Annotated in this window: 120 protein-coding genes, 2 pseudogenes, 1 riboswitch and 1 other annotated feature (1 of these 124 running past the window's edge); of the genes and pseudogenes, 38 read left to right on the forward strand and 84 right to left on the reverse strand. The window is 40.4% G+C overall.

Annotated features, from left to right (window positions below):
* On the forward strand, positions 1 to 1,089 hold a 1,089-nt coding region (locus tag M3196_RS12160), incomplete at its 5' end, for an MFS transporter (RefSeq protein ID WP_251322583.1).
* Between the two features lie 38 nt (positions 1,090 to 1,127).
* Here the strand turns inward: M3196_RS12160 and M3196_RS12165 are convergent.
* From M3196_RS12165 to M3196_RS12275, 23 genes are all read right to left on the reverse strand, one after another.
* The gene (locus tag M3196_RS12165) at positions 1,128 to 1,967 is read right to left on the reverse strand and encodes a GNAT family N-acetyltransferase (RefSeq protein WP_251322584.1); all 840 of its coding nucleotides are present in this window, start codon (positions 1,965 to 1,967) and stop codon (positions 1,128 to 1,130) included.
* A gap of 140 nt (positions 1,968 to 2,107) precedes the next feature.
* On the reverse strand, positions 2,108 to 4,588 hold the full coding sequence (locus M3196_RS12170; protein WP_251322585.1) for a S8 family serine peptidase: 2,481 nt from the start codon (positions 4,586 to 4,588) through the stop codon (positions 2,108 to 2,110).
* A gap of 208 nt (positions 4,589 to 4,796) precedes the next feature.
* Positions 4,797 to 6,218, reverse strand: a complete 1,422-nt coding sequence (locus M3196_RS12175; protein ID WP_425310997.1) for a S8 family serine peptidase — start codon at positions 6,216 to 6,218, stop codon at positions 4,797 to 4,799.
* A gap of 131 nt (positions 6,219 to 6,349) precedes the next feature.
* Positions 6,350 to 6,991 (reverse strand): response regulator, encoded by a 642-nt coding sequence (locus M3196_RS12180; protein WP_251322587.1) that lies wholly within the window; start codon positions 6,989 to 6,991, stop codon positions 6,350 to 6,352.
* A complete protein-coding gene (locus M3196_RS12185; protein WP_251322588.1) occupies positions 6,991 to 8,811 on the reverse strand; it encodes a GAF domain-containing sensor histidine kinase in 1,821 nt (606 codons plus the stop codon). Before M3196_RS12185 ends, M3196_RS12180 begins: the two co-directional genes overlap by 1 nt.
* A 235-nt stretch (positions 8,812 to 9,046) precedes the next feature.
* Entirely contained in the window at positions 9,047 to 10,405 is a 1,359-nt protein-coding gene (mgtE, locus tag M3196_RS12190; protein ID WP_251322589.1) for a magnesium transporter, read from the reverse strand.
* 134 nt (positions 10,406 to 10,539) lie between these two features.
* Positions 10,540 to 10,941, reverse strand: coding sequence for a DoxX family protein (locus M3196_RS12195; RefSeq protein WP_251322590.1), 402 nt, complete (start codon positions 10,939 to 10,941; stop codon positions 10,540 to 10,542).
* Positions 10,942 to 11,097: 156 nt separating this feature from the next.
* A complete protein-coding gene (map, locus tag M3196_RS12200; RefSeq protein WP_251322591.1) occupies positions 11,098 to 11,847 on the reverse strand; it encodes a type I methionyl aminopeptidase in 750 nt (249 codons plus the stop codon).
* Between the two features lie 380 nt (positions 11,848 to 12,227).
* Positions 12,228 to 12,833 carry a TVP38/TMEM64 family protein gene (locus M3196_RS12205; protein ID WP_251322592.1) on the reverse strand — a complete coding sequence of 202 codons (606 nt, stop codon included), beginning with the start codon at positions 12,831 to 12,833 and terminating at the stop codon, positions 12,228 to 12,230.
* A gap of 124 nt (positions 12,834 to 12,957) precedes the next feature.
* A complete protein-coding gene (locus M3196_RS12210) occupies positions 12,958 to 13,344 on the reverse strand; it encodes a hypothetical protein (protein WP_251322593.1) in 387 nt (128 codons plus the stop codon).
* Between the two features lie 86 nt (positions 13,345 to 13,430).
* Positions 13,431 to 13,886 (reverse strand): pyridoxamine 5'-phosphate oxidase family protein, encoded by a 456-nt coding sequence (locus M3196_RS12215; protein WP_251322594.1) that lies wholly within the window; start codon positions 13,884 to 13,886, stop codon positions 13,431 to 13,433.
* 96 nt (positions 13,887 to 13,982) lie between these two features.
* On the reverse strand, positions 13,983 to 15,155 hold the full coding sequence (gene iadA / locus M3196_RS12220) for a beta-aspartyl-peptidase (protein ID WP_251322595.1): 1,173 nt from the start codon (positions 15,153 to 15,155) through the stop codon (positions 13,983 to 13,985).
* A 176-nt stretch (positions 15,156 to 15,331) separates the two neighbouring features.
* Positions 15,332 to 16,063 carry an ABC transporter ATP-binding protein gene (locus M3196_RS12225; protein ID WP_251322596.1) on the reverse strand — a complete coding sequence of 244 codons (732 nt, stop codon included), beginning with the start codon at positions 16,061 to 16,063 and terminating at the stop codon, positions 15,332 to 15,334.
* Entirely contained in the window at positions 16,060 to 16,827 is a 768-nt protein-coding gene (locus tag M3196_RS12230) for an ABC transporter ATP-binding protein (protein ID WP_251322597.1), read from the reverse strand. The genes M3196_RS12225 and M3196_RS12230 overlap by 4 nt, the downstream gene beginning before the upstream one ends.
* Complete coding sequence (locus M3196_RS12235) at positions 16,824 to 17,852, reverse strand: branched-chain amino acid ABC transporter permease (RefSeq protein WP_251322598.1); 1,029 nt, start codon at positions 17,850 to 17,852, stop codon at positions 16,824 to 16,826. Before M3196_RS12235 ends, M3196_RS12230 begins: the two co-directional genes overlap by 4 nt.
* Before the next feature lie 8 nt (positions 17,853 to 17,860).
* Complete coding sequence (locus M3196_RS12240; protein WP_251322599.1) at positions 17,861 to 18,742, reverse strand: branched-chain amino acid ABC transporter permease; 882 nt, start codon at positions 18,740 to 18,742, stop codon at positions 17,861 to 17,863.
* Between the two features lie 12 nt (positions 18,743 to 18,754).
* Positions 18,755 to 19,924, reverse strand: coding sequence for an ABC transporter substrate-binding protein (locus tag M3196_RS12245; RefSeq protein ID WP_251322600.1), 1,170 nt, complete (start codon positions 19,922 to 19,924; stop codon positions 18,755 to 18,757).
* A 93-nt stretch (positions 19,925 to 20,017) separates the two neighbouring features.
* On the reverse strand, positions 20,018 to 21,001 hold the full coding sequence (gene hpaD / locus M3196_RS12250; RefSeq protein ID WP_251322601.1) for a 3,4-dihydroxyphenylacetate 2,3-dioxygenase: 984 nt from the start codon (positions 20,999 to 21,001) through the stop codon (positions 20,018 to 20,020).
* 14 nt (positions 21,002 to 21,015) lie between these two features.
* On the reverse strand, positions 21,016 to 22,491 hold the full coding sequence (hpaB, locus tag M3196_RS12255) for a 4-hydroxyphenylacetate 3-monooxygenase, oxygenase component (protein ID WP_251322602.1): 1,476 nt from the start codon (positions 22,489 to 22,491) through the stop codon (positions 21,016 to 21,018).
* A 12-nt stretch (positions 22,492 to 22,503) separates the two neighbouring features.
* Positions 22,504 to 24,018 carry a 5-carboxymethyl-2-hydroxymuconate semialdehyde dehydrogenase gene (gene hpaE, locus M3196_RS12260; protein ID WP_251322603.1) on the reverse strand — a complete coding sequence of 505 codons (1,515 nt, stop codon included), beginning with the start codon at positions 24,016 to 24,018 and terminating at the stop codon, positions 22,504 to 22,506.
* On the reverse strand, positions 24,002 to 24,793 hold the full coding sequence (locus M3196_RS12265) for a fumarylacetoacetate hydrolase family protein (RefSeq protein ID WP_251322604.1): 792 nt from the start codon (positions 24,791 to 24,793) through the stop codon (positions 24,002 to 24,004). Before M3196_RS12265 ends, hpaE begins: the two co-directional genes overlap by 17 nt.
* A complete protein-coding gene (hpaI, locus tag M3196_RS12270; RefSeq protein ID WP_251322605.1) occupies positions 24,794 to 25,726 on the reverse strand; it encodes a 2,4-dihydroxyhept-2-ene-1,7-dioic acid aldolase in 933 nt (310 codons plus the stop codon).
* 3 nt (positions 25,727 to 25,729) lie between these two features.
* Complete coding sequence (locus M3196_RS12275) at positions 25,730 to 26,407, reverse strand: GntR family transcriptional regulator (RefSeq protein ID WP_251322606.1); 678 nt, start codon at positions 26,405 to 26,407, stop codon at positions 25,730 to 25,732.
* Between the two features lie 212 nt (positions 26,408 to 26,619).
* On the opposite strand from M3196_RS12275, the gene M3196_RS12280 reads away from it, so the two are divergent.
* Together M3196_RS12280 and cspD are read left to right on the forward strand one after the other, a co-directional pair.
* Entirely contained in the window at positions 26,620 to 26,910 is a 291-nt protein-coding gene (locus M3196_RS12280) for a late competence development ComFB family protein (protein WP_251322607.1), read from the forward strand.
* Positions 26,911 to 27,315: 405 nt separating this feature from the next.
* Entirely contained in the window at positions 27,316 to 27,516 is a 201-nt protein-coding gene (gene cspD, locus M3196_RS12285; protein WP_066237152.1) for a cold-shock protein CspD, read from the forward strand.
* Between the two features lie 532 nt (positions 27,517 to 28,048).
* On the opposite strand, the gene M3196_RS12290 is transcribed toward cspD, so the two are convergent.
* On the reverse strand, positions 28,049 to 28,912 hold the full coding sequence (locus M3196_RS12290) for a hypothetical protein (protein WP_251322608.1): 864 nt from the start codon (positions 28,910 to 28,912) through the stop codon (positions 28,049 to 28,051).
* Between the two features lie 133 nt (positions 28,913 to 29,045).
* On the opposite strand from M3196_RS12290, the gene M3196_RS12295 reads away from it, so the two are divergent.
* Together M3196_RS12295 and M3196_RS12300 are read left to right on the forward strand one after the other, a co-directional pair.
* The gene (locus M3196_RS12295; RefSeq protein WP_251322609.1) at positions 29,046 to 30,521 is read left to right on the forward strand and encodes a methyl-accepting chemotaxis protein; all 1,476 of its coding nucleotides are present in this window, start codon (positions 29,046 to 29,048) and stop codon (positions 30,519 to 30,521) included.
* 55 nt (positions 30,522 to 30,576) lie between these two features.
* Positions 30,577 to 31,065, forward strand: a complete 489-nt coding sequence (locus tag M3196_RS12300; protein ID WP_251322610.1) for an NUDIX domain-containing protein — start codon at positions 30,577 to 30,579, stop codon at positions 31,063 to 31,065.
* A 25-nt stretch (positions 31,066 to 31,090) separates the two neighbouring features.
* On the opposite strand, the gene M3196_RS12305 is transcribed toward M3196_RS12300, so the two are convergent.
* A complete protein-coding gene (locus M3196_RS12305) occupies positions 31,091 to 31,540 on the reverse strand; it encodes a transporter (protein ID WP_251322611.1) in 450 nt (149 codons plus the stop codon).
* A gap of 305 nt (positions 31,541 to 31,845) precedes the next feature.
* Complete coding sequence (locus M3196_RS12310) at positions 31,846 to 32,967, reverse strand: hypothetical protein (protein ID WP_251322612.1); 1,122 nt, start codon at positions 32,965 to 32,967, stop codon at positions 31,846 to 31,848.
* 103 nt (positions 32,968 to 33,070) lie between these two features.
* Here M3196_RS12310 and M3196_RS12315 point away from each other — a divergent pair, with 103 nt between their 5' ends.
* Positions 33,071 to 33,406, forward strand: coding sequence for a toprim domain-containing protein (locus M3196_RS12315; RefSeq protein WP_251322613.1), 336 nt, complete (start codon positions 33,071 to 33,073; stop codon positions 33,404 to 33,406).
* Between the two features lie 112 nt (positions 33,407 to 33,518).
* Here the strand turns inward: M3196_RS12315 and M3196_RS12320 are convergent, their stop codons facing one another.
* The 5 genes and pseudogenes from M3196_RS12320 to M3196_RS12340 all read right to left on the reverse strand — a co-directional run bounded on the left by M3196_RS12320 (position 33,519) and on the right by M3196_RS12340 (position 36,632).
* Positions 33,519 to 33,893 carry a VOC family protein gene (locus M3196_RS12320; RefSeq protein WP_251322614.1) on the reverse strand — a complete coding sequence of 125 codons (375 nt, stop codon included), beginning with the start codon at positions 33,891 to 33,893 and terminating at the stop codon, positions 33,519 to 33,521.
* A gap of 18 nt (positions 33,894 to 33,911) precedes the next feature.
* Positions 33,912 to 35,135, reverse strand: coding sequence for an MDR family MFS transporter (locus M3196_RS12325; protein ID WP_251322615.1), 1,224 nt, complete (start codon positions 35,133 to 35,135; stop codon positions 33,912 to 33,914).
* Between the two features lie 284 nt (positions 35,136 to 35,419).
* Positions 35,420 to 36,082 (reverse strand): annotated as a pseudogene (locus tag M3196_RS12330) (DsbA family oxidoreductase); the annotation flags it as partial.
* 66 nt (positions 36,083 to 36,148) lie between these two features.
* Complete coding sequence (locus M3196_RS12335; RefSeq protein WP_251322616.1) at positions 36,149 to 36,325, reverse strand: hypothetical protein; 177 nt, start codon at positions 36,323 to 36,325, stop codon at positions 36,149 to 36,151.
* A 106-nt stretch (positions 36,326 to 36,431) separates the two neighbouring features.
* Positions 36,432 to 36,632 carry an NUDIX domain-containing protein gene (locus tag M3196_RS12340; RefSeq protein WP_251322617.1) on the reverse strand — a complete coding sequence of 67 codons (201 nt, stop codon included), beginning with the start codon at positions 36,630 to 36,632 and terminating at the stop codon, positions 36,432 to 36,434.
* A 160-nt stretch (positions 36,633 to 36,792) separates the two neighbouring features.
* Between M3196_RS12340 and M3196_RS12345 the strand changes: the two genes are divergently transcribed.
* Positions 36,793 to 37,452, forward strand: coding sequence for a deoxynucleoside kinase (locus tag M3196_RS12345; RefSeq protein ID WP_251322887.1), 660 nt, complete (start codon positions 36,793 to 36,795; stop codon positions 37,450 to 37,452).
* A 46-nt stretch (positions 37,453 to 37,498) separates the two neighbouring features.
* Positions 37,499 to 37,717: a hypothetical protein gene (locus tag M3196_RS12350; protein ID WP_251322618.1), complete on the forward strand. Its 219-nt coding sequence runs from the start codon at positions 37,499 to 37,501 to the stop codon at positions 37,715 to 37,717.
* 17 nt (positions 37,718 to 37,734) lie between these two features.
* On the opposite strand, the gene M3196_RS12355 is transcribed toward M3196_RS12350, so the two are convergent.
* Positions 37,735 to 38,085, reverse strand: a complete 351-nt coding sequence (locus tag M3196_RS12355; protein WP_251322619.1) for a hydrolase — start codon at positions 38,083 to 38,085, stop codon at positions 37,735 to 37,737.
* A 56-nt stretch (positions 38,086 to 38,141) separates the two neighbouring features.
* Positions 38,142 to 39,077, reverse strand: coding sequence for a magnesium transporter CorA family protein (locus tag M3196_RS12360; RefSeq protein WP_251322620.1), 936 nt, complete (start codon positions 39,075 to 39,077; stop codon positions 38,142 to 38,144).
* A gap of 146 nt (positions 39,078 to 39,223) precedes the next feature.
* Here M3196_RS12360 and M3196_RS12365 point away from each other — a divergent pair, with 146 nt between their 5' ends.
* Positions 39,224 to 39,403, forward strand: a complete 180-nt coding sequence (locus tag M3196_RS12365; protein WP_251322621.1) for a small acid-soluble spore protein H — start codon at positions 39,224 to 39,226, stop codon at positions 39,401 to 39,403.
* A 68-nt stretch (positions 39,404 to 39,471) separates the two neighbouring features.
* Here the strand turns inward: M3196_RS12365 and M3196_RS12370 are convergent, their stop codons facing one another.
* The 4 genes from M3196_RS12370 to M3196_RS12385 form a co-directional block, all read right to left on the reverse strand.
* Positions 39,472 to 39,846, reverse strand: coding sequence for a cupin domain-containing protein (locus M3196_RS12370; RefSeq protein ID WP_251322622.1), 375 nt, complete (start codon positions 39,844 to 39,846; stop codon positions 39,472 to 39,474).
* A gap of 14 nt (positions 39,847 to 39,860) precedes the next feature.
* A complete protein-coding gene (locus M3196_RS12375) occupies positions 39,861 to 40,280 on the reverse strand; it encodes a DUF1992 domain-containing protein (RefSeq protein WP_251322623.1) in 420 nt (139 codons plus the stop codon).
* 106 nt (positions 40,281 to 40,386) lie between these two features.
* A complete protein-coding gene (locus tag M3196_RS12380; protein ID WP_276531353.1) occupies positions 40,387 to 41,619 on the reverse strand; it encodes an MFS transporter in 1,233 nt (410 codons plus the stop codon).
* Between the two features lie 190 nt (positions 41,620 to 41,809).
* Entirely contained in the window at positions 41,810 to 42,772 is a 963-nt protein-coding gene (locus M3196_RS12385) for an ABC transporter substrate-binding protein (protein WP_251322624.1), read from the reverse strand.
* Between the two features lie 192 nt (positions 42,773 to 42,964).
* Here M3196_RS12385 and M3196_RS12390 point away from each other — a divergent pair, with 192 nt between their 5' ends.
* The 6 genes from M3196_RS12390 (at position 42,965) to M3196_RS12415 (ending at position 47,688) form a co-directional block, all read left to right on the forward strand.
* Positions 42,965 to 43,966 (forward strand): FecCD family ABC transporter permease, encoded by a 1,002-nt coding sequence (locus tag M3196_RS12390; protein ID WP_425311003.1) that lies wholly within the window; start codon positions 42,965 to 42,967, stop codon positions 43,964 to 43,966.
* Entirely contained in the window at positions 43,963 to 45,006 is a 1,044-nt protein-coding gene (locus tag M3196_RS12395) for a FecCD family ABC transporter permease (protein ID WP_251322626.1), read from the forward strand. The genes M3196_RS12390 and M3196_RS12395 overlap by 4 nt, the downstream gene beginning before the upstream one ends.
* 16 nt (positions 45,007 to 45,022) lie before the next feature.
* A complete protein-coding gene (locus M3196_RS12400; protein ID WP_251322627.1) occupies positions 45,023 to 45,841 on the forward strand; it encodes an ABC transporter ATP-binding protein in 819 nt (272 codons plus the stop codon).
* Entirely contained in the window at positions 45,816 to 46,574 is a 759-nt protein-coding gene (locus M3196_RS12405; protein WP_251322628.1) for an IucA/IucC family C-terminal-domain containing protein, read from the forward strand. The genes M3196_RS12400 and M3196_RS12405 overlap by 26 nt, the downstream gene beginning before the upstream one ends.
* Positions 46,575 to 46,662: 88 nt before the next feature.
* The gene (locus M3196_RS12410; protein ID WP_251322629.1) at positions 46,663 to 46,947 is read left to right on the forward strand and encodes a hypothetical protein; all 285 of its coding nucleotides are present in this window, start codon (positions 46,663 to 46,665) and stop codon (positions 46,945 to 46,947) included.
* A gap of 15 nt (positions 46,948 to 46,962) precedes the next feature.
* Positions 46,963 to 47,688, forward strand: coding sequence for a hypothetical protein (locus tag M3196_RS12415; RefSeq protein WP_251322631.1), 726 nt, complete (start codon positions 46,963 to 46,965; stop codon positions 47,686 to 47,688).
* A gap of 43 nt (positions 47,689 to 47,731) precedes the next feature.
* On the opposite strand, the gene M3196_RS12420 is transcribed toward M3196_RS12415, so the two are convergent.
* From M3196_RS12420 to M3196_RS12430, 3 genes and pseudogenes are all read right to left on the reverse strand, one after another.
* On the reverse strand, positions 47,732 to 48,097 hold the full coding sequence (locus M3196_RS12420; RefSeq protein ID WP_251322632.1) for a cupredoxin domain-containing protein: 366 nt from the start codon (positions 48,095 to 48,097) through the stop codon (positions 47,732 to 47,734).
* Between the two features lie 113 nt (positions 48,098 to 48,210).
* A pseudogene (locus M3196_RS12425) lies at positions 48,211 to 48,528 on the reverse strand (redoxin domain-containing protein); the annotation flags it as partial.
* A 15-nt stretch (positions 48,529 to 48,543) separates the two neighbouring features.
* Positions 48,544 to 48,726 (reverse strand): hypothetical protein, encoded by a 183-nt coding sequence (locus M3196_RS12430; RefSeq protein ID WP_251322634.1) that lies wholly within the window; start codon positions 48,724 to 48,726, stop codon positions 48,544 to 48,546.
* A gap of 135 nt (positions 48,727 to 48,861) precedes the next feature.
* Between M3196_RS12430 and M3196_RS12435 the strand changes: the two genes are divergently transcribed.
* Positions 48,862 to 49,569 carry a thermonuclease family protein gene (locus M3196_RS12435; protein ID WP_251322635.1) on the forward strand — a complete coding sequence of 236 codons (708 nt, stop codon included), beginning with the start codon at positions 48,862 to 48,864 and terminating at the stop codon, positions 49,567 to 49,569.
* Between the two features lie 57 nt (positions 49,570 to 49,626).
* Here the strand turns inward: M3196_RS12435 and M3196_RS22110 are convergent, their stop codons facing one another.
* The 6 genes from M3196_RS22110 to M3196_RS12460 form a co-directional block, all read right to left on the reverse strand.
* The gene (locus M3196_RS22110) at positions 49,627 to 49,908 is read right to left on the reverse strand and encodes a HesB-like (seleno)protein (protein ID WP_338082946.1); all 282 of its coding nucleotides are present in this window, start codon (positions 49,906 to 49,908) and stop codon (positions 49,627 to 49,629) included.
* A gap of 276 nt (positions 49,909 to 50,184) precedes the next feature.
* Positions 50,185 to 50,379 (reverse strand): hypothetical protein, encoded by a 195-nt coding sequence (locus tag M3196_RS12440; protein ID WP_251322636.1) that lies wholly within the window; start codon positions 50,377 to 50,379, stop codon positions 50,185 to 50,187.
* A gap of 120 nt (positions 50,380 to 50,499) precedes the next feature.
* Positions 50,500 to 51,084 carry a DedA family protein gene (locus M3196_RS12445; RefSeq protein ID WP_130296008.1) on the reverse strand — a complete coding sequence of 195 codons (585 nt, stop codon included), beginning with the start codon at positions 51,082 to 51,084 and terminating at the stop codon, positions 50,500 to 50,502.
* A 21-nt stretch (positions 51,085 to 51,105) separates the two neighbouring features.
* A complete protein-coding gene (locus tag M3196_RS12450; RefSeq protein WP_251322637.1) occupies positions 51,106 to 51,453 on the reverse strand; it encodes a fluoride efflux transporter FluC in 348 nt (115 codons plus the stop codon).
* Positions 51,450 to 51,839, reverse strand: coding sequence for a fluoride efflux transporter CrcB (gene crcB / locus M3196_RS12455; RefSeq protein WP_251322638.1), 390 nt, complete (start codon positions 51,837 to 51,839; stop codon positions 51,450 to 51,452). The genes M3196_RS12450 and crcB overlap by 4 nt, the downstream gene beginning before the upstream one ends.
* A gap of 46 nt (positions 51,840 to 51,885) precedes the next feature.
* Positions 51,886 to 52,308 (reverse strand): CBS domain-containing protein, encoded by a 423-nt coding sequence (locus M3196_RS12460; protein ID WP_251322639.1) that lies wholly within the window; start codon positions 52,306 to 52,308, stop codon positions 51,886 to 51,888.
* 235 nt (positions 52,309 to 52,543) lie between these two features.
* Between M3196_RS12460 and M3196_RS12465 the strand changes: the two genes are divergently transcribed.
* Positions 52,544 to 53,533 carry a metal ABC transporter solute-binding protein, Zn/Mn family gene (locus tag M3196_RS12465; RefSeq protein ID WP_251322640.1) on the forward strand — a complete coding sequence of 330 codons (990 nt, stop codon included), beginning with the start codon at positions 52,544 to 52,546 and terminating at the stop codon, positions 53,531 to 53,533.
* 36 nt (positions 53,534 to 53,569) lie between these two features.
* Here the strand turns inward: M3196_RS12465 and M3196_RS12470 are convergent, their stop codons facing one another.
* From M3196_RS12470 to M3196_RS12480, 3 genes are all read right to left on the reverse strand, one after another.
* Entirely contained in the window at positions 53,570 to 55,378 is a 1,809-nt protein-coding gene (locus M3196_RS12470) for an ABC transporter ATP-binding protein (RefSeq protein ID WP_251322641.1), read from the reverse strand.
* Positions 55,379 to 55,381: 3 nt separating this feature from the next.
* Positions 55,382 to 57,145 carry an ABC transporter ATP-binding protein gene (locus M3196_RS12475; protein ID WP_251322642.1) on the reverse strand — a complete coding sequence of 588 codons (1,764 nt, stop codon included), beginning with the start codon at positions 57,143 to 57,145 and terminating at the stop codon, positions 55,382 to 55,384.
* A gap of 183 nt (positions 57,146 to 57,328) precedes the next feature.
* Positions 57,329 to 57,859 (reverse strand): copper resistance CopC family protein, encoded by a 531-nt coding sequence (locus tag M3196_RS12480; RefSeq protein ID WP_251322643.1) that lies wholly within the window; start codon positions 57,857 to 57,859, stop codon positions 57,329 to 57,331.
* Between the two features lie 221 nt (positions 57,860 to 58,080).
* On the opposite strand from M3196_RS12480, the gene M3196_RS12485 reads away from it, so the two are divergent.
* Entirely contained in the window at positions 58,081 to 58,167 is an 87-nt protein-coding gene (locus M3196_RS12485; protein ID WP_077361959.1) for a YjcZ family sporulation protein, read from the forward strand.
* A gap of 64 nt (positions 58,168 to 58,231) precedes the next feature.
* Here M3196_RS12485 and M3196_RS12490 read toward each other — a convergent pair whose 3' ends face one another.
* On the reverse strand, positions 58,232 to 60,322 hold the full coding sequence (locus M3196_RS12490; RefSeq protein ID WP_251322644.1) for a peptidoglycan D,D-transpeptidase FtsI family protein: 2,091 nt from the start codon (positions 60,320 to 60,322) through the stop codon (positions 58,232 to 58,234).
* A gap of 444 nt (positions 60,323 to 60,766) precedes the next feature.
* Between M3196_RS12490 and M3196_RS12495 the strand changes: the two genes are divergently transcribed.
* The 3 genes from M3196_RS12495 to M3196_RS12505 are packed head-to-tail and all read left to right on the forward strand — an operon-like array spanning position 60,767 to position 63,330.
* Positions 60,767 to 61,546 carry an ABC transporter permease gene (locus M3196_RS12495; protein ID WP_251322645.1) on the forward strand — a complete coding sequence of 260 codons (780 nt, stop codon included), beginning with the start codon at positions 60,767 to 60,769 and terminating at the stop codon, positions 61,544 to 61,546.
* A 3-nt stretch (positions 61,547 to 61,549) separates the two neighbouring features.
* Complete coding sequence (locus M3196_RS12500) at positions 61,550 to 62,335, forward strand: ABC transporter permease (protein WP_251322646.1); 786 nt, start codon at positions 61,550 to 61,552, stop codon at positions 62,333 to 62,335.
* Positions 62,336 to 62,361: 26 nt separating this feature from the next.
* Positions 62,362 to 63,330 (forward strand): ABC transporter ATP-binding protein, encoded by a 969-nt coding sequence (locus tag M3196_RS12505; RefSeq protein WP_251322647.1) that lies wholly within the window; start codon positions 62,362 to 62,364, stop codon positions 63,328 to 63,330.
* 158 nt (positions 63,331 to 63,488) lie between these two features.
* Here M3196_RS12505 and M3196_RS12510 read toward each other — a convergent pair whose 3' ends face one another.
* The 4 genes from M3196_RS12510 to M3196_RS12525 form a co-directional block, all read right to left on the reverse strand.
* The gene (locus tag M3196_RS12510; RefSeq protein WP_276531355.1) at positions 63,489 to 64,346 is read right to left on the reverse strand and encodes a patatin-like phospholipase family protein; all 858 of its coding nucleotides are present in this window, start codon (positions 64,344 to 64,346) and stop codon (positions 63,489 to 63,491) included.
* A 136-nt stretch (positions 64,347 to 64,482) separates the two neighbouring features.
* Positions 64,483 to 66,102, reverse strand: coding sequence for an SH3 domain-containing protein (locus M3196_RS12515; protein ID WP_251322648.1), 1,620 nt, complete (start codon positions 66,100 to 66,102; stop codon positions 64,483 to 64,485).
* Positions 66,103 to 66,302: 200 nt separating this feature from the next.
* The gene (locus M3196_RS12520; protein WP_251322649.1) at positions 66,303 to 67,079 is read right to left on the reverse strand and encodes a Cof-type HAD-IIB family hydrolase; all 777 of its coding nucleotides are present in this window, start codon (positions 67,077 to 67,079) and stop codon (positions 66,303 to 66,305) included.
* 82 nt (positions 67,080 to 67,161) lie between these two features.
* A complete protein-coding gene (locus M3196_RS12525; protein WP_251322650.1) occupies positions 67,162 to 68,100 on the reverse strand; it encodes an EamA family transporter in 939 nt (312 codons plus the stop codon).
* Between the two features lie 314 nt (positions 68,101 to 68,414).
* On the opposite strand from M3196_RS12525, the gene M3196_RS12530 reads away from it, so the two are divergent.
* The gene (locus M3196_RS12530) at positions 68,415 to 68,621 is read left to right on the forward strand and encodes an alpha/beta-type small acid-soluble spore protein (RefSeq protein ID WP_251322651.1); all 207 of its coding nucleotides are present in this window, start codon (positions 68,415 to 68,417) and stop codon (positions 68,619 to 68,621) included.
* Between the two features lie 331 nt (positions 68,622 to 68,952).
* Here M3196_RS12530 and M3196_RS12535 read toward each other — a convergent pair whose 3' ends face one another.
* The 4 genes from M3196_RS12535 to gnd all read right to left on the reverse strand — a co-directional run bounded on the left by M3196_RS12535 (position 68,953) and on the right by gnd (position 74,422).
* Positions 68,953 to 71,382, reverse strand: coding sequence for a DUF6359 domain-containing protein (locus tag M3196_RS12535; RefSeq protein ID WP_251322652.1), 2,430 nt, complete (start codon positions 71,380 to 71,382; stop codon positions 68,953 to 68,955).
* A 230-nt stretch (positions 71,383 to 71,612) separates the two neighbouring features.
* On the reverse strand, positions 71,613 to 72,245 hold the full coding sequence (locus M3196_RS12540) for an SOS response-associated peptidase (protein WP_251322653.1): 633 nt from the start codon (positions 72,243 to 72,245) through the stop codon (positions 71,613 to 71,615).
* 534 nt (positions 72,246 to 72,779) lie between these two features.
* Positions 72,780 to 73,298 (reverse strand): acyl-CoA thioesterase, encoded by a 519-nt coding sequence (locus M3196_RS12545; protein WP_425310998.1) that lies wholly within the window; start codon positions 73,296 to 73,298, stop codon positions 72,780 to 72,782.
* A gap of 227 nt (positions 73,299 to 73,525) precedes the next feature.
* A complete protein-coding gene (gnd, locus tag M3196_RS12550; protein WP_251322655.1) occupies positions 73,526 to 74,422 on the reverse strand; it encodes a phosphogluconate dehydrogenase (NAD(+)-dependent, decarboxylating) in 897 nt (298 codons plus the stop codon).
* 254 nt (positions 74,423 to 74,676) lie between these two features.
* On the opposite strand from gnd, the gene M3196_RS12555 reads away from it, so the two are divergent.
* Positions 74,677 to 75,537 carry a sulfite exporter TauE/SafE family protein gene (locus M3196_RS12555; protein ID WP_251322656.1) on the forward strand — a complete coding sequence of 287 codons (861 nt, stop codon included), beginning with the start codon at positions 74,677 to 74,679 and terminating at the stop codon, positions 75,535 to 75,537.
* Positions 75,538 to 75,601: 64 nt separating this feature from the next.
* Here M3196_RS12555 and M3196_RS12560 read toward each other — a convergent pair whose 3' ends face one another.
* Positions 75,602 to 76,447 carry a DegV family protein gene (locus tag M3196_RS12560; protein ID WP_251322657.1) on the reverse strand — a complete coding sequence of 282 codons (846 nt, stop codon included), beginning with the start codon at positions 76,445 to 76,447 and terminating at the stop codon, positions 75,602 to 75,604.
* Between the two features lie 229 nt (positions 76,448 to 76,676).
* On the opposite strand from M3196_RS12560, the gene M3196_RS12565 reads away from it, so the two are divergent.
* The 4 genes from M3196_RS12565 to M3196_RS12580 all read left to right on the forward strand — a co-directional run bounded on the left by M3196_RS12565 (position 76,677) and on the right by M3196_RS12580 (position 79,253).
* The gene (locus M3196_RS12565; RefSeq protein ID WP_251322659.1) at positions 76,677 to 77,120 is read left to right on the forward strand and encodes a MarR family winged helix-turn-helix transcriptional regulator; all 444 of its coding nucleotides are present in this window, start codon (positions 76,677 to 76,679) and stop codon (positions 77,118 to 77,120) included.
* Between the two features lie 208 nt (positions 77,121 to 77,328).
* On the forward strand, positions 77,329 to 78,282 hold the full coding sequence (locus tag M3196_RS12570; protein ID WP_251322661.1) for a helix-turn-helix transcriptional regulator: 954 nt from the start codon (positions 77,329 to 77,331) through the stop codon (positions 78,280 to 78,282).
* 68 nt (positions 78,283 to 78,350) lie between these two features.
* Positions 78,351 to 78,539 carry a cold-shock protein gene (locus M3196_RS12575; RefSeq protein WP_251322662.1) on the forward strand — a complete coding sequence of 63 codons (189 nt, stop codon included), beginning with the start codon at positions 78,351 to 78,353 and terminating at the stop codon, positions 78,537 to 78,539.
* 159 nt (positions 78,540 to 78,698) lie between these two features.
* Positions 78,699 to 79,253 carry a YtxH domain-containing protein gene (locus M3196_RS12580; protein WP_251322663.1) on the forward strand — a complete coding sequence of 185 codons (555 nt, stop codon included), beginning with the start codon at positions 78,699 to 78,701 and terminating at the stop codon, positions 79,251 to 79,253.
* A 60-nt stretch (positions 79,254 to 79,313) separates the two neighbouring features.
* On the opposite strand, the gene M3196_RS12585 is transcribed toward M3196_RS12580, so the two are convergent.
* From M3196_RS12585 to M3196_RS12595, 3 genes are all read right to left on the reverse strand, one after another.
* Complete coding sequence (locus M3196_RS12585) at positions 79,314 to 81,185, reverse strand: heavy metal translocating P-type ATPase (protein ID WP_251322664.1); 1,872 nt, start codon at positions 81,183 to 81,185, stop codon at positions 79,314 to 79,316.
* A 208-nt stretch (positions 81,186 to 81,393) separates the two neighbouring features.
* Positions 81,394 to 82,200: an ABC transporter permease gene (locus tag M3196_RS12590; protein WP_251322665.1), complete on the reverse strand. Its 807-nt coding sequence runs from the start codon at positions 82,198 to 82,200 to the stop codon at positions 81,394 to 81,396.
* Positions 82,197 to 83,084 carry an ABC transporter ATP-binding protein gene (locus M3196_RS12595; protein WP_251322666.1) on the reverse strand — a complete coding sequence of 296 codons (888 nt, stop codon included), beginning with the start codon at positions 83,082 to 83,084 and terminating at the stop codon, positions 82,197 to 82,199. Before M3196_RS12595 ends, M3196_RS12590 begins: the two co-directional genes overlap by 4 nt.
* A 146-nt stretch (positions 83,085 to 83,230) precedes the next feature.
* Between M3196_RS12595 and M3196_RS12600 the strand changes: the two genes are divergently transcribed.
* The 4 genes from M3196_RS12600 to M3196_RS12615 all read left to right on the forward strand — a co-directional run bounded on the left by M3196_RS12600 (position 83,231) and on the right by M3196_RS12615 (position 86,182).
* Positions 83,231 to 83,821 carry a TetR/AcrR family transcriptional regulator gene (locus tag M3196_RS12600; protein ID WP_251322667.1) on the forward strand — a complete coding sequence of 197 codons (591 nt, stop codon included), beginning with the start codon at positions 83,231 to 83,233 and terminating at the stop codon, positions 83,819 to 83,821.
* A 46-nt stretch (positions 83,822 to 83,867) separates the two neighbouring features.
* Positions 83,868 to 84,311, forward strand: coding sequence for an NUDIX hydrolase (locus M3196_RS12605; protein WP_251322668.1), 444 nt, complete (start codon positions 83,868 to 83,870; stop codon positions 84,309 to 84,311).
* Positions 84,312 to 84,547: 236 nt separating this feature from the next.
* Positions 84,548 to 85,165 (forward strand): DUF47 domain-containing protein, encoded by a 618-nt coding sequence (locus tag M3196_RS12610; protein WP_251322669.1) that lies wholly within the window; start codon positions 84,548 to 84,550, stop codon positions 85,163 to 85,165.
* A 12-nt stretch (positions 85,166 to 85,177) separates the two neighbouring features.
* Positions 85,178 to 86,182, forward strand: a complete 1,005-nt coding sequence (locus M3196_RS12615; RefSeq protein ID WP_251322670.1) for an inorganic phosphate transporter — start codon at positions 85,178 to 85,180, stop codon at positions 86,180 to 86,182.
* A 397-nt stretch (positions 86,183 to 86,579) separates the two neighbouring features.
* On the opposite strand, the gene M3196_RS12620 is transcribed toward M3196_RS12615, so the two are convergent.
* Positions 86,580 to 88,340, reverse strand: coding sequence for an ABC transporter substrate-binding protein (locus M3196_RS12620; RefSeq protein ID WP_251322671.1), 1,761 nt, complete (start codon positions 88,338 to 88,340; stop codon positions 86,580 to 86,582).
* Between the two features lie 101 nt (positions 88,341 to 88,441).
* Between M3196_RS12620 and M3196_RS12625 the strand changes: the two genes are divergently transcribed.
* Entirely contained in the window at positions 88,442 to 89,710 is a 1,269-nt protein-coding gene (locus M3196_RS12625; RefSeq protein ID WP_251322672.1) for an MDR family MFS transporter, read from the forward strand.
* A gap of 12 nt (positions 89,711 to 89,722) precedes the next feature.
* Complete coding sequence (locus M3196_RS12630; protein WP_251322674.1) at positions 89,723 to 90,373, forward strand: YdcF family protein; 651 nt, start codon at positions 89,723 to 89,725, stop codon at positions 90,371 to 90,373.
* A gap of 63 nt (positions 90,374 to 90,436) precedes the next feature.
* On the opposite strand, the gene M3196_RS12635 is transcribed toward M3196_RS12630, so the two are convergent.
* Positions 90,437 to 91,690, reverse strand: coding sequence for a dicarboxylate/amino acid:cation symporter (locus M3196_RS12635; protein WP_251322675.1), 1,254 nt, complete (start codon positions 91,688 to 91,690; stop codon positions 90,437 to 90,439).
* 129 nt (positions 91,691 to 91,819) lie between these two features.
* Entirely contained in the window at positions 91,820 to 93,259 is a 1,440-nt protein-coding gene (proS, locus tag M3196_RS12640) for a proline--tRNA ligase (protein ID WP_425311004.1), read from the reverse strand.
* Between the two features lie 38 nt (positions 93,260 to 93,297).
* Positions 93,298 to 93,511: a binding site (T-box leader), on the reverse strand.
* 188 nt (positions 93,512 to 93,699) lie between these two features.
* Between proS and M3196_RS12645 the strand changes: the two genes are divergently transcribed.
* Positions 93,700 to 95,103: a LysM peptidoglycan-binding domain-containing protein gene (locus tag M3196_RS12645; protein WP_251322677.1), complete on the forward strand. Its 1,404-nt coding sequence runs from the start codon at positions 93,700 to 93,702 to the stop codon at positions 95,101 to 95,103.
* A 168-nt stretch (positions 95,104 to 95,271) separates the two neighbouring features.
* Here M3196_RS12645 and M3196_RS12650 read toward each other — a convergent pair whose 3' ends face one another.
* From M3196_RS12650 to M3196_RS12670, 5 genes are all read right to left on the reverse strand, one after another.
* A complete protein-coding gene (locus M3196_RS12650; protein ID WP_251322678.1) occupies positions 95,272 to 96,240 on the reverse strand; it encodes a sugar phosphate isomerase/epimerase family protein in 969 nt (322 codons plus the stop codon).
* Positions 96,237 to 97,298 (reverse strand): Gfo/Idh/MocA family protein, encoded by a 1,062-nt coding sequence (locus M3196_RS12655; protein WP_251322679.1) that lies wholly within the window; start codon positions 97,296 to 97,298, stop codon positions 96,237 to 96,239. The genes M3196_RS12650 and M3196_RS12655 overlap by 4 nt, the downstream gene beginning before the upstream one ends.
* The gene (locus M3196_RS12660; RefSeq protein WP_251322890.1) at positions 97,295 to 98,332 is read right to left on the reverse strand and encodes a Gfo/Idh/MocA family protein; all 1,038 of its coding nucleotides are present in this window, start codon (positions 98,330 to 98,332) and stop codon (positions 97,295 to 97,297) included. The genes M3196_RS12655 and M3196_RS12660 overlap by 4 nt, the downstream gene beginning before the upstream one ends.
* A gap of 30 nt (positions 98,333 to 98,362) precedes the next feature.
* Positions 98,363 to 99,085: a ThuA domain-containing protein gene (locus M3196_RS12665; protein WP_251322680.1), complete on the reverse strand. Its 723-nt coding sequence runs from the start codon at positions 99,083 to 99,085 to the stop codon at positions 98,363 to 98,365.
* Between the two features lie 87 nt (positions 99,086 to 99,172).
* Entirely contained in the window at positions 99,173 to 100,189 is a 1,017-nt protein-coding gene (locus M3196_RS12670) for a LacI family DNA-binding transcriptional regulator (protein ID WP_251322681.1), read from the reverse strand.
* 154 nt (positions 100,190 to 100,343) lie between these two features.
* Here M3196_RS12670 and M3196_RS12675 point away from each other — a divergent pair, with 154 nt between their 5' ends.
* Positions 100,344 to 101,432, forward strand: coding sequence for an AI-2E family transporter (locus M3196_RS12675; RefSeq protein WP_251322683.1), 1,089 nt, complete (start codon positions 100,344 to 100,346; stop codon positions 101,430 to 101,432).
* A gap of 19 nt (positions 101,433 to 101,451) precedes the next feature.
* Positions 101,452 to 102,306 carry a DUF1206 domain-containing protein gene (locus M3196_RS12680; protein ID WP_251322891.1) on the forward strand — a complete coding sequence of 285 codons (855 nt, stop codon included), beginning with the start codon at positions 101,452 to 101,454 and terminating at the stop codon, positions 102,304 to 102,306.
* 136 nt (positions 102,307 to 102,442) lie between these two features.
* Here the strand turns inward: M3196_RS12680 and M3196_RS12685 are convergent, their stop codons facing one another.
* The 9 genes from M3196_RS12685 to thiD form a co-directional block, all read right to left on the reverse strand.
* Complete coding sequence (locus tag M3196_RS12685; RefSeq protein WP_251322684.1) at positions 102,443 to 103,678, reverse strand: MFS transporter; 1,236 nt, start codon at positions 103,676 to 103,678, stop codon at positions 102,443 to 102,445.
* A 274-nt stretch (positions 103,679 to 103,952) separates the two neighbouring features.
* Complete coding sequence (clpP, locus tag M3196_RS12690; RefSeq protein WP_251322685.1) at positions 103,953 to 104,534, reverse strand: ATP-dependent Clp endopeptidase proteolytic subunit ClpP; 582 nt, start codon at positions 104,532 to 104,534, stop codon at positions 103,953 to 103,955.
* Between the two features lie 15 nt (positions 104,535 to 104,549).
* The gene (locus tag M3196_RS12695; RefSeq protein WP_251322686.1) at positions 104,550 to 104,759 is read right to left on the reverse strand and encodes a hypothetical protein; all 210 of its coding nucleotides are present in this window, start codon (positions 104,757 to 104,759) and stop codon (positions 104,550 to 104,552) included.
* Positions 104,756 to 105,358, reverse strand: coding sequence for a helix-turn-helix domain-containing protein (locus tag M3196_RS12700; protein ID WP_251322688.1), 603 nt, complete (start codon positions 105,356 to 105,358; stop codon positions 104,756 to 104,758). The genes M3196_RS12695 and M3196_RS12700 overlap by 4 nt, the downstream gene beginning before the upstream one ends.
* Before the next feature lie 168 nt (positions 105,359 to 105,526).
* The gene (locus tag M3196_RS12705; RefSeq protein ID WP_251322690.1) at positions 105,527 to 105,766 is read right to left on the reverse strand and encodes a hypothetical protein; all 240 of its coding nucleotides are present in this window, start codon (positions 105,764 to 105,766) and stop codon (positions 105,527 to 105,529) included.
* Positions 105,767 to 105,840: 74 nt separating this feature from the next.
* Positions 105,841 to 106,356, reverse strand: a complete 516-nt coding sequence (thiW, locus tag M3196_RS12710; RefSeq protein WP_338082947.1) for an energy coupling factor transporter S component ThiW — start codon at positions 106,354 to 106,356, stop codon at positions 105,841 to 105,843.
* Complete coding sequence (gene thiE, locus M3196_RS12715; RefSeq protein ID WP_251322692.1) at positions 106,357 to 107,031, reverse strand: thiamine phosphate synthase; 675 nt, start codon at positions 107,029 to 107,031, stop codon at positions 106,357 to 106,359.
* A complete protein-coding gene (gene thiM, locus M3196_RS12720; protein ID WP_251322694.1) occupies positions 107,028 to 107,933 on the reverse strand; it encodes a hydroxyethylthiazole kinase in 906 nt (301 codons plus the stop codon). The genes thiE and thiM overlap by 4 nt, the downstream gene beginning before the upstream one ends.
* Entirely contained in the window at positions 107,920 to 108,741 is an 822-nt protein-coding gene (gene thiD / locus M3196_RS12725) for a bifunctional hydroxymethylpyrimidine kinase/phosphomethylpyrimidine kinase (protein ID WP_251322695.1), read from the reverse strand. The genes thiM and thiD overlap by 14 nt, the downstream gene beginning before the upstream one ends.
* A 409-nt stretch (positions 108,742 to 109,150) precedes the next feature.
* Positions 109,151 to 109,257, reverse strand: a riboswitch (TPP riboswitch).
* Positions 109,258 to 109,628: 371 nt separating this feature from the next.
* Here thiD and M3196_RS12730 point away from each other — a divergent pair.
* On the forward strand, positions 109,629 to 109,859 hold the full coding sequence (locus M3196_RS12730; RefSeq protein WP_251322697.1) for an IDEAL domain-containing protein: 231 nt from the start codon (positions 109,629 to 109,631) through the stop codon (positions 109,857 to 109,859).
* Positions 109,860 to 109,994: 135 nt separating this feature from the next.
* Here M3196_RS12730 and M3196_RS12735 read toward each other — a convergent pair whose 3' ends face one another.
* Positions 109,995 to 110,903 carry a DUF4349 domain-containing protein gene (locus M3196_RS12735; RefSeq protein WP_251322699.1) on the reverse strand — a complete coding sequence of 303 codons (909 nt, stop codon included), beginning with the start codon at positions 110,901 to 110,903 and terminating at the stop codon, positions 109,995 to 109,997.
* A 193-nt stretch (positions 110,904 to 111,096) separates the two neighbouring features.
* Between M3196_RS12735 and M3196_RS12740 the strand changes: the two genes are divergently transcribed.
* Positions 111,097 to 112,131, forward strand: a complete 1,035-nt coding sequence (locus M3196_RS12740; RefSeq protein WP_251322700.1) for a YecA family protein — start codon at positions 111,097 to 111,099, stop codon at positions 112,129 to 112,131.
* A gap of 96 nt (positions 112,132 to 112,227) precedes the next feature.
* Here M3196_RS12740 and M3196_RS12745 read toward each other — a convergent pair whose 3' ends face one another.
* The 4 genes from M3196_RS12745 to M3196_RS12760 form a co-directional block, all read right to left on the reverse strand.
* The gene (locus tag M3196_RS12745; protein ID WP_251322702.1) at positions 112,228 to 113,547 is read right to left on the reverse strand and encodes an APC family permease; all 1,320 of its coding nucleotides are present in this window, start codon (positions 113,545 to 113,547) and stop codon (positions 112,228 to 112,230) included.
* A 150-nt stretch (positions 113,548 to 113,697) separates the two neighbouring features.
* On the reverse strand, positions 113,698 to 113,874 hold the full coding sequence (locus M3196_RS12750) for a hypothetical protein (protein ID WP_251322704.1): 177 nt from the start codon (positions 113,872 to 113,874) through the stop codon (positions 113,698 to 113,700).
* 156 nt (positions 113,875 to 114,030) lie between these two features.
* Positions 114,031 to 114,819: a DeoR/GlpR family DNA-binding transcription regulator gene (locus M3196_RS12755; RefSeq protein WP_251322705.1), complete on the reverse strand. Its 789-nt coding sequence runs from the start codon at positions 114,817 to 114,819 to the stop codon at positions 114,031 to 114,033.
* A gap of 360 nt (positions 114,820 to 115,179) precedes the next feature.
* Positions 115,180 to 115,343 carry the 3' portion of a nucleoside triphosphate pyrophosphohydrolase gene (locus M3196_RS12760; protein WP_251322706.1) on the reverse strand. The gene runs 160 nt beyond the window's last position, so only the last 164 of its 324 coding nucleotides appear in the window; its start codon lies beyond the right edge, outside the window; the stop codon is at positions 115,180 to 115,182.

Raw genomic sequence — 115,343 nt, forward strand, 5'->3', positions numbered from 1 at the left:
CCGTTCGGTTTAGTAGCTTTTGCTGCCATCTATTTCCTTTTTCCATCGGTACAACGAAAAGAAAAAGAATCTATTGATTATACAGGATCCTTGCTTTTAACGTTAACAATGGTTCCCCTTTTGCTGTCCTTCACATGGGCAGGTAATCAATATGACTGGGTATCCCTTGAAATTATTGGACTTTTTTCCGTTACTATCGTTGCTTTCTTTTTGTTTATCCGTACCGAGAAACGTGTTTCAAGCCCTGTACTTCCTCTTGATATGTTTAAGAACAAAGTGTTTACAGTTTCTAATCTCATAGGATTGCTTTTAGGAGCCGGAATGTTCGGATCCATTATGTATATGCCTTTCTTTATCCAAGGTGTTATGGGAACATCAGCTACGAAATCAGGTTTTGTCATGATGCCTCTGACACTCGCAATGGTTGCCGGCAGTACAATCAGCGGCCAGATTGTAACAAAGACTGGAAAGTATAGGAAGCTTGCCATGCTGGGATTATTTATCATGGCAAGCGGTATGACGAGTATGCATTTTATGGATACTGAAACAACAAATATGACTGCCGTACTAAATATGATTTTAGTAGGTTCAGGTCTTGGAATCGCTTTTCCGATTTTTACACTGACCGTACAAAATGCGATAGAGCACAAATATTTAGGAGTTGCAACTTCTTCCGTACAGCTTTTCCGTCAGCTTGGAGGTACAATCGGCGTCTCAATCATGGGAAGTATTATGAATAATATGCTGGCTGATCAGTTCAGTGAAAAGTCTCAGAAATTACTCGCTGCCACGCCAAATGCTACTCCTCAAATGAGTGAGCAAATTAAAGACCTGGCAAATCCGCAAGTACTTTTAAACCCAAGTACCTTGTCTGAAAAATTCAGCAGTTTACCTCCTGAATCAGTAATGTTCATGAAAAAGATCCTTGCGATTTTACGTGAATCATTAAGCTTTGCTCTTAATGGTGTATTTCTTACAGGTGCACTTGTAATGACGGCTGCCTTGATTCTTACTTTCTTCTTTTTGAAAGAAATACCACTCCGAACTTCGAATGAAGATAAAGCAGAATTAAAGAATCAATCCGCATAAAGAAAAGACGGCAGGAAACTATTTTCCTTACCGTCTTTTTATTTTACAAGTGATGAATGATCAGCTTCGTCGTTTGAGACAGCTGGCTTATGCACGGGGTAATTCATGCTCCACATACCAATATCCTTAAATCCAAGTCGTTTATAGATCGAGCCGGCTTTAGGATTATCGTAGAAAAGGCAAAGAGCTTTTCCTTCTGAAAGAACATCCTGACAAAGTGCTTCCATGCATATCGAAGCGAGACCCTGGTTTCGTTTTTCCGGATGTGAACAAACGCCAACGATCATAGCTGACAAAGAATTTTCAGCTGTTGTAGAAGCACATGAAACCACAATGCTATTCTCCTTAATAAAATACGTACGGCCTGTTTTAGTGGTCAATGCTTGTTCAAGACTTTGACGGGCAGTCGGTCCTATTGAAAATTCTTTAATCTGTTTTTTCAGTTCCATTAATGAATCCACATCTTGTATCGTCGCTTCTTGTATGCCATTACGGTTTGAGTTTTTATTTAAAAAGCTGCTGTCTTTCAATTCAGCAAAATAGGTTTCTTTTGTTCGGTCAAACTGGACGTATGGACGAAATTGCTCTGTGATCTCTTTTTTCCCTGACAGCATTTCATAGGAAGTATCTTTATTAATAATTTCAGCAAATTCCTTTGCATTAATTTGTTGCTTTGCATACGGAAGATAGTTTCCCATATAACGAAGGAGGATGCCTTGGATGTCTCCTGCGCTATCAACATCTGCCCAGATTTCCTGAAAATCTGTTTCATAGCCAAAATTCTCGATATCAGCGATGATAAACAAGTTAAGAGCCGGTTCTTCGCGTAAATAGCACATTACTTTTTCGTGCCATGTTTGATCTATTTTTACAATCACCTGTCAGCCACTCCTTTTTTTGTTTCTACTTATTTTAGCGGTTAGCTGGAAAAATGCAACAATTATTTCTTTAATTTTTTTATAAAAAAAGAATCCCGCATCAATGCCTGCAGGATTCCGAATAACCGAAATTTTACTTTTTATTTTAAGAACGCGTGATAATAACGCACCGCTGCGACCGCATAATCACCTCTCGTTACCGTTTTTGCAGGTTTAAAACTAGCATGTACGGCTGGTTCTAAATCGTAAGGTCCTTGTTCAACGGTAAAGTACGCATTCAATATATTGAGATCTAATGCCAGCTGTACATATCCTCTCAACTCTTGTGGAATATTTGACGCATCATCAAGCGGGATACGGGTGTCACCATATTGCACAGACAATGTTTCTGTATTCATTTCACCTGCCTGCTTTTCTAAACCAAGTGACTGAACAAGTGAATATGCTAGTTCAGTGCGATCCACTGTACCGTCCGGTGCAAACTCTGTAGCCGATTTAGGAAGAATAACTCCTTTTGATATTTGTTTTGCATCTCTAAATGCTCCCCCACGTGAAGTTGCAGCATTGATAAATGGCGCTTCAGAAGACTTTACATCTGTGAAATCATTTGTTTTTGAATCAATACTCTGACGAATTTCAGCACCCATCACTAAATATTTGGCTAGTTCAGAACGGGTCAGAAGCTGGTTTGGTTTATACGAACCATCTGCATATCCATCAACAAGACGTTCACTAACTGCTGTTTGAATGGCACTCGCTGCTGCATGCCCATTAATATCAGACAAACCGGTGTATCCGCCTGCCGTTTTAAACGTAATCGTACCGTCAACTTCTTCAGGCAATCCTGCTCCACCTGTAGGATTCTCTTCTGCTCCTCGCAGGCCGCGGATTTCCAGTTTCCACTCACCAGGCTTTGGTGCATCTACAACAACGGTTCGATCAGTTTCTAGCGGAAATAATAAAGAAACACCTGAGCTGTATTCATTTCCAGACGGATCAATTAAAACTAGATTGATAGGATTGCCTGTTTCTTCGTCAATACCATTCGCATGAATTTGTCCGACTAAAGTTGTATTGTTCTCATTTACTGTGAAGTTATGCTGGTTCGCTGACGTTAAATTTACAGGGTCATACGTTAAACTAAATTTTTCTTTTGAAGCTGCCATTTCAACATTGCTGTTAAATGTGGTGTAAGCATTAACGGTTTCGCCATATTGACCATCATGTACTGCTCTATCCATCGCAGCATATGCGTTCACATATCCTGCTCCGACTTCCCAGGATTCCATACCTGGCATGTTTGTTGCCGTTTGCTGAAGAATGTCTTTGATCTCTTGTGGAGAAAGTGTTGGATCGGCCTCTAAGAGTAGCGCTGTAATCCCTGCCACGTGAGGAGTAGCCATTGAAGTTCCACTCATCGTCGTGTAATAAGGGACATGGGCTGGATCGATTCCTTCCACATCATCTGTGACACCTAAAGAAGATACAGGTGCAATTACGCGTGTGGAAACGATATCAACACCTGGCGCCGTTACAGAAGGTTCATCTTTCCACGTCCATGTCTTGCCATCCATCTCAAAAGTTCCGCCAGTATCTTTTGTTCCACGGGATGAAAAGTCTGCAAGCTTACCAGATTTTTCACCTGCCGCAACCGATATGACCCATGGTGCTTTTGAATATGGGTTATGTGTGTTTTCTCCTGGTCCAGAATTTCCTGCTGCAAACAATACGGTGATACCACGGTCATATGCCGCTTTACTGGCTATGTTAATTGGATGTTCTGGTTCAAAGTCACCTGATGATCCCCAAGAATTTGTAATAACACGGATGTTGTATTTTGCCTGATGTGAGATGGCATAATCAAATCCGCCAATTCCGTCCAACACGAATAGTGCGGCACCGGAACCATATCCGATCAAGTCAGCACCAGGCGCTGCTCCTTCATATTTTCCTCCAGACATCGCACCTATACCGCCAACTGTTCCAGCAACATGTGTACCGTGCCCTGAATTCGTGTCAGTGTTAGGTACGTTCTCTTGATAGCTAATCGGAAATAAGCCTGAGATTGAGTGGAGGTTTGCTGAAGCCATTACATTTTGGACCAAATTTTTGCCAAGTTCATGATCTTTATGTGTGCCGTCAACACCACTATCATTCACGACAACCCCTATACCTTTTCCTGTAAAAGGAAGACCACCATTTTCTTTCGTCATAGAACTGTCAGTTCTGACTTTATCAACGCCAGTAAGTGCTGTTGCATCTGCGTTGTAGTAAGTCAATTCTTCATTTAAAAAGATAGAACGTACTTGATCTGATTTAGCAAGTTCTTGAATTTGTGAGGATGTTGCTACTACGCCTGCCATAGGAAGCGACTTTAATGTAAGGGCATTTTTAACTCCTGTTCCTTTTAATAAAGCAAGCTGTTCTAGATTTGGTGAACGTTGTCCATGAAACGTTACGATAACTTCGAATGAGTTTATCCCTGAAGCAAGTTTATCCTGCAGTGATTTCCCGATTACTGCAGACTGTGTTTGTGCTACCGCAGTCCCTGAATGATTCAGAGGAAGAGCAAGTGATAATACCATCAATAAAGCAAACAAAATCTTTAAACTTTTTCTCAAGGGGAATTCTCCTTTCGTTTTCTGAATTTTCCACCTATATGCATTATCTCAATTAGAAAAACAGAAAACTATTCACCAACAGTTGTAAAATATATAAAACTCGAACTATATGTATGTAGTACTAAAGAGTTAACACAGCTAACACAGCTATATCATTCTATTAAACCTTAAAAAAAGCTAAACCGCCATAGACCGGTTTAGCTCTTATTTATTTTGCCAGAAAAGAATGGGTTACAGCATTGTATGCGTTAATATATCCAGCCCCCGTTTCCCAGGAAGCATAACCATTCATAGGAGTTGCTGAATTTACTAGAATCTGTTTAACATCACTAGGCGTTAAGAGCGGATTTGCGTCAAGCATGAGAGCTATTACTCCTGCAGCATGTGGTGCAGCCATTGATGTTCCGCTTAAAGTCGTGTAGTAAGGCAGATGTGCTGGGTCGATTGTTTCAATGTCTTTTGGTGTTCCAAGAACTCCTACAGGGGAAATTACCCGTGTGGAAACGATATCTTGGCCAGGTGCGGTAATCGTTGGTTCATCACGCCATAAAAAATCAATACCATCTACCATTGCGGTTCCTTTCGTATCGTGATTTCCTCTAGACGAAAAGTCAGCTAATGTCCCGTCTTTCACGCCTGCTGCTACGGTAATGACCCATGGTGCTTTTTTATAATTCCCGGTAATGGTATTTTCCCCTGGACCAGAGTTACCAGCTGAGAACACTGTAACAATATTGCGGTCATATAATGCTTTCGTGGCAATATTAACAGGATGGTCAGGATCAAATGGAGTACCGATATCACCCGTATCGCCCCATGAATTTGTTATTACCCGGATACCATACCTTGATTGATGAGTAAGAGCATAATCAAATGCACCGACAGTGTCCAAAATAGCGAGACCTGCTCCACTTCCATAACCGATTAAATCCGCCCCTGGTGCAACTCCTTCATATTTCCCTCCTGACATAGCTCCAGTTCCACCAACAATTCCGGCAACATGGGTACCGTGACCAGAATTGTTATCAGTTGCGGGGACATTTTCAATGTATTGAACAGGAAGAAGTTCATGAATAGCGTTCAGATTGACTTGACCTGCAACGTTTTGAACAAGGTTGTTTCCAAACTCATGATCTTTATGTGTACCATCCACACCGCTGTCATTAATAACGACTCCAACTCCCTTGCCCGTTACCGGAAGACCGCCATTATTTTTCTGAAATACAGCATCATTTCGAACTTGGTCAACACCCGTTAAATCGGTAGAATCTTCATTATCATAAGCAAGGGGGGCATTATAATAAACAGAACGTACTTCACTTTCATCAGCCAATAATTCCAACTGTGTTTTCGTTAACAATACTCCGGCGATCGGCAGGGATTCCATGATGATTCCCCTTTGAACACCAGCCTCCAAAAGTGAGTTTTTTATAACTGTTTGGCTGATTCCCTGATCAAACGAAACAATCGCTTCCACAACTGAATTAGTGGTTAATTTCTGCAGCAGCCTTTTATCTATTGATGTCGAGCCGATCGTATCTTCAGCATTGGTTGAAACAGACGATGATAATAGTAAGCTGGCTGAAAAGATGACAGAAGTCAGGATTCGTTTTATATTCAAGACTCTCACTCCTATTGATAGAATTTTCTAACATTTTTTAGTATTATCTCAGTTATACAGAAGCTTATCTATTAGCGATAGGTTTTATATTCATAGTTCTTTTGTATTAAAAAAACACTCCGAGAAGAGTGTTTTGCTTTTTACCCCATTGGTACGAGGTGATTTTGAACAGCATAAATGACCGCCTGTGACCTGCTCTTAACTTCCAACTTTTTAAAAATCTTACTTACATGAATCTTTACCGTTTTATCACTGATAAATAATTTTTCAGCTATTTCTTTATTACTCAGCCCTTCTACGAGGCCGATTAACACTTCTTGTTCCCTGTCAGTCAGGTTTGACTCGTCCTTTTTCACTTGGGTTTGCTGTAAGTGAATGTTTACAAGTTTTTTTGTCATACTCGGAGTAATCATAGACTCACCGCGGTATACTGCCTTAATAGCATCAACAACATGCTCAGAAGGTGCATCTTTTAATAAATAGCCATCCGCTCCCGCTTTTAGAGCCGAAAGGAGATATTCATCATGTGTGTACATCGTTAAAACGAGTATGCGTGCATCAGGATTTTTCGCTTTTATAAGGGCTGTAGTTTCTACTCCGTTCATACCTGGAAGGTTAATATCCATAATGATAACGTCTGGTGACAGTTCATCAGCGAATTTAAGTGCTTCTTCGCCTGAGGTCGCTTCACCAACAACCTTAATATCCTCTTCAAATGAAAGAATATTTTTTAACCCGTCTCTTAAAATAGCATGGTCATCGACAATCAATATTGAAATCATTAAAAAGCCTCCTTTGATACTAAATTCGGTATTTGCAATTTTATCTCAGTTCCTTTTCCTTTAGCTGAATCAATATGAAGTGATGCTCCAAGACTTTCTGATTGTTCATTCATGTTAAGTATGCCATAGTGCGGCTCGGCTTGGGCTTTTATCATTGATTCATAAAGTGAAAAACCTTTGCCGTCATCTTTGATCCTAAAAAACACCTGATCGTTTGAGTAGCTTAACAGGATGTCCGCTTTCGTTGCCTCGGCATGCTTTAATACGTTTTGAAGGCTTTCCTGAAAAATATCAAAAATGACCTTTTCAACCATTGTGCTTAGAGTTCTCGGTGCACCGCGCACTTGAAACTTTATCTGAATGTTATGACTCTCTTCTTTGATCGACTTAATCTTTGTTTTTATCGCATGGTGAAGACCTATCCGCTCTGTCGGATAAGGCCGCAGTGCATAAATCGATTCACGCAGTTCCTTCAAACTTCCTCTCAGCTTTTCAGTACTGACGGCAACGAGCTGTTTGGTTCTTTCTGGCTTTTGCGAAAAAACACGCTGTGCCGTCTCAAGTTGCATAACAGAACCAGCGAGTGTTTGCGCGATCCCATCATGAATCTCCCGTGCGATCCGGTTTCGTTCTTCTAATAACACACGCTTCTCACGTTCTGAAATAAGCAGCTTTGTTTTCCAGGCAACAGCCAGCTGGTTTACAAGAGTAGCCATAGATTGTGTATCGACTGCAGAAAATGAAAATACTCTTGTTCTTCCAGTAATCAGAAAACCGGTAACTTCATCTTCTGCCATCAGCGGGGCAAGCATCACTGATTTTATTGAATGATGAAAATAAGAAAATGCCCAGGCATTATCTTCGTTCTTTTTGTTAAATAAATGCATGACAGGATTAGATTCGACCCGCCTTATAAAATCCGGAGAAACATCTTGCTCTACCGAGAAGCCTCCGTTTTCATAAGCTTTTTTCCAAGAGTGTCCATCATTCAGAAACAACAATACTGCATCTGTTCCTAAGAACTCTAAAAAAGGAAGTTCAGCTTGCTTTAGCCAATTTTTGGATGGAAGGTGTGCATTAAACGTTGTACTAATTTCGTATAGAGCCTTTAAACGGTTCTGCTCTTGATGCAGTCTGGCTATAAAAGAAGATATGAGCGCGATCGCCACCAGTGGTGAAAAGAAAAAGATATAGGAAAACACATCTACTACGCCGCGGTTCTGGGATCCTAACATGAACATCAATGTAATATAAAGAATAGAAAAAAGCGTAACCAGGGACTCTGAAATCGTCTTTATTTTCCAAATTTTGAACGGATATGCCTGTGGTCTGATCAAAAGAACGGCGTCTACAATCAAATTATTGAAAACATAATACAAAACCACGATTAGAATCATTCGTGTCTCTGCATACCATATGACACTCCATTCTGCTTTTAGTGGGAAAAGCATGAGATCTGCCAGATGAACCGCTCCAAAAAAACTGATAAGGAGCTGAGACGGATTAAATAAAACAATCCGGAGAGGACGATGATTTAATGCATGAACAAGACCAACCATAAATCCAAAAACAATGATAGCTATTCCCCAGCCGTAAAGAAGTTCAATCGTATAAAGCAATGGAAAGCTTAGTGCACTAAGTCCCTTCCATATCGGAATGGGATAATATTCGGTGATAAAAAGAAATAACAATAGTGTAGAAAAAATGAGGAGATCAGGAAATTTTGTTATAGAAAACGCACTGTAAATCCATATAATAATTCCTGCTCCAATGACGGCAGAAACAAACTTTCCTGCAGCCTTCTCCCGATTCACACCCATTTCCCCGACCCCTTTTTTTAGAAAAATTCAGTCAATTTATTATAACATAGCTATTTAACAGACATTCTCCTTCATAAAGAAAATAGAGCGTAAAAAAACCGAAATTAGTCGAATGACTTTCGTCGCTGACCAATTCCGGAAAAACCAGATTGTTTTTTCATATTATCGCACTTCATCTATACCGTTTTCTATTACACGAAAGACGTAAATTCGTATAGTACCAATTAACTACCTTCTATAAGAGATGAGATAAAAACATAGTTGCGGTACCGAAATAGACAAGTAATGAAAAGATATCATTTAAAGTGGTGATTAAAGGTCCTGATGCGACAGCCGGGTCTACCTTTAATCGATATAGCAGTAAAGGTATAAGTGTACCAGCAAGCGTTCCAATGATTAATGTGAAAAATAAAGAACTGCCTACGACCAGTCCTAAAATGAGATTGCCTTTCCATAGGTACGCCACAATCGAAATCAATATACCGCATGTGACCCCGATGATAAAACCAACACCAAATTCACGCATGATCAATTTTATTATAATCTGCCGATCTATATCATGTGATACAAGACCGCGTACTACAACAGCTAATGATTGTGTACCTGTATTCCCCGTCATTCCTGCTATCATTGGCATGAAATAAGTTAACGCAACCGCTTTTTCGATTGTTCCTTCAAATGTACTGATGATGCTTCCGGATAATATTCCGATAAAAAGCAAAAGTATGAGCCATGGAAGTCTTCGATAGGAAGCAACCATCGCGCTGGTTTGAAAATCAATTGATTTACCAGTCGCTGATAATTTTTCAATATCCTCATTAGCTTCTTCAATCAGGACGTCTAGAACATCATCGACGGTTACAATCCCGATCAATCGTTCCTGATCGTCTATAACCGGAACGGCGATAAAGTCATAACGCTCAATCGTTCGTGCTACTTCTTCCTGATCCGTTTCAGCAGGTACTGCTATAACCCTGCTGTACATGATATCTTCAATCTTTTCATCCATTTCAGCGAGCAGCAAGTCTCTGTATGATACTACGCCAACGAGCTTCTTTTCTTCATTTATAACATATAAGTAGTAGATATTTTCCGCAAAACCCGCGAAGGTCTTCAGCTTTTCAACAGCATCACGGACAGTATATACCTGCGGAATCCATACAAAACGATTGGTCATAATACCGCCGGCAGTATCGGAATCATACTGCATCAGGCTTTGGACCGTCTTTGATTCATCTGCTTTCATGGATGACAAGAAATCCTGAATTTCGTTGACATCCAGATTCCCAAGCAAGTCAGCGAGATCATCGTTTTCCATCAAGTTCATGATATGAGATGACCGTTCGATGCCTAGTTTGTGCAGAATCTCCATTTGCAGGTCACTCTCTAATTCTTGAATCAACGATGCGATCTGTCTTGTTGTCAAAAAGGTGACGAATTTATGCCGGTGTTTTTCGGGTAAATTTTTATACATGTTGGCAATATCGTAAGGGTGAAGTTCATCAATAAGCAGCTGGAATTCTTTCTTCCGGAGTTCTTTCAGGTTTTTAATTACATACAATAAGATCTGATTTTCTGACATCTCTTTAAACAAGGAACGTCACCTCCTTATAAAATACTCATTCATTATAAGTGATATTTTTATATGTGACTATTAGCATTTCGTTTTTCACAAAGAAAAAACCACCTTATTCAGATGGTTTTCTCATTGAATGTTATTCTATTTCCCTATTTCATCCATAAGTAATCAAGTGAGTAAGTACCTGCACCTGTTAACGCTACACCAACTACAACTGCAATGAGTACAAGATTGAATTCGTATCCATTAGCTGTTACCCAAAAACCGTTCTGCAAGTGGACTTTAAGGATGGCAACAAGCATGGTTGCAGCGATTAAAATTGCACCGATTTCTGTAAAAAGCCCTGCAGCAAAAAGCAATCCTCCTCCAAACTCAGCAAGACCCGCTATTAATGCCATCGTATACCCAGGCTTTATCCCGATGGATTCCATCCAGCCGCCTGTTCCTTTTAAGCCATAGCCGCCAAACCATCCAAATAATTTTTGTGCTCCATGTGCAGCAAGCGAAAGACCGACTACTAGTCGAATAATGAGCAATCCTAAAGATAACATAATATAATTCCCTCTTTCTTAAGTTTATTTTACTTACTTTATGTTAGTATATTACGATACGTAACTTGTCTATGTCAAGTTACTTAAAAAAAATAATTATAAAATCAAAAAAAATTACCGCCATCCTTTTAATAAGAATATGCGGCAAAACTTTATTTAAGCTTGTTCTGTTAAAATAATCGGACCATTTTTTGTAATAGCAACAGTATGTTCATATTGCGCAGATAAACTCCCATCAAATGTAAGAGCTGTCCATCCATCAGAACCCAGCATTATAAATGGCGTGCCTTGGTTGAAAATAGGCTCAATTGTAATAACCATTCCCTCTTTTAACTTTCCTCCTGTATTTCGGTCGCCAACATGATGAACTTGTGGTTCTTCATGAATTTTACGTCCGATTCCATGTCCGATGAATTCTCTTACGATGGAATAGCCTTTTTTCTCGGCATACGATTGAATAGCATTTCCGATGTCCCCTAAACGGTTTCCGACTTGTGCTTGCTCAATCCCTTTATATAATGCTTTTTTGGTGGCTTTCATTAACCGCTGTGCTTCTGGAGATATAGTACCGATCCCGTATGACCACGCCGAATCAGTAAGCCAGCCATTTAGATTCACAACGAAATCTATGGTCACAATATCCCCGTTTTTTAATGGTTTTCTATTGGGAAGGCCATGGCAGACCTCATTATTGACAGATGCACAAGTCGCAAAGGGATAGCCCATATAACCTTTTTGAGCAGGTGTTGCCCCTCGTTCATAAAGGAAACGGTCAACAAATTGATCCAGCTCTATCGTTGTGATCCCTTCTGTTACCTTTTTACTTAAAGCTTTGTGACACTCAGCAAGGATCGTTCCCGCATGTTTCATTTTCTCAATTTGTTTATCTGATTTAATCTCAACCAAACCGTCCTCTCCCCTTCCTCTTTTAAAACTATATTCTGAGGAAAAGTTCTGTGTGAAAAATTGTATAATCAAGGTTTAGATCGTTTTAACTAAGTTGCTATCGGAAGTGGTTGATTTCCGCTCCAGGATGCTCGCTTTCCGCGGGGCGGGCGGTGAGCCTCCCTATCGCTTTGCGCTGGCGGGGTCTCACCTGTCCCACTGATCCCGCAGGACAAGGAAGGCTTCGGCAGCTTTAAATCGCACGAAGAAAATGTGATGTTCATTTTCGAGGAGTCTCGCACCTTCCGCTCCAATCAACGAATCAACGAAGTCTTTACAAAAACGATCAAAAACAACAATCTTTTAGAAGAAGATCCTATAAAAAAACACCAGGCCATAAATTATGCCTGATGCTCTGATTGTTTTAATCTGGATTCAACCACTTTACCGCCCAGCCATAATACAAAAATACCGAAAGCGATCAATCCCAGTTTTAATGGACTCTTTAAAACATCGACAAAATCGTAGCCTATAAAAGATACGATTGCAATCATTACGAGTTTGCCGAGCGTTAATGCTAATAAAAATGTTTTAATATTGATCCGGGAAAGTCCGCCTACAACGTTTACTAACGCAGATGGCGTGAACGGAAAACAATAGATTAAAAACAGCATTCCGAATCCGTGGCGTTCCACCCAGTTCAGCATCCTAGTCGTATTAGTGTGCCGGTTTAAAAAGGTCAGGAATCTCTTTTGACCAAATCTGCGAACTAACAAGAAGACAATCGCTGAACCTAAACAAACACCGATCCAAGAATATATAAAACCTAACCAAAACCCATATGCTGCTGCATTACCGGCAACAAAAAGGAATAATGGCAAGATTGGAATAAATGATTCAAGCATCGGCAGTAAGATGCCGGGCAGAAAACCAAGATCACGATATTGTTCGAGTAGTTTAAATATGTTTTCTTCTGTAAAATAGTGCTGCCAGTTTTTCCAGTCCATCGTTCGCTCACCCTTTTCTTCCTCATACCCTCATCGTTGCCAACGTTAACACTTTTAAAACTGAATCGAGGAAAAACAAGGAGTTGATCATTCCTGTAATTTTATCATAATTCAAAAAAGCGCACTATTTAGAAATCGAATGTGAACGATTTTCCTTCGTCTTTATTCCGAGTATAAACATACAAAAAACAGCGCACAGCCCTGAGGTCAAACCATAAAATGAATTTCCCTCACCCAATTCCTGTCCAAGACCATCAGGAAATAACAGCCAATATAAAAAAAGTGAACCATGAAGCAGAATACCTACTACTGCTAAAACTTTTATCAACCCCAAAAACGACATCTGCTTAAACGAGATCATGACAGCAGCTATCCCCCAAAATAGAAGGAAGTAGCCCCACAAAGCCATTCCTGCTCCTGACTTCGTTTTTAACAAGTCCGTTACAAAAAAAATGCCCGTGAAAACAGATATAAGTCCAGATAAAAGAAACATACGCCAGGCAGCGGTCAATTCAGCCCACCTCTTTTCGATATAATAAAAACCGCCTTAACTTGTTGTAAGACGGTTTTGCGGGTTCATCATAGCTATAGGCTGAATTACTTCATAAGAGCGGCATATACCTGCTCATCCAGCTCTTTCGCTTTCTTTTCGTTATACGTTTTTTCGTAAACAGGCTCTTGGACGATCTTTGCACCCCAGAACATACTTTCAAATACATGCTCGATATCTACCTCAATCTTCGCAAGCTTGAGCGGGACATCTGCCATTGCATTTTCCAAGATATTTGCTTTTCCATTAATCGAATAAACCGTCTCAAGACCGACAACTGTCAGTACAACATTAGAATTGGCTTGAATGTTAGTAACGATGCGGGAATTGTTCGTTACAGTAAAACGGATTTTTTCTTCTGATAAGCTTTTCACCCAGGAAATTGCATTAACAGATGGAGCATTGGATTCTGCGTCAACTGTACCAAGTAATACAAGCTGTTCGCCTTGCAGGTGTTCAAACAATTCAGGACTTAACTTCGTTGGTGTTTCCTGTTTCGCCATATGATCGCCACCTCAAATGTATTTGTATGTATGCTGTTTATTTTACCATATTTTTCTCTTCTAAAAAACGAAAAAAGAAGCTAAAAATAGCTCCATTTACTCGAAAGTTCCCTTAATAACTGCTTTCCCGTTTTGAACCATCACTTGACCGAGTGCGATAACCGTATCGATATCCAGTGACTCATTGTCTAAAAGGACTATATCTGCATCCAGTCCTTCTTGAAGCATTCCTTTTGATCTCAATTTTAGTATAGATGCAGGATTTTGTGTGATGACTTTTAGTGCGGTTTCTATCGGAATATTCTCTTGTTGGATTGCCGCTTGAACCTCTCGATACAAAGTACACACTTTACCGATTAGCAGGCCTGTTAATTCCCCTTTTTCATTAAATTCCGGCAGGCTTCCCTGACCGTCAGAAGTAAACGTAATCTGCTCGATCGGTACACCAGCTTCAAGCATAAGTCTTAAACCTTTGCTGCACTTTACTTCCCCTTCTTCATGATACTTTTTAACGGAACTCGTTGTAAAATCAACGAATCCACCGTTCTTGGCATACTGAATGCCTGCTTCAAATATGTAAGGATTGCGATTGATATGGGTCGGATAAAACTGGGTGACCGGCAGATCGTTCGTACGTACCACTTCTTGTAATAAAGAAAGCATAGTTTTGCTGTCACCAAGATGGATATTTACTACTCCCGCTTTTCCTGACAGCATACCAGCAACTCGTGCTTGCGAGGCAAGTCTTGCCAGCTCGTGTGCCTGAGGCTGGCTGGAGCGGTGATCGGCAATCGCGATTTCTCCTACACCGATGATTTCATCAATCATCATAATATCAGTTTCTATGCTGCCCGTTAACGTTTTAACGGGAATCTGGTAGGAACCTGTGTATGCATAACAAGAAATTCCCTCTTCTTTCAAAGCTTTTGCTTTTGCGATTAAGTTGGTCATCGTTCTTGCTGTTCCGTCTGTTCCGATTACACCTACTAATGTAGTAACACCCGCGAGTGTTGCATCTGTCAGATACAGTTCAGGTGTACGTGTTTTGAAGCTCCCTTCCCCGCCGCCGCCGGTAATATGTACATGGCTATCTATAAATCCGGGGGTTACATACTTTCCAGTTGCATCTATCACTTGAACATCAATAAAAGAATCTGGCCAATCAATGTTATCGGAAATCGCAGCAATTTTTGACCCTGCTAAAAGGATGTCTTTTTTTCCAATATGCTCAGGCGTAAAGACATCGCCGTTTTTAATGAGAACAAACACTTTTATCATCCCTTTACAAAATTATTACCTGTAAGTCGATCATATTCCAATTATACATTCAAAAAAGAAGGAGCAACATATGCACGACTACTAAAACCATTTAAAAGGACTCGGCTACATAACGTAACCGAGCCATAAGAGAGGTCATGCTTCAATGAATGCAATAATCTTTTCACTTATTTTTGTAAACTTGGACTGGTACCTAAATAAGCATCTCTAACACTTTGATTTTGAAGCAGTGATTCAGCTTCCCCTTCGAGTACAATGGACCCTCGTTCCAAAACAAATCCACGATCGGAAATAGAAAGTGCTGCCTTGATATTTTGTTCTACTAACAATATTGAAGTACCAGTTTCATTACGGAGTTGAACCAGTATGTTCATAATATCCCGCACAATTAAAGGAGCCAGCCCCAATGAAGGTTCATCAAGCATCAGCAGTTTGGGTTTTGCCATCAACCCTCTCCCAATAGCAAGCATCTGTTGCTCTCCGCCACTTAATAAGCCGCCTAGTCTGCTCTTCATGGTTGCAAGTTTAGGAAAATAATCATAGACCATCTCTAAGTCTTGTAAACACTGTTTTTTTTCTTTGGAATAACGATGATAGCTTCCCAGGATAAGATTGTCTTCAACCGTTAATCCATCAAATATTTGTCTGCGCTCTGGAACAAGAGTTATTCCTTTACAGACAATAGCCACTGAATTTTTCATTGCTAATTCTTCATCTTCCATTCGAATAGAACCTGAAGCCGGGGGATAAATTCCTGCGATCCCCCCAAGCAACGTGCTTTTCCCTGCTCCATTTGCCCCTACTATGGAAACAATCTCACCCTTGCCAACAGAGAAGCTAATTTCTTTAATAATTTTTAAATGTCCATGGTTCACTGACAGGTTATGAACGTTGATCATACTGTTACCTCACTTCCCAAATAAGCAGCAATAACAGATGCGTTCTGCTGGATTTCATCAGGTGTACCTTCTGCAATTTTTACACCATGATCCAGTACCACAATATGATCAGCAACTCTCATAACGATTTCCATGTCATGCTCTACGAGTAAAAAAGTGTTTCCTTCTTTTTTCATATCAAGGAGTAGATCTGCAAGCTTTGCAGATTCATTGTGGTTCAGTCCGGCCATCGGTTCATCAAGTAAAATTAGTTTTGGTTGTGTGATTACCGCTCTGCCAATCTCAACAAGACGCTGCTTGCCGTATGATAATGTCCCTGCCGGGAGATAGGCTTCCTGTTCAAGATTAAGCTTTTTAAGCCATTCCATAGATTTATCGTAAATATATTGTTCCTCTCTCTTCGCAGATGTCAGTCTTAAACCAGCTTTCCACACGCCTGTCTTCGTTAAAAGGTGCATACCAGCCATAATATTTTCTATAACAGTCATATCAGCAAACAGCTGCAAATTTTGAAAGGTTCTCGTGATTCCTTCTTTCGCAATCTGATGAGGCTTTTTATTTGATATCTTCTTTGTATCTAGTATTATTGTTCCATCGCTTGGAGGAAAAACGCCTGTTATCATGTTGAACACGGTCGTTTTACCTGCACCATTCGGACCGATCAAAGCCGTAATCGATTCTTGCTTTATAGTGAACGAAACATCTTGGACCGCGTGTACACCGCCAAAATCTTTTGATAAATTTTTTATTTCAAGAAGGTTCATAATGCAGCTCCCTTCTTATCCTGTACTTTCTTCTTTTGAGGTGAAAATAAAGACTTCCTTTCCTTCCACGAACCCATAAGTCCTTCAGGCTTAAATATCAACAGAACTACAAGAAGGACTCCAAAGAACACAATCTCAAATTCTCCGCCTGTAGAGAAGCCTAATAAAGGAACCCAGTCTTTTAAAAGTTCTACAAGCCAAACATAGATAATAGCACCGGCAAGCCCTCCCCAAAGTGAAGAACTTCCGCCTATCACAACCATGATCAGAAAAACGATTGAAGTCATAACTTCAAAAAGCTGAGGATTAATAAAACTAATGTAATGTGCATACAAGCTTCCTGCTACTGAAGCGAAAACGGCACTGATGATTAAGGCCTTAAGTTTGGAAGTCATTAAGTTTATTCCGATTGATTCTGCAGCAGACTCACTTCCATGAATTGATTTTAGGGCACGTCCAGTCCGTGAATGTATGAGATTATTCGCAAACCACAATCCAAATGCTAGAACAGCCCATACTAAAAAGTAAAAAGATCGATCTGTAGTGAACGAGAAACCAGCAACTTCAAATGGAGGGATGCCAAAAAAGCCATTTAATCCGCCTGTTAATGAAGTCCATTCTTTTAAAAAGGTAAAAACAATAACGCCGAACCCGAGTGTCGCAAGAGCAAGGTAGTGTTCTTTCAATTTAAAAGAAGGAATACCGATAAGCAGAGCGACTATACAGGCGATTAAGATACCCGTTAATACTCCGGCAAGTGGCGGAAAATCAAATTTCCCCGACACAATAGCACTTGAATAGGCTCCTATCCCATAAAAAGCAGCGTGCCCAAGAGAAATTTGTCCGGCATGCCCCATTAGTACAACAAGTCCAGTACATACAATCCCATACAGTCCAATTAAGATAAACGTACTGATAATATAATTTGAAGGGACAAGAAAGGGAAAAATGATCACTGCAAAAAGCAGTACAGTAATACCATATAAATTAAATCTGTAACTTCTAGTGAATTTTTTTATATCCATGCTCCCACCTATACTCTCTTGCCCGATTTTTTTGAGAAAAGTCCATTCGGCATAAAAAACAAGACAAGCAGCAATACTGCAAAGCTAACGGCATCTTTATATCCTGAAGATAGATAGCCCTCTGAGAATGCTTCTATTATTCCGATCAAGAATGCACCTAAAACAGCAGCTGGCGCATTAGTCAGACCACCGATAACAGCCGCGATAAAAGCCTTCATCCCAAGCATTAATCCCATCTGGTAAGAAGCACCGGAAATAGGTGCAATGATGATTCCTGCCAATGCGCCGAGTCCCGCACTTAATGAAATAGAAAGAAAAGACATCTTTTCTGGCTTAATTCCCATCAACTGGGCTGCGAAACGGTTCATCACACATGCAGTTACAGCCTTTCCTGTATAAGTCTTATTAAAGAAGTAATACATTCCGGCTAGCGCCGCTAATGAGATGCCCACTGCCCATAAGCTCTGAGGCAGAAGAACAGCCTCAAAAATCCTAATAGGAGAATTTCCTGAAAAAGGAGTAAGCGAATGAGGCTGGGTTCCCCATATGAAAATGGCTGCTCCACGAAATACAAAAGATATTCCGATTGTAATAATGATCAATGTTGCTACAGACGATTTTCTTGCAGGATAAATCGCTGCTCTTTCAAAGAACCCGCCAACCAACATAACAATTAGAATTGCCAATATTACGGCTAAATATAGAGGGAGACCTGCGCTTGATAGAGAGATAGTAAGGAGAGCACCAAGCATGGCAAACTCTCCTTGTGCAAAATTAAGGACACCCGTGATGTTATAGGTAATGACAAACCCGATAGCGATCAAGGCATAAATGCTCCCTATGGTAAGACCCGAAAACAAAAGCTGCATTAACTGACTTAATGATTCCACCTGTTGTTCCTCCTATTCGTTTATCACCCATCCGCCATCTTTGATTTTTACCATGACTAAACTATCTTTTGATAATCCGTTATGATCCTTTTCATTAATGTTGAATACACCTGAGATCCCTACGAATCCTCCAGTATCTTTTTCAAGTGCATCCCTTACTTTTTCAGGATCAGTTCCATTTGCTTTTTTGATCGCTTCTAGCAAAAGATAAAAAGCATCCCAAGAATGTCCGCCAAACGTGCTTGGAGGCGCGTTAAATTCAGCTTCATAATCTTTTTGATAGGTTAATAGCTTCTCTTTTTGTTTATCATCATCACTCAGCTGATCTGCTACAAGAAGTCTGCCAATCGGAAAGATAATTCCTTCTGCCTCCGCTCCAGCTAATTCTATAAACTGTTTTGTTCCAATTCCATGGCTGTTAATGATGGGAACATCAATTCCGATCTGACGAATATTTTTGGTAATAACAGCAGATTCTTGGGCTGTACCCCAGACGACTACAGCCTGTGGTTTTTCCTTTTTCACCCGTGTAAGCATAGCCTTAGCATCGGTAACTGTCGCCTCAAATTCTTCTTCAACAACAGCTTCTATTCCAAATTCTTTTGCCATCGCTGCAAATTCCGTATGCCCGCTCGTTCCATATGCATTGGCAACGTTCAGCCAGGCAATTTTCGTTAACCCTTCATCTTTTAGATACTGCAAAACCTTTGGTATTACCACATCATCTCCCTGGGCTGTCTTAAAGACCCATTTTCTTGATGACTTATCATCCGGGTTGTGGATTTGTTTGCTGGCTGCAAGTGAGATAAACGGGATTTCAGACTTTTCTGCCAGAGGAATCATAGCTAAGGTGTTCCCGCTGATCGTACCTCCGATCACAGCATGGACTTTTTCTTGTTCAATGAGCTTTTTCATTGATAACACAGCTTCATTCTGATCCGATTTATCATCATAGGAAATAAGTTTTATCTTTTTGCCGTCGATTCCGCCATCCTCATTTACCTTATCTACCAGCATTTTCACCGTATCCATCTCACCTTTTCCAAGAGGTGCTGCTGGTCCTGATGCCGAGAAGATTCCTCCGATAATTATCTCATCTCCTTCACCTGAAGAACTGTCACTGCAAGCAGAAATCGTGAACAAAACCAGAGCCATCACAAATAACCAAACCCATTTTTTCATTATCTGATACCCCTCTCATTTATATATGAATACAAAAAGCCGCCTCGAATCTGTTTTGCTAGTCTTCGAGGCAGCTTTCATCAACACGTTATATCAAGTCACAAAGTCCGGCTTGCGCTGCGCGAGTGTCGGACTTTTTTGTTTAACTGGCTCACCCGTTTCGAAATCTAAAAATGAGGTTGCCTCGTTAAACCAGCTGTCAGGTGCTTTATGTCCCCAGAACGTCTGCCTTCTAGGATCGTTAATATCCCACTTAACCGGCTTAAAGTCAGGATCACTTGTTAAATAATCTCCGTTGTATAATTCGATGCGGTTTCCATCCGGGTCACGGATATACAGGAAAAAAGCGTTCGATAATCCATGACGTCCTGGTCCGCGCTCGATATTATCTGCATAACCCATACTCGCCATCACATCACAGCAGTGGATAAGGCTCATCGGGTCAGACAGCCAAAAGCCCACATGATGAAGACGAGGTCCTTCCCCGTTCATGAATGCTACGTCGTGGACGGTTGGTTTTCGATGAAGCCACGCAGCCCAGGTTCTGTCGTCTTCGGTTGCTGTGTATTCTGAAACTCGGAACCCGAGTTCATCCGTATAGAATGCAACTGCAGCCTCCACATCAGGAACCATACAGTTGATATGATCGATGCGCTGAACACGTGCTCCGCGATACAGATCATACTTTTGAATGCAACGCTCAGCGCCTTCCATCTCAACGAAAAACTCAAGCGGGATACCTGAGGGGTCTTCTACACACAACGTTTTGCCGATTCCAACTTTTTCATCGGCTTCCTTCCAGAGAACTTTCGATCCTTTCCCTTTAAAGAAGGATTCCAAAGCATTCAAATGGGCATCTTCCCACACCTTGTAACTAACGGCATGCACACCTGGCTTATCCGCTTTTTTTAAAAGAAGACTATGGTGACAATGCTCTTCTAATCCCCTTAAAGCCATCCATTCTGAGGTAGATGCCGTTTCAATGAAACCTAAAGCGTTTACATAAAAGTCACGGGATGCATTCAAGTCTGTCACGTTCATGACAGCTCGCGCGATACGTATGATATTAAAGTCCACTTTTTAATCACCCCCTATACACTCGTATAATTATGGCTAGTGGATTTCACTCGGTTCAAGAATTCCTTTACCATTGCCTTATATGGCTCTTTGTTAAACTGGTCATAATAAATATTCGACATACGCGCCGGATCCCCAAAGAAATAATATTCATATAGTGCTTGGCGTCCGCCAAACGTGCTGATGGAAATATCCCATGCTAACCGGAATAGTTGAGTTCGCTCATATCCATCAATGTTTGCACCTTGTGTATAGCGGTGAACGAGCTCACCTATGTCATCTGCATTAAAGTCTGCTTCAGTCGGGATTCCCATCAATCCAGAAGCACCTAAGATCTTAACAATTTCTACGATGCGCTGATACATCTTCGGATACCAGTTACGCGCAGCATTTAATGGTGCAAAGTCAGGTGTCATGTTTCCATACTTATCAATTGAAGCATTGTGCTCTGCACGATAAAGGTGAGAACGCATCGTTTCTAGAATCAGCATCACTTCAGAAGCTTTTTCTTTCACGTGTGGAAACACATCAATTCCGATGGATTCCATCATGTTCAGAATCACACCAAGGACAAATTCCGTTTTTACCGTATTCTTCGCAATAACCTGATGAGCCATATGAACAATTGCATTCGTCTCTACATAAGTGCGGTTGCAGATGTCAGAGTTGCCGCTGACAAATACACGCTCCCAAGGAACAAGAACATTATCAAATACCACGATGGCATCACTTTCTTCAAAACGCGAGCCTAGCGGATGGTCCCACTGGCTTCTGCCTTGGTCAAAGGATTCACGGCATAAGAACTTCAATCCCTCCGTATTGTTCGGGATCGCAAAAGCCATTGCGTATGGATCATCATCAGATGAAGCCTTGTTTAACGTTGAAGGGAATACGACGATCTCATCCGTAACTCCCCCAAGTGTCGCAAGCAATCTAGCTCCTTTTACAACGATTCCATCTTTATTCTTTTCAACGATGCGAGCAGATAGATAAGGGTCTTTTTGTTCAGACTGCTTTTTAGAGCGGTTCGTTTGCGGATGAATCAGCGTATGCGTTAAGCTGATGTCATTCTCCCGGCAATAGTCATAATATTTTCTGGCATTTTCGGCAAACATGGGATCATCTTGAGCAAAGAAGCTGCCAGATGTACCGAACGCCATCACACTTGTATTCAAATAATCAGGCGTACGCCCCATCATTCCGCCTGTATAGCCGGCCCACTCGGATATCATTTCGCGGCGGCGGATCAGATCTTCCACTGTTTTTGGAGCGATAAACGAAAGTCCTACCTGATCACCCGTTTTCTCAGAGGTATATAACATCTTGTCTGCTTTTTCATTTTGGAGGTCATACAGGTTGGCAATGGATCTCACAATGTTTCGGAATGCTGGATGAGAAGGTACATCATCTACTTTTTTACCATGAATCCAAACGTTATTTTTTGCCTTCTTGATTCCTTGAATATATTGTTCCCCCGTACGTGCAGGCAAAGAAATCCCTCCCTAGTGTTTTGCTCCCGTCTGAAGCGATTGTTTTTTCTTTCCAAACTGCTGAATGTGATGGTCAGCGAGTGCAACATGCACAACTTTCATTTCCGTGTAGAACTCAAACGCATAATGCCCGCCTTCTCGGCCGATTCCGGAGTTTTTAGAGCCTCCGAACGGAATGCGGAGATCACGGACGTTTTGCGAATTCACCCACAGCATGCCTGCTTCAACAGAGTTTGCCACGCGCAGTCCTTTTTTCATATCGTTCGTCCATACATAACCCGCAAGACCATACTTAATATCGTTTGCGTATTCGATAACTTCCTCCTCATTTTTGAAAGTCATTACTGATAACACGGGGCCAAAAATTTCTTCTTGAGCCACCGTCATATCATTCTTCACATTTAATAAAAGAGTAGGAGCTATAAAGTTTCCTTTTTTGTGAGATTCAGAGAGAGGCTGGCTGTAAACCTCTGCTCCTTCATCCACTGCAATCTGAAGATAGCGTTTCACATTTTCATAGTGCTCTTTATGAATTAACGGTCCCACTTCTGTATCAGGATCTGACGGGTCACCTACAATGATGTTGTCAACTCTCTCTTTTAACTTGGCAACGAATTCATCTTTAATAGATTCCTGCACAAACAAACGGGAATTAGCGGTGCATCTCTCACCGTTAAAAGAGAAGATTCCCCACACACAAGCATCCATCGCACGTTCCATGTCACAATCTTCAAATACGATAATAGGAGATTTGCCGCCAAGTTCCATCGAGAAGCGTTTTAATGAATCCGCTCCGTTTTTCATAATCTCTGAACCTGTTTTCGTCTCCCCTGTAAAAGAGATAAGCTGCACATCCGGATGCGCAACGAGCGATGCCCCTGCTGTTTCTCCAAAACCGTGTACCACGTTAAAGACACCTGGAGGGATGCCTGTTTCGTCTACTAGTTCTGCTAATTTGTTAGCTGTAAGCGGTGACCACTCCGCCGGTTTTAAGATAACCGTGTTACCCGTTGCAAGAGCAGGCGCAATCTTCCATGTTTCAAGCATGAAAGGCGCATTCCATGGGGTGATCAATCCAGCGACACCAACCGGTTTTTGTATCGTATAGTTCATGAACTCATCATCCACGTGATACGCTTCTCCAGACATCCGGTTTTTTACCATCTCCGCATAAAATCTGAAGTTATCCGCCGCGCGTCCAACCATCTTTCTCGTCTGTGCGATCGGCAGCCCTGTATCGTATGATTCAAGCAATGCGATCTCTTCAATGTCCCGATCGATCAGATCAGCAATCTTATAAATAAATGGAAGACGCTTCTCCTGTTTCATCCTACCCCAAGGTCCTTGCTTGAAAGCTTCTTTTGCGGCTTTTGCTGCCAGGTTGATGTCTTCCTTTGTCCCTTCACTGACCGTATTAATTTTTTCATTCGTGAAAGGATTCAAGTTTACAAAGAATTCACCGGTATGGCCTGAAACGAACTTTCCGTTAATATAATGACGGATCATCTCGTTAACTTCTGGCTTCATTATCCTTCCCTCCCGTTGGTACCTTTTGGGTACGACCATCAAGAATCGTGTTCTCTAATACGCCAAGATAGTCGATTTCCAGTCTCACAACATCTCCAGGGTGAACGTGTGAAATTCCTTTTGGTGTTCCTGTCCAGATTACATCGTTCGGCTCAAGCGTCATAAACGAAGACACGAACTCGATGATCTCAGGAATAGAATACATTAGGTCTTTCGTATTTCCCTGCTGCCTTAATTCACCGTTCACATACGTGCGCAATTCAAGGTTTGTAACGTCTGGAATATCTGCAGCATCCACATAATAAGGACCCATCGGACCAAACGTATCATGTCCTTTTGCACGTACTGGCGGACGATACCAATTGTTCACAAAATCACGGACTGTTACATCATTCGCGATTGTGTAACCGCTTACAAAATCCATCGCGTTTTCAGCTTTAATGTTTCTACCTTCTTTTCCAATCACAACCGCAAGTTCGTTTTCATAGTGCATATATGTCGCACCGTCTGGATAGAACACTTGCCCTTTATGTCCGACAAGAGAAGAGTTCGGCTTAATAAATAGAACGGGTTCAGCTGGCTTCTCAAGACCCAGTTCATCCGCATGGTCAGCATAGTTAAGTGCAAGGCCGATCATCTTGTTTGGCTGCAACGGCGGAAGCCATGTTTCAATATCCTTTATGTTTGCCGTTTTACCTGATGAGAATGTAATCACATCATCCGACACTGTCCCTTTTTGTTCTCTTCCTTCATATATCACTCGCGCATGTTTCATTTATGCTTCACTCCCTATTTTTTCTACTAATCCATAATCAGCTAGTACAGATCTGATTTCTTTTTGCAAGGATTCCTCCGGCAGGTCCATCGGCATTCTTAACGTCGGGTTAATTTTCCCCATCATCCCTAGTGCAGCTTTTAAAGGTGCTGGGTTGGTGTCTTTAAAAAGAACATCATTCAGCGGCATTAGATCGTAATGAAGCTTGAGTGCCTCTTCCACATTTCCAGTTTCCCATGCATTGTATACTTCAGCTACTTTAGACGGAAGAACGTTTGCTGTTGCAGATATGTATCCGGCTCCTCCTATTGCAAGCATCGGATAGCAAAGGAGTTCGATTCCTGAATATAGCAAAAAGTCACGTCCGCAGTTTAATAGCACACGATTGATGTGTTCAAAATCTTTGTTTGATTCTTTTACACCGACAATGTTCGGACAGTCTTCGTTAAGTCTAGCAAGTGTTTTCACTTCAAGGTTTACCGCTGTTCGGCCAGGAATGTTGTAAATGATAAGCGGAATATCTACACTGTCTGCGATTGTTTTAAAGTGTTTGTAAAGGGCATGCTGTGAAGGTTTATTGTAGTATGGGACGATAACCATAGCAGCGTCTGCACCCATTTCTTGTGCGAGTTTTGTAAGATGAAGTGATTCTTGGTGGTTCGTAGAGCCTGTTCCAGGAACGATCGGTACACGTTTGTTTACAGCTTTTATTGCTGTTTCCATCACTTGCTCACGCTCTTTCAGCGTTAGTGAAGAAGGCTCTCCTGTTGTTCCTGTTACCGAGATACCGTGACTTCCCGACTTGATATGCCAATCTATTAAACGTTTAAGCGTGTCGAGATCAAGTGATTCATCATCGTGAAACGGTGTGATGATAGGCGCAATAGATCCACGAAGTGTTTTTTTGGCTTCTTCTACATTCATTCTTTTCATCTCCTAGAAATTGATCGTATTTGACTGACTCGATTTTTCCTCAAGAAAAGCTTTTAGCGTATTCATTTTGTGACTACGGGTAAATGACTCAATTTTCACGGGATCTTCTCTTTTTTCAATCATCTCAATTAAAAGGTAATGTTCGGCAATGGATCGTTTCATTCGGGAAGGCTTCAAAGTCACTCCACTCTTTCGGACCGTAGCAAGTCTCTCCCAGGTTGAATGAATCTGTTCCATTAAAAACTGGTTTGAGCAATATCTGTAGGTTAATTTATGGAATTCTTTGTTGTAGTTGGAGAAAAGAGAAAAATCAAGTGAATCAAGTGCACCTTCCATTAACTTGGTGAAGGTTCTTAGTTCTTCGAGTTTTTCATGAGGAAAGTAATTAGACGATTCTGCAGTTGCAAAACCTTCCAATACGGCTAAAACAGACAATGTCTCTAAGTATGCTTCTTCATCGAAGGGGGTAACAATTGCTCCTGAGTATGGTTTAAAGGAAATAAGAGAGTCTGCCTCGAGCAATCTGATCGCTTCTCGAACAGGAATGGCACTCGTTTGGAGTTCTCTTGCCAACTGGTCGATTACGAGTTTAGACCCGGGCGGATATCTGCCATCCAAAATGCGGGAGCGGATGACTTGGTAAGCATATTGCTGCTTGTTGGGTTTATGATGAGTATTCATATTCCTATGTTAATCTCAAATCATATATGATTTCAAGTTTATTTTCAGAAAAATCATATATTATTGTCAATTTAGTAATATAGTAACATTTTCAGGATATATTAAAATTTATACTAGTCATAAGGTCATGTTAAATGGTTAAGAAGTTTACACATATAGTAAGAATAAGCTATTCTATTCATATAGATTGTGTATAAAGGGGTAAACAACCCATGAATGTAAAAAATGCGATGGAAATACTAGTAGATGAAGCTTTGCGAAATTATTGGGGACAACTTCAGCTTCCTTGCAAGTGTGAGATCTGTAAAGCAGATGTTTTTGCCATAACACTCAACAACCTGCCTCCCCGTTATGTATCAAATGAAGATGGCTATGCTTTTGTCAAAGCCCAAAACTTTGATGATCAGTCACGAGTAAATATTCTAAACCAGATCGTTAAGGCAACTGGCATCGTAGCAACGCGTCCTTCACATGAATTAAAACCATCCTCCACCAAAGAGTAGAAGATGGTTTTTTATTTTGTTTCGTTCTTTTTTAAAAGATTGTTGTTTTTTAAATAGGGTTTGTAAAAACATCGTTGATAAATTTGAGTGGCGTGTATGGTGCGGGACTGCTAAGACTCCACAGGGGCAGAGCGCCGAGGAGGCTCACCGCCCGCCCCGCGGAAAGCGAGCTTCCTGAAGCGGAAATGAACCACTTCATGGAACAAAGTTTATGAAATCAGCCTTTTGTTTTTATAAATTCAGTGTGCCTCTTTATTCCTATTTTTCAGAAAAGTTCCTTGCGGGACAAGCACCTTTGTGATATATTTGTGACAACCATTCCGGACTGGATTACATCTTTTTAAGAGTTTGAAAGTTGTTTGGTAATTACGGCACAGATGTGCAAACGTTCTAGGAGGCATTCACATGCAAACAGGTAAAGTAAAATGGTTTAACGCAGAAAAAGGTTTTGGTTTCATCGAAGTTGAAGGTGGCGACGACGTATTCGTACACTTTTCTGCTATTCAATCTGAAGGATTCAAATCACTTGACGAAGGTCAAGAAGTAGAATTTGAAATCGTTGACGGAGCTCGCGGACCACAAGCAGCTAACGTAACTAAAAAATAAGTCCAACCTATATATGAAACCGGCATCCATTGCCGGTTTTTTTCTTTTCACAAAAAGAAGAGGCTCCCGCTATGAGAACCTTTACTCTTTAAATCTTATCTTAGATTTGTAAGTTTCTATTTTTCCCAGAATATCTGCCTTATCTTCCTGCGAAAATATCCCTAGTTTATGAAGGATCAGCGTATATTGCTGAAGTTTGAACAAAGAGCTCTCTTTGTACCACATGGCATTCACCCATCTTTCCTTAAGGAAACTTTTTTACCCTTTGCAAATATTATATGCCATACGCTACTTTAATGTTTCTAATTCTCAAACTTATTTCTACCGCTTCAACTCATGTTAATAATTCTCCATTTCGTACATATCTGAAAAAAGTAAATCATCATCCGTCCATATAAATTTGTGTATCCGCAGCAGCGACGCCTTGTAAGCCCCTCTCTTTGTTAATGTTTATATTACTTAAATTTTTCATAATATATATGAATTCCATCAAAATATAAAAAACGCATCATTACGACACGTTTTAAAGTTCTTATTTGTTTTCTAGTGTAGAGAGCATTGCCCAAATTGCCTGCTCCCACTCTGCTGTTTTATTATGCTGAGGAAGATTAATCGTATATTTCATCATTGCTCCACTCTTTAATTCATGGATTATAATGTATTTTTTAAAATTATCTTTTGAAGCCGTAATAAATAATGGAGTGGATTCGAAAGCAGGACCCGCTGTTTCAACTCCGTTCACTTCATTTACCTCTCCGACCGCTTCTAGTTCATCGTTAGCCCATTTCTTCAAATCTTCAATAGAAGCATCTTCTGACAGTGGTTCGATTCTGACAAATGTTTCCGCAAACTCAGTTGCAAACATCAGGTCTTTACGAGGTTCTTCCGCTGTAAACTCAAAATCACCCAGTTTATAAAAATAATAATCTTGCTCACTCTCTGTTAAAGTGGCTTCCTTTTCTACTGTAGAGCCGTTCACACTAAATTTAAGAGTTTTTGAAGCTGCCGGCTCATCTGTTCCGGAATCTGAAGCTGTAATCTTTTCAAGTATCCATTGATCGTTTTCATTTTTTTTATAAACAATCGCAACTTTTGAACCATCTTTTAAACTAGCAACTGTATCACGTACTTCATCTGTTAGTCGGAGTACGATCGTTTCACCGCCTGCTTCTACTTCAATTGAATTATTATCGATCTGACCGATATAAGTACCTTCTTCTTCAATAGAAGCTGCAGGTTCTGCTGCTGGTTCTTCCTTTTTATCTGCGTCTTGAGCCGGTTCTCCTGTTTTCTGCACCTCTTCTTTTTTGTCTGTTTCATTAGCATCACCGCTGCATGCAGATAGCAGTACTGCTAGTGCAAGGATAGAACTCTTTATCCAAGTCTTTTTTGTCATGACTGATCACCTCATTAAATTAGACGACTCTGTAAATAATTGTTACATACTGGCAATTGCGTCTTTAATACTTACTTAAATTTGTCGATATAAAGAATAGCACTTATATATTCTAAAATGGAGATGAAAAAATTTGAATCCATCATTTGCCTCAAATTTACAAACGAATAAGCTTGTAACCAAAATGTTATGGGGAATGTACTTTCTTGGACTCGGAAGTACTTACGCGAGTACAAAAACAATCGATAGTGTCATATTTTATGGCCTATCTGGATTAATGATCCTGATTTCACTGACGATTTGGACATACCGTAAATGGGTGCCGCATGCCGTTCAATACTATGTAGTTATCGGATTAACTATATTAACCGTTATCATGGCACACTCAAATCCGAAAATCTCTACTTATTTGATGACTTATGTATGTCTTGCTGTTATTACGTTATATCATAATTACATTTCAATCTTACTATCGGGTATAAGCGGAGTATTGTTAACTAATTTTTTCTTTTTTCAATATAAAGATTCTATGTTTGCGGGACAAGACCCGAAAATCATCATCTCTCTTAATGTGTTCTTGATCGTTATTACAGGTGCACTTGTTGCTCAGGCTAAAATCGGCCAGCGAATGCAGGAAAATATTTTAACAGCAGAAAAACAAGCTGAAAGTGATAAGCTCAAACTTGAACATCTATTGAAAAAAGTAAAAGAAGCAACTGAAAATTTACATATCTTCAGCCAATCGGCAAAAGAAAACGTAGCAAGAACTGGTGAGATCTCCAGCAACATTACGTATGCGTTCACTGAGGTAGCAAAAGGCGTTGAATCCCAGGCTGTCAGTGTTGGCGGAATGAATCAGTCAGTTACCAATACGAATGATGTAGCAAAAGGCTTATTTGAACACTCAAGCGATATGAAAAAACTATCTGAAGAAACAGCTCAAGTAACAAAGGCTGGAGAAAGCCAGGTGTCTGAGCTTTCTGCAAAGATGGAAGAAGTGAGTAAACTTATGCACCAAACGAACGCCCTGATGCACGAACTTAATGAACAAAGTGAGTCGATTGAAGGTATTTTAACAACGATTGAAGAAATATCATCTCAAACAAACCTTCTTGCATTAAATGCTGCTATTGAAGCAGCACGTGCAGGTGAACAAGGTCGCGGCTTTGCGGTAGTCGCTGATGAAGTACGCCGTTTAGCGGAAGGCTCACAAAACTCTACAAAACAGATCGCGAACATCCTTGGAGAAATCCGTTCCAAGGCAAAACAGGCAGCACAATTTGTACACGGTTCACAGGGCGTTGTTTCATCAAGCCTTGAAGCCACTCAAAAAACAGCTGTTAACTTTGGGAAAATTTTAATTAATACGGATCAAGTAGCAGCACAATCTTTACAAGTACAAACGTTGATTAATCAGCTTTATGAATCAACAGGCTACATTGTTGGTGAGATCCAGTCTGTATCAGGAACGGCAGAAACTTCAAGCGGTGCTGTAGAAGAAGTGCTTGCCAGTGTGGAAGAACAGCATAGATGCGTAGAGGAAGTAGTTGAGAGTTTCAATAAGTTTGAAGTGTTAACTTCTGAATTGAATGATCTTGTAAAAGAATAATGAATGGACAAATGCCTTTTCAATGGGAAAAGGTATTTTTTTAAGGAGGCTTATCATGCATACACACAAAGGAATATATTGCATCTGCCTCAATAACCAGGGTCATCTCTTGACGGTTGAAAAAAGCGGCGGTCCTTATAAAAAACGACTGGACCTTCCCGGCGGCACACCAGAAAGCAGTGAGTCTGAATGGGAGACTGTTGTACGTGAAGTTTTAGAAGAAACCGGCTATAAAGTGCTTACTGCTTCTAAAATTGGTCAACGCTGTTATGAGCTTCCATGGAATTACAAAAAGTGGGCATTGTCGCAGCATACAGCAGTCTATTATTTATGTACCATTGATGAAACGGATAAGGGTGACTTAGCCACTATTCCCGATCAGGATTCTAAAGGTGCATTATGGGTTGATCCTGAATTATTGAAGGAAGAATGGTGCTCTCCACTGGTCTGGGAAACAGTACGTTTCATTTCTGAACAAGAAATACCTTCATCAATAAAGACATATCAAGCTTGGGAAGTTCTGCTGCAGCCGAAATATGCCTAAAAAAAAACCGCCAACTGGCGGCTTTTTAATAACAATAGAACGAATTGATTTGGCGAGTATCCAGTCCGAAATAAACCCAGCGGCGTCCTGTCCAGCGGAAACCTGCCACTGAACGACGGCCTACAAATATAAGCCATGCCCAGAAACCAGGTCCCCATGATGGCCAAATGTAAACGTAGCGATAAAGACAATATCTTAGTGTTATTGGATCAACTGCATAAACACCATATTGACCGCCTCCGCCCCCGCTTAAACTGTACGCCTGTGATTGTGATGGAGTAAAACCTGGTGGTGGTGATGTTGGCGCGCTTCCACCGCTTGGTCCTTTTCCGCCTGGTCCTTTTCCGCCCGGTCCACCCGGAGGACCAAAGGATTGACCTCCACCTGGCGGTCCAAAACCTTGGCCACCACCTGGGGGTCCGAAACCTTGCCCTCCCCCTTGGCCTGGGAAGGAAGGAAAACCTCTATGCGTCAAAATATTCAACTCCTGTATATATTTTTGATTGTGCTCGATTTAGTTTATTCATCTATTAAACCATTCGTATAGACAAGTATCCCGCTATACAAAATAAAATGGATTGCCGAACAATGTTTTCGGGTATATTACATGAAACACCTTTGGGTGATAAGGAGGCTCACAATATGGGACGCATTAGTAAAGGAATTAAAGGAATGGCAGTTGCCTATTTATTAAAGCAAGGAAAAAAGAGATTACTACCAATTATTAAGAGGAAACTAAAAAGCAGATAACGAATTGACCCATTTCATTGGGTCAATTTTTTATGGTTTAGATTTAGGAAGTCCATCTGAGTCTCTTTTCTCTCTAAATTCTCTCATTTCATCCCGTAGAAACCGGACTTCAAATTCTAAAACAGATTTTCCGATTTCATATTCGAACGAACGGTAAAAGTTTTGCTCGTCATTTAACAGTAAATTCTTTATTTTATGTTGTTTACCGTCTCTGATCAACTGGTCAATCGCGTAATAACTTTGGCGATATGGCAAGTGGGAAGAATTTCTCCGATTTTCATATGCCCAATCGTCAACAGTATCAAGTCTTGTAAATGGAATCAGATTAAGAGGCACAAATCGCGGAATCTTTCTTATACTATTCATTCCTGCATATTCAGCAATCCCCTCTTCAAACCATCGAGGCAAATGCCGATTATCTTTTCCATTCTTCGCTAAATAACTTACGATCCAATGGTGTGTATACTCATGAGCAGCGAGTTCCAAAAAACGCTTATGGTACTCATCCATTTCAGTAGTTACTAAAAGATGGATCGTTTCTTCTGATGGAACATACAGCGCATGTAAATTTTCATAGGAATGATCAGGCAAATGCTTTTGAAAAATAAACGGATTTCGGTAAAGAATAATCGTGACTGGAACTGGTTTATGAACGTCTATCATTTTTTCATTCAAAAGTTGAACTTTGCGGATATGATTCAGAGCCAGGCTTGCTAATTCCGTATCTTGTGGTTCATGGAAGACCACAGCACGTTCTGATGATTTTGTTTTTAACGTCTTCAAAAAAGAGATCCTTTGAAATAAGAACTCCTTTTCGAATAAAAGTGCTTCTGCGTAATATTGATTTTTTACCCGCGCAGGTAATTCATGAGTTAAAGAAGTATGAAGGAAATAATTAGAGATAGAAAAAAGAGCGGAAGATAAACCCACTACTATGATTAAAAATAAGAGGCTGATTCTATCGTACTTAGAGCTTATGAACCTCTTCTCATTAATTAAACTAATACTGAATAATAGATAACAAGCCACGAGTAAAATTACGGCAACGATTAAGCCGGATGTACCATCAATTAAAAGAAACAATCCATAGATGAGAAATAGCCAGAATATGCTATAACAAAGTGTTTTCATGATGAAAAGCAGGTTTTTCAATATTTATTCCCCTTTAATAAACAAGTAATTTTCTAGAAGTTGTACTATTATCAATATGCAATCCATAAAATCATAGTGAATCTTATGTTTTACAGGAGGCGCTATGACCGGATACATTGTTGAAGGCAAAAGTGATCAACTGAGAGTACAAAGTGTCGACCCTCATGCCCATTTTGTTATATTGAATGGAATTTCATTTCGGCATAAAGAAAGAAGAGCAATTGAACAAGCATTAACGATATGCAATGAGGTTTACGTTTTAACGGATCCTGATGAACCGGGAGACAAAATAGCCCACAAGATAATGGAATCTTATCCAGAAATAAAACGGATCCCAATCGACCCTAATAAAGCACGAAATGTCAGAGAAAGACGGTACAAATATGGAGTTGAATATTGCTCTAATCAATACCTAAAAGAGACATTGCCTGGTATCTAGCATTATTCCGAAAACTTCGACTTACTTGATCTCTATCCTTTCACCTCGCAAAACCTTTACAAAGAATTTAAAAAGAGACTGCGGAATGTTTTCTCCGCAGCCTCTTTTTGATTTATTTTCTTTCAAAAAATTCAAGTGATTCTTCGTCAGGTCCGTAAAAGAAGAAATACTTTCCATTTGGGAGTTCAGTAATTTCTTTGTCTTTTAACCGGACACCTCTTTCTTTTAAAATGACAAACTTTTCTTCTATGTTTGTAACGGAGAAAGCAAGATGATGAACTTTTCCTTCTTTCGTTACTTCTCCAGGATAACCAGCGATTAATTCAACTAAGACTTTATCATCTAATCCTAAGAAAGCCAGTTCTACAGGGACGCTCGTGTGGTCGAAGCGATCTAATAGATTTAATCCTAAAATTTTCGTGTAAAACGATAATGATTTTTCCATGTCTGAAACCATAATTCCTGTGTGCTCAATACCTGTAATCATGTGTTATAAGCTCCTCTCTTAAGTTGAAACTGATGGATTGGCCGCTATCTCTTTACGAATAACTTCTCCATATTGAAAAAACGGCAGTGCTAATAAGGATATAAGTGTTAAGCAGCCAAATACATAAAAACCATGCTCAAAACCGAATGTACTTAACAGTAACCCACCGATCCAAGGCCCAGCGCTGAATCCGATCGACCTGAACGACATCGCTCCAAAATATGTACCTCTCATATGCTCTGGTGCCAGGTCGTCTAATAAAACGTCGCTCATTACAAAAACAATTATTTCCCCTACTGTCAAAAATATCATACTGATTACGAGAAAAATCCAGTTCGTTGAAAGCCCAAACCCCAGCAGAGCCAGACTGAATGCTATGCTTCCAAATCTGAGAGCGTTCATAGGCTGAAATCTTCTAACATAATTGGTGACTGGAAATTGCAATAAAAGAACGGTGACGGCATTTGTAACGACCAAATAAGCAAACAGTTTAACCCCATTTTCGAATTGAGGTGCGTTTCCTATATATTGGGCTAATGTAGTATCCATTTGTGACTGTGCCATCATTACAATTGTGTTCCCTATTAAAAAAAATGCAAGCACTTTATCTCTTGCTAGTACAGTCAGTGCAGATTTAATTGAGAACTTTCTTTCCTCTCCGCCTTTTAGATCTGCTGAATAATCTTTGAGTGTAACAATAATTAATAGTGCATATAACAAGTAGGCAGCAGAAGTGATATAGAACGCTTGTGTGGAAGAAGTAGTACCAAGCTGTGTTCCCGCTACAGGTCCAATCGCGGCTCCCACATTTATAGCAAAATAACGGGCATTAAAAACACGCAGCCGGTTTTCTTTCGTAGTCACATCAGCAAGCAATGCTCTCGAAATCGGCTCAAACCATGACCGGCAGAGACCGTTTAGCATATTTAGCAAAAAGAAGTGCCATACCTGTTCGGCTATTGCAAACCCGGCAAATACAGCACTCCAAGTTAAAATAGCTACAGTCATGACAGGCAGTCTCCCGATGCGGTCGGAAAGATACCCCCCAAAGAAACCGCCAAAAGTCCCCGTTAAAGCACTAACCCCGATAATCAATCCTACCATTGCAGGCTCGATTCCTTTTACACTGTATAAATAGATTGCTAAAAATGGCATCGTCATGAAAAAAGCTGCCCGTGTAAAGAGCGTACCGGTAACAATAACAATAACTGCCGGATGCCACTTTGAAAAAAATCCGTTCATCCCCATTCCTTCTCTCATCTTTTTCTGTTTTATAACTTTATCACTTTTTTTAAAAAGATAGAAAAGAAAATTTACATTTTTTGAAACTTTCTCTTATTTGATTCGTCTGATATAGGTGTACCCCCCCTTTCCCGGAAAAGAGCCCTCCCCTTACAGGGCTTTTTTCTTTTTGTTTTATTCTTTAGTCCGTCAACGCGACTTTGTCACAAAGTGATAACGATTATCAAAAAAATCACATATTCCTCATCATTTTTATGAGACTTGCTATATTATAGACATCCCTATCAACAACCCCCTTTTTTCATTGTTAAGAACGAAAAAGAGCGCAAAGAAGGATTTCCTTCCAAGCGCTCTTTTTTCTGTCTTTTATTCACATCGTCGCCTTCGCAAAACTCCATCTTCTCGTCCCGGATGGCACCTCTTAAAGCGCGTTCAATGTTTGCCTGCGGGTGCAGTCCTTTTAAAACTCTGTCCCCGATAAACATTGTCGGAACAGCAGAAATTTGCACCTCTTCATAGGCTTGCCGTAAATATTCTTCTCTCTCACTCGAGAATTCGCGAGAAACAAGTGCCTGTTCAAAAGATTCCCCGTCGAGTCCGATCTCTTCGGCTATGCTGCGTAATACAGCAGGTTGTCCAATATCTTTACCTTCTTGATAAAAGCTCGTAAATACGCGGTGGGCATATTCTTTTTCTTTGTTATGCCTTTTGGAAAACAGGAGCCCTTCATGTGCCAAGTGTGTATGCGGCTGAGGTGAAACTTTAGGCAGAATCATCTCAACTCCCATTTTTTGAGCCAAAGGAAGTACTGACTCTTGCCATGCCCTTTGGATATATTCGCCTTCAGGCTTTAACGTTTCCTGCGGATAGGGACGGAGTTCAAACGGCAGCCATTCAATCTCAACATCTTTATCTTTGGTTGCTTCTAATAGCGGAGCCTCCGCTAAAAAACAATAGGGTCAAACAAAATCTGAATAAACTTTGATTTTAATGGTCATGGTCATCCTCCTAACCTATATCATTAACTGGACCTCTGAATTTATTTTCATTTCTTTTATTTGTCCTAATTGGTCATAATCCAAAATATAATTTTGTGGGACTAATGAACCTATCATCTCTGGAAGAAGTATAGGTAAATTACTTACGATTCCTTTATTATCAGGATTCAGAATCCATTCAATATCTTCCAATCCAGAATCCCTTCTTCAGTAGTTAATGGAGTGTGAAGATTGAATTGATCTTGTAATTCGATCCAGAAAAAGTGAAGATTTAATCCTCCCCAATTTCCATTGCAGATTACTTTACCTTTATAATCAGCATTTTGACATTGAATACCGGTTCTTCAAAAACTTCTCTTAAAGCACCTTCCTTAATGGATTCGTAGGGTTCAATCTTCCCCCCAACTCCATTCCATAATCCCATTAATGGAGCCTTAATCCTGTTAAGAAGCAGAAGTTGTTGTTTTCTTTGAATAAAGCATACTGTATACTCCTGCATAATAATTTCTCCCCTAATCTCATTTTTCTGTTAGTACGACAAATCCTCTGTTCACCTTTAACATAACGTGATATATTTAGAAGGGCTTACCAGCCATACATACCATATATTGATTTACATACATAAGACTCGATTGAACGGAGGATACACCGTGATTTTAATGGCAGGTATGATCGGGACGGGCAAATCTACATATGCGGAATTCCTAAGCGAACAGCTTGGCAGCGAGATTTTCTACGAAAGCGTCGTTGATAACCCTATTTTACCCGATTATTACAAAAACCCGAAGCGATGGGCTTTCCCGCTTCAGATCTATTTTTTAAATACGCGTTTTAAAACGATTCGACACGCTCGTACCAGTCCTGACAATGTACTGGACCGGAGCCTGTATGAAGACTTAATCTTTGCTGAGCTGAACTTTGATTCTGGCAACATGACACAGCTTGAGTTTGATACTTACAAAGACTTACTTGAAACGATGATGAACGAAATTGATAAAACACCTAAGTCACGTCAGGATCTTCTTATTTATTTGGATAGTGATCTTGAAACGGTACTGGACCGTATTAGACAAAGAGGTCGTTCGTATGAGCAGGTTGAGGAAAACCCTGAACTTCGGGCTTATTACAAAACACTTCATGGCAAATACAAGGATTGGATTAAAGCTTACGATAAGACACCTGTATTGATGATCGAGAGTGATCAATATAATATTTTTGATAAAAGAGATCAGGATAAAATCTTATCACTTGTAATGAATGAACTTCAGCGGCTGGATTCTTTGGAGCAACCTTCTGCTGTTATGCATGAAAGCCGATAATTCCACAAACACTATTAGGACAAACAAGGTATAAGGAGTGAACATATTGTTTACAATGTTCTTTATTTTGTTGTCTGTCCTCGTAGCAGCTGCGGGACTTTGGTGGACGATGAAAGTTGCAAAAAAACAAAAAGTCTATACAGAAGACGAAGTGAATCCAGCAGTATCTAGACATACTGCACTATTCAATCCAGTATTTATTGCATTAGCGGGATTTACAATAGTGGTTATTCTCATCATTTACATTGCATTCTTCGTATATTAGAAAAAAAGGCCTTAAGACTATATGTCCTCTGGCCTTTTTTCTATATCTTGAGGTTTTTCTGGATTCCAAAAGCTCATTGTTTCAATAAACCTTTTTGTTTCCTCTTGCCCCAGATCATGAATAATTTGATAGGCTTCTCTTAATTTTTGATCGTACCTGTCGTTATCTGGGTCATTTGAATAAGGAACATAAGGGACATGCGATCTTACAAATGTATCTGATGCCGCACTATCGATTTCTTCAAATTTGTTCTCAAGCTTTCTCACATCTTCATCTGAAGCAGATATTTCAAACTGAAAGGTTGAAGCCGTTTTTACCGGCAGGATTTCTCCACTTTCAACATTCACATAATATGGTCTTTTTTCCAAGTGTGACGCCCTCCTTTTTCTTTATTTTCCACCTCACATGATTTTTTATGTAACGGTCACCACCATCTTTTTTTCTTAAAATAACTCATGATCATAACTGCTAAGGCAAAACAGAGGGTTAATACAAAAAAATAGCCATATCTCCATCGCAGCTCCGGCATATATTCAAAATTCATTCCGTATAGACCGGCTATAAACGTTAGAGGTACAAAGACTGCGCTAACCAGGGTCAATGTTTTCATAATCCGGTTCATGTGATCCGATTTTAATGACATTTGAAGATCTAATACACCTTTTAAGTTCTCTTTAAAGCTGTCAAACGCAGAGGTTACCCTCGAGAATGCAGATAATAAGTCTTTGAAGTAAAAACCGGATTCTTCATTAGCGTATTCAAAGTCATCATGTCCCATTTTCTGAATAACACTCTCTTCAGCCTCAACGTATTGCCGTAATTTGTGCAGCCGGTTTTTCCATCTATACACTTTATGTCCGATCTCCCGTTTAAGAGGATCTACAAAAACGCTTTTTTCGAGTTCCAAAAATTTATCCGAAAGCTGATCTACCACTTCTAAATAAGAGTTCACAATATCTTTCATAAAATAATAAAGCATATAACTAACATGCTGCATATGTTCAGGATTTTCCTTAAAATCTTTTACAAGCTGTTCTCTAAAAGGTATTTCACGTTCTGCAACTACAATTAAATACCTTTCACCAATAAGTACGTTTATCCTAAGTGGCTCCAGCGTTTTCGTTTCCAAATAAAAGGTCGAAAGTACGGCATGCTTCGAATAAACGTTTATCCTTGGATGTTCTGAAAAGACGGTAAATGCTGAACTTGCCAGCTCATGAAGATCAATTTTATCAAGGACACCATCTCTTTTCATCTCTTCAGGGGAATCATAAAACAGCCAAAGTGTTTCGTTTTCATCAGGTAATTCAAAATGATCAGTTCTTACCGTTTCGTTCGTGGATTTTTTATATTTTAACATCCTATATTTGCTCCAGTCCTGTTTTTCAGTAGCTTTCCCTATGGACTTTCATAGAATTACATTTCGTTTTCATTAGGAGGCAAGCGAATATTTTAGGGATCGGATACAAATATTATGTTTGTTATTAATAGAAGGAGGTTACCAAATTGGACGCTAAACGAGCACAAGAAATATCTGCATCCTCAACAATGGCTAATGTTACATGTAATGGTGAAGCCGTTTACATCGAGCATGTAGATCAGCAGAACGGAACAGCAACTATTCATCCGCTTAATGATCCAAATTCGAAGCAAAGTGTATCTGTTACAAGCCTAAATGAAGTATAAATAACCATATCCCTTCACAATGTGGAGGGTTTTCTTCTGTGCATGAAAAAAACCCTTAGTTGCATACACTAAAGGGTCACATGACTGATGCTTTTCACTTTTTTCACAACGACTCTGTCGCCATGAGCAGGCGGCTGAGAAGTTACTAAAAACTCGGCTGGTGCATTACCTTCATTTCGTATTTGATGGGTTGTTCCGGCAGGTATCTCAATTCCCTGATGAGGATATAAAATGCACTCTTCTCCTTCTTTTTCTACAACGATTTCTCCGTTTAACATAAAGAAAAACTGTTTTGAAAACACATGATAGTGTCTTACCTCAGCAGTATGAGGCGGCATTTTTTCATGTATGATACTTAAAGACTCTTCCTTAAGGAGATGCCATCCATCACACGCATCTCCCCATTGATAATGTTTTGCGTTCAACGTGCTTATTTTTGACATACACCCTCCGATTATTACTTCAAAACGTCCTCCAGTTTCACTTTCATCCGCTGTGCCGAAGACGGACATGTCAAGTTATGCTGAAACACTTTTTGGTTAATTGTTTCAACTGTTTTTTTAATGTTATATGCAACTGTGTAGGATTTTAGCTCCTCTTTTAATACGTCTATCTCTTTGCCGAGTTTCACCCAATTCGGCAAAACATTATTATCTTTCATCACTTTGTGCAGCCGCTTTTCGGGATTATAAACTAGATCCTCATCAATATTAAGGGGCTTGCCCATTCCAACAAGATCGTCGAATGCCCCTTCCTTCCGGGCGCGATTAACGATTGCAGTGATATGGTCTTCGTAAAACCATCCGTTCGTTTGCTCGTCCTTCATTAGTATTTCGCGCTTCTGCATTTCCTTTTCAAATGACGGTTTTTTGTTCATTGTAAAAACCTCCAGGAATAAATTTACTTCTACTATAAAGTTTATGTAAACTCTTCCAATTGCCTTTTGTAACTTATGGCAAATTTATAACGAAATTGTGAAAAAATTAAGAAGTCTTTTCTGCTGTTTTAAAGTTTCTTATAAAAGGAAGCGAGAATACGAGTATGGCAGCAAGCATCTCCATCGATCCTCCCCAGACAAATACATCAGCTGCCCCTATCTTTTCGATAAGGAATCCTGCAGTACCTGCTGCAATAGGTTCAGAAATCCCCATGATTATTACCATTATTCCGATAACACGTCCAAATAGCTTTGGCGGGATTAAAGCATGGTTCACACTTGGTGCAATAACATTTACAGCTGCTTCAAGAAAACCAACCATAGCAAGTAAAAACATCAGAACAGCTAGTTCTTTAGAAAAGAAACCGATAAAGAGAATACTCGCACCTTGAAGGAAACAAGTTAATAAAGTCATATAGGGCTTCGGCTTGTGAATCACAAATAAAGAGAAAATGACCGCCGCCACAACACTGCCAACCGCAAGTGAAGTATGTGCCCATCCATAACCTTTAATGCCAAAATTCAAGTCCTTCATTAGAAAGGGCAGACTTACCATCACTGCACCAACGGCTGCATTTGCAAAAAAAGCAAAAACCGCCATTGCTGCAAGTACAGGTGCTCCTATAAAGAACGAAAAACCTTCTTTGATCCCGGCAAATAAGGATGACGTTTTTTCTTCCGTCTCTTCATCATTTACAATGATAAAAAGAAACAGCGCGGCTGCTATAAAAAATGCGATCCCGTTTAGCAGAAACGCCATCTTTGCTCCATACAAGGCATAGAGCAATGCACCAAGAGCAGGGCCGACGACACTTGCAGCCTGACCAGCCATCATTAAGAGGCTCATCGATTGTGTGTAATGCTTTTCTGGTACAAGCCTCGTTCTGAATGTAATGCCTGCAGGCTCACTAATGGCATCAATTAAACCGAATAGAACACCTGTAACGTAAAAAAAGGAAATAGGCGGATTACCTGTTGAAATAACAGCAAACAACAGCAGCAAAATACTACCTCTTCCAATTGCCGAGCCAATCAGCAGTCTTTTTACTGAGAAACGGTCTACTATAGCTCCGCCAAACAGAACGAACGAAAACTTAGTCAATGTAACTAGTAATATGTACGTTCCTACAATAACAGATGAACCAGAAATCTGTACGAGCAGCCACATAAGTGTAATCATAAAAATACTGTCGCCCATTGCTGTCAAAATCGAACTAAACCAAAAATATAAAAAACTCTTATTCCTGAAAATCTCCCCTGAGAGCTTCACCCTGCTCATTCTCCTGTCCTATTCTATCTTTCTATGTATATTATAGGAAAATTCAGAGTGGAAAACGATCATTTGTTTAAAGATTTCTGAAAAATAAGTGAGGTAAATTACGTAATCCCACGTTAATTTACTTTTATCGAATTTTCGACAATTTGGATAAAAAAAGAAGGAAGCGAACTGCGCTTCCTCTAATTAAACTCTATTTTTCTAAGAAGAACTTTTCAAGATCATCAATCATTAAGTTTGCAGCTTTTACACCGCCAGCTGTGTTCCAGATCGCATCACTTACTTTGTGTGCATTTCCTTCTTTCACAGCCCCAAGGTTCTTCCAAAGAGGATTGTTCGTCCACTCTTTTTCAGTTTCAGTTGCTTTGCCGTCACCAGCTTCGTAAGTGAAGTAGAACAGCATATCGCCATCCATGTCTGGAATACGTTCTTGTGTTACTTCTTCTGCAAAGTCAGGCTTGTTTTGATCGCCAGGACGAGCAAAACCGATCTGCTTAAGAATTACACCAGAGAATGAATCTTGGTGGTAGATACGTGATTTTCCTGGCATGAAACGAACCATGGAAACTTCTGTTTTAAGTTTATCTCCAGCTTCTGCTTTAAAGTCTTCAATACGCTTATCGAATGCTGCTAATACTTCTTTACCTTTTTCTTCTTTATTTAATGCTTTAGAGTAAAGTTCGAAATTAACTTTCCAGTCCCCGCGAAGATCTTCTGCAAATACAGTTGGCGCGATCTTGTTCAGTTCATCATATTGTTTTTCTTGACGCATTTTGTTACCGATGATTAAGTCTGGCTTTAAAGCAGCGATTTTCTCAACGTTAACCGCGCTTTCATCACCCACAACTTCAACGCCTTCCATGTCATCCTTGATGTGGTCATACCAAGGATTGCCCAACCATGATTTAACAGCTCCAACTGGTTTTACACCAAGCGCTAAAACCGCTTCAGTACCTTCGTTTGTTAATACGACAACACGCTTGTTGCTTTTTACTTCCGTTGTGCCCATAGCATGCTCAACTTTATAGGAAGAAGCCTTTGATCCGCCTGATTTTTCTTCTTCTTTTGCTTTATCTTTCCCGCCGCATGCTGCCAAAGCAAGCATTAATGTAAATACAGCTGCAAGCGCAAGCCATTTGTATGTAGTCTTCTTCATTCTGTTTTCTCTCCCCTTTTCGTTTATGTAAATGATAATGAGAATCAATTACAATCGTATCATAATATGACTTCCTGGCATTGTCAATAACTAAATGATAATGATTTTCAAAGTCATTGACAGATGTCTACTTTACTCTTAAACTGTAAATGAGAATATTTTTCATTATTAAAAGAGGACACAATGAACGGAATACTTTATGGAAAGAAAAGAAAAACAGCCGCGCTGATAATAGGTGTAATTTTCGCTTTCATTGTAATGGTATTAAGTGTTGTACTTGGTTACACGGACACTACATTATCCATGGCGATTGAAGCTTACACCGATTTTAACGGCTCGAATGAGCATTTAATTATTCAGCTTTCTCGTGTACCTCGTGCACTTGTGGGAATGGCTGTCGGAATCAGCTTAGGGATTGCAGGCGTGCTTATGCAGGCGCTTACCCGAAATCCTATCGCATCACCAGATATATTTGGCGTAAATGCTGGTGCAGGATTTTTTATCGTTTTTGGTGTTACCTTTTTAGGAATCACATCCATTCAGCAGTTCATGTGGATCGGATTTCTAGGAGCTGCAGTTGCATCAGGATTGGCATATGCTCTCGGTTCAGCTGGTAAAGGCGGTTTAACACCTGTGAAGTTAACACTCGCCGGTGCTGTAATGGCCGCACTTTTCGCTTCTCTTACACAAGGGATGCTAGTTACAAACGAAAAAGCCCTTGATGAAGTGTTATTTTGGCTAGCAGGTTCTGTTGAAGGCAGAAAACTTTCCATGCTAGCAGCAGTAATGCCTGCACTTTTCATCGCATGGGTTGTATCACTGCTGCTCTCGCGTCAGTTAAATGCATTCGCATTGGGTGAAGATGTGGCAGTAAGTTTAGGTCAAAAAACAGTGATCTTTAAATTTGCAGCAGCGCTTATGGTAGTACTGCTCGCAGGAGGTTCAGTCGCAATTGCCGGACCGATCAGCTTTATTGGAATCGTAGTTCCGCATTTCGCTAGATACCTAGTCGGCAATGATCATCGATGGATTGTACCTTTTTCAGCACTTACTGGCGGAGTCATGCTGGTAATGGCAGACATTGGTGCACGTTATATCATCATGCCAGAGGAAGCACCAGTCGGAGTGGTCACCGCTCTGCTTGGTACACCATTCTTTATTTACATCGTTCGTAAAGGAATATTTCAAAAATGAGAAAGTATTGGGTAATCCAGCGTAAGTCATTTTCATATTTAATAGATAAAAAAACAACATATGCGATTTTAGTTCTAGCTTTAGTTTCTCTTATTTCAATGCTGGTCAGTATCGGTGTAGGCGATCTGTATATTGCCCCTTGGGATGTGTTCTCGGCCTTAATGGGAACAGGTATTGAGATGAATCAGCTGATCATAACAGAATTTAGGCTCCCGAGAGTGCTTGTTGCTTTTATCGCAGGTGCATCGCTTGCTTTATCAGGAGCCATTCTGCAAGGTGTTATCCGAAATCCTCTCGCTTCACCTGATATGATTGGAATTACGGGTGGTGCCGGGTTTGCTGCAGTAGCTTTTTTAACGATGTTCAGTGATGACAGCAATAATTTATTAGTAAGCATCAACTATATGCCTTTGTTTGCTTTTATTGGCGCAACTGCTGTAGCTTTCTTAATCTACGGTCTAGCATGGAAAGATGGCGTAACACCTATCAGGCTTATTCTGATCGGGATTGGTCTCATGTCACTTTTTCAGGCACTGACAACATTAATGATGCTGATGGGACCGATTTACCGGGCAAGTCAGGCAACTGTATGGCTGACAGGAACTGTTTACGGAACCTCATGGAATGAAGTTAAGGCGATGCTGCCCTGGTTTTTCGGAATGCTGCCTATCCTGATACTCCTCGTAAGACGCTTGAACATTCAAGGGTTTGGTGATGACCTCACGATGGGAGCCGGAATTTCGGTACACCGTGAGCGCTTTATGCTTTTGATGGTATGTACCGCCTTAGCAGGATCAGCAGTTGCCTTTGCAGGTGCTATGGGGTTTGTCGGATTAATCGGACCGCATATCGCAAGAAGAATCACGGGCTCATCTTTTGGAGGTCTGTTCCCTGCTTCAGCATTGATCGGCGGCATTATGGTAGTGTTGGCAGATTTAGCAGGCAGGACACTTTTCTCGCCTTTGGAAGTGCCGGCTGGTGTGTTTACAGCAGCAATCGGTGCCCCTTATTTCATCTATCTTTTATTTAAAAACCAATAACAGGAGTGGATTTCAGATGGCTATATTAACAACATCAAACCTTACGTTAGCTTATGGAAAAGAACCGATCATTGATGGATTAAACCTTCAGATCCCAAAGGGAAAAATCACTGTCTTTATCGGAAGCAACGGATGCGGTAAATCCACCCTGTTACGGTCCATGGCACGCCTTTTAAGTCCAAAGTCAGGAAATGTATTGTTAAACGGAAAAGACATTGCAAAACGTTCTACAAAACAGGTTGCAAAAGAACTTGCCATCCTTCCACAAGGACCTGTTGCTCCTGAAGGATTGACTGTTCTTCAGCTTGTAAAACAAGGACGATTCCCTTATCAGTCATGGCTGCATCAATGGTCTCCTGAAGATGAAAGAGAAGTCATGAATGCCTTAAAAGCAACGAATCTGCTCCCTTTCATGGAAACACCAGTTGATTCTCTTTCTGGAGGACAGCGTCAGCGAGCATGGATTGCTATGACACTTGCCCAAGGAACGGAAACGATCTTGCTTGATGAACCTACAACATATTTAGATATGACTCACCAAGTCGAAATTCTTGATTTACTATTCGAGTTAAACGAAAAGGAAAAGCGCACAATAGTGATGGTGCTTCATGATTTAAATCTGGCTTGCCGATATGCTCACCACATCGTTGCAGTTCAGGATAAATCAGTTTATGCACAAGGTGCACCAGAAGAAATTATGACGGAACAACTAGTAGAAGCTGTCTTTCAAATGTCCAGCACAGTCATTCCGGATCCAGTATTCGGGACACCAATGTGTATCCCATATGGAAAGGGGCGGGTGGTCCGGCATGTCAATACTCCTCAGTACGCCTAAGTCAAACGGCTGGACGGCAGATGAAAAAAAACATATCAGTTCAAACTACCGCTTCTCTTTTCAGGCACCACTCGAAAACGAAGCAGTTATCTCTGCAGAGCAGCTGCTGGATGAAGAGTTTCTGCTTAACTTTTTAGATCAAACAGGACCGCGCATTGGTTCGAAACAGCGTCCTGTTACGGCTTCGCTCTTCTTTAAACGTTATGCATTCTGCAGCTTAACATCGTGCCTGTTTGGCATGACGATATTAAATAAATCGTTTGATATGAGTATCAAGAATGTGTATTTAATCGATCATAACTCTGACAGCATGTGGCTGCCATCATTTACACTAAAAGATGCTTCTGCAAGACTGTCTTTTGAATCAAGGGAAGATTGGCGCTCAACCGTGCTGGAAACTCTTTTTAAAGAAAATATTTCAGTGATGCTTAATCATGTGGCTAAAACAGCACGTATTTCAAAAGCAACGCTATGGGAAAATGCATGGATCTACATACGCTGGATTTACGAAACATGGCTGAGTGAAGACCATTCAGCTGAAGTAAAACAGCGCATTCAAGAGGATTATTCGTTCTTTATGGATGCTGCAGCTTACCATTTTGGAGTAACAAAAAATCCATTTCACCGGTTTTTAGCACCTATAGGATGCGGACCGACAAAAATCCGTAAAACATGCTGCTTATATTACAAAACAGAAAACGGTACATGCTGCTCTACATGTCCAAAACGCTAAAACCGAGGTGAAAGAACCCCGGTTTTTTGTTTTTTCTTAGACGATTCCGGGTACTTTAGTAAAGAAAGAAGATTGGAGGCGTTTGATCATGATGTGGTTATTATTATTTTTAGGTGTCTGCGCTGGCGTGGCTGTTTACTTTTTGATCCCAGGATTTAAAGCCATTAAGGAATCTATGACTACGGTTCAAAAAATGAAAAGCACGGGAGACAGCATTACGGCAAGAATGAACGATGTGAAAACACAGCAGCAGCTTCTTCAGGAAAAGAAAGATTACTTGCGTTATGACCTTTATCAAAAGAAAAATAGCTTTCTTGCAGTTAAAGAGGGTTTTGCAAGCTGGAAAGATACGATTCACAAAATTAAAAACTAGAGGAAAGTGACGTTATTGCGAATTCATACATTTGTTCTGGCAGCAATTGATACACCAGAAAATTCATCTCTTGAAACAATAAACAAAGAACAGCTTCCAGATTATGAGTTTAACAAAAAAGATTTATTTACAGCCTTTTCCCTTCCTCATGGTGAAAGGCTTTTTAAAGATCAGAACGACCAATGGTATGCAGCGGCACATTTTGTTAAGGATTCCTTCCACAACGTAAAATATGGCAGACAAACCTTTCGTCCGCCTTATAAAGAGATCCCATCAGAGGAACTTTCATTTGTGGAGATTCTGGAGAAAAACAATTGGGTTCCCGCGAATGCACAATACGATAAGGCATTGTGCCATGTAATCGCGGAGGTAGACAACTTAGAGGAGCTTTCATTAGAAATGCAGTCCCGCTTAGCCCATGCAGATGGAGAAGATGACCCTCAGCTTGCGCACTCTTTGCACTACATAGAGTCAAAGCTTAACGGGAAAAGGTCTCGATTCATTTCCGGCTGGGAATCTCACTCTTTTGCAACAATTACAGAAAGCCGTAATTTTACGGACGATATACTCCTCCCTGTTTCTTCATGGCTGTATTTACTTTATTACTCTCATTTTTTAAAAACGGACGGCACTATTCCCTCAGATCAGATGATGCCAAGACTGCTGGGAAATTTATGGGCATCGACAATGAAGGGTATACCATACAACAGAGAACTAATAAGGATTGAGCTGCTGCCTTAAGCTCAAAAAGCCCTCCAACACCTTAAGTCGGAGGGCTTAGTTTTTATTCAACTACAAGCTTAGATACCATATCTGCGTGACCATTCCCGCATGGAATGCTGCAGCGAATTGTATATTCTCCTGGTTTAAGGTTTACAACGTCAGATGATCCACCTGAAATGTTTACGTCTTCTCCTTCAATCATAAGAGCATGGTTTCCATCAACGTTTTCTAGTTTTAGAGCAACGTCTTTGTTAGCTGGGATTTTATATTCTTTTTTATCAAATTCAAAGTTTTTCGCTTCAATGGTTACCGTTTCTTCTGCATTTTTAGCACTTTCTTCTTTCTTCTCTTTTCCTCCGCCGCAAGCTGCCAGAATTCCGATTGCAAGCATTGCGATTGCTGCAAGCCATAACGATTTTTTTAACATATGAATTGCCTCCTTGAAACTTTCTAAATTTAGTATAACTCTATTTTATTCTGCCGAGTATGGATAATCTGTGACAGTTGTCACAAAGAAAAAAGCCAGTGAAAATCACCTGGCTATTTCTCCATCTTCTTATATTCTTCATGAATCTCTTTTGCCGTTTGGTCAATTTGCTCTCCCCAATGATCGTTAACCTTTGTAAAAATTACTTTTCCATTCTTATCGACTAAGGCATAACCGCGTTTCGCTACACCTTCACCCTTCATATCCAGATGGTCGATCAGTTTAAATTCCGGATCGGACAAGAATGGGAACGGCGGCTGCATCTCTTGATGAAGCGCTGATAAATGTTCCACCGTATCAGAACTTACCGCATACATATTAACGTCCATGTCATCAAATTTTTTAACATTCTCTTTCAGCTGAACCAGCTGAGCTTGGCAGAGTCCTCAGCCAGCAGTCGTAAATAAAAAGATTAATGACGGCTTGTCTGAAGGGAAAACGGAAACGGGCTCACCACTCTGGTTTTCAAGCTTTGCTTCTTTTAAATTTGAATCATTCCCGCAGCCTGCTGCTGCAAGCGTTAAGATTACTGCAAAACAGAGTGCCAGTATTTTATGCAGCTTTTTCATGGTAATCTCCTTTCTATGAATACCGCCACTTTTTCTATACAATGTGATATTCTATAATCTCTTCTATCTATTTTTTATTATAATAGATACGTGTTGAGCATATACAATAAATTGACTTATTTAAGGATGATACATATGAAAAACAACATGAACATCTGGATGCTTCTCTTTTCTGCATTCCTATTTCTAGGAGGCTGCAGTGATTTTCAATCGACAGGCAAAAATAGAATTCCGGTTTATGTAGAAGATGTTATTGATGGCGACACAATTAAGGTTCGAGTAGATGGAAAAAGCGAAACGGTCCGTTTTTTGCTAGTGGACACACCAGAGAGCGTTCATCCCAATAAACCCGTGCAGCCATTCAGTAAAGAAGCAAGCAGCCATACAAAAGCAATGCTGAACGGTTCAGACGTTGAACTGGAACTTGGAATCGGCGAACGGGATAAATACGGAAGACTCTTGGCATATGTGTATGCGGACGGTGAAAGTGTACAGAAATCTTTATTAAAAAATGGGCTGGCACGTGTGGCTTATGTGTTTGAACCAAACACAAAGTATGTTGAGGATTTTGAAAAAATACAAAAACAAGCCCAAAAAGAAGGCATCGGTATTTGGAGCTTGGAAAACTACACGCAAGAAGATGGTTATATTTCTGATGATACAGTTACTGAAAAAGAAGATGCTGCCGATACAAAATGCACCATTAAGGGAAACATTAACTCTTCTGGCGAAAAAATTTATCATGTGGAAAGCGGAAGATATTATAAGATTACTAAGCCCGAAGAATGGTTTTGCAGCGAGCAAGAGGCGATCGATGCCGGTTTCAGAAAATCACAGCAATAAAAACAAATATGAAAAAACCGCTGGGTGACAGGTATACCTGTCTCAGCGGTTTTTGTTTTAGCAGCATTCTTCTTGTCCGACCATGATTAAGCCAGAACCATGCTTTGAATCTTCAAAATCAAGCTTCAATGCTGATGTCTGATCTTTGATTCTTTGGTCAAAAGCAACCCGAATCCCGTTGATTTCTTCAATAATATCTGAGTTTTCCGGCTCATCCAGAGCCAGGCCAAGCTTTGGTCCGCCTCAGCCCATACCCGCAAAATAAACTCGGATTCCGTTTGCGTTGTTCATTTCAAGCACTTCTTCGATATACTTTTTTGCGCTTAAAGTAATTTCCACAACCATCACCTCTTCATGTGTAGTATATCGTATTTTTGCCTAAATCGTGAAAGAAATGCTTGTCCAGTGATGAAAGTGTATAGGATTTAAAAGGAAAAAGCCGCTTTCCTTGAAAGGTTGATAAGGGCAAGCGGCTTTTGGTTTTCGTTAGTAAGTTTTATTTCCCGAATCTCATTTATGGATCTTCGTGAAGATTTCTGGTCCTTCAACACATGTAATAAGCCTAAAGCCAATATGTCCTTCCCAGAAAAACAAAATCAGTTAAAATGTAATTGTCTAGGAACTGTCCCCCTTGCGGAGCTGCTTCACCACCTGCTCGATATCGCCGTTGTCGAAACCGCATATTCTCATCGCTTCGGAGACTTTTGCCGTCAGATCTGCGTTTTCATTATGTGCTTTTATCCGCTGCAAAAGTTCATTCACTTTCGCAGCATTATAGGTTTCATGATAATTTTTTATGAATGCTTCCATACACCTTCCCTCCTCATCATCATTTTTCACAGTAAGGATATATATGTCTGGGACAATTTTTTTTAGAATTTGTCCATGGAAAACAAATAAAGGCCCGCTTAAACGAGCGGGCTTTCTGCATTATTTCTTTTTCACTTTATAAAGGATAAACAGGAAGATGATGACCACTGCTGCTATCATGATTCCTCTTGTATAAGGGGCAGCAATTGTTTTAATATCTTCCCAGTTGCTTCCTAGTCTGCTTCCTAACTCGATAAAAAAGATGGACCAAGGAATAACTGCGAGTGTCGTAAATAGCGTAAACTTTGCAAATGACATTTTCGCGATACCTGCGGGAATGCTGATCGCATGCCGTACAACGGGAATGAAGCGTGCAAAGAAAATCACGCCTGTTCCATATTTATTAAACCATTTTTCAGACAGGTCGATTTGTTTTTTAGAAATTAAGATGTATTTCCCGTACTTTTCCAAGAATGGGCGTCCGCCATAGTACCCCATCCAATATAAAAACAACTGTGCCAGCGTTCCGCCGATTGTTCCTGCGATAACGGCCAATGCGAAATTCAAATGGCCTTTGGCAACCATATAACCACCGTACGACAAGACAAGTTCACTCGGAATAACTTCAATCATCAATCCTAGTGCAATACCTAAATGACCTAAACTCATAATCCATTCTAGCAGTGAAATAACTAATTCTTTCATTGTTTCTCCTTAACCTCAAAATTATATTTTTACTGCTGCAATAAAGCCTGTCCATGCGGCTATTAATCCTAATATATATGTCAGCATCAAATAAAGAAGAACTTTTCTCCTGTTATCCTTATAAAGAGATACTACTTCAAACTGAAGTGTTGAAAATGTCGTAAGTGCACCCAGGAAACCTGTCGTATATAGTGAATCTAGTATTTCCCGTCCTTCATGAAACACATACCAGCCTAACAGAAAAGACCCTGCAACATTTACAAAGATCGTTCCCCAAGGAAATTCGCCATTAAATCGCTGGCTCACTAGGTATCTCAATAAGGCTCCCAATGCTCCGCCTGCAGCAATAGCAATTGTCATTCGGATCATTGTTCAGCACCTTCTTGATTCAAAAGTACGGAACCGGTTTTCATCCCAAAAATAATTGCCACAATTCCAGCAGCCGCACTGATGAAAAAGTATTGTGCCGCAATGGATACCATGCCCTTATCCATTAATAATACAATCTCGGCATTAAATGTTGAAAAAGTAGTAAAGGAGCCTAAAAAACCGGTTTGAATACCTGCTACCCATGTTTTATTTCTCACCTTTTTGGAACCATGTACAACAAACCAGCCAAGAAGAAAACTTCCGATCAGGTTTATTGTTAATGTTGGAAACGGAAATTGTGCCTCAGGGTTAAAAAGCAGAATTCCAATCCAGAAGCGCAAAATTGCTCCAACCATGCCTCCAATAGCAATTGCTGCAATTTTCACCCGATAAAATTCCTCCTGTATGAACAAAAAGATTAAGACACATGCCTTAATCTTTTGTCACTTCTTTTTTCCAAATTAAATTTGCACAATACTTGATGATATCTCTTCGTCTAATAATACCGATAAAATGTCCGTCGTCATCGGTAACTGGTATAAAGTTTTGATCAGTAGACAAAGTAATAAGGTCTTCCATATTAGAGTTGATCGATACCGATATGTTATTTACACGCTGTGGTACGTCCGTTAACTTTGTCTTTAAAACTTCATCATACCCTTTTTCAAAAGCTTCCCTGAGCTTCCATAGAAGATCTCCTTCCGTTAATGTTCCAATATAACGGCCTTCTTCAGAAACGAGCGGCACAGAAGTATACTTGTGATAAGATAACTTTTCCAATGCCTGCCTCATTGTTGCTTCAGGGTTTAAATACTTCACTTCATCTTTCGGCAACAAATAAAAAGCAATATTCATGTTGGTACGCGCTCTCCTTTTTAAGCATGATTCACGCTTATTTAAACGCTTTTTCTAACACCTACTCCATTATAACAAAAAGGAACTTGGTCTGCTTTATTTAATCGTTGTCTTCATTTGAATTCTCCTATAAACGCTTGCCAGCCATATACATCGACCTTCTAAAAATAATATTTTGCAAATCGTAATGATTCCGTTTATAATAAAAAAGGATTGTGAAAGGAGAGAAAAACCGATGAGAAGACTTGGCTTGTTAAGCATGATCTTACTTTTGATCATTTCAGCAGCTTGCGGAAACAAAAGTGCTGATAAAAAAGATGGAACATTAAATATATATACAACCATGTATCCTTTAGAATATTTTACAGAAAGAATTGGTGGAAAACACGTAGAAGTATCGTCCATTATACCTCATGGTGCAGATGCGCATACGTATGAGCCATCAACCAAAAAGATGGTTGAAATTACAGAGGGTGACGCATTTGTTTACAACAAACTCGAATCTGATGAATTCTCCTCTTCTGTTGCAGATACATTAAAAGAAGAAGACGTACCGATTGTTGATGCTGCCAAGGGTGTTGAGCTTGCACATATGGAAGAGCATGAAGATGAAGGAACACACGAGGAGCATGAAGGTGAGGAGTCCCACGAAGATCACGAAGGAGAAGAATCCCACGAAAATGAGGAACATCATGAGCACGGTTCGCTTGATCCTCACATCTGGCTCGATCCTGTACTTGCCCAGCAGATGGCTGATAACATCTACAACGGGTTGGTAAAAATCAAACCAGATGCCAAAGATGATTTCAAAAAGAATCACGAGGCTTTGATCAAAGATTTAAAAGAGCTGGATTCCGCTTTTAAAAACTCAGTAGAAAATGCACCAAAAGATGCATTCATCGTATCTCATGCGGCATACGGATATTGGGCTGAGCGATATGGCTTAGAACAAATAGCAATCAGCGGGCTTTCACCGTCTCATGAACCAAGTCAGCACCAGATTGAAAACATTATTAAAAATGCTAAAAAAGAAAAAATCAGCTACATTCTTTTTGAAGAAAACGTAAATAACAAAGTAGCTGCTATGATTAATAAAGAAGTCGGTGCGAAAACCATGACCCTTCATAACCTGGAAACACTGACAAAAGAAGATATTAATAATAATCGTGATTACCTTTCAATCATGAAGGAAAACATTGAAACACTATCTAAAGCCCTTCAATAAAAGTTAAACGCCCGGGAACATTTCCCAGGCGTTTTTTTATATCGCATCAAGCATTTTAAATTGTGAAACCACAAGATGATAGTAAACACCTTCAGATTCCATCAGTTCGTTGTGATTGCCTTGTTCAATGATTTCACCGTGATCCAGAACGACGATGTTATCTGCTTCCCTGACCGTGGAAAGTCTGTGGGCAATGATGATTGCCGTTCTTCCATTCAGCAAGGTCTTAAGAGCAGTTTGGATCTTTTGCTCGGATTCTGTATCAATACTTGCTGTTGCTTCATCTAAAATTAAAATATCCGGATCAGCAAGTAATGCGCGAGCAAAGGAAAGCAGCTGCCTTTCACCTACCGAAAGCACATTTCCGCGTTCTTCAACCTCTGTTTCATATCCATCAGAAAGCTTCTCGATGAAGGCATGGGCACCAACTGCTTTTGATGCTTTTTTTACTTCTTCATCGGTTGCATCAGGTCTTCCGAACCGGATATTCTCCATGATCATTCCGGAGAAGATAAAGGTATCCTGAAGGACTACACTTACTTTTTCACGAAGACTTCCTAAATTAACGTCTTTTAAATTCACACCGTCAATCAAAACTTCACCAGAAGTCGGGTCATAGAATCTGCTTACCAGGTTAGCGATTGTCGTTTTTCCTGAGCCTGTATGGCCGACCAATGCAACAGTTTGACCTGCTCCTATCGTGAGGTCAATTCCTTTTAACGCTTTTCGTTTATCATCATATGAAAATTCGACGTTTTTAAATTCAATTTCCCCTTTTATACGTGTAAATACATAAGCATCATTCTTTTCATGCACGTTAGGTTTTTCGTCCAGAAATTCAAAGATCCTTTCTGATGATGCCATACCAACTAACAGCTGGTTATACACTTGCCCTAAACGGGAGATGGGTTCCCAGAACATACCCAGATAAAAGGCGAAGGTTACAAAAACCCCGATCTCCAATGCTTCACCTTGGATCAGGTATGAACCGAACCATAATAAAATCGCGGTTCCAATTGCATTTGACATCTCTACAAAAGGACGGAACAAGGCATTCTGCTGTGTTGCCGTCTTCCAACTGTCATACGTTTCTGTATTTACACCGTTAAAAAAGTTCATGTTCTCTTTTTCTTGTGTATAAGATTTCGTAACCCTGATCCCCTGAATGCTTTCGTTTAGATGGGAGTTTAGCTTTGCCTGCTTTATGCGGACAACCTGCCAGGAGCGTCTTATCTTTTTTCTTAAACTTGTTGAAATAAAGAACATTAACGGCAAGATGACCATAATTGCCAGCGTAAGCTCGGGGCTGTACACAAACATGATCACAATGATTCCAAACAGCAAGATGACATCCATCAGGACGTTGATTACTCCATTTGTGAACAAGTCTTGCAAAGAGTTAACATCATTGATAATCCGCACAAGTATTGACCCTGCCGAACGCTGATCAAAAAAGCGGTGTGAAAGACGCTGTATATGTTTAAAAAGATGCTGACGGATATCATAGATTACATATTGCCCTAGATAATTCATCCATATGATCCGAAGTGTATTAGCTCCCCAAGAAAGAAGATAAAGCCCTGAAATTGCAGCGATTAAGGTAATAAGAAGTGAAGTATCCTTATTTTTTATCGCGTGATCGAACGTTAGGACACCAATGAATACAGGAACAGCCAGTCTGACCGCTGTTGTGATGATCATAGCCAAGATAGCTTTTGGAAGAAGATTTTTGCTGTACGGCTTCATGTATCCAAACAGCCGGATGATCTGACTCCAGTTAAACGGCTTATCGATAACCTGCTCAGATGAATAACGGAAACGGGCTGATTTCTTTGTCTTATTCACTTCCTACACCCCCTGCCCGTTATTTTGAAATACTTTGTTTCTGTCTTGATATTGGATGTCATAAATGCGGCGATAGTTTCCTGATTCCTTCTGGATAAGTTCTTCATGGGTTCCCCGTTCAAAAACTTTTCCTTCATCAAGGACTAAGATTTCATCCGCATGTTTTAAAGAAGAGATACGGTGAGCGATAATAAAGGTGGTTCGATCATCCATCACTTCTTTTAAGGCACGCTGAATCTTAAACTCTGTTTCCATATCCACGGCACTTGTTGCATCATCTAAAATCAGGATGGCTGGGTCGATTAATAAGGCTCTTGCGATAGAGATTCTTTGCTTTTGACCGCCTGAAAGACCAAGTCCTCTCTCTCCTAAAACCGTATCGTACCCATCAGGAAGTTCCATAATGAAGTCGTGAGCCTGCGCTCGTTTTGCTGCGTCAACGATGTCATCCATATCCGCATAAGGATTTCCATATGAAATGTTGTCCCTAATTGTCGACGAAAACAAGAAAGACTCCTGAAGAACAGTTCCGATATTTTTTCTAAGCGTTCTAAGCGAGTATTTTTCCAGCGGTTTTCCGTCAATTAAAATTCTTCCGGACTCCGGGCTGTAAAATCTTGATAGAAGCTGTGTGATGGATGTTTTTCCAGATCCCGTCGCTCCGATCAACCCTATCGTATGACCTTGTTTAACGGTAAAAGAAATGTCTTTTAATGCATCCTTTTTCTCATTTTTATACCGATGAGTCACATTTTCAAATGTTACTTCTCCGTCCAAGTGGACCAAATCCATTTCACGGTCTTCACCTTCCATTTCAAGCGGTTCATCCAATATTTCAAGAAGACGCTCTCCAGAAGCTTTGGATTGGGAGAAGGTATTCATGACAAATCCCAGATTCATGATAGGACCCATGATGTACCAGACAAGGCTGAAGAATGCAACCAGCTCACCTGCTGTAAGATCACCTTTTATTACAAGATAACCTCCGTATGCGAGCAATAGTACGACTGAAAGATTACCGATCAGCTCCATTACCGGAAAATATCTAGCCCAAATGTGGGATGTGTTCAAAAACTGAGATTTATAGTCTTCGTTCGACGTATCGAACTTGCCAATCTCAAAATCTTCTCTTGATAAGGATTTTACTGTATTGATCCCACTGATGTTTTCCTGAACCTTTGTGTTTAGGTTAGCCATAGATTTCCGTATTCCCCTGAATGCAGGGTGAACTTCTTTATCAAACTTATAAACAACGATTACGAGGAAAGGCATCATACAGAGAGTGATGATTGCGAGCGGGACGGAATAGAAGAACATAACAGAAAGACTGAATGCTATGATTAGAACAAAGTTGATGAGCTGAGAAAAGCCGAAAGAAAGAAAAAAACGAAATCCTTCTACATCTGCTGTTAAGCGGGACATAAGATCTCCCGTTTTGGCATTGTCATAATAGCTGAATGGTAAAAATTGAAGTTTCTCATATAGAGATTCCCTGAGCTGGAAAACAGAACTTATACCGAACAAATCTCCAAAGTATTGATGACAATAAGTAGCTGCTCCTTTTATCCCCATGAGCATGATAAAACCGATTGCTACATACGGAACAAATGAATATTCCCCTTTAATTATTATTTCATCGATGGTAAATTGCAGGACCATCGGGTACACAACCGTTATGGCTGATACGAGAATTAAAGTCAGGATCGACCAGTAAAAGTATTTTTTATAAGGCCAATAGAAGTCTTTTAATCTTTTAAATGTATCCAAATCTTCACCTTCCCCCTTCTAAAAAAATAAAAGACAATATACATCATATAACAGAATAGTTAGAAAAAACTATATTTTTGCTCCACTTTTCAAAAAAACTGTTCGTATGAATTATAAACTTGGTTAACCAATACACTTTCCTATAGTACTAAAAAAAGCCCCGATATATTCGAGGCTTTTGTCTTAGCTTTTTTTTCTGAAAACAAAAAACGATACAATAGCAATAACAATTACAAGTCCTATCGTTAGCGGCGGAAAGTAGCTGGGATTGCTTGGCTGCTCTTTTTTATCTTGTTCAGGCAGTGTCTGTTCTGTTTGATCCTGATTTTCATCTGGTTGATCTTTTGGCTGTGCCTGCTCTGGCCGGTCTACCGAAAACGTGTAATTCCGTTCGATAACATGTCCGTCAGCACCAATGATTTTGTACTCAACCGTATAGTTTCCATTATCAAGCTGATTGTTCATTTTCCCTGTCATTTGATTATCTTCAATACTGATTTGAAGAGGGATCTCTTCTTTTTCATTTTTTAATTTCATAGTACTTAACGATTCGATCCGTGTTGAAAACGTTAAAACCACAGCTTCAAGATCTGTTGTAACTTTCTCCCCTTCTGCAGGTGTTGCTGACTCAAGATCTGAGTGAGCAAATACGAATGAAGGCAGATTCAAAACAAATACAAATAATAAAAGTAAGGATAAGACCTTTTTTTTCATAATCTGGCTCCCTATTGCAATATTTTCTTTCTACTTACATTTAAACAAAGAAAGAATACCCTCTCAAGTATACAGTCTTTACAAATCTTTGACACTTTACAGGACAAACAAACATTTTATGCCTATTTTACTTTAATCTCCGCAAGTGCCTGCTTCGAAAATGAAAACAGGCATAGGATATATGGAATTAACAATTGCAAGAATTAAAGGAGGAAAAATCGATGGGTTTTGCTCATGGTAATTCATTTGCATTGGTAGTAGTTTTGTTTATTCTATTGATTATTGTAGGGGCAGCTTGCTTCTGCTAATAAGAAATAGCACTCATGGAAAAGCCGGCTCTGTTCGGCTTTTTTGTAATAAAAAAACTCAGCATCATTGTGCTGAGTTTTCCGTTTCTTCTTTTTCTTTATCTAAGTTTGCTGTAACGGTTGCCGCGTTTTCACCGTATTCTTTCTTAAGATCCCAATACGCTTCTAACGCACGCTGGCCGATGAATTTATTGATGCGTTGATTTCCGTTTCGAGGTGTACCTTCAGGAACAACTACTGCGAATGCAATTTCAGGGTTTTCGAATGGCGCGTAGCCTACCAGCGTTAAGTTATGCTTTTCTGTTAACTGCCCAGTCTGAGGATGCTTGATAATACGCTGAGCAGTTCCAGTCTTACCTGCAGGGTTATGATATTTTTCAACGTCATCAAAATACCCTTTTGCCGTTCCGCCTGGAGCATGCATAACTTGCCAGAATCCTTGCTGAACACGTTTAATATACTTTTCATCAACATCAATTTTGTTTAGTATGACTGGTTCAAAACGTTTTAGTAATTTTCCTTCTTTGTCTTCAGATGTCGCTGGTTCACGAATTTCTTTTACGAGCTGCGGTTTTACACGATAACCGCCATTTGCGATGGTTGATACATATTGTACGAGCTGCATCGTCGTATACGTGTCAAACTGACCGATACCTAAGTCAAAAAGGGTACCCATTTCACCTTCAGGCGGTTTTCCCTCATAACCTGTTGCTTCATTCGGAAAGTCTATTCCCGTTTTTACACCTAAACCAAACTGGTTGTACATATAGCGTGCTTCTGCATACGTTTCAGTATAATGCTCAGGTCCGATCATACGATCCATAATATTGAACATATATACGTTGGAAGACATTCTCAAAGCATCTAAATCCGTGATTGAACCCATGTTTTTCCATGAAGATTTGTTCATCCCATATTTTGTATAAGTTGTATCGTAAATTCGTTCTCCCATACTAACAAGACCTTTTTGCAGTCCTGATAACACAGTAGCTCCCTTAACGGTTGATCCCATTTCATAGGAGTTGAACAGCGCACCGTATTCATCATTAATGAACTTGCCATTCTCGTATTTTTTTCCAGCAATACCTTTTACTTCACCAGTTTTCGGATTGATCATCACGATATAAGCAGACTTCAGCAGTTCATTTCCTGGGAGCGGTTTAGCTTTTAAGATCTCTTCTTCTAAAATGCGCTCTAATCGGAATTGAAGTTCCATATCCAAAGTAAGAACAATGTCTTTTCCGCGTTGACCAGCTATTGATTTCGGTTCACCAATCGTTTGCCCTGTTTTCGGGTTTGTTAAATAAACAGACTTTTCTTTTGTTCCTCGAAGTACTTGTTCATACTGAACCTCTAGACCACTGACTCCTACCTGGTCGCTACGATCATAGCCTCTGCTGATGAAATATTCCATTCGCGTCTTTGGAATCTGTTTTACAGCTCCAAAAATAGCTGATTGTCCAAAAGGATAGATACGCTGTGAGTCAGCCATGATATCGATACCTGGCAAGTCGCCAAGATTTTCAGAGATAATGGATACTTCTTCATTCGTTAATTTTGTTTTGATGCGTTGAGCAGAATAGGCATAGCCTGAATCCATTGCCCGTTTATATGCAAGAATTTTAATATCTTCACTAGAGAGATTTTTGATTTCTTCTTCGGTGATTTTATCAACAAGCGCTTTATATTGTTCCTTGTCGCTCAGTTTCTTTTCTTTCTTGCTTAAGCGTTCTTCCATTAGTTCTTTTAAACCATTCTTTGCGATAAAATAATCTTTTTTATCTCTTTCTGTAATCTTTTTCTCCTGCTCTTCTGTTACACCGAGCTTGTTTGCCAGCCATTCCGCGATCCGCATCGTATCTTCGGCTTTTGTGTCTACCGTCTTTGTATACGTTAGAGAGAAAAATGGTTCGTTGCCGACAACTTCACGGAAGTTGCTGTCGAGCAGCTTACCGCGCGGTGCTTCTTTTCTAGCAATAACTTCTTCTACTGCCTCGGACTCCAATCGTTTCTCTTCCCCGTTCACGATTTGGAGTACGCCTAGCCTTAAAATAAGGATGGAAAACAGAAAAAACACGATTAAAAACAAGACATTTAAACGAAAGGGTACTTGCGTTTTTTTCTTCTTTCTTTCCGGATCCGCTTTCGTTACCATCATTCCGCTCCTTTTGGAAATTTTCCCGTTAATTTTACAATTATATTACAAAAGCATCTATGTATAGATTACTAGAAGTTGACCCGAATTCCAAGATATTCATTCAAAAAAACCTTATCTTTTTTTGATAAGGTTTTGATTTGCCTTATTCAGCTGAAATCACAAGTTTTTCAGTCGGTATCGGCTATCCAAAATAATAGCCCTGCGCAAGCTGGACGGCATTGTGAACAAGACATAAAATTACCTCCAAAAAAAGAATTGCAAACTTTTGTAAAATTTGCTATTTTATAATTCTGCGCTTTAAAGAAAACTTTTTAGCTAACTTATCTTCAGCACATTAGTTGCACTTTACTTCAGACCTAGACTTGGCAACTACATTGACTACCAACTCGCAACAAATTATTTAAATGAAGGGTAAAATTACAACTACAAAAAGGGGGACTTATGGTTTATTGGATTCTTTTACAAAAAAGCTTTATGCGTAATTTGCAGTATAAGGTTGCCCACCTCATCAACAATGCGGCTAGTGCGATCTTCGGTTTTGTTTTCATAGCCATTTGGGCTGGTGTACTGCAAGGAAAAGAACAGAACAGTCCCTATGATGTGATGGACATGACGTATTACATAGCTGCTGCACAATGTATACTTTGGGTTTCCGGTTTTTTAACAGCTGGACTAAACATCCAAAACGGCGTCCGAAACGGAGCCATATCATTAGAACTTGTCAGACCTACAAACTTTTTTCTGTATGTTACCTCACAAGAAGCCGGCAGGCTTGTTTATAACTTCTTCTTTCGTTCGGTTCCAATTGGACTCGTGTTTGCGATAACTGTTGGTTTTTATGTACCTCAAAACGTATTAAGTTATCTTTTCATATGTATATCCATTCTTCTCGCTATTATTATATCTGTGAATTTACACTATCTGGTAGGAATTAGCGCTTGCTGGACCACTGAAGTCGCATGGGCACATTTTGTAAACTTCACCTTATTGGCTGGACTTGGAGGACAAATGGTACCCATTGATTTCCTTCCAGCACCCTTGTCTGTTTTGACACAATACTTGCCTTTTGCGGGAGCCATCTATTATCCCGTTATGGTGTTCCTTGAAAAAGCTTCACACGATGTTATATGGATTCAGCTTTTTTGGGCGATTGCATTGACTCTGTTGAATCTATGGATAACCGAAAGAGCACGCCAAAAGCTAGAGATTCAAGGAGGGTAACTTATGAATCTTTATTTAAAATTGTTATCAGGCAGCTTGCGGTCACGTATGCAGTACAAGATGAACTTTCTTGTTTCCTCCCTTTCATATGGATTAATCATGGCCGTAGATTTTGTCCTGCTCGCTGCGATCTTACAGCGCTTTGATGATGTGAAAGGATGGAACCTCTATGAAGTGGGATTGCTGTACGGTATTTCCTCTGTTGCGATCACGCTATACAGAGTATTTGGAGTAGAGATTCATAACTTTGAACGATACATGGTAGAAGGAGAGTTTGATAGTCTTCTCATTCGTCCGGTCTCTCCGCTTTCATTGCTTTTAACCAAGAACCTTGACCTGTCACGGATTGGAGGAACCGCTCAAGGAGTCATCATTCTAGTTATCTCTATTATCGGACTCAGGCTAGATAGTTTTGATAGGCTTCTATTACTGCTATACTTGCCTGTTTCTATTGCATCCGGTACAGTAATCTGCTTTTCACTTGGACTGCTGACAGCAACGCTCGCTTTTTGGACACAGAGGATTAAAGATTTTCAGACATTCACGCTTTATGCACCGTTTAATGCAGCGAACTATCCGATGAACATCTATCCCGGATGGTTAAAGATCATCTTTTTCACCGTCATTCCAGTCGGGTTTATGAACTATACGCCTGTCCTATTTATATTAGATAAAGGCGGCAGCATCTGGAATCTGGCATTACCGCCAGCCGTTGCACTTGCATTTTTGTTTTTTGCTTTACGTTTCTGGCAGTTCGGAATTCGTCACTACCACAGTACAGGCAGTTAAGTTCAGGCTGTTAAGGAGGAAGACATATGATAGTTGCAGATCAGTTAAATAAGCATTTTAAAATCTATGAAACGAAAAAGGGATTCATTGGTTCTTTTACTTCTCTTGTATCAACCAAACATCATGTAGTAAAAGCCGTAAACGACATATCCTTTAACATTCGAGAAGGAGAATTTGTCGGCTATATCGGTCCGAATGGTGCCGGGAAGTCAACCACGATTAAGATGCTGTCTGGAATTCTCCATCCCACAGGAGGAAATATTGAGGTAGCAGGCCTTAGTCCTCAAAAAAGAAGAAAAGAAGTCGCAAGAAAGATCGGCATCGTTTTCGGTCAGCGGACACAGCTATGGTGGGATCTCCCACTGCGTGATTCATTTGATATTTTAAAAGAAATGTACAAAGTGCCTGATGCAAAATATCAGCAGTTCTTGAAGTTGTACGATGATTTGCTTCAAATCGGAAAGTTCATGAACACACCTGTACGAAAACTCTCCCTCGGACAGCGTATGCGCGGAGATCTTGCTGCAGCTATGATTCATGACCCTGATGTCTTGTTTTTAGATGAACCGACAATCGGTCTTGATGTAAATGCAAAAACAAGCATTCGATCTTTCCTGAAAGAACTCAACACTAAGGAAAAGAAAACCATTCTTCTAACGACACATGACATGGATGACATCGAACAGCTTTGCAGCCGAGTAATTGTGATCAATCACGGTCAGATCGTTCTTGATGGAACACTTGAAGAATTAAGGCGTAATATCGGCTTGCCGAGTGTGATGGAAGTGCAATACCGGGAGAGGCCGAAGAATGTGACAGCAAAATTAAACGGTATTGAAAAGATGAGGTGGGACCATGATAAGCTTGTGCTCATGTATGATCGTTCCGTTCTTTCTTCACCTTCACTACTGCAAGAGGTAACAAAGTGGGGCGAACCGGTAGATATTCAGATGAAAGAACCGGATATTGAAGAAGTGATCCAAAAGATATATTAAGCACATGTAAAAAGCTGGCTGAAAAGGTCTATAATAGACCCGCACGCCAGCTTTTCTATATAATCTGTCGACTTTTAAAGTTTTTCTGTCGACTTTTTCATTTTAATCTGTCTACTTTTTAAATTAATCTGGCCATTATCACAATTAATCTGTCCAAACTAATTTTGCAGCCAGTTTCTCAAGCTTTCCATTTGATCCGCTGCATCTTTTCTTCCTTGCTCGTATAATAGTCCAAGTCTCTTGGGATCTCGTTCTACTCTCTTAACCTTCATTTTTTCTAAAGGACGCAATACGAAAAGATTGCCTTTTTTCTCTTCTTCTTCAATATAATCAAGTGTTGCGTTATATTTTTGGTAACGTCCTCTTAAACTTTCATCCAAACCAGTGTATTCAGGATAAAACCGTTTCGTCACCCATGTCATTTTAGGCTTTTTCTTTCGATACCCTTCATTCTGTGTAAGAACGACAACCCCTTTTTTGATTCCGTCTGTCATTGCTTTATGAACGGGGATAGGGTCAGAAATTCCGCCATCCATCAAATGTTTTCCATCGATCTCAACTACAGGTGCTATGAACGGAATGGAAGAAGATGCTCTCAGTACCTTGGAGATATCCATCTTGTCATAATCTTCTCTGTTAAGGTAAACGGGTTCGCCTGTTCTGCAGTCTGTCACAACCACTACAAATCTTTCCTTAGATTTTTTAAACGCATCATAATCAAAAGGAACAAGACGGTTCGGGAGCTCCTCGAAAATGAAATCCATACCGAACAAACCTTTTTTCTTAAATAGCCAATTTTTATAAGATATATATTCAGGATGGGAACTGTACTCAAGATTTACTGTCCGATTTCTTCCATGCTGTCTGGCAATATAAGATACAGCGTTGCAAGCACCGGCGGAAGCTCCAATCACATATGGAAAATAAAGATCGTTTTCCATGAATACATCAAGAACACCTGCTGTATAAACACCACGCATTCCTCCACCCTCAAGAATCAATCCGGAGTTTTCCAAAACCCTGCACCACCTATTGTTAACTTACTTTATTATTTATGACTTTAATTATAGAAAAAATACGGGTTAAAAATCCAGTGAAAAAATTTATTTAAAAAAACCGCCTCCTTCAGAGCAGGAAGCGGATCAAATACATTTATTTAAAATATTTAGCGAGACCGTTCGTTATGCCTGAAGCAGCCTTTGACTGAAAGGAATCACTTCTAACTGTCATCTCATCAAACGGATTGGACAAGAACCCTAACTCTACCAATACCGCCGGCTGCTTATTTTCGCGCAACACGTGGAAGTTTCCAAATCTGACATTCCCGCCCGAAAGACCAGTACCTGCCTGTAGAAGGCCTGAATGAACAGAGTCTGCAAGTTTGATGTCTTTTTGACCGTAATAGAAAGTTAAAAGGCCAGAAGCTCTTGTATCCAGTGCGGAATTGTAATGAAGACTGATAAAAGCATCTGCGAAATGGTAATGACTGATCTCAACACGTTTATTAAGTGAAATATAATTGCTGTCACTGCGTGTAAGAATTACCACAGCACCTGTTTTACTCAGCTCTGTTGCTAAGAGTCTTGCACTCATGAGTGTCAGTTCTGATTCATGTGTTCCATGAGCTTTTCCTAGAGCACCTGGATCATGCCCGCCATGACCTGGATCAATGACAATACGTTTTCCTTTAAGACCGGCTGTTGATGGTTTAGGAGCTGTGGTGCCAGAATTATTATTAGATGATGACTGTGTCTGCTGAATGGCAACAAGCCAGCCTGCAATCCATGCAGTGTTTCCGTTAGGCAGTTTCAGCTGTACCCAATCATTTTTTGATTGAATATAAGCATACTCATCTCCTTGATTGGCTTTTCCTACTATGAGATAAGCCGTTGATGGACCTTGGCGAATGTTCACTCCGTCTGTCATCACCACTACTTTTTTCAGTATAGAAGCAGGAGGTGCTGAAGGCGGTTTTGTTTCAGGCTTAGGTGCCTGTGTAACGGGTGAATTTCCACTTTGAATCGAAATATAATTTGAAGATGCCCAGCCTTTTTTTCCATCTGAAGTTTGGACGGATGACCATCCGTTTGATTCAGATAGGATTTGAACAGCTGTCCCGTACTTTAATGAACCAATGATAGGTGCATTCAGGTTCCCAGAAGACCGGAAGTTCAAATAAGTAGCTGTTACAGTTCCCCATTTTCCATTTTTATTATTGCTGTTTCCTTGACCAGTTGGTGCTGGTTTCTCAGTAACAGGAGCTTTGGACGTTTGCTCAAGAAGATAAGCGCTGCTTACCCACCCCGCTATTACTCCATATGTAATCGATGACCATTTACCATCTTGCTTTTGAATGGTTACAATCGTGCCATTCTTCAATGACCCAACAACATTATGCTGAATACCTGGTCCTTTTCTAACATTTAGTGACGTGGCTGTTACCTTTGCTTTTTTAGAAGCGGCTTCTTGATTTTTCGGTGGCTGATCTGAAGGTGAAGAACCACTCATTTTTAGAAATTCTGCGCTCACCCAAGCTTTGCTCCCATTATAAGAAATGTTTGCCCAACCACTTTCCGTTTTCAGAACAGTGACTGTATCACCATTTTTCAGCGAACCAATTTTTTTGGCAGAAAGAGTTGGCTCTGATCTTACATTTAAGCTTGTAGCATTTACAGTGGCTTTACTTTCAGCTGATGCTGGAATGACGTGAACCATAGACAGTATGAGGATGGTACACAAAATTAAGTTTACAAGTTTACCCTTAGCATTCACCCGTTTCAACTCCTGTTTGACGTCTTTTCTTTGCTGTAAGCCTTATATCGTCACTGCTGCACCATTCATAAAGCCTTTTTTCGCTAAATCCATTTAAATACCTTCAACAAATTTACCAAATATTTTATCTTTTTCTATTTATTTCCCTATAAAAAGACCACAGAAAAACCCTTGCCGTTCGGCAAAGGTTTATACATTCTTTATATGAGCCCAAAATGTTTAAGTCCGTGATAGATTCCATCCTCATCCACTGATTTTGTTACATAATCAGCAGCTTCTTTCGCTTCTCTCATTCCGTTCCCCATTGCTATTCCGGTACCTGCAGTGGTCAGCATCTCGATATCGTTTAACGCATCCCCAAAAGCGAACACATTTTCAGGCTTCATGTTCATTTGTTTGATAAAAGCTTCAATACCTTTTGCCTTTGAACCGCCTGTTGGAAGAATATCAAGTGCATCGTCATGCCAGCGGATGAAATCAAATGTACCTTTATAACCTTCACGATACGCTTTTTCGTGCTGCTGTTGACAGAATAAAAGAACTTGATAAACTTCATTTTCTTTATAAAAGCCCGGTTGATAAAGCGGATAACTAGGCATCAGGTTATACGTACAGTTTTTAATGATTTCGTGATCATCTGCATTGCATGTTGCTTTCTGATGGTCAAGATAAACGAGCGGATGACCGGCTTTTTCTGCATCTTTTTCAATTTTGGTGATATATTCTGCTGATAATGGTGTCTTATGAATCACTTCATCTTTAAAAACAACATAGGAACCGTTAAAACTTACGAAAGAATCCACAGCAAGCTCCTCGCGAATCGGTTCAAACATGAATGGACCGCGGCCGGTAGCAATGGCCACATGTACACCATTTTTCTTAAGCTGGTTAATGCTATCTTTCGTACTTTCCGGAATCTTTTTTTCATGATTTACAAGCGTACCGTCTATATCAAAAAATACAATTTTATCATTCACTTCGCATCTACTCCTGTTGTAAGTCGTACCCTATCATAGTGGTACGATTCAGAAAAAAAGTCAAATGAAGCGTTTGCGTCAACTACTTATTTACAGTCTGATTGATTTTAAGAACTCCCTTTTCCGGCATAGACAGCAAGAATACGGTTAAAATAATCAGCATTCCGCCAACCGATTGAAAGCTGCCAAAAGCCGTACCCAGCCAAACTACTGAAACAATGGTTGCTACCAATGGTTCAGCGCTTCCAAGCAAACTCGTTTCGGTTGAAGAAATATATTTTAAACTGTCTAAATACAGATAAAACGGAAGCAGTGTACCAAAGATAACTACGAACGCAAGCATCCAAAAAAGTGACGGTGTCCAATCGATGAATCCCGCTTGCCAAGGCTTTGTCCAAACGGAGACAGCCAAGCCCCCCAACAGCATCGCCCAACCTACTATCACAGCAGAAGCATATTGTTTTAGTAAACGAACAGGATAAACCGTGTAAACCGCAACAGAGACCCCGGAAAGAACACCCCAAAAAATCGCTTCTTTAGAAACCGTTATGTAATCCATCTTTCCGTTAGTCAGAAGTAAAAATGTACCCGAAAGTGCCATCAAAACGGCAATCCATTCTTTACGCTTCGGCCATTTTAAAAATTTTAAAGCAAAATATACTGTGATAAAAACAGGTCCTAAAAATTGAAGGAGGGTCGCGGTTGGTGCATTCCCTGCCTCAATGCTTAGGAAAAAAGTCAACTGAGCACCAAGCATTCCCGTTAACGAAAAAACAAGTAAATCCAGGCGGTCTCTTTTGTTCTTCCAAACCGCAAAAATATTATGATGATATGAGATGAATGTTAATAGCAGCAATCCTGCCATTATCATACGGACGGATACCAGCCATGTCGCTGTTACTGCAGAATGTGAGAAAATCCATTCTGCTGCGTTTCCTGAAAATCCCCAAAGTGAAGCACCGGCTAATGCTAATGCAATTCCTTTCCATTTCATGATGTCTTCTTTGTTTTTAAGCCCCATTTCTTCACCTGCTCTCTTAAATGCATGGATATTCTATATATATCTGCAAATTTCCTTCTCTATTATAAATCCAAAATCTTAAAATAGCAGGATATTTTTCAAAAAGAAAAACACTGACTGGGATCCAGTACAGTGCTTTCCTTGAAAATAAAAATAGGGGGATGATTTATCATACGAAATCTTCGGGTTTTTGGTGTCGGTTACTCCAAAAATATGCGAATACCTACTATTTATATCACTAATAAAAATATTATCCAATACATGCATATTTTTGTAAAATATATACAAACTAGTAGTACAAGGAGGTGATACATATGGCACGTAACAACAACTCTAATGAATTAGTAGTAGCTGGAGCACAAGCTGCTTTGGATCAAATGAAATATGAAATCGCTTCTGAGTTTGGTGTTCAACTTGGACCAGATACAACATCTCGTGCGAATGGATCTGTTGGTGGTGAAATCACTAAGCGTCTTGTTCAAATGGCTGAACAGCAACTGGGTGGCGGATACCTTCGCTAATCGCATTAATTCTTTTAAAAAATGGACTGTACTCCAATGAGTCAGTCCTTTACCTATTTTAGGGTATTTACATACGTTCATGACAATTTACGGTACGTGATCTTTTAATTATTACATGTTCGCTCAAAAAAACCTCGTTTCGCTCAGAATTGTTTATCTTCGCTCAAAACACCTCGTTTTTCGCTCAAATATTCCTAGTTTTGCTCAAACCCACCCACTTTTCGCTCAAATAGGGATTTTCACATAATAAATGGACGTTCAGCTAAGAAAAAATAACGAAAAACTGACCAAAAGTCAGTTTCCACATCCTTTTTGGTCAGTTCCTTTGTTATTACTTCACTTTATCTAGCTTGATTTGAATCAATACAGGATCATGGTCACTTGCACGTCCATGCTCTTCCATGAACTGAGAGTTGATATGAACAATATCAACTTTTGTTTTCTTCGCCATATTGTTTGTAACTAAAATATGGTCAAGTACTTGTGCGTTCCCTTGATAAGAGTACGTAAAACGCTCATTAAAAGGAACTTTCTCAATCATGTTTGTTAATTCTTCGCCTTTTAACGTTTCAAGTGCAGGTGTGAACTCGAAGTCGTTAAAATCACCGAGTAAAACTACTTTAGCATGTTCATCTTCTTTTTTAATGTCTTTCACGAATCCGTTAACAATCTTAGAGATTTCAAGACGCTGTGCTTCACTGCCCAAATGAGGAGGTTGATTTATACCGAATAAAGGCTGATCTCCACCTTTTGAGTTAAAGTGGTTCGCAACAACAATTACACTCTCACCATTAAATTCAAATTGTGCAGCTACTGGCTTACGGCTGTCTTCAAACGCTGGATTCGTCGGATCAATGCGTCCAGGGTTAAGTGTAAGTTTGCCATCCTCATAATCTACAGCTTGAGTCGCAGTACCCTTTGTTCCTTCTGCAAGTGAAACACGCTCAGGATTGTAGATGAATCCCACACGAATGTTTCCGCCAGGCTGTCCGCCGTCTTGATTGTTTTCAGGTGCGATATCTGTGTAAACATATTCTGGTCCGCCTTGAGCTGCAATTTCTGCGATTAATCGTTCAGCACTCTCTTTTGCTTCGGTATAGCCATTGTTTGTAGAACCGTTCCCATCTTGCATTTCTACAAGACCTACGATATCAGGGGCCTTCAGGTTGTTAACGATAGAGTCAGCGATTCTGCTAACTTTTTCATCAGAAGTATCCTTTTCATTTGCAGAGAAGTTCTCCACATTAAAGCTCGCGATGGTTAGTTCTTTATGTTTTTCATGAAAACGAGTGATTTCACGTTCTGTGTTGCCTTCAACAAACGTTGGAAGATCTTCCACATCAGTTAATACTTTATAGTTGCTAAAACCATAGCTTACAACACCCGTAATTGCACCATCAAAGTAATCTCCTGATTTTGCAACGAAATCTTCATCACCCATATCTATGAAAATACGTTCAGGGTTGTAATCGAATTCTGTGATGTTTAACCCGCCAGCAGAATTAAGTCTGCTATATTCACCGTGATCCGGAAGAACAACCAGTTCACCATATTTTTGCGGCGCAATAACAGCCGGATTATTAATTTCTACAAGCATTCCTTCTAAACTTTCATAAAAATCTATTCCGTCTTCACTTGGATCGAATTCTTCAAAGTTATCATTATCAATAATTTTTGTCGGCTGCTGTAAGCCAAACATTCCGATTACTATAGATTCAGGAAGTTCTTGTCCTTCTTCGACTGTTGCTACCTGACCTTTATCAGCATTGATTTCAGTCATTGCAAGATCAGTTCTTAATTTGTCAGAGTACCCTTCTAGCACCCATTCTTTAACTTGACCATTTACAGAAACGACATTGCCTTCCGTTTGTCCATGACCCGGCTTATATACAAGAATTCCTTCAGATGTATTAGAATCGTTATCTGGTTCTAAATCTTGCATGTAGAAGTTCCTGTCATCTACCACTTTTGTAACGATGCCTTCTACACCCTCAACTACTTTATTTGCAACTGGGGAATTGTGACCGGCACCTTGGATATCATGAATGCGAAGTCCTGAAAGTGCTACTTGGTATTTAAATTCTGCAATGCTGCTGTCTTTCAATCCGGCTTTTACAGCTATAGCTTTTATTGTTACATCTTCATTAATCGTAATTGGTGCAGTGTAAAGCGTGCTGTTTGTCGTCGGGTTTGAACCATCTACAGTGTAATAAATAGCTGCATCTGATGTTTCTGTAGTAAGTGTTACTTGAGTACCTTTAGATACAACCTGTCCTTCAACAGAAGACTTAACTTCTTCTACTTGTGGTTCAGGAGGTGTTCCGTCTACAAATGAAAATGTCTTTGCGTTTTTATGACCTGGCACTGAAAAATAAGCTGTTAAGTCACCAGTAATTTGAACCTTTTTCCCTAAATGATCAGAATTAGTTTTTAAGTTTAAGGCATTTCTGACCTCACCAGATGGTAATTGAACAGGCATGATTTTTGTTTTATCTGTTTCTGTAGGTGAATCTGCAATAGCTAAGTTTGTATCTTGTGTAAAAGGACCTTCAAATTGATATGAAATGGATGCTCCACTTCCTCCTTTTACTGTTCCAACGATATACCCCTCAACAGTCGCTGTACCACTGTTATTCGCAATAGCCTCGCTTACGGTAATTACGTCAGCTGCTGTTGCTTGCTGCATAGGTAATATTAAACTGATCACCATCGCAAAGATGATAGTTATATTTGTGAGTTTTTTCGTCTTTCTTTTTAACACAACCGTCCACCTGCCTATGTTTTATTATGTAAAACTAAGTAAATTCATGAAAAATATAACACAAGTTTGTCAGTTCAATTGTTAGTTTTATGTTAAAACAGTCAGAAAGACTTACAAAGAATTTACAGTATAGTTCTGTTTTACTAAAAACCCTTTCCCGATTTCGGGACTTTCTAGATATAAAAAAATACCGACTTCATCTTGGCTGTTCTGCCATTTAAAAGTCAGTATTATCTCGTATTCAAATTTCGTGTCACGGGTTCAACTGAAAGGTCAGGATTATTTTGATTCAAGATCGCGAGTAGTGTCTCCTTTTCTGTACTTTTGTCCAGCCACATTTCTCCCTCTTCAGGCTTCAGCATAACCGGCATGCGGTGATGGTACTTCTCCATTAACGAATTAGATGCTTTCGTTAATATGGAACAGGTTATCTTTTCATTACCTGACCCATCTGATCCCTGTTTCCACCTTGACCAGATTCCTGCAAAAGCAAACGGCTCATTATCTTCCAAGGTAAACTGATAAGGCTGTTTCTTGGTTCCCTCTTTCACCCATTCGTAAAAACCGCTTGCAGGAATCAGACACCTTTTTTGATAAAATGATTCTTTAAAGCTTGGCTTCTCGTTAATGGTTTCACTTCTTGCATTGATTAACTTGTTGCCAATCTTAGGGTCATTCGCCCACTTCGGAATAAGCCCCCACTTCATATATCCTGCCCGGTTTCCGTTGCCGCCTTTTACAATAGACAGCACTTCCTGGCTAGGTGCAATATTGAATCGTTCTTCATATTCAAATTCATTCACTAAATTAAAGGCATCGATAATAATATCCTTTTCATAATAAAGCATGTAGCGTCCGCACAATTTCCCCACTCCCTTTTAAAGATTGATAAGTGAAAGAATACAGGAAAATCTATTCTTCAGGAAGCAAATAAAATGTAGAATCCTTTATCCACCTATTATTTTATTGCTCTTTACGATGATTACCGTATTAGGCACTGACTGGTTTATGGGCACACAGCCATTAACCGTATAACCCTTTCTTTTCATTAAGAATACAATAATAAAATAAAGCTGGTAAAACAACTTGAAACGGAATGTGCATAAAATAAGGCAATTTCGTTAACTATCCACCTTTTTTTCTAATCTTTTCTTAGGATTTACGGAACGGACTTTAGTTATGAAACGGTAATAGGAATAAGAAAGACTTTGTTATAGTTGGACACAAAAAAGCTCCTAATTTGTTTTACATGAAAACAAATTAGGAGCCCTAACAATTTAACAGATAAAATGCCAGGGTTCTGTATCCCTGGCTGGAAAAAGGTTAACTTTATTATATCACCTTATTTCCATTTTGCGAATCTTAACGTCTAAAAAAATAAAAATAAATCTTTATGCTCACATTGTCTCCCAAGGCTTTTTTACGCCGAATTCTTTTGCTAGTCTTTTGCTTTCTTCACGGCGTTTTTTTCTTGCTATCGCCCGCTCCGGTGCGTGTTCATGGAGCCATTTTTCTTCTTCCGTTTCAGGTATGACTTTTGGCACAGGTGTAGGTTTTCCGTCCTCTCCCATGGCCACGAATGTAAGGAAGGAAACAGCGCAAACATTACGTTCACCAGACAAAAGGTTCTCTGCAATGACTTTAACGAAAACTTCCATCGAAGTCGTTTTTGTCCATGTTACGAATGACTCCAGGCAAACAGAATATCCTTCCTTTATCGGCTGTAAGAAATCCACTGAGTCAGTAGATGCTGTAACAACATGCTTTCGGGCATGACGAATAGCAGAAATAGCAGCAACATCATCAATATAAGCCATAAGCTTCCCACCAAAGAGCGTTCCATAATTGTTTGTATCTGGAGGCAGTACAACTGATGATTTAACGGTACGGGACTCGCGTACATATTTCTTTTCCATATTCATAACTCCTATCCTTTTCAGGTCTTTGATAGTATATGTTTTATTCATTTAAAGAAAACTTGGCTGACGTTATGACGTTTGGTCAGCCTTGATTGCCGTTATACTTTATACTTAAACTTGTACACCGGTTTTCATCTTGCAAACAGGTTATTCCATATAAAGTAAAAAATAGCGAAAGACCTCTGCTTTAGATCAGTGGCACAGAGGTCTTCAAACAAAAGCTATTATTTTTTTACGACAGCATGTCCGCCGAACTCGTTACGAAGTGCAGCAACCACTTTGCCGTGGAATGTATCATCTTCTAATGAACGGAAACGCATGAATTGAGATAGCGCAATAACCGGAGCTGATGCTTGATAGTCTAGAGCGGCTTCAATCGTCCAAATGCCTTCACCTGAAGAGTTCATTACACCGCGGATGTCTTCAAGCTTAGGTTGTTTGCTGAACGCGTTCTCCATTAATTCAATGAGCCAGCTACGGATAACCGAACCGTTGTTCCATACTCTCGAAACAGCTTCATAATCATAATCAAAATCACTTTTATCTAAGATTTCAAATCCTTCACCGATGGCTTGCATCATGCCGTACTCAATTCCGTTATGAACCATCTTCAAGAAGTGGCCAGATCCAGCGCGCCCTGTGATTAAGAAACCTTTTTCAACACAAATTTTTTCATAAACAGGAGCTAGGTAATTTACAGCATCCTCGTCTCCACCCATCATTGCGCAAAGCCCGTAACGAGCCCCATCTGTTCCGCCGCTTGTACCAACGTCAACAAAGTGGATACCATCAGCTTTTAACTCTTCATAACGGCGCAGTGTATGTTTGTACATGGAGTTACCTGCATCAACAATGATATCGCCTTCTGTAAGATGCGGCTTAAGTTCGCTGATAACCTTATCAACGATCTCACCAGCAGGGACAAGAAGAATAACAGCTTTTCTGCCTGAGAATGAGTTTGCAAGCTCCTCAACAGACTCTGCACCTTTAACGCCTTGTTCAGAGATCTCTTTAACAGTGTCTTTGTTAACATCTGTAGCGGTAACTGTAAAGCCTTTATCGTTCATGTTCAATGCCATATTAAAGCCCATCTTCCCCAGGCCGATTAATCCGATTTCCATAGTTCGTATCACTCCATTTTATTTTATGTATTTCTTACTTTTTTGTATTATTCCACAAAATAAAGGCGATTAACCTTTACTTGGAACACTGTCTACTACCTTATCGAAAAATGAACAAAAAAACAATTATTTAATCACGTTTTAATGGTGTTTTCTTTATTTTAAAAGGAATGTATCCAATTTAATTACATGCCTAAACCGAAGTACGTTTGTCCCCATATTCTATAAGATATCTGTTTATTGGAGGACATTACGTGAAAAAAATAATCGTGCTTGCTATGATCGGCTTGGTAGCACAGCTTATTGATGGTTCTTTGGGCATGGCATACGGTGTGACATCTACCACTCTTCTATTAATGGTCGGACTTACCCCAGCTATCGCTTCTGCCTCGGTACACTTAGCTGAAGTAGTTACTTCTGCTGTATCTGGGTATTCTCATTTAAGATTTGGTAACGTGGATATAAAAATTGTGAAAAAATTAGTTCTCCCAGGGGCTTTAGGTGCTTTTTTAGGTGCTGCTTTCTTAAGCTATATTCCAGCTGTTTTTATCAAACCGTATATCTCAATATTCTTACTGGGCTTAGGTGTTTATGTTTTATTTCGATTTTTATTTCTAAAGATTACAGCAGACGAACAAGAACCAGAGACAGACAGTAAACACAAGCTATATAGACCGGTAGGGTTCATGGCAGGCTTCATGGATGCCAGCGGCGGAGGGGGCTGGGGTCCGTTAACTACACCGTTGTTGCTCACGCATCGACATCTTTCACCGAGCAAGGCTATTGGAACCGTTAACTTTAGTGAATTTGCTGTTTCCTTATCCGCATCTATCGGATTCTTTTTGTTCATCGGCTGGGAAACGCTGTATTGGCAGATCGTTTTAGCCATGATGCTAGGCGGCATCATGGCAGCTCCATTTGCTGCATGGCTTGTAAAACGCATAAAGCCAGCATTGTTAGGAGTATTGGCTGGTGGTTTAATCATCCTGACAAACCTTCGAACTATTGTAAAAGAATTTTTTTCTATAGAGCTATTTGCAGTAATGCATTTTCTTCAGCCCCTCCTGTTAGTGTGGATCATACTGATCATTGCAGCATTCCGAAAAGATTCCTGAGTTTAATAAAAAGTATAGGGGACAGACCCGAGTCTGTCCCCTGTTACTTTTTACACTTTTTAGTTTACTGCTCTTCAAACCAGAGGATACCAAGTGTTCCTGCTCCAACATGAACACCGATTGCCGGGCTCAGCTGCCCAAGATTAATCGTAATGTCTGGATATTTTTCCTTTAGAAGATGCAGCCAATCTGCTGCTTTTTCCGACGAGCCGCTGTAAACAACACTTACACCATTTACAGAATTTCGTTGCGCAGCCTCTTCAAACAAAGCCAATACACGTGACTCTGCTTTTTTTAGTGTTCTTATTTTTTCAAATGGTACGAGTGAACCATCATCAAATGTCAGGATCGGTTTTATCTGTAGAAGGTTTCCAACCAAGAAGCCCGCTCCTGACAATCTTCCGCCGCGTCTCAGCTGTTCTAAACTTCCAATACAGACATAGCCTTTTACATGATCAGCTGATATTCTTAACTGGGATGCTATCTCCTCCGGCTCAAGTCCTTCTTCTTCCAATCTCTTACCTTTTAAGATCAATTGTTTCATTGCCTCTGATGTAATTTTCGAATCTACGATATGGACCGGAAAATCTGCCATATCAGCCCCAAGCCTTGAACCATTTATAGTTCCGCTGAACTTTTCTGAAACGTGAACAGCAATACCGCAATCATAATCATGCTTTAGAACTTCGTAGAAATCAGAAAATTCACCAACTGTTGGCTGACTTGTTTTCGGAAGTTCGGAAACCGTTTCCAATTTTTTATAAAATTCATCAGGTGTTATATCCACACCATCTTTATAAACCTCATCTTCCATAATGACAGATACTGGTATAATATGAATGCCCAGCTGCTTTGCTTCCTCTTTTGTCATACAGCTTGTACTATCTGTAATCCATGCAATACGTGCCATCTTTCTTCCCCCCTTTTTTCTCTCTTTTTCCTATTAGATATAAATGAAAGAAATTCCTCTTTTATTAAAAGAATTATATTTTTATTGCTAAATTAAATCTATATTTCAATTGTTTAAATACTAGCACAGAGATACACATTGGGAACTAGATACTTTATACTACAGAATAATGGAACTTATCGGAAATTTATATTAAAATAGCAGTAACGTAAGCTAAGGAGGCAGTACTGTGAAAGTGGTAGCAGAAAGTAGAAATGTTTTAATCGAAGTAGAGCGTATAGAGAAGGCTTTTGTTGAAATCATGGACGTTTTAAAACCAGAAATTTGGGAAGAAGAAGAGATTACCTCTACTCAGTTTCAAATATTGAAAACACTTTCTACCCGTGAAAAATGGACCGTTTCTGAAATTGCCGAGGCTATGAAAGTGCGTGCAAGTGCTACTACAGTCATCATTGACAGACTTGTAAAAAGAGGATTGGTTGATCGGTATCGTTCGGAACTAGATCGCAGAATCGTCTACGTGCAGCTAAATCAAACGGGTTTAGATGCATTTCAAATGATTCAAGAGAAAAGAAATGGTGTACTAACAAAATACATGTCTCAGCTTACTGACAAGCAGCTGGCGGATATGGTCCATTGTATGGAACATCTTTCTTTGATCGTTAAAAGCTAATTTGTCTCAACACTGCCTAAAATAATAATCCCAGCTTATCTTACTATCTTTCATACCTTACTGCTTAACACGTTATTCCAAGAGGATAACGTGTTATTTTGTTTTTAGCCTTTAATTTTTGAGAAACACTAACAATTCAACAATTATGTACGATATAAAATACATTGAGTAGTACCAAAGATTGGAATACAAATATTAGGGGTCAAATATGTCAAAGATAAAAAGACTAGAGAGACTATTACTCTCTATAAATACAAAAAAACAATTTACCTTAAAAGAACTAGCGGTAGAATTTCAAGTTTCTACCCGTACAATACAACGCGATTTATTGCGCCTCATGGAAATGGGTCTGCCTATTATTTCTGAGTTCGGTCCTCATGGCGGTTACCGGATTGAACACGACCGCATTCTTCCACCGATTGGATTTACAGAGATGGAGGCTTCTGCCATATTGTATGGACTCCAATCGTATGAGAATGAAAGTTTTCCATATCAGATTCAAAGTAAATCTGTTTCTAAAAAACTTCTTCAATATTTGCCTGACGATGCGAAAGACCATTGGAATGAAATCCAAAAACGGCTAGCAGTTCAATTTCCCCTTCCTGAAGAAAGTTTGCATGCACCTGTTTTACTCGAAGCAGCACTAAAACAAAAGATTGTTACTGTTCTATATGAAATTAAAGGCTCTAAAACATACTGCAACATTCAGCCCATTGGAATTTACAATGAGAATGGTAAATGGTTCTGTCCTGCCTACTCCTACTCCCTGATGGATTATCATATTTATAACCTCTCAGATATCCTTCAAGCAGTTATTAACTATGAACCAATGGATGTTAAAGACTTTTCAAATCTTACGATCCATAACTGGCCATCAAAAATAGCACCGCGTTCTTATGTAGATCTTGTTGCTGAAATTACAGCTGAAGGGCTGCATTACTGTCAAGCACATCCATTTTTGAAGCAATTTTTGATTAAACTTGAGGATGGGACTCAATGGCTGAAGGGTCGAATTTTAACAAATCACATTGATAAAACGGCTGAATATTTATGGCAGCTAAAAACAAATATAAACATTCATTCTCCGTTTGAAATTAAGTCTATACACTATCGGTGGGCGAACGAGATTTCAGCTAAAAATAAGGCTATTTTAAATATGTAATCAAAATGATACATATTTTTCCTCTTTTAGGCGTATACTATAAGTAGAACAGAAAAAGGGGGATATCTATGGCTTTTTTTTCAAAACAACCTGCAGAGCCGATTCCAGACGTAGAAACGAAGGTTTGGGCATGTTCAAGCGACGGTTGCTCATGCTGGATGCGCGCTGACTATTCTTTGCAAAAAGAACCTCAATGCCCCATTTGTCAATCTGCAATGAATGAGGAAATTCGTATGCTTCCAGAACTCAAAAGCTAATGAAATAAATAGAAAACCAGCCGGGCAGACAGCCCGGCTTTTTCTATGTTTATTTGTGGCCAATTCTCCTTATTTCGTTGTGTATGTTACGGAAAAATGTTTATATTTCTGCTCAGCGGGTACGATTTGTATACAAGCTAAAAAGGAGGAATTGATATTATGCATAACGAAACGACACACACAACAACAGCGGAGCCTGTTTTTACTCATTCCGATTTTCAAACGCGTGAGACATATGATAATTATAAAAAAGGGACTGGATCACGTTTTGCAACTGGACTTGTAGTAGGTGGATTAGTTGGTGCAGCAGCAGCTCTTCTTTATGCCCCAAAGAAAGGTAACGAGTTTAGAAACGATTTGCGTGACTCTTCCATTAAGTTGAAAGAGCGTACCATGCAAAAGAAAGATGAAACCATGCTAAAAGCTAAACTTGGAAAGATGGACGCAAAGGATGCTGTTCAATCTATGAAAGACAAATCCAGCAGCATGTCAGTTTCTGCCCGACAAAAGCTGCAGGAAGCAAAAAATACAGTAAAAGAAGCAAAGACTGAGACTAAATCAGCTATCGATGAAGCAAAAAAGGAAGCTGCGAATGATGGTTACAGCACTCAGTCAGCCTCTAAAACAACGGCGGTAGTTACACCGCGCACAATGTCAGATTCTAATCAAAAGACGGGAACGGATTCTCCATCCTACCAGAAAAAAAATCAATAACAAACCAAACCATTTTAATATAACAAAAAGCCGTGACGCAATGTCCGGCTTTTTTTGTGTCTATCCTTTTAATAAACGAAGGCCATTTAAGATGACAAGAATCGTACTCCCTTCATGTCCGATGACTCCAAAAGGAAGCGTTAAGACCTGAAAGTAGTTGGCAAAGAGCAAGAATAAAATAACACTTATTGAAAAACCGATGTTTTGTTTAACAATTTTGTTCAAACGTTCTGAGAGCTGCATGGCATACAGAAGTTTGCTTAAATCATTTTTTACAAGTACAACATCTGCTGTTTCAATCGCCGTATCACTTCCCATCCCCATTGCAACGCCAACATCAGCAAGAGCTAAAGCTGGAGCGTCGTTCACACCATCTCCGATCATGGCAACCACAGCATTGCGCTCTTTCCATTTCTGAATCATATTTACCTTATCTTCCGGCATACAGGAGTAGCCTACTTCGTCTACTTTGGCAATCTGTCCGATCATTTCTGCCCCGCGCTTTGTATCTCCTGTTAACATGAGCGTCAAGATTTGTTTTTGTTTTAGTGATTGAATTGCCTTAACTGTTTCATCTCGCACCGTGTCACCGATTAAAAAATAAGCTGCCAATTCATCATCTGCTGTTACATAAACGACGCTTTGACCAGTACCTTCATTTTCGGAATCCATTTCTGAAATTAGCTTTATCTCTAGTTTTTCCTTTATCCCAGTCAGCTCACGGCTTCCAATTTTCCAGCTTATTCCGGCTGCTTCTGCTTTTATACCCAGCCCAGGCAGATCCTCATATGCGATTAATTCTCTCTCGTTTATTGTAAAGTCGGTCTTTAATTTTTCAAGAATCGCCTTTGCTAACGGATGAGTGCTGTTTTTTTCTATGGTATAAATAAACGAAATCAATTCCTCCTCTTCTAGTGAAGGATGAACAAATTTTACCGCTGCAACAGTCGGATTTCCTTCAGTGAGTGTTCCTGTTTTATCAAAAGCGATCACGTTCACCAGGCTTAGCTTCTCCAGAAAAACACCACTTTTGAACAGAATACCATGTTTAGCTGCATTCGATAGCGATGCGAGCAAAGCCGGCATGGTTGATGCGACGAGAGCACAAGGTGATGCAACTACGAGCAAAACACAAGCACGGTAAAGGGATTCTGAATAAGTCCATATTCCTGTTGAACCCGGAACTAGAACCGTTAAAGCCGCGGCCAATAGGACAAATAATACATACTTCGCTTCAAACTCTTCAATCTTCCTTTGAACAGGCGGCGCCTCACTCTGGGCTTTGTTCACAAGGTCAATCATTCTTTGAAAAACAGAGTCTTTCATGTGTTTTGAAACGGAGATCTCCAGCAGTCCTGACTGATTAAATGTGCCTGCCAATACTTCTGAAGATGGCTGAATCTCTTTTGCCAGTGACTCTCCTGTCAAGAGAGAGTCGTTGACGAACGATTTTCCCTTTTGCACAATGCCGTCTGCTGGTATCCTTTCACCTGGTTTAACTTTAATAAGGTCGCCAGGCTCAAGAGTTGACGCATTTACCCGAAACTCTTTATCTCCTGAGATCAGCCATGCTTCTTCCGGCTGAAGAGAAATAAGAGACTTTATTTCTTTGTCGCTTTTTTGCAATGTGTAGCTTTCAAGTGCGCCTGAATAGGCGAAAATCAATATGAGGACTGCCCCTTCTCCCCAATAACCGATTGCAGCAGAACCAATTGCAGCAAACATCATCAATAGTTCCACATTCAGCTGCTTTTCTTCCAGACTTTGCTGAATACCTTCCACTGCTTTTGCATAACCGCCAACTACAAAAGCGAGTATATAGAACAGTACATAAAATGGTGAATGGGAGTACTTTTCAATTATCCACGCCAAAAGAATAAAGACCCCGGCGCTTGTAGCAAGAATAAGCTGATTGCGTGCAGAGAGTTCCATTGGACTTCCCTCCTACGTATTTGATAATAAAAATCATCCTCAAGTACCCTATAAAAGCAGAAATGCTGCCGTCTAGACGACAGCAGCCTGAAAACTATCCAATATTCGGTTCCTAGCCCTACTATTCTATGCAGAGACCTTTAAAACAGTGATCAATTTATTATTATTTTTATTATACTTCTTTATTAAAATGAAAGAAATCATTAAACTACAGAGGCAGATTTCTTCTATTAAACACGACGATGCTCGCCGTGAACAGTAAAACTGCAGCCACTCCAAGCAACGAACCCATTAATAGAGCGTCAGTTTCATTGTTAATCATCTTAATAGGGTCATATAATTTGAATATCGTAAAATTTAAAAGCCATTCTGTTTCTTCGCTTAATTTCCCAGCCATGTTCAGCATATAGAAAAGGAGTGTCAATCCCGCTGAAATACCAAGAGCCGTTTTCTCATCATTAAATGCAGAGGAAATAAAGAAACAATAACTAGCAATGACGGAAAAGATGAGAAATGTTAGAACATTGAGCGTAATGAATGAAGCAACGTCAAGTTCATACCCCGAAATCAGCCACTCGCTTGCTGCAATACCACTGATTGTTGTAAATGCAATAATTAACCCCAGACCTGTTATCATAACTGAAGCTTGTGTTGCAGCAATTTTTATCCGTGAATTTGGCGTTGCGAGTAAATATGCCATAGAACCTTGATCCACAAGGCGTGCCATTAATCTGGTCGCAGTCAGGATGACATAGACCATCAAAATAATTAAAAACAGCATGCCGTAAAATTCTCCTGCAATATAATCAGCAAGCGAATTAATGCCATTTTCCATGCCGATCAGCTTGCGCATGCCTTCCGGGAGTGCATTAATCATATCGTTAAACCCCTTCATATCAGCAATCGAAGGATAGATCCATATGATTAAAACGATATAAGCAACTGCTCCATATATAAATCCGCCGAGCATTTTCGCATGACTTTTCAGCATTGATAGGTAGAGAGGCCAGCTCATTTCCCCACTTCCCTTCTGTCATAGTAATGCATAAAGATATCTTCTAAATCTTGTGGTCTTGTATCCAGGTGCTCTACCTCACAGCGGCTCAATAATTGAATGAATTCCTGGTCGTTCCCCTGAACCGAAACATGCAGCGTCTTTTCCCCCACACTCTCTGTTTGAAGCCCAGAACCAAGAATGGATTCAATATCCGTATCGTTTTTAACCTTTACCTCGAATACCCTTCTTTGAACCGTTCGCAATGAATGCATATTTTCTAATGCTACAAGCCTTCCATCTTTAATTATTCCGGCTGAATCGCAGGTCCTTTCGATTTCCTGGAAGCTGTGAGAGGACATTACTATTGTTTTATTATTCTTCTTTTCTTCTAAAATCAGATCAATAAAAACCCGCTGCATGAGTGGATCGAGCCCTGATGTTGGTTCATCAAGAATCAGCACATCCGGTTCATGCATAAAAGCCGCAATGATTCCAACCTTCTGCTTCATCCCTTTAGACATTTTACGAATGGGCGTTTTTACATCAAGCTGAAAACGTTCGATCAGTTCGTCTCTTTTTTTATTCTCTCTATGTCTTCTCATTTTTTGCATAAGTTTTAAGAATTCCAAACCGGTCATTCCTTCTAGAAAAACAATCTCCCCCGGCAGATACCCAACCCTCTTTTGAACTTCTGATGATTTCGACCAGCAGTCCAGTCCGTTAATGGATGAAATGCCATCATCAGGCTCCATGAAACCCATCAAATGACGGATTGTTGTAGATTTCCCTGCCCCGTTTGGTCCAATATAGCCAAATACTTCCCCTTTTTTCACTTCAAAATTTACATCAAACAAACCTTTTTCAGGTGTAAAACGTTTTGTTAACTTTTCTACCTTTATCATCAGACACACCTTCTTTTTGAAATATTTATATGTTTATATTTCAAAATTAGCATATAACGGTATTCATTTTTTGACAACAACTTTTTGAAATATCTTGTTTGTTATTTTTCAAAAAATGTTTTATTCTAATAGTGAGGTGAAGTGTTTTGAACGGATATGAACGCCGGAAAGAGCAAAAGAAAATCGATATAAAAAAAGCCGCCTTTTTCCTATTTCAAAAACAAGGAGTTAAAGATATAAAAATCGAAGACATCGCAAAAAAAGCAGGTGTCTCCCAAGTAACGATCTATAACCATTTTGGCAGCAAGGAAGCATTATTCAGGGAAGTTATCAAAGACTATACCACCGAACAATATGAATTTCATAAAGAGCTATTTGATAAGGATATTTCATTTCTCGAGAAAATGAAGACAAGTATTCTTTATAAAACAAAGGAACTAGAGAATATCCATCCAGAAGTGATCAGAGAAATGATGTTAGTTGATGAGGAATTAAAAGCATTTTTAGCTGATTTCCAGACAAAATATGCGATCCCGTTAATTTTAAAATTAATTAAAGATGCTCAATTAAGCGGCGAAATTAATCCCGATCTGTCCGAACAGTCCATCATGGTTTATATTCAGCTGTTTAATAACGATATGCTAATAACGTTAATTACTGGTGAGAACGGAAAAAAACTAGCTTCAGATATCTTCCAAATGTTCTTTTATGGATTATCACATCCAAAGGAATACTGATAAGAAACAGCGAAAATAACAAAAGGAACTTTCAGGAGGTTTGAATATGTTTGTTGTTAACGTGGAAGCTGCGGTATTTAACGATGATAAATGGCTTATTATCCAGAGGAGTTTAAAAGAAGAACATGCAGCCGGAGAGCTTTCTCTTGCCGGCGGACAAGTTGAGGATGAAGGAAACTCCTCGGATATTCTGGAACGTACCGCCAAAAGGGAAGTTTTTGAAGAAACCGGTGTGATCGTAAAAGATACCCTTCTATATGTTCATAGCACATCGTTTATTTCAAATTCAGGAAAAAAAGTAGTAGATATTGTTATGCTGGCTGAATATGAAAACGGTGATTCACATTCTAAAAGTGAAGACGAGGTTACGGATGTTTTTTGGCTCACGACAGACGAAATAATGAACCATGTAAACACTGGTCCTATTTTAAGAGAAAGTATTAAACGAGCTCATCTTTTAAAGGAAAAACTTTATACAAAAATGATTTAAGAAGCTTTAATAGGAAAGCTTTCTTTTTTTGCTTATCTTTTTAATTATTTGGGAAAAGTAAAAAGATACACCTGTTCAGTAAAAGTTTTGTAAATTATTGATTACAATTCATTCTTTTTCGACAAAAACTCTCATTATTTTGTATAATATGTTGGGTGGTTAAAAAAGACAAAAATAACTGCCTATATAACAGATTAAAGAAAAAGGATTTAAGACATTTCTTTTGGAGGGTACTTATGTTTACAAAGAAAAAGGATAAGTTTGCTGTAATGCTAACGGATATTGCGAGCAACCTTAAAGAATCTGCTGGTTATTTTTACGATTTCAAGATCAATAACGAAAATGACTTGCGTGAGTTTGCTGATCACTTAAAAGAACTTGAGTCAAAAGGCGATTCATATGTTCATACCGTTATCATGGAACTGAACAAAGTCTTTATTACACCAATTGAAAGAGAAGACATCTTATCACTTGCTATGAGCATGGATGATATTTTAGATGGCATCGAACAGGCTTCTGCCCTATTCGATATTTATGTCATAACAAATCCTGATGAATACATGGTTAAATTTGTTGAATATATTAAATTAAGTGCAGACGAAATTTTGCTGACAGTCAATCTTCTTGCCGATAAAAAACTGCTTGATATGCGTGAACATGCTATTAAGATTAAAGATTATGAATCAAAATGTGACGACCTGTACCGTGAAGCACGACGTGAGTTATTTGCAACTGAAACAGATCCGATCAAAGTAATCAAGTACAAGGAAATGTATGAAGTACTTGAAGGCATTGCCGACAGCTGCCAGAACGTTGCCAACACTCTTGAATCTATCATCATGAAAAACGCGTAACGGGTGGCAGGTATGGAATTCGATTCTATTTTAATCCTTACCATTCTGATTGTTATTGGAGCACTAGCGTTTGATTTTATCAATGGATTTCATGATACAGCAAATGCCATTGCAACGTCTGTTTCCACTAAAGCCCTAACACCTAGAAAAGCCATTCTATTGGCAGCTGTCATGAACTTTGTCGGAGCTATGACATTTACAGGTGTAGCAAAAACGATCACAAAAGACATTGTAGATCCATTCACACTTCAAAATGGATCAGTCGTTATTTTAGCTGCTCTTATTGCAGCTATTGCATGGAATTTGATCACATGGTATTACGGAATTCCGAGTTCTTCATCCCACGCGATCATTGGATCTATTGCAGGTGCTGCGATAGCTGCTGCGGGATTTGAAGCTTTACATTATTCCGGATTCCTTAAAATTATATATGGATTATTGCTTTCGCCAATATTGGCATTTGCGGTTGGTTTTGTATTTTATCATTTGATTAAACTGATCTTTAAAAATGCAAACTTAACCAAAACAAACAATGGGTTCAGAAAAGTTCAAGTAATGACTGCTGCATTCCAGGCCTATTCGCATGGAACGAACGATGCACAAAAGGCGATGGGGATCATTACGATGGCTTTAATCGCAAACGGTTATACAGAAAGTACAGATATACAGTTATGGGTTCAAGTTTCCTGTGCCATTGCAATGGGTCTTGGAACTTCAGTTGGCGGATGGAAGATCATCAAAACAGTTGGCGGTAAGATTATGAAGATCCGTCCAGTAAACGGTGTTTCAGCAGATTTAACCGGTGCATCTGTAATTCTTGGTGCGTCCGTTTTAGGGATTCCGGTAAGTACGACTCACGTAATTACTTCGTCTATCCTTGGCGTAGGTGCTTCTCACCGTCTAAGAGGCGTTAAATGGGGTACAGCCAAGACGATGCTTATCACTTGGTGTATCACGCTTCCTATTTCTGCTACACTTGCGGCATTATCCTATTTTGTACTGAATTTATTCTTTTAAATCAGGAAAAGAAGCCTGTTATACGGGCTTCTTTTTTTGCAGTTATATTTTCTTATAAGAATCCTTGATTTTTTCATAAGGAATTAGGACGTATGGCTGATCTGTCTGAGTGAAAAGTTCTATTCCTGGCTGATTTTCATCTGGGGAAAAGTACTTTCTCCCCCATTTCTTAACTATCCATCCTTGTACTCCTGCAGGGATGGATCCCCAATTTTTCTTTACGTTCATGTCATTTTTCAATAAAAGGATAGAACCCGCCGAATAAGTTAGATAAGATACCAGTTACCTCACAGGGCTCACTAATCTCAATCCGATAAAGGTTTACTGTTTTCACCTTTGATTCCCTCCTATGCTTTACAATTTATACGAATAGGATTTGATAAAGATTCTAGTAAAGCTAAAAATAGGTTTTTATCGCTGGCTTAATCCACAGTTTTCGAAAATCCGCCCATCCGAATGTATTCATGGAAACATTCTTAAGACTGGACGGAAAGTTCTTTTTCCTATAGGTGTGGTAGCTGTTGATCACAAGACGGTTCTCATAGAGAAAGTGTTCAACTTCTTCCATAAATTGTTTTTGTTTCTCTTCATCCTCTTCGTCCATGAGAAGATCCACAATTCGCTGTACTTTCTCCCCTTCTTCTCCCGCCAAAAAGCGGTTCACAAAACTCGCTTTATGCTTAAAGAAATTGATAAAGGCAAGGACAACATTATCTTCAAACATCTCTCCCATAATGATCATATCAGAGTCAGCGGTTACTTCTTCTTTATAATAATCAGGCAGTGGAAATGGATGCAGCAATAGATTCAAGCCGATTTCCTCTGCTCTCTTCTTTAACCACCTTGCATCTTCATTGCTGTATTTCATATCAAAAAAGCTTACTTTAAGAATTTCTCCTTTATAGCCTGATACCTGAAGGGATTCTGCAGCTTGTTTCAGTGATTTTTTCTCTGGAGGGTTTTCCAGGCTCTTTTCAGGAAATAGACTTGTCGCTGCGATTAATTTGTCATTTTCTCGTTCCTGAATCATTAGCTGGATATCAAATAAATGATAAACAGCATTTCTAAAGTGCCAATTTTGCACGATCGCTGGTTTATTCAAATTAAAAGCGATATAGTTGCTGCCCACTTGCAAAAGATCAACTGCTTCTCCCTTTATTTCGTCCTGCGATTCAGGCAGTTCATAATGAAGTTCTACTTTTGAGTTCTCGGGGATTCTCCAGATCTCAATCTGGTCAAGCCATGCTCTTTCCTTAAAATAATGGCCATTTGCCTCCAGTACGAGCACATCATCATCATAAGCTTTGACGGCGAACGGTCCAGTTCCTGTCATTTTAGATCCACCTTCAGGCTGTACGGCCATTGAAATTGAACTTACAAAATGAAGAAACATTCGTGTTTTTCTTTTTAAGTAAAATTGGATCGTATAAAGTCCTATGCAGCTTACATCGATTACGAGAGCTGTCTGCCATTGGCAGGGTGAGTTTGCGTTTTGGTCTTTTAATCTCTGAAAGGTGTACAGTACGTCTTTTGATGTCATCGTTTTACCGTTATGAAACATCACCCCTTTTCGTAAATAAAAGGTGATTATGCATCCATCAGATGAAATGTCATAATCGTGAGCCAAATGGGGTTTAAACACTTGTTCCTTTACATCATATTGAAGAAGGGTATCATAAATCTGCCTTGCAAAATGAGATTCCGTAGATACAGATACAAAAGCTGGATCCAGTGTTGAAAGCTTTCGTGTCATTGGAATCTTTAGAACATCTTTTACGGATTCCTGTCCTTTTTCCTGATAGCCAAAATGGGTGTCCAGCATGTTATGAAGTTCATTTTTTATATCTTCTGGAAGGTTTTCTTTCAAAAGATTAATCGCTCCGGTCAGATCGTCATTTTGAAGCAGCTGATTGAAGATTTCAGTTAGCCCTGTACGCATATCTTTATGAAAAGTAAGAGTCGAGGTGTTGCCTCTTCCTCTTCCCGGTTCCCATGTCAGCCAGTTTTCTTCTGCCATTCTTTTTAATAGGATTTTCACATTGCGCTCCGTACAGCACAGAACATTTGAAAGTTCCTGAACAGTTACACGCATGGAATCCATATATTCATTTTCTTTTTGATACACTCGCAGACTCACATAATATTCGTGCAGTTTCATAAAAAAACCTCCATATTGTAAAAGGGGAAATAATAAATAAAAGTTTACCCTTTTTCTTCTCCTTTTTCTAGATAAAATTGGAAATAAGGAGAGTGACTATTATGGGGTTTAAGGAATTACACCGGAATATAAAGATCCGGATTATAACTTCTTTTTTAACACGTATTGTAGGTACAATGATTTTCCCATTCATGGCAATCTATTTTTCTATGAAGGTCGGTCAAGTAATGGCAGGCTTTCTCTTAATCACAAATGTTCTTGTTTCTCTTTTTATTAGTTTTTATGGAGGATACATCGCAGACCGTGTCGGCCGGAAAAAGGTTATGGTAACGGCACAAGGCATTCAAGTTGGCGCTTTTGCTGTCATGGCACTGGCAAACTCACCGTTTCTTGATTCTGTCTGGCTGACGTTTTCAATGATGCTTGTTTCAAGCGTCAGCTCTGGATTAATGAATCCAGCAGCAGAAGCTATGCTGATTGATGTGAGTACTCCTGAAAACCGGAAATTTATGTACAGCTTAAACTACTGGTCAATTAATCTATCAATCGCTCTGGGAGCGATCGTCGGCGGCTTGCTGTTTAAGTCACACCGCTTTGAGCTGTTTTTAGTGCTTACGGCTGTTTCTGTTTTCACGTGGATCCTGGTTACGTATTGGATGACTGAATCGTTTGAATCAAAGCGTGCTGAAGTCAGTTCCGGAAAGAGAAATGTCTTGCGTGACGTCATTGAAAACTACCGGTCGGTTATGAATGATAAAACGTTTATGCTGTACGTTGCCGGAAGCATCTGCATCATGTCTCTTGAGTTCCAGATGCATAACTATATCGGTGTCCGTTTAGATCAGGAGTTTGAAGTACGTACGCTTACCTTCTGGAATGGATTCTCATTTGAAATGACAGGTATCAGAATGCTGAGCTGGCTATCTACAGAAAACACGGTACTCGTTGTTTTATTAACGATATGGCTTACAAAACAGATGAAACGGTTCAACGACGCGAAGGTCTTTTTTATTGGATTATCTCTGTATTCCATAGGCTACGCTGTTGTGGGGGCATCAAACTCAATGGCGATTCTGATGAGTGCTGTTCTGTTGTACACGATCGGTGAACTTCTATACGTTCCGATCCGCCAGGCGTTCTTGGCAGATCTTGCAGATGATACAAAGAGAAGTTCGTACATGGCGATGAACGGACTTGTTTTCCAAGCAGCAAAAATTGCTGGATCTCTGGGGCTTACCATCGGTGCATTTTTACCGTCATGGACGATGGGAAGTATGTATTTGTTATTGGGTGTTATGGGCATGTTCCTGTTCCAGATGGCATTTACCCGGTTTTATAAGAATGAAACGGCTGTTAAAGCAACAGCTTAAGGAGGTATTTGATTGGAACCTTTCATTGCTAAAGAACCAGAAAATGTACCTGAGTTAAGTAAGGAGCAAATAGAATGGCTTACCGAAGTTGTTTTTTTTAGTGATGAGAAGCCGGAATTATGTGACGCTGTTTTTGTCTTTGGAGGAACACATCCGGGTCATTGGGAAAAAGCGATAGAAGCATACCATACCCGATTGAGTTCTGTATTTATTGTAACAGGCGGAGTTAGTGCGACTGGAAAAAAACATTCAGCTTGGAAAGATGGAGATACCTCCGAATCAATCGTGATAAAAAGAAAAATGATTGAAGCAGGTGTCCCTGAATCCTATATTTATTATGAAGAAACTTCTTGTAACTCGGCTGAAAATGTGACACATGCGCTTAAGGTATTTGATTTTACAAAAGTAAAATCACTGCTCGTGGTAAGTAAGGAACATGGGGCAGGAAGGCAGATTCGGACACTGCAAAAATATTTGCCAAAAGGTATTCGGTTTATTCCTTTTGGATTTCCGGCTGTTTATAGCGGCGAAGGCTTACGGCGTGATAATTGGCACCTGACTCAAGAAGGAAGAGCTCGTGTGTGGGGAGAGTATTTGCGTATTTGTATCTATGGTGATCGAGGTCATATAATAGGAATCCCCGCAGAGAAAAGAATAATATAAGGCAAAGCCCTTCAGCTCATCATGTAAGCTGGAGGGCTTTACTAGCTCTATTCGATTAAACGTTTAGGCGCCTTTTTGCTCTTTTAACGGAGAAACCTTCTTTGCAAGCCAGTTCTTCCCTTCCACAAGACGAGCCGTCATCATACTCGCCACATTATCACCTGTTGCGTTCAGTAATGTTGCTGGCGGATCTATAATGGCAGAAATCGCAGCAATGATTGGAAGAGCTTCAACAGGGAAACCAAACAATGAAAGGATCAGCATCTCGGCAATCAACCCGCCTTGTGGGATCGCACCCATTACCATCCCTACAAGAAGTGCTACCGCACCTACCAGGAAGTATGTGTCGATACCGGAGAAATCCATACCAAAGATTCCGAACAGGAACGTGATTTTAAGAACGCCGCCAATGACGGATCCGTCTTTATGAAGCGTTGCACCAAGCGGGATTGTAGTTTCTGCAATATCGTCAGGAACACCCATCTTTTTCGTTGCTTCTAAGTTTACGGGAATACTTGCTGCCGAACTGCACGTCGCCAGACTTGTAACAGATGGTGAGAGCATATTTTTCCAGAACGTACGAATCCCGAGTTTGCCGTGTGCCATCCACGCATAAAGCGTAAAGAACCCAAAGAAATACAAAAGAGAGAACGGATAGTAGAATAATACCGCTTTAAAATAGGAACCTAGTAAAGTAGGTCCAAACTCTCCGACGAGTGCAGCAAAGTAAGCTCCAAGACCGATTGGCGCATAGTACATGACGTACTTTACCATCTGCAGCGTAACTTCACTGCCGGCTGCGAGGAAATTCGCAAGCGGTTTTGCCTTCTCTCCTACTTTGGATGTAGCTAGTCCTAATAGAACAGAAAAAAGTATAAGTGCTAACATATTCGCACGGCTTAACAGATCAACAAAATCTGGCACCGTAACCGTGCTTACCAGCTGGTCTCCGATCGATACTTCTTCATTTGCCGCTTCCGGTTTAACAAGATCGATGTTTACCCCTTCAGACGGCGGAAAAAGTTTGATTCCGGCCATACTTGTAATTGCCGCAACTGTTCCTGTTAATGTAAAAACAATCAGCATCGAGCTTATGATCTTTCCAAATCTTTTTGCCCCAGCCATGTTGGCAACGCTTGAAGAGATGGAAAAGAACACAAGCGGAACGACGATCATAAACATGACATTTAAAAATAAGTCCCCAAATGGTTTAAGAACTGCCGCGTCTTTACCCATAACAGAACCGATGACACTTCCGATGATGATAGAAATGAGCAAAATAACAGGTGAGCGATAGGCTTTCCACGTATTTTTCATAAAAATTTCTCCCTTAAATAGATTCATAACTACTCTATCTATTTTATACGGAAAAAAAGTTTTGCATAGTGGTGTGAGAAAAAAATAGGGGGACAGACCCGGGTCTGTCCCCTGCTTTTGTACTATAAATTAATAAGCTTTTGCCCAATAAACGAGATGCTTTCCTTCTTGGTCACAGCACACACATTTGTCTGACAGCTTTTCTTGTTCAAAAGGCATACATCTTGATGTTACACCTGTTTCGTCTTTAATAAAGTTCTCGCAGGCTTCATCTCCGCACCACATTGCTTTTATGAATCCTCCATTGTTTGTAAGACTTTCTTTAAACTTTTCGAAGGTGGTTGCAACGGATGTTTTTTCTTCACGGTGCTTTTTCGCTTTTTCAAACAAGCTGTTTTGGATATCGGTTAAGATTTCGTGGATATGTGTTTCTAAGTTTTCTGTTGATACCGTTTGTTTTTCTCCAGTATCACGCCGGACGAGTACGACTTGCTGCTGTTCGATATCGCGTGGTCCTGCTTCTAAACGAAGCGGAATTCCCTTCATCTCATATTCGTTGAACTTCCAGCCTGGTTTTTTATCGCTCGCATCAATTCCTGTTCGGATTGTTGTAGAAAGCTTTTCTTTTACATGATATGCAAAATCCAATACACCTTCTTTATGCTGCGCGATCGGAACGATCATTAGCTGTATTGGCGCAATCTTTGGTGGAACAATCAATCCTCTGTCATCACCGTGAACCATTATCATCGCTCCGATAATACGTGTTGTGAATCCCCAAGATGTTTGCTGGACCGTCTGCAGCTTACCTTCTCGATTTGTGAACTGGATTCCGAATGCCTTAGCAAATCCGTCTCCTAGATGATGTGAAGTCCCAGATTGGAGAGCCTTACCGTCATGCATCAAACTTTCAATCGTATACGTATACTTAGCTCCAGCAAACTTTTCTTTTTCTGTTTTTTGCCCCTTGATAACTGGAACTGCTAAATACTCTTCACAAAGCTCTGCGTAAACGTTAAGCATACGGACGGTTTCTTCATGGGCATCTTCATCCGTTTCATGGCACGTGTGCCCTTCCTGCCAAAGGAATTCAAGTGTGCGGAGGAATGGGCGGGTTGTTTTTTCCCATCTCACAACGTTAGACCATTGGTTATACAGCTTCGGCAGATCACGGTATGAATGAATAATGCTTTTAAAATGCTCTGCAAAAAGAACTTCAGAAGTCGGACGCACGCATAGACGTTCGGTAAGTTTCTCTTCCCCGCCGTGTGTCACCCAAGCCACTTCCGGTGCAAAACCTTCGATGTGGTCTTTCTCTTTTTGAAGCAGACTTTCTGGAATAAAAAGCGGCATGTATACATTTTCATGACCCGTTTCTTTGATGCGTTTATCCAGCTGGTTTTGAATGTTTTCCCAGATCGCATAACCATATGGTCTTAGAATCATCGAGCCGCGGACACTTGAATAATCAATTAATTCCGCTTTTGTTACAACATCTGTATACCATTGTGCAAAATCATCGTTCATACTTGTAACGTCTTTTACAAAATCCTTTGCCATTTTATGCACCTCGCAATTTTTATAACTAAAAAAAGCCACGCTTCATCATTAGGGACCAATCTCTTGGCGGTACCACCCTAATTCAAAGCACAGCTTTACACTCTTTCATGATAACGGTCTTGAACCGCTGATATCTTCCACTAGTTTCGGGATCAGAACTCAGAGGCAGGTTCGATTGGCTGTCAGTAGGAACCTTTCACCATCTGGTTCCCTCTCTATGAAAGACAAGATCAATGTACTAATCCTCATCGATGTTTCAAGTTGTTTTTGAAAATTATAGTTGATGCTGCCATGAATTGTCAATCAGTGATTTAATTCTAATTCTGCGATTACTCTTTACAGCTTTAAAGTGAGAGGGGGGACAGACCCGGGTCTGTCCCCCTGCTCACTTCTTCATAAAATGGCTCTTTTTTTAATACATTAAATACAGAGTAAAGGAGGCGTTATTTATGTACATTCATGTTGTTCAAAGAGGTGATTCTCTTTGGCAAATCTCTCAGCGCTACGGTGTCCAGATGGCTTCTATCGTTAAAGCCAACGGTATTGAAAATCAAAATGTATTAGTTGTTGGCCAGGCGCTAGTGATTCCAAATGATTTTCCGACCTATACGATTCAATCAGGAGATACACTTTATGAGATTGCGAACCGGTTCAGGACTACTGTTGAGAGTTTAATAGGCTGGAACAACATCCCTCTTGCTTCCGTTATTTATGTCGGCCAAGTGATTGATATACCTATACATGTAGTAAAGCAAGGTGAATCTCTTTATGCAATTGCAAACCGGTATGGCACTTCCGTGGCAGATTTACAGAGAGAAAATAATATCCCTAATCCTAGTTTGATATATACGGGAACGAGGCTTTCTATTCCTTATAAAAGACCAGTAAAAGAAGTAAATGCCTATGTAACCAACATGGGAGCTGCCTCCCAAACCGAGGTGAGAAATGTAGGTTCTTACCTAACCTATATTACGCCGTTTCATTATTCTGTCACAAGGACTGGCGGTTTAACGGCACTTCAAGATGAAGGCATAATTGCAGCTGCAAGAGTAAATCGTGTTGCTCCGCTTATGGGCATCGCCAATATTGAAGGTGAAGGGTTTAATTCAGATTTGATCAAAACCATATTAGACAGTGATTCGTTGCAGGAAACCGTATTAAATAATATTTTGGGTACGATGCAAACGAAAGGATACCGTGGAGTTAACTTTGATTTCGAATACGTTTATCCAGAGAATAAAGAAGATTATAATAATTTCTTAAGACGTGCAGTCGCAAAGTATAAACCTTTAGGCTACTCCGTTTCTACGGCAGTTGCCCCAAAATATAAGGAAGATCAGCCAGGATTGCTGTATGAAGCACATGACTACAGGGCGCATGGAGAAATCGTGGATTTTGTTGTAGTCATGACATATGAATGGGGATGGGCAGGCGGCCGTGCAATGGCAATCGCTCCCTTAGACGAAGTAAAAAAAGTTCTGGATTACACCGTTACGGCTATTCCCCGTGAAAAAATAATGATGGGTGTTCCGACATATGGGCGTGATTGGACATTACCATTCGTACAAGGCACGTTTGCAAAAACGCTTAGTCAAGTAGCAGCTGTCAATCTCGCAGCTCGTATGAATGCTTCCATTGAATTTGACGAAGGAGACCAATCCCCTTGGTTCAAGTACTTCGATGCACAAGGCAAAGAGCATGAAGTCTGGTTTGAGGATGCCAGAAGCGTGCAGGCAAAATACAGAACTGCCATTGATTATGGTCTGCGTGGAGTAAGCTTCTGGGTGCTCGGGATCCCGTTCCCGCAGAACTGGCCTGTCGTTCGCGACACGATGCGCGTAAGAAAGATTTGATAGGAAAGATTGAGATTGGTTATTTTATTGGGGTTGTATTTATTGAAATGAAAAAAGCCTGAAATCCGATGTATTGGATTTCAGGCTTTCTTATTCAAGGAGTGTGCACCCCACAAATACAAATCAGCTGGATTTGTATTTGTCTGGGGTCAGACCCCTACTTTTGTACTAGACCCACCACATCTCGGCTGGCTGCTCGGAGATGAGGATCGACTGCAAGTTCTTCACCGCGCGCGTGAACCCTTCTTCGATCGACATGATTGGATCTTCATGCTCGATGCTCACCACGTAATCATAGCCATACGTACGAAGCGCACTCATCATATCAGACCATTCCTGAACGGAATGGCCACAGCCTACAGAGCGGAAGCTCCAAGCACGGTTTTTAACCGCCCCATATGGCTGCATATCTGTTAAACCGTACATATTGATATTGTCTTGATCCAAGTATGTGTCTTTTGCATGGAAATGATGGATCGCTCCAGCTTTTCCTAGAATCTTAATCGCTGCAACAGGATCGATTCCTTGCCACCATAAATGTGAGGGATCAAGGTTTGCGCCGATCGCATCACATGTTTCTTCACGCAGTTTTAAGAGCGTGTATGGTGTATGAACCAAGAAACCGCCGTGAAGCTCCAGTCCTATCTTAACACCATGTTCTTTCGCAAACTGTCCCCATGTGCGCCAGTATGGAATCAACTTTTCTTCCCACTGCCATTTCAGAACATCACTGTATTCGTTTGGCCAAGGAGAAACCGGCCAGTTCGGATACTTCGCGTTCTCAGAATCTCCTGGTACACCAGAGAAACAGTTCACGACAGGAACGTTCATCAATCCAGCAAGCTCTACTGTTTTTACAAAAGTATCATGGGATTCCTTTGCAAACGCCTCATCTGGCGACAATGGGTTGCCGTGGCAGCTGAATGCTGAAATCGTTAATCCGCGCTTTTCAACTTCGTGTAAATATTGATTCCGCTTCTCTTCACTCGCTAATAATTCATCAAGAGGGCAGTGCGCGTTGCCTGGGTAATTTCCTGTTCCGATCTCAACGGCTTGTACGCCTGCCTCTTTTACATAATCAAGCATTTCCGTAAATGACTTTTGCGAAAATAGAACTGTAAATACTCCTAGCTTCATGCTTTCTCCACTCCTTTACCATTCTCAACCTGGACGCTTTTCCCCATCAAACTGCTTGCGTAGATCGCTTCAATAACACGGGATGTGTTCATGGCTTCTTCTGCAGTAACCAGAGGTTCAGCTTTTCCAAGACAGCTATCCACAAAATTGATGGCTTGCGGAAGTCCTGGATCATCTTCACCAAGAATCCAATCTGCTATTGTTGTCGTCATCATACCGTTTTCCGCTTTATTGACCGAGAAAGGGAAAACATCAAGTCCGCCGCGGTCACCTGAAATACGGAGCACCTCTGCATCATCCGGAATGTTTGCAGCCCATGACGTTTCAAACAAAATCGTTCCTCCGTTAGCTAAACGAATATAAGCTGTAACATGATCATCCACTTCAAATGTTTCTGAGTCAAAAGAGCCCCATTGGTTCACCTGCTCAGCTTCTCGGCTCACTGTGTTGAACGTTTGTCCTGAAACTTCAGTCACAACCGGATTATCGAGCAGCCAAAGCGTTAAGTCCAGCAGATGACAGCCATAGTCTATTAAACTTCCTCCGCCTTGCAGCTCTTTGTTCGTGAAAACGCCCCAGCCTGGCACCTTGCGTCTTCTTAAAGCCTGAACACGAACGACTAAAGGATTACCTACTTCGCCTCTTTCGATCACACGTTTAGCAGCTTGTGATTCTTTCATATGACGATAGTGATACGCAATCGATAACACCTTGCCCGAACGCTTTTCAGCTTCAACCATCTCTGCACATTCTTCAATAGTCATTGCCATTGGTTTTTCACAGAGTACATGTTTACCAGCATCTAGAGCCGCCACTGTTATTTCTCTGTGAAACTTGTTTGGGGTACATATGACAACGGCATCCACATGCGGCCACATCTCTTGATAGGTTGTGAAGTAGTTCGGTACGTGAAATTTTTCAGCGACAGACTTAGCCACTTCCACGTTCACATCACTGATTGCAGTTACTTCTGCTTTCTCTCCAAGTTGTTGAAATGCGGGGATGTGACGGCCTTGTGCGATGCCGCCAGCCCCGATTATGCCGACTCTTAATTTCATGCGTGAACACCTGTTTGAACTTTTTCAATCGTCTTCTTCTCATTTGATTCCAGTGCTGCAAGAATTACAGACAATGAACGCTTTCCTTCCTCACCTGTGATAAGCGGCGTATTCCCTGATTCAACAGCATCGATGAAATGATCAACAACATGAGAGTTTGATTGGTTTTCATTCGTTTGAATCGCACCTAGCTCATAACGGACATTTGAACCATCTGTGTATTGGGCAACAAGGGAATATTTCGGGTCGTCTTCTAAACGAAGAATGCCTTTTTCACCATAAATAATGGTAGAGTTGTCTTCTTTTGCCATGTAAGACCAGCTTGCAGCGAGTGTTCCGATAATGCCGCTTTCTGTTTTTAATACACATACAGCCGTATCATCAACAGAAGCAAAATCTTTCGCACTCGTTTCTACAAAAGCACCTACCTCTATGATTTCTTCACCAAGAACATAACGGATCAGGTCTGTTTTATGAACACCAAGGTCACCCATCGCTCCGATAAAAGCTTCATCCTTTTTAAAGAACCAGCTGTTTTTTCCGTCGACACTCCACGCTTCAGGTCCTGGGTGTCCAAACGCTGTACGGAAGCTGTATACTTTTCCAAGCTCACCGTTTGCAATTATTTCACGTGCTTTTTGATGAGCAGGGACAAAACGCTGGTTATGTCCAATCATGAGTGTCTTGCCGCTTTGTTCAGCCGCTTCAATCATTTCTTCAGCTTCTTGTAAAGAAGTTGCCATCGGCTTTTCACATAATACATGCTTTCCAGCTTTTAAAGCCGCTACCGAAATCGGTGCATGCAGGTAGTTAGGCGTACAAACGCTTACTGCTTCAACTTCATCCCGTGCAAGCAGCTCGTTGTAATCCGTGAAAATTTCACCGCCGTAAATGGCCTGTGCCGCTTCAGCACGTTCTTTTACAACATCACATACAGCAACGATTTCAACATCCTGATTTTGAGCATACTCCGGCAGGTGGCGATGGTTTGCAATACTTCCACATCCGATGATTCCAACTTTTACTGTCATAATAACTTCCTCCTCATGATTGGTTTTTTTATTTTATTTAGCTGCGATCGCTTCAAGCGGTTTTGCGTTTCCGTATACAGGAGCTTGGCTTCCTGATGGAGCAAGGAATGAAACAGCATTTGTGATAACCGTTTGAACATCTTTGTTATAATACGTCGGGTATGTTTCATGGCCCGGACGGAAGTAGAAGATCTTCCCTTTTCCGCGGTTGTAAGCACAGCCCGAACGGAACACTTCTCCGCCTTCAAACCAACTCACAAAAACTAGATCATCCGGTGCCGGAATATCAAAGTGTTCGCCATACATTTCTTCTTTTTCAAGCTCGATGTATTCACCAAGGCCGTTTGCAACCGGGTGGCTAGGATTCACAATCCAGATACGTTCTTTCTCGTCAGCTTCACGCCACTTCAAATCACAAGACGTTCCCATAAGCTTTTTAAAGATTTTAGAAAAATGACCGGAATGAAGGACAAGCAATCCCATTCCATCAAGTACACGCTGCTGCACCTTGTTTACAATCTCATCATCCACCTCGTCATGCGCAAGGTGTCCCCACCATACAAGGACATCTGTACTGTTTAAAACTTCATCCGTAAGTCCGTGCTGCGGCTCGTCGAGTGTTGCAGTCTTTACATCATGTCCTGCATGCTCCAGGAATTCTGCAATCGCACCGTGAATGCCTTTTGGATAGATTTCTTGTACCGTAGGGTTCTTCTGCTCATGGCGGTTCTCATTCCAAACTGTTACTTTAATCATGTGTATACCTCCTATATAGGTGTAAGCGCTTTACGTAAACGTTTACGTGTTCCGTAAAATAAAATGAAGCGAACATGCCTCCGTTTTTTACTTGTCCTGTAAATCACAGACTGACTGCCTTTCTGTTATGGTAAAAGGCATGTAACGGCTTTCGACTTCTTTTTCTTCACCTTTAATCAATTTCACTAAAATCTCTCCTGCAGTTTGTCCCATGTCCTTTAATGGCTGTGAGACTGTTGTTAAGGCAGGATAGCACATTTCTGCAATCTTCAGATTATCGTACCCGATGATAGACAGTTCTTCTGGTACTTTGATGCCAAGCTGATGGGCGGCCGACATTGCGCCAATAGCCATCTCATCACTGGCTGCAAACAAAGCTGTCATATTTGGCAGCTGCTTTAGCAAGACAGGCAATGACTCTTTTCCGTTTTGAAAACGGTAGCCTTCGTTCGTTGTTACGTGATCTTCCGAAAAAGCCAGATTATGCTTTTGAAGAGCTTCCTCGAAGCCTTTCATGCGTGGAACACCTGCGATCGGATCTTGTTTGCTGCCACCGATCATCCCAATCTGTTTGTGTCCTTTATTAATCAAATATTCCGTCGCCTGAAAAGCTCCTTCATAATCGTTTACACGTACAAAAGGCAAATTGTAATTTGATGATGCGGTTGAGACGAGTACAACGGGAACCTTCATTTCTTGAAAGATTTTATAGTACTCTTCCTTCACATCCTCAGATGCAAAAATGATGCCGTCTACCCTTTTCTCCTGTAATAAACGAAGATATTTGACGGTTCGCTTTCCGCTGGACGTTGTATTGCAAACGATAACGCTGAATCCTCCGTCGTGTGCAGCGTTCTCTACACCTTCCAGTACTTCGGAAGAAAGCATCCCTGAAACTTCCGGAAACAAGACACCGATTGTTTGGGTCCGCTTATTGATCAATCCCCGCGCAATGGCGTTCGGCTGATAGCCCAGAGTTTCAATAGCCTCCTGCACCTTTTTCTTAGTGTCCTCCGAATAGCCGGGCAGCCCATTAACAATACGGGAAACTGTTGCAATCGAAACGTTTGCCTGCTTGGCTACATCTTTAATTGTCGGATTCAAAACATCTACCTGCTTTCTAGTTACGTAAACGTTTACATTTACACTTTCAATCTATCAGCGCTCTTTAAAAATGTCAATTATTATTTAACTAAAAAAAGATTACAGTTTTTGAAAAAGGGAAAAGAATACTATTATGAAACGGAGGTCACATCAAATGTGGTATCAGTACTCATTCTTCAAGTATGCGGCAGGTGCCGTACTCGTACTCACTATTTTATTTTTACTCGGAAAAATCGACTATCTTATTGACTTCCTTTATCTCGTAATCTCGAGCGTCTTCTTTCCGGTGTTTATCGCTGGATTGTTATATTACTTGCTTCGGCCGTTGATACGTTATCTGATCAAAAAAAAGGTGCCCAAATTTCTTGCTATATTCTTAGTCATGCTCGGGTTGATAACGGCGGCTTCAGGAATTTCTGCTGCAGCCTTCCCTGTCATAGCCGATCAATTAACCAATCTAACTGACGACTTCCCAAAGAAAATCGGGGAAGCTACTGAAAAAACAGGAAAAATGGTCACAGGAGAAAACAAATCGTTTATTGACAGCACACAGGTTGCTAAACTGGCAACCGAGCGCCTTGAAAAGTTCACGAGCTCCATTTCCAAGGATGTAATAGAACTCGTTACTACTTTGACGAATATTGCACTTGTTTTATTGGTAGTACCGTTTATACTATTTTATTTACTCCTTGATGACAAAAAGTTTTTTAATTATTTTCTAAGACTGGTACCTCGTCACATGGAACATGACGTGGCTGCTATTCTCCGGGATATCGATTCTACGCTGTCTTCTTATATAAAAGGACAAATATTAGTCGCCTTGTTTGTTGGAGTATTTATGTATGCCGGCTATATGATAATCGGCCTTAAGTTCGCACTTGTTCTTGCTCTTTTTGCAGTACTTACAAATGTCATTCCGTTCCTCGGACCATTTATCGGCGTCTTCCCAGCTCTTTTAGTCGGGCTCATTCAAGATCCGTTTATGGCAATTAAAGTCGCGCTGGTAACGCTTGTTGTTCAGCAGGTAGAAGGTAACATTCTATCTCCGCAGATCATGGGAAGGAAGCTTCGCATACATCCGCTGACAATCATTTTAGTAGTACTGATGTCTGGAGCGGCATTTGGCTTTATCGGTTTGCTTCTTGCCATTCCTGCATATGCAGTTACAAAAACAATCATAAGCAACCTCTACCGAATCTATTTATTGTACAATCCACCAGAGACGCGAAGTGATTTGCTCTGAAAGGAGAGCCGATTTGACTGTGAAACAGCCCTTTGTAAAAAAAGAAACGTATAAGGATAAAATCAATCATCATTTTGAATCTTTTCGCCCATGGATTCATCGTCTAGCAAGAATCGGTTATCTTTCAAAAGGTATTGTCTATGTGGTGATCGGGATACTCGCACTGATTACTTCGACAGGTACACACCTTAATGAAGCAAGTTCACAAGGCGCACTCTACACGATCGCACAGCAGCCGTTTGGTCCTTTTCTATTGATTGTACTTGCCGTTGGTTTAAGCGCTTATGCGTTTTGGCAGCTGACAAAAGCTGTTTTTGACCCGGAATGCGTCAACCACAGCTGGAAAAGATGGTTCAGCAGACTTAGCTACTTGTTTATTGCAGGCGTTTATACCGCCATGTGCATTAGTGCATTACGAATTCTTTTCAGGGCAAGAGCAGAACCATCGGATAAAACCTATCAAACACTATCAGCACAGATGCTTGCTCAGCCCTTCGGACAGTTATTGATCGCGATCGCAGGACTTGTCTTTGGTATTATCGGAGTTGTCTTTTTGTTTCGGGCACTATCACGCAAATTTAAAAAGGATCTAAAGAAAAACGAGATGAACAAAGAAGAATGGCGGTGGAGCGGATATATCGGGACGTTTGGAATGACTGCACGTGCGTTCGTTTTTATGATCATCGCTTTCTTCCTTATCCGAACGGCTATTCTCGCTAACCCTGAAGAAACAAAAGGACTGGATGGTGCCCTGCTGGAACTAGCAGCACAACCCTTCGGACCTGTTCTTCTCGCCATCGTTGCACTTGGCTTCATCGCTTATGGCGTATATATGTTTGCAAGTGCGAGATACAGAAGATTGAATAACCAATGATATAGTGAACGAAAAAATCCTTGTCTAAATGCAGACAAGGATTTTTTGTGTTATTGAACTGTAAACAGTAGTGGCAGAGATGTCTTTCTGACAAATACAAATCAGCGATTTGTATTTGTCTGGGGTCTGTCCCCCCTCACTCATTAGACCACTTCTCCAGTGTTCGGTCAGTAGGCAGCATCACTGTAAGGAGACCTAAAAATGGTAAGAAGCTGATAAGCAGCATTGTGTAGGAAATGCTGGTAGCGTCTGCTATGTTTCCGAGTACGACTGAACCGAGTGCACCCATACCGAAGGCGAGGCCGACGATCAGGCCGGAAACCATTCCAATCCTCCCTGGAACCAGTTCTTGCGCATACACCACTGTAACGGAAAAGCTCGTGTTTAAAATAAATCCAATAAAGAAAAACAATGGCGCTACTGCCCACAAGCCGACATGCGGCAATAATAGTGCTAATGGTGCCGTTCCTACCATCGACCAGAAAATCATATTTCTCTTCCCTAACCGGTCTGCGATCGGTCCGCCAAAGAATGTGCCCAGCACGCCGGATGCCATGAAAATGAATAAATAAATTTGTGCCTGGCGGATAGTGAGACCATAATCATGAATAAGATAGAACTGATAATAATTACTGATACCGGAAAAATACCATGAACGCCCAAATACTAGGAAAACAAGCAGCGCCATTGCAACAATCACTTGGTTTTTACGTTTTTTATCAATCGCTTTTTTCTCACCTGTTTGTTTTTTTACACGTGGAAAATGCGCAAGCTGCTTTGCGTACCATCCCGATACATAAAACAATACAAAGATGGCAACTGCAGCAAAAGAGGTGAACCATACCGCTCCAAACTGACCAAGCGGCACGAAAACCAGTGCTGTCATAATCGGTGCAAGTGATGTTCCTGAGTTTCCCCCAACCTGATAGATGGACTGTGCAAGGCCGCGCCTATTCCCAGCTGCCATATAAGCAACACGTGAGCCTTCAGGATGAAACACTGCCGATCCAAGTCCAATTCCGATCACTGAGAAGATAATCATATAAAACGAATCAGCAAAAGCAATTCCAAGCATACCTATTAAACTAGCCATCATTCCAAACGGCAGCAAATACGGTGACGTCGTCCTATCCGTATACCAGCCGACGATAGGCTGCATAACGGATGAAGTGATATTTAGCGTAAACGCAATCCATCCCAGCTGGGTGAATGTGAGCCCCATTGAGTTTTCTAAAATAGGAAAAATCGCCGGAATCACGGCTTGCATCGAGTCGTTTAACAAGTGGACAAAACTAATAGCAAATAGAATCGAATAAATGGTTTTCTGCTGAGAAGACGCTGCGCTTGACGTCTTTTCTGCTGATGTTGCCATGCTGCATTCCTTCTTTCTATCATCGTCTTAGAAACTTCCAAACTATGTATCTTTTCATAAGATTACCACAACAAACTCATCCAATCCTAAAATACTGATTTTCGACTTTTCGACAAGTGAAATGGAGCAAACTCTCCAGGTGAAAATCCAAAATGCTGTGCGGGAAATAAATTGTAAGGGGACAGACCCCATTTCCCAATAAGAAGCCAGCCCCGGTGGGCTGGCTTCTTTACCGTATTTTACTTATATATTTATTCTTAATTTACTCTTTGCCCTAAATCTTCTCGATAACTTTGTCGATGATACCATATTTTAGTGCTTCTTCTGCTGACATGAAGTAGTCACGGTCTGTGTCTTTCTCAACTTTCTCGATCGGCTGTCCTGAACGGTCTGAAATGATTTTATTAAGCAGCTCGCGTGTTTGCAGAATGCGCTTTGCATGGATGGCCATGTCCGATGCCTGCCCCTGTGTTCCACCAAGCGGCTGATGAATCATAACTTCAGCGTTCGGAAGCGTATAGCGCTTGCCTTTTGCTCCTGCTACTAACAAAACAGCTCCCATGGAAGCAGCCATACCGATACAGATCGTCGATACATCTGGTTTGATGAACTGGATCGTATCGTAAATCGCAAGTCCAGCCGTAACGGAACCTCCTGGTGAATTAATGTAGATGGAGATATCTTTATCAGGATCTTCTGCTGCCAGGAAAAGAAGCTGAGCAACGATTGAGTTTGCCACATTGTCATCAATCGCACTTCCGAGCATGATGATGCGGTCTTTTAAGAGCCTTGAATATATATCGTACGAACGCTCACCGCGGTTGGTTGATTCTACGACCATTGGAATTAAGTTCATAACATTTCCTCCTTATTATGCCGCTATTGCCATCGGGCTAGCGCTTGTTGTATTTGGCACATTTATTTTTCCAAATCCAGAAGTGATAAAAATAATTTTTGCCGGCTGCTGCTCATGATCAGCACCCTCAACCTGTACTTCTGTTTTCATCGGAATCACGTTTGACTCTTCTCCTGCTTGATCTTTTCTTAATGGTGTAACTGTGCTTTCTTGTTCCTTTTTCATGCCGTTCCGCCTCCTTCAGGTTTTGGGTACATCGCCATTGAAACATGAAACGTCCTAGATGTTCCTTGTTTCGGGTCATGGTGTTTTTTAATGAGTTCTGAAAGCATATCTGCGTAATCTTGTAAAAAAGCCTTGCGCTCTTCTTTCCCAAGAAGTGATAGCTCCATTTCCATGGCTGCACTCGGAATTTCTTCACTCTCCACTTCTTCCATAAGGGAAACCGCATCTCGTTTTATTTTATCAGTCAACGATAAAACGTGTGCAAGGGCGGTCTGATTCTGCAGCTTTTGGATCGTTTCTTGTGAAAGACCGAGTGAATCAGATAATAGAAATGTTTTCCCCACACTTTTATAAAGAACTTCTACAAGGTTTCTGACATTCCTTGTGCCAGCCCGTGTGACAAGACCCACTTTTTCCAGTGCTTTTAAATGATAATTCACCTTTTGGGCGGAATCGTTCATCACTTTTGACAGCTCTGTCGCAGAACGCGGTTCCTTTAATAAGCTTATGATTTCCGATCTGACCGGATGCAGAAGGGCCGCAGCCTGTTCCGGCTCTGTGACGATATACGTTTCTGGCACTGATTGATTCCTTTTCACTCCTATCACCTCACATTCAAGAATTTACCTCCACGTAAAAATTATCCTTTACGTAAAATTATTTTATTACGTTCCTCATCATTATGTCAAAGGTTTACACAAAATATACGTTTGCCTATACACGCAAAAACAGACTGCCTATCTCTAAACAGTCTGCTTTCAATCGTTTTATAAAAGGGGTATGACACCAAGTACTAGAAAGATTCCGGCCATACCAACGTTAAACCAAAATTCAGTCTTTTGCTTAAAAACTTTTCGTTCCACTGCACGAAATACAAAGACAACCATTAAAATCGAGAACAATACAGTAGGGCTCTCCCAATACTTTCCGTTATAGATGGCAAGAAGCAGTCCTAGAAACATGAGCAGCATTTCGGCATAAATCCATCGTTTTGGTCGTTTTTTCATCTGATAAATGGCCCCCTTTTCCACCGGGTGATAGTACTCAGTGTACGGTGTGGAGGTCTATTCGGTGCATATCCTTAAGCAGATTTTTCGCGGGCATCTGTGTTGAGTTTCACGGCTGAACTTTTCTTGATTACTCTGAGAATCATCCAGCCGATCAATCCGCCCACAACAGAACTCGTCAGGAATGGAAGGATAAAGAAAAATGCTCCTGCCTCTGAACCTAAGAAGAGTGCTGCAACTGGCATTGCGACAAGAGCTCCTATAATCCCTGTCCCGATCCATTCTCCGATTGCGGCTACTGCGTAAGTTTTTCCTTTTTTATAAAAATATCCAGCTAAAAACGCTCCTATCATTCCCCCTGGAAAAGCAAGCAGAGAACCAACGCCGAACATATTGCGCAGCAGCCCGATGCTGAATGCTACAATAACAGCCGGCAAGGGGCCTAACGATACACCTGCAATAACATTAATCGCATGCTGAACCGGAAAAGCTTTCGCAACACCCGCCGGAATCCAAAACATATGTGAAGCTAATGTGCCGACGGCTGTGAACATTGCCATTAATGACAGCTTTTGAACAGAAATTTTCACTTACATTCCCCTCTTTGCGTGTTTTATTTTCATAAGCAATTCCCGGGAAGTTAAATCTGGATCTTTCGACTGACTGATAGCTGAGATGATTGCTGCTCCGTCTGCACCAGCCTTAATAACAGCAGCTGCATTATCCATCGATATCCCGCCAATTCCTACTACAGGAACGTTTATGCCGTTTGCACGAAATTCTTTAAATATCCCCGTCCCTACGGGTTCTTGTGCATCAGGTTTTGTAGCAGTCAGATAGATAGGACCTGCACCGATGTAATCTGCTCCACGTTCAACAGCGTCCTTTGCTTCAGCAAGTGTATGTGCGGATACGCCAAGGATCTTATTTTTTGTCTGCTGACGGATAAATCCAAGATCACCGTCAGTCTGTCCAACGTGAAGTCCATCAGCATCGACTGCTTCCATCAAATCGAGATCATCATTCACGATAAAAAGCACTCCAAAATCCCGGCATAGCTCTTTAGCCATTTTTGCTGCTTCAAATCGTTCTTCGCCGGTTAAGCTATTTGTTCCTTTTTCACGAAATTGAAAGGCTGTAATACCGCCCTTAACGGCCTGTTCAAGAATTTGTTTAAATGAAGCTGGCGACGCGCAATTCATCGTACCCGCTACAAAATAAAGGGAAAGCTTTTGAGCCAGATCCACTTGAGAAAGTATGGTCACCTGCGGACACCTCTTTCATCCATTACTGCTCGCTCAATCTCCAACCAGTTGATCTCACCTTTCCAATTCCATTCATTACGTTCTAGTAAAAATAATTCATCTAAAAGGTTTGACTGAAAGCTTCCAGGTCCTTTTGAGGTCTCTGCAGCTGCTTCAGATGCTTTTGTTAGCATCAATAACGAAAGTGCAGTTCGTTCAATGAAAGAAAGATTAACCTCTGATTCACCTTTATGATTCGCCTGATAAAGTGCGATCATAGAAGTTGCAAAACAACCTGTTCCGGTAACTAGTGATAGCATCGGATCACCATGTGAAAGTACAATGACCGTTTTTCCGTCTGTCACAACATCTTTCTCACCTGTCATCGCAATGATGCATCCAGTTTGCTTTGCAGCTGCAGCAGCAAGCTCTCTTGAATCCCCTTCAGAGCTGTCAAGATCACCGTCCGCTCCTTTTCCTTCCCAGCCGAGACCTGCAAGGAATTTCATCTCAGCTGCATTCCCGCAAATTGTCAGAATTGTTTGGGGACTGACCCCCTTCAATTTAGAATATTCTGACAACAATTCTTTAACGGTTTCCTGACGGAATGAAGACAGACCCACTCCAACAGGGTCGAGGACGACCGGCACTCCGTAATGCATCGCTTTACGCAGTACAAGCTTCATAGATTCTGCTCCAGCTTCATCCAATGTTCCAATGTTAAGAACCAGCGCATCCGCAACGGCTACAGCATCTTCTACTTCCCTCGCGTCATGAACCATCATCGGACTTCCGCCGGCTGCAAGAACTCCATTCGCGAGGAAATTCATTGTAACGTTATTCGTAATATGGTGAATGAGCGGACGTTCTTTTCTGACTAGCTCCACAAAAGACTTCCATTCTTGTACTCTAGTATTGTTCATGAGGCAGCCTCCGATAAGCAAAGTGATTAACAGGACCATGACCTGAACCGACATCGATTCCATTTTCTATCGCTGTTTGGATAAATCTTTTAGCACTGTGGATCGCGTTTTCTGCTGTTTTCCCGTAAGCAAGCTCCGCCGCTATAGCTGCAGAGAACGTACAGCCCGTGCCATGCGTATTTTTTGTGTGAATACGCTTATCTGCAAGTTCCCATATCTCTACTCCGTTGAAGACAAGATCGGAAACATACGCATCTTCTCCATGACCGCCTTTAATCACCACATAATCCGCACCATTATCAAAAAGAATCCTTGCCGCTTCACATTTTGCCTCATTGCTATTAATCTTTATTCCTGTCAGCGCTTCAGCTTCTGGTATGTTTGGCGTAATGATTTTTGCTGCAGGAAGCATGTACATATGCATCGCCTCAAGAGCTTCCTTGCCTAGAAGAGTCGCTCCACCTTTTGCAACCATCACTGGATCTACCACTAAATTGTTCCATCCAAACTTTTTAACAAAATAGGCTACTTTTTCAATATAATCACCGGAAAACAGCATACCTGTCTTTACCGCATCAGGCGTCAGATCGCTTCCGATTGACTTTAATTGCTCTTCCAATCCATCTAAAGGCACAGGATAAACGCCATGCACACCAGTTGTATTTTGAGCTGTCACGGCAGTCAGTACCGACATCCCGAATACACCAAACTCCTGAAACGTCTTTAAATCAGCCTGAATTCCTGCGCCGCCGCCGCTGTCAGACCCAGCAATGGTCAGCGCTTTACACACTTTAAACAATTGTCCCATCACTATTTCCCTCCTTTTTCATTAAGGCTCTTTTCTAAAAGGTTGTTGCTTCTGGGGGATATTTGTGATATTCCTCCAGTGGCATGTTGATTGGAGTGTAAGATGCGAAACTCCTGCGGGATCAGCGTGCCAGCTACCTGAGTATACTTCTCGCAAGGCATGCGGTAGCCCGCTTCGATGTTGTTTTTCTTGCAGACGCAGGAGCACAAATTCTTCCTTGAATACGAGTCTTTATCCATCTTCCTCCAAAGCTCACCTTACCCCCCCCCCCCCGCGGAAAGCGAGCATCCTGAAACGGAGATCAACTATTTTCAAAAAACAACAATGAATACGAAAACAGCCTTCATTAAACACAAAAAGCCACCCGCAAAATTAAAAGCGGGTGGCCATCTCAATTAAAACAATAATGTAATGATCCACGCCGCTTCCCTACGCCAGTACTAACCGGATCAGGTTCAAAGGGTCGAAGGCAACTGCCTTCTCTCAGCTTAAATATAAGCACCCCCAGCGGAAATGACGATATTTATTTAACACCATCCTACTCACATAACACCTTAGAAGTCAACGTTTTTTTAAAATAAGTGTTTTCGAGTGTTTAAGCCTCCTAAAATACGGGGAAATAGTTAGTAACATAAAATAAGAACACAAAAAACACTCCATTAAAACAATTGTAACAAGCAGTTAATGTTCAGAAACACAATTGGCAACCCCTTCATACTTTTACCAAAAGGTGGTGAAAATACAGTACATTGGAATCATTATCGGAATTTTTTTCAGAATTTTCAAATAAAATGGTTGTCATTGGGCACCTTGCTCAGTATACTAGTAGAAACCTAGAAACATAAAAGGTTAATTGGATAGGGAGACAATTTAAGGAGGGAAACAGGATGAAAGACAAAAACACTTCTTTTAACAAAAACCAAAATGAGATGGTGAAGTACAAACAACAAAAAAGAGACCCATTTGCCTTCAGCCTTATTGCCCAAATGGTACTCGATGAAGCCCTGCACAAGTATTACAAAGAATACTACGAAAGAGAAATCAACAATGCTCTGGATCAAAAAGATAAAGAGCGTTTTATGAAACTGACTGAAGAATACAAAGCATTTCTCGCATAAGGCTTTTGTTAACGGTACTCCCTTAAAGGAAGGTGCCATAAAAGCCAAAACACCCTTTCAGCCAACGGGCTATAGTCCGCGCTGCAGAGGGTGTTTCTAACGTCCCCGCTATCTGACATGTACAAAAATGAATCATTAACTCATGGATGTCGGAGATTCCGGCTTTTTCTTTTGCCCTTTTTTCCTTCTCCAGATCCAAAATCCAACTGGTAATAGTACAATCCACAATGGCGCTAACCCAAATAGCGCAACAATAATAAACGAGACCGCAGATACAAAGAAATTAACAGTTTCCATGAAGAGCATTTTTGTTTTCTTCCACGTGTTTAAATCCTCTGTCTGCAGATTTTCCGCTTTTAAATTTTTCACTTCAAACTGTATCGTGACCGTCGAAAAGTCACTTTGATTTTTTAAAAAGTAAAGCCTTCCTTCTATTTGTTCAATCTCTTCTTGGACCTGCGCAAGATCCGATGAAATTTTTAATAAATCTTCTGTTCTTTCTGCTTCATTCATAAACGATTCCAGCCTGTCTCTAACCTGCTGTTTAGCTTTTAATCGGGAAGAAAGATCCACATACTCTTCCGTTACATCTTCACCCCTTACACTCTCATGCGGAGCACCTTCGCTCAGATCTTTCACCTCTTTTAAAAACGGACGGAAACCTTCCATCGGAACACGAGCAGTCATCATGCCATCCTGGTAACCTTCTTCACCTGTACTCGCGTTCGATTCAACGATATATCCGCCTTTATCTTCAACCATCTTGCGCACCGTCTCCATCGTGTTCTGCAGCTTTTCCACCGTTATCCGAAGGTCGGCGTTGTATATAACTTTCCGCTGATCGCGTATGGTTTGTTTTTTATCACTTTTCTCGGCATTACCGGCGTCTCCTTCACCTGAAGATTTAGCATTTTCCATCTTTGCTTCAGAACTATTGCCGCCAGCCATATCTAAGGCACTTTCTTTTTTACTTCCGCCGTCACTGCTGCAGGCTCCTAACAATAAAACACAAATCATTACCCACACTTTCCATATTTTCCACATATCGTAATTCCCCCTTTTTCGCTTAGACGCTTTTGATTAGAAAAAAGTTTCAGTTCACGAAAAACCAACCTATTGAATGATTTTTTCACTCCCTTTTTTGTGATAAAATGGTGTCTGATGATTTGTAGTTTGAAAAAAATCCGATTTATGCTAGTATGTACAGGATAAGTAAGTGGTTTACTGGAGGAATAGCATGTCAATGATAGGAAGAAATGATCCGTGCTATTGTGGCAGCGGAAAAAAATATAAGAAATGTTGCTTACATAAAGAAGAGCAAACACGTGAAGTATCCTTTCACCAAGAAGGGCTCATCAAATTCGCTCTTGAAAATTACCAGCATGAGTTAGCGGCACGGACTTCAGAGTATGTGAAAAAGTATCCGGTCGGAAAAGACCAGGAGCAAACATACGCTAACATCGCGGTATGCTGGGAAGTCTTCTGTTCTGAGATCAAGGATGGAAAAACACCTGTTGAGCATTATTTGGACAAAGTGAAGGCTTCAGTTGAACCGGAAGTTGCTGAAATTTTATCCGGCTGGACAACAACTGTACCGTCACTTTATAAAGTCGTTGAACAAAAAACGGGCTTCATCTTTTCAGTGAAAGACATTTGGACAGATAAAGTTTATGATGTGACGATCAATGCTGCTGATAAACCAAAAACAGACAGCGCATTGCTTGGAACACTCGTTTCAAACGGCATTAATTATGAATTTTATGTTGGGTATGTAGAAATGCCTGTCTCTGAACTTCCGCTATTAAAAGAAGCCGTTGAAAAGCTTCAGCCATTAGCAGAAGCAAAAGAGATTTTCAAAAATCAGTTCCCTGCTGTACTTCAGCTCTCTCTCATTGATATATCGGCAGGAGTGCCGCAGCCTAAAGCAGATTCAAAAGCGGCGAAGACTGAAAAGCCGGCATCTGAAAACACTGAAACTCCGAAAGAATCAGATGAGAAAGATGAAAAGTATACAGCTGTAACGGAACTTGTAAAAGCAAACGCAGAAACAGAAGTTGTTAAAGAGGCTGAAAAACTTTGGAGTGAATACATTAATGAGTCCAAACCAGCCATTCGAAAAGAAGAAATTTATGCAGCTGCACTGGATTACCTTGTTTCAAAAGATATTAGAGGTATTGCATCCACTCAAGCTGAAACAGCCAAAAAATATGGCGTTTCACCTGCTAGCCTTTCATCTCGTTATCGTGAAATGAAAGAACTATTAAGCGTATAAGCTATTATCCTATTCTCCCGACAGGAATTTCCTGGCGGGTTTTATATTTTATTAATCTTATAAAAAAAGACCCCGTTAAGGGTCTTTTTCCACTTGCTAGATTGAATTTTGATTTTTGCGCTCAAGCCAATAATAAACAGGTAAGCCTGCAAATGTGATTAAGATCGCGGTTAAGCTGTCAAATGGGTCATTCAGAATTGTCGCACCAACAATATAGACGGAACCGATAATCGCAAAGATCGGAACGACCGGGAATAATGGAACGCTGTATACACGCTCATTGCTCTTGTTCCGTTTGCGCAGTTTAAACACTGCATAAAACGCAAAAATATAAAAGATATAAACAGCGAAGATTGCCATTTCTGATAGATAGTCCGGGTCAGTCAAAACCATCATAATAATGGCGATTACCACTTGTAAATAAGTTGCCGCAATCGGTGTACCGTACTTTTCGCTAACTTTGCTGAACGTCTTAGCCATTGGAAGCTGATTACGTTCTGCCATTGCAAAAGGTACACGCGGAATCGTTAAGATTTTACCATTTAGGCAGCCGAAGATCGATACTGCAATACCTACAGCAATCAGCTTTCCACCCAGTGGCCCAAATAAAATGGTAGCCGCAGATGCAGCAGAGTTTTCACCCAGCCTTACAATCTCAGACGCCGGAAGAATATGCAGCAATGCAATGTTAACAAGAAGATAGGCTGCCATGACGATCAAAATACCGCCAATGATTGCTTTCGGCAGCGTCTTGCCAGGGTTCTTCATCTCCCCTGCCACAAATCCAACCATCAGCCATCCATCATAGGCAAATAGAGTAGCCAAGATCGCTGCACCCATGCTGATCTCTACAACAGCTCCACTCGAAGCATCTAAGATCTGTTCGTTCCCCTGTGCTATACCAAACACAATGATCAAAGCAATTGGAACGAGCTTTCCAAGCGTGAACAGGTTTTGTACGAACCCGCCGTATTTGGTTCCAAAATTATTTACAATCGTAAGGAAAAGAACGGTTCCGATCCCAATCCAAGGACCAAAGGCTTTTTCCCATGAAAAAAGGTTTGTTATTAGGGAACCGAAGTATAAGCCAAGAGCTCCAATTACAGCTGGTCCATAGATGACGGTTTGAACCCAGCCGCTTAAATAACCCCAGAGTTTTCCGTATACTTCTTCCATATAAACATAAAGTCCGCCCGTTTTTGGGATCTGAGTCGCTACTTCAGCAATGGTCAGACCGCCAGCAAGCGTGATAAGGCCCCCAAGCGCCCATGCTAAAAGCGCAAGTGACGAGTTGCCTGTATATTCAAGAACACTTCCCGGTTTCATGAAGATTCCTGAACCAATTACCGTACCAATTACGATGGACATGGCTACAGAAAGCCCAATGTCTTTTCTCAATGCTGCTGCTTGATTCATGCTGTGTCCACTCCTTAAAAAACGTTGTCCATCTGAAAAAGACTAGTGTCACTTTAACATATACAAGCATGAACTGTCACTACTTCCCAATAAAGACAGGCAATTCAGTTTTTTGCAAAGGTTTTCTTGATAATTGGAGTGAACAATTTTTTACTTTAATTCATTTCGCCTTATAAGCTGTTTTTTGATAAATGCTTTTTCTATGATATCGTTCAGCTGCTTTTCCAGCTCTCTTTTATCAACAGGATTCGTATTAGATCTGATCTTTTTCTTAAGTTCTCGGATCCTCATTTTTTCCTCAGCTGAAAAATGAGAAGAATGAAGCAAAACAGTCACCTCATTTCCCTTTGTTAAAAATTCTAAGTGTTAATTCTAGGTTAGTTTAATAAACAGAGAAATTCATTGTTCTTGTAAATAAATCTGACACGTTATTTATAAACGAAAAAAAGACCTCTATTAGAAGGCCTTTCCATCAAAAGAATATTAATTGTTCATTTCAGGTGTTGATGTTTCTGATGCAGCGATGATGACCTTAACTCCTTGCTGTTCAATAGCCTGCAAGTGATCTCTATGTGCTTCCTCATCTGTAATGATCACTTCTAAATTTGAAACCGGACCCACATTCGTAAAGGCATTAACACCGATTTTATAGTGCGGAAAAAGTCCGATACTCTTTCTGGAAACTGAGCTAACAGCCTTCATAAAAGCAGCTGCCTCAGGCGTAGCCGTACTGATGCCGCGTTCTGAAATTCCGCCTCCCGTCGCGAATGAGAGGTCAAACGAATATTGACTCACGAGCTGTGTTGCGAGGGCATCGGTCATATTGCCGGAATTTTTCACCTTGCCTCCGATGACATATAAATCAATATTTTCCCGTTCACGAAGGGATTCTGCTATTTTCAAGGAGTTCGTGACGACGGTAAGTGGAACATGAGGCAGATATTTTAACAGGACATAATGGATGGACGCTCCGCCGATAAACAGGGTATCTCCTTCTTTGACCCATTTTGCCGCTTCTTTTGCAACAGCATTTTCGTATTCCGTTCCTTCTTTGTACCGTTTGGAAGGAGCTGGAGGTCCTTTTTTCACTTCTGTTACCGGAATTGCACCGCCATGAGTACGTTTAATGAGCCCCTTATCTTCTAAGGAAGATAAATCACGGCGGATAGAATCAATCGAAACTTGGAGGGCATCTGATAACTCTTTTGCAAGAACACGACCTTCTTTTTTCAGCAATTCTAAGATCTTTTCTCTTCTTTCTTCAGAAAACATAATAATTTTCCTCCATTACCTCTTATTTCCACGTGGTACTCTAATCATATGCGGCATTATGCTTGTTTGTCAAACAATTTTTGCATGTTTTTTCCTGTTTTTTCTTTTTTAAATGTGAAACAAGCTAAAACAAGCACTTTAATATGCATGTTTTAGCTTGTTTTTTATTGAGGAATTTCATGATTAGAACATCATATAAAAAACTTCCAAAATCCCAGAAAAAGTAAAGAGAATCACATAAAAAATCATGTTAATCACATAAAAAACTACTCTTATCACATGATTTACCAAAATAATACAAAATGTCTTTTCCACAAATACAAATTAACGATTTGTATTTGTCTGGGGTCAGACCCCCACTTAATCTTCCACCTTGATCAGAAACAGGCGCTCGTGGAATCTGCCGTGCTTTTTTGCTTTCAGCTGCCGGATTTCATCCAGTTCCCTTAATGTTAGATGATGCACTTTCGTCAGCGAAATCAGGATTTCAAACAATCCTGCAAGTTCTTCTGCTGCATCGCTTT

Source organism: Fictibacillus nanhaiensis, from assembly GCF_023715445.1.
Taxonomy (GTDB): Bacteria; Bacillota; Bacilli; order Bacillales; family Fictibacillaceae; genus Fictibacillus; species Fictibacillus nanhaiensis_D.

Coding starts and splice junctions, on each gene's coding strand:
- M3196_RS12180 (WP_251322587.1), bottom strand. CDS start 6,991: ATGATTTCAATATTGATTGTCGATGACCATGCTATTTTAAGAGACGGG.
- M3196_RS12185 (WP_251322588.1), bottom strand. CDS start 8,811: ATGGGTGTGAATCGGGAGAAGGCTGCAGGAAAGTTTGTTTCTGCCGTC.
- M3196_RS12195 (WP_251322590.1), bottom strand. CDS start 10,941: ATGTTATCTTTAGGATTGCTCATTATTCGACTAGTAGTCGGTCTTTCG.
- M3196_RS12205 (WP_251322592.1), bottom strand. CDS start 12,833: ATGGACTGGAAAAACTGGCAGCACTATTTTACAGAAGAAAACATATTT.
- M3196_RS12215 (WP_251322594.1), bottom strand. CDS start 13,886: ATGGCGAAACAGGAAACACCAACGAAGTTAAGTCCTGAATTGTTTGAA.
- M3196_RS12225 (WP_251322596.1), bottom strand. CDS start 16,063: ATGATCAACGTTCATAACCTGTCAGTGAACCATGGACATTTAAAAATT.
- M3196_RS12230 (WP_251322597.1), bottom strand. CDS start 16,827: ATGAACCTTCTTGAAATAAAAAATTTATCAAAAGATTTTGGCGGTGTA.
- M3196_RS12235 (WP_251322598.1), bottom strand. CDS start 17,852: ATGGATATAAAAAAATTCACTAGAAGTTACAGATTTAATTTATATGGT.
- M3196_RS12245 (WP_251322600.1), bottom strand. CDS start 19,924: ATGAAAAAATGGGTTTGGTTATTTGTGATGGCTCTGGTTTTGTTCACG.
- hpaE (WP_251322603.1), bottom strand. CDS start 24,018: ATGAAGCCAGAAGTTAACGAGATGATCCGTCATTATATTAACGGAAAG.
- M3196_RS12265 (WP_251322604.1), bottom strand. CDS start 24,793: ATGAAACATGCGCGAGTGATATATGAAGGAAGAGAACAAAAAGGGACA.
- hpaI (WP_251322605.1), bottom strand. CDS start 25,726: ATGAAAAGAATGAATGTAGAAGAAGCCAAAAAAACACTTCGTGGATCT.
- M3196_RS12275 (WP_251322606.1), bottom strand. CDS start 26,407: ATGAATACTCATCATAAACCCAACAAGCAGCAATATGCTTACCAAGTC.
- M3196_RS12280 (WP_251322607.1), top strand. CDS start 26,620: ATGAATGTAAAAAATGCGATGGAAATACTAGTAGATGAAGCTTTGCGA.
- cspD (WP_066237152.1), top strand. CDS start 27,316: ATGCAAACAGGTAAAGTAAAATGGTTTAACGCAGAAAAAGGTTTTGGT.
- M3196_RS12290 (WP_251322608.1), bottom strand. CDS start 28,912: ATGACAAAAAAGACTTGGATAAAGAGTTCTATCCTTGCACTAGCAGTA.
- M3196_RS12300 (WP_251322610.1), top strand. CDS start 30,577: ATGCATACACACAAAGGAATATATTGCATCTGCCTCAATAACCAGGGT.
- M3196_RS12315 (WP_251322613.1), top strand. CDS start 33,071: ATGACCGGATACATTGTTGAAGGCAAAAGTGATCAACTGAGAGTACAA.
- M3196_RS12320 (WP_251322614.1), bottom strand. CDS start 33,893: ATGATTACAGGTATTGAGCACACAGGAATTATGGTTTCAGACATGGAA.
- M3196_RS12325 (WP_251322615.1), bottom strand. CDS start 35,135: ATGAACGGATTTTTTTCAAAGTGGCATCCGGCAGTTATTGTTATTGTT.
- M3196_RS12340 (WP_251322617.1), bottom strand. CDS start 36,632: ATGCAGGAGTATACAGTATGCTTTATTCAAAGAAAACAACAACTTCTG.
- M3196_RS12345 (WP_251322887.1), top strand. CDS start 36,793: ATGGCAGGTATGATCGGGACGGGCAAATCTACATATGCGGAATTCCTA.
- M3196_RS12360 (WP_251322620.1), bottom strand. CDS start 39,077: ATGTTAAAATATAAAAAATCCACGAACGAAACGGTAAGAACTGATCAT.
- M3196_RS12370 (WP_251322622.1), bottom strand. CDS start 39,846: ATGTCAAAAATAAGCACGTTGAACGCAAAACATTATCAATGGGGAGAT.
- M3196_RS12375 (WP_251322623.1), bottom strand. CDS start 40,280: ATGAACAAAAAACCGTCATTTGAAAAGGAAATGCAGAAGCGCGAAATA.
- M3196_RS12380 (WP_276531353.1), bottom strand. CDS start 41,619: ATGAGCAGGGTGAAGCTCTCAGGGGAGATTTTCAGGAATAAGAGTTTT.
- M3196_RS12385 (WP_251322624.1), bottom strand. CDS start 42,772: ATGAAGAAGACTACATACAAATGGCTTGCGCTTGCAGCTGTATTTACA.
- M3196_RS12395 (WP_251322626.1), top strand. CDS start 43,963: ATGAGAAAGTATTGGGTAATCCAGCGTAAGTCATTTTCATATTTAATA.
- M3196_RS12400 (WP_251322627.1), top strand. CDS start 45,023: ATGGCTATATTAACAACATCAAACCTTACGTTAGCTTATGGAAAAGAA.
- M3196_RS12405 (WP_251322628.1), top strand. CDS start 45,816: ATGTCAATACTCCTCAGTACGCCTAAGTCAAACGGCTGGACGGCAGAT.
- M3196_RS12410 (WP_251322629.1), top strand. CDS start 46,663: ATGATGTGGTTATTATTATTTTTAGGTGTCTGCGCTGGCGTGGCTGTT.
- M3196_RS12420 (WP_251322632.1), bottom strand. CDS start 48,097: ATGTTAAAAAAATCGTTATGGCTTGCAGCAATCGCAATGCTTGCAATC.
- M3196_RS12430 (WP_251322634.1), bottom strand. CDS start 48,726: ATGAAAAAGCTGCATAAAATACTGGCACTCTGTTTTGCAGTAATCTTA.
- M3196_RS12435 (WP_251322635.1), top strand. CDS start 48,862: ATGAAAAACAACATGAACATCTGGATGCTTCTCTTTTCTGCATTCCTA.
- M3196_RS12440 (WP_251322636.1), bottom strand. CDS start 50,379: ATGGAAGCATTCATAAAAAATTATCATGAAACCTATAATGCTGCGAAA.
- M3196_RS12445 (WP_130296008.1), bottom strand. CDS start 51,084: ATGAAAGAATTAGTTATTTCACTGCTAGAATGGATTATGAGTTTAGGT.
- M3196_RS12450 (WP_251322637.1), bottom strand. CDS start 51,453: ATGATCCGAATGACAATTGCTATTGCTGCAGGCGGAGCATTGGGAGCC.
- M3196_RS12460 (WP_251322639.1), bottom strand. CDS start 52,308: ATGAATATTGCTTTTTATTTGTTGCCGAAAGATGAAGTGAAGTATTTA.
- M3196_RS12465 (WP_251322640.1), top strand. CDS start 52,544: ATGAGAAGACTTGGCTTGTTAAGCATGATCTTACTTTTGATCATTTCA.
- M3196_RS12480 (WP_251322643.1), bottom strand. CDS start 57,859: ATGAAAAAAAAGGTCTTATCCTTACTTTTATTATTTGTATTTGTTTTG.
- M3196_RS12485 (WP_077361959.1), top strand. CDS start 58,081: ATGGGTTTTGCTCATGGTAATTCATTTGCATTGGTAGTAGTTTTGTTT.
- M3196_RS12490 (WP_251322644.1), bottom strand. CDS start 60,322: ATGGTAACGAAAGCGGATCCGGAAAGAAAGAAGAAAAAAACGCAAGTA.
- M3196_RS12495 (WP_251322645.1), top strand. CDS start 60,767: ATGGTTTATTGGATTCTTTTACAAAAAAGCTTTATGCGTAATTTGCAG.
- M3196_RS12500 (WP_251322646.1), top strand. CDS start 61,550: ATGAATCTTTATTTAAAATTGTTATCAGGCAGCTTGCGGTCACGTATG.
- M3196_RS12505 (WP_251322647.1), top strand. CDS start 62,362: ATGATAGTTGCAGATCAGTTAAATAAGCATTTTAAAATCTATGAAACG.
- M3196_RS12525 (WP_251322650.1), bottom strand. CDS start 68,100: ATGGGGCTTAAAAACAAAGAAGACATCATGAAATGGAAAGGAATTGCA.
- M3196_RS12530 (WP_251322651.1), top strand. CDS start 68,415: ATGGCACGTAACAACAACTCTAATGAATTAGTAGTAGCTGGAGCACAA.
- M3196_RS12545 (WP_425310998.1), bottom strand. CDS start 73,298: ATGGAAAAGAAATATGTACGCGAGTCCCGTACCGTTAAATCATCAGTT.
- gnd (WP_251322655.1), bottom strand. CDS start 74,422: ATGGAAATCGGATTAATCGGCCTGGGGAAGATGGGCTTTAATATGGCA.
- M3196_RS12560 (WP_251322657.1), bottom strand. CDS start 76,447: ATGGCACGTATTGCATGGATTACAGATAGTACAAGCTGTATGACAAAA.
- M3196_RS12570 (WP_251322661.1), top strand. CDS start 77,329: ATGTCAAAGATAAAAAGACTAGAGAGACTATTACTCTCTATAAATACA.
- M3196_RS12575 (WP_251322662.1), top strand. CDS start 78,351: ATGGCTTTTTTTTCAAAACAACCTGCAGAGCCGATTCCAGACGTAGAA.
- M3196_RS12580 (WP_251322663.1), top strand. CDS start 78,699: ATGCATAACGAAACGACACACACAACAACAGCGGAGCCTGTTTTTACT.
- M3196_RS12585 (WP_251322664.1), bottom strand. CDS start 81,185: ATGGAACTCTCTGCACGCAATCAGCTTATTCTTGCTACAAGCGCCGGG.
- M3196_RS12590 (WP_251322665.1), bottom strand. CDS start 82,200: ATGAGCTGGCCTCTCTACCTATCAATGCTGAAAAGTCATGCGAAAATG.
- M3196_RS12595 (WP_251322666.1), bottom strand. CDS start 83,084: ATGATAAAGGTAGAAAAGTTAACAAAACGTTTTACACCTGAAAAAGGT.
- M3196_RS12605 (WP_251322668.1), top strand. CDS start 83,868: ATGTTTGTTGTTAACGTGGAAGCTGCGGTATTTAACGATGATAAATGG.
- M3196_RS12610 (WP_251322669.1), top strand. CDS start 84,548: ATGTTTACAAAGAAAAAGGATAAGTTTGCTGTAATGCTAACGGATATT.
- M3196_RS12615 (WP_251322670.1), top strand. CDS start 85,178: ATGGAATTCGATTCTATTTTAATCCTTACCATTCTGATTGTTATTGGA.
- M3196_RS12620 (WP_251322671.1), bottom strand. CDS start 88,340: ATGAAACTGCACGAATATTATGTGAGTCTGCGAGTGTATCAAAAAGAA.
- M3196_RS12625 (WP_251322672.1), top strand. CDS start 88,442: ATGGGGTTTAAGGAATTACACCGGAATATAAAGATCCGGATTATAACT.
- M3196_RS12635 (WP_251322675.1), bottom strand. CDS start 91,690: ATGAAAAATACGTGGAAAGCCTATCGCTCACCTGTTATTTTGCTCATT.
- M3196_RS12645 (WP_251322677.1), top strand. CDS start 93,700: ATGTACATTCATGTTGTTCAAAGAGGTGATTCTCTTTGGCAAATCTCT.
- M3196_RS12650 (WP_251322678.1), bottom strand. CDS start 96,240: ATGAAGCTAGGAGTATTTACAGTTCTATTTTCGCAAAAGTCATTTACG.
- M3196_RS12655 (WP_251322679.1), bottom strand. CDS start 97,298: ATGAAATTAAGAGTCGGCATAATCGGGGCTGGCGGCATCGCACAAGGC.
- M3196_RS12665 (WP_251322680.1), bottom strand. CDS start 99,085: ATGATTAAAGTAACAGTTTGGAATGAGAACCGCCATGAGCAGAAGAAC.
- M3196_RS12675 (WP_251322683.1), top strand. CDS start 100,344: ATGTGGTATCAGTACTCATTCTTCAAGTATGCGGCAGGTGCCGTACTC.
- M3196_RS12685 (WP_251322684.1), bottom strand. CDS start 103,678: ATGGCAACATCAGCAGAAAAGACGTCAAGCGCAGCGTCTTCTCAGCAG.
- clpP (WP_251322685.1), bottom strand. CDS start 104,534: ATGAACTTAATTCCAATGGTCGTAGAATCAACCAACCGCGGTGAGCGT.
- M3196_RS12695 (WP_251322686.1), bottom strand. CDS start 104,759: ATGAAAAAGGAACAAGAAAGCACAGTTACACCATTAAGAAAAGATCAA.
- M3196_RS12705 (WP_251322690.1), bottom strand. CDS start 105,766: ATGAAAAAACGACCAAAACGATGGATTTATGCCGAAATGCTGCTCATG.
- thiM (WP_251322694.1), bottom strand. CDS start 107,933: ATGAACAATACTAGAGTACAAGAATGGAAGTCTTTTGTGGAGCTAGTC.
- thiD (WP_251322695.1), bottom strand. CDS start 108,741: ATGGGACAATTGTTTAAAGTGTGTAAAGCGCTGACCATTGCTGGGTCT.
- M3196_RS12730 (WP_251322697.1), top strand. CDS start 109,629: ATGAAAGACAAAAACACTTCTTTTAACAAAAACCAAAATGAGATGGTG.
- M3196_RS12735 (WP_251322699.1), bottom strand. CDS start 110,903: ATGTGGAAAATATGGAAAGTGTGGGTAATGATTTGTGTTTTATTGTTA.
- M3196_RS12740 (WP_251322700.1), top strand. CDS start 111,097: ATGTCAATGATAGGAAGAAATGATCCGTGCTATTGTGGCAGCGGAAAA.
- M3196_RS12745 (WP_251322702.1), bottom strand. CDS start 113,547: ATGAATCAAGCAGCAGCATTGAGAAAAGACATTGGGCTTTCTGTAGCC.
- M3196_RS12755 (WP_251322705.1), bottom strand. CDS start 114,819: ATGTTTTCTGAAGAAAGAAGAGAAAAGATCTTAGAATTGCTGAAAAAA.